Annotated in this window: 91 protein-coding genes (2 of these 91 running past the window's edge); 46 read left to right on the top strand and 45 right to left on the bottom strand. The window is 71.3% G+C overall.

Annotated elements, in window-relative coordinates:
- From ACSQ11_RS05605 to ACSQ11_RS05620, 4 genes are all read right to left on the bottom strand, one after another.
- Nucleotides 1–856 carry the 5' portion of a methionine ABC transporter ATP-binding protein gene (locus ACSQ11_RS05605; protein ID WP_436003872.1) on the bottom strand. 158 nt of this gene lie to the left of the window's left edge, so the window shows 856 of its 1,014 coding nt (coding positions 1–856); it begins with the start codon at nt 854–856; its stop codon lies beyond the left edge, outside the window.
- A gap of 117 nt (nt 857–973) precedes the next feature.
- Nucleotides 974–2,053: an ABC transporter ATP-binding protein gene (locus tag ACSQ11_RS05610; RefSeq protein ID WP_436003874.1), complete on the bottom strand. Its 1,080-nt coding sequence runs from the start codon at nt 2,051–2,053 to the stop codon at nt 974–976.
- Entirely contained in the window at nt 2,050–3,750 is a 1,701-nt protein-coding gene (locus ACSQ11_RS05615; protein WP_436003876.1) for an ABC transporter permease, read from the bottom strand. The genes ACSQ11_RS05610 and ACSQ11_RS05615 overlap by 4 nt, the downstream gene beginning before the upstream one ends.
- 44 nt (nt 3,751–3,794) lie before the next feature.
- Nucleotides 3,795–4,832, bottom strand: a complete 1,038-nt coding sequence (locus ACSQ11_RS05620; protein ID WP_436003878.1) for an extracellular solute-binding protein — start codon at nt 4,830–4,832, stop codon at nt 3,795–3,797.
- Between the two features lie 86 nt (nt 4,833–4,918).
- Here ACSQ11_RS05620 and ACSQ11_RS05625 point away from each other — a divergent pair, with 86 nt between their 5' ends.
- Nucleotides 4,919–7,543, top strand: a complete 2,625-nt coding sequence (locus ACSQ11_RS05625; RefSeq protein WP_436003880.1) for an AMP-binding protein — start codon at nt 4,919–4,921, stop codon at nt 7,541–7,543.
- On the opposite strand, the gene ACSQ11_RS05630 is transcribed toward ACSQ11_RS05625, so the two are convergent.
- From ACSQ11_RS05630 to ACSQ11_RS05660, 7 genes are all read right to left on the bottom strand, one after another.
- Complete coding sequence (locus tag ACSQ11_RS05630) at nt 7,536–8,360, bottom strand: ABC transporter permease (protein WP_436003882.1); 825 nt, start codon at nt 8,358–8,360, stop codon at nt 7,536–7,538. The two genes, ACSQ11_RS05625 and ACSQ11_RS05630, sit on opposite strands and share 8 nt — an antisense overlap.
- Nucleotides 8,357–11,248 carry an alpha/beta fold hydrolase gene (locus tag ACSQ11_RS05635; protein WP_436003884.1) on the bottom strand — a complete coding sequence of 964 codons (2,892 nt, stop codon included), beginning with the start codon at nt 11,246–11,248 and terminating at the stop codon, nt 8,357–8,359. Before ACSQ11_RS05635 ends, ACSQ11_RS05630 begins: the two co-directional genes overlap by 4 nt.
- A gap of 99 nt (nt 11,249–11,347) precedes the next feature.
- Nucleotides 11,348–12,856: a protealysin inhibitor emfourin gene (locus ACSQ11_RS05640; RefSeq protein ID WP_436003886.1), complete on the bottom strand. Its 1,509-nt coding sequence runs from the start codon at nt 12,854–12,856 to the stop codon at nt 11,348–11,350.
- Nucleotides 12,857–12,931: 75 nt separating this feature from the next.
- Complete coding sequence (locus ACSQ11_RS05645; protein WP_436003888.1) at nt 12,932–13,696, bottom strand: DUF2182 domain-containing protein; 765 nt, start codon at nt 13,694–13,696, stop codon at nt 12,932–12,934.
- A complete protein-coding gene (locus ACSQ11_RS05650) occupies nt 13,674–15,185 on the bottom strand; it encodes a DUF7868 domain-containing protein (protein WP_436003890.1) in 1,512 nt (503 codons plus the stop codon). Before ACSQ11_RS05650 ends, ACSQ11_RS05645 begins: the two co-directional genes overlap by 23 nt.
- 17 nt (nt 15,186–15,202) lie before the next feature.
- Nucleotides 15,203–16,606, bottom strand: a complete 1,404-nt coding sequence (locus ACSQ11_RS05655; protein WP_436006706.1) for an MBL fold metallo-hydrolase — start codon at nt 16,604–16,606, stop codon at nt 15,203–15,205.
- Entirely contained in the window at nt 16,606–18,909 is a 2,304-nt protein-coding gene (locus tag ACSQ11_RS05660) for a S8 family serine peptidase (protein WP_436003892.1), read from the bottom strand. The genes ACSQ11_RS05655 and ACSQ11_RS05660 overlap by 1 nt, the downstream gene beginning before the upstream one ends.
- A gap of 138 nt (nt 18,910–19,047) precedes the next feature.
- Between ACSQ11_RS05660 and ACSQ11_RS05665 the strand changes: the two genes are divergently transcribed.
- The 4 genes from ACSQ11_RS05665 (at nt 19,048) to ACSQ11_RS05680 (ending at nt 23,093) form a co-directional block, all read left to right on the top strand.
- Nucleotides 19,048–20,124, top strand: coding sequence for a phospholipase effector Tle1 domain-containing protein (locus tag ACSQ11_RS05665; protein ID WP_436003894.1), 1,077 nt, complete (start codon nt 19,048–19,050; stop codon nt 20,122–20,124).
- Nucleotides 20,125–20,280: 156 nt separating this feature from the next.
- Nucleotides 20,281–21,690 carry a Dot/Icm T4SS effector Zinc-dependent metalloprotease LegP gene (gene legP, locus ACSQ11_RS05670; protein ID WP_436003896.1) on the top strand — a complete coding sequence of 470 codons (1,410 nt, stop codon included), beginning with the start codon at nt 20,281–20,283 and terminating at the stop codon, nt 21,688–21,690.
- A 1-nt stretch (nt 21,691) separates the two neighbouring features.
- Complete coding sequence (locus ACSQ11_RS05675; protein WP_436003898.1) at nt 21,692–22,690, top strand: hypothetical protein; 999 nt, start codon at nt 21,692–21,694, stop codon at nt 22,688–22,690.
- A 58-nt stretch (nt 22,691–22,748) separates the two neighbouring features.
- Complete coding sequence (locus tag ACSQ11_RS05680; protein WP_436003900.1) at nt 22,749–23,093, top strand: hypothetical protein; 345 nt, start codon at nt 22,749–22,751, stop codon at nt 23,091–23,093.
- Nucleotides 23,094–23,145: 52 nt separating this feature from the next.
- Here the strand turns inward: ACSQ11_RS05680 and ACSQ11_RS05685 are convergent, their stop codons facing one another.
- The 5 genes from ACSQ11_RS05685 to dnaA all read right to left on the bottom strand — a co-directional run bounded on the left by ACSQ11_RS05685 (nt 23,146) and on the right by dnaA (nt 29,435).
- Nucleotides 23,146–23,751 carry a DUF721 domain-containing protein gene (locus tag ACSQ11_RS05685; RefSeq protein ID WP_436003902.1) on the bottom strand — a complete coding sequence of 202 codons (606 nt, stop codon included), beginning with the start codon at nt 23,749–23,751 and terminating at the stop codon, nt 23,146–23,148.
- Entirely contained in the window at nt 23,744–24,940 is a 1,197-nt protein-coding gene (gene recF, locus ACSQ11_RS05690) for a DNA replication/repair protein RecF (protein ID WP_436003904.1), read from the bottom strand. The genes ACSQ11_RS05685 and recF overlap by 8 nt, the downstream gene beginning before the upstream one ends.
- A 9-nt stretch (nt 24,941–24,949) precedes the next feature.
- A complete protein-coding gene (gene gnd, locus ACSQ11_RS05695) occupies nt 24,950–26,062 on the bottom strand; it encodes a phosphogluconate dehydrogenase (NAD(+)-dependent, decarboxylating) (protein WP_436003906.1) in 1,113 nt (370 codons plus the stop codon).
- Nucleotides 26,063–26,114: 52 nt separating this feature from the next.
- Nucleotides 26,115–27,248: a DNA polymerase III subunit beta gene (gene dnaN / locus ACSQ11_RS05700; protein ID WP_436003908.1), complete on the bottom strand. Its 1,134-nt coding sequence runs from the start codon at nt 27,246–27,248 to the stop codon at nt 26,115–26,117.
- Between the two features lie 612 nt (nt 27,249–27,860).
- Nucleotides 27,861–29,435: a chromosomal replication initiator protein DnaA gene (gene dnaA, locus ACSQ11_RS05705; RefSeq protein WP_436006708.1), complete on the bottom strand. Its 1,575-nt coding sequence runs from the start codon at nt 29,433–29,435 to the stop codon at nt 27,861–27,863.
- Between the two features lie 402 nt (nt 29,436–29,837).
- On the opposite strand from dnaA, the gene rpmH reads away from it, so the two are divergent.
- The 8 genes from rpmH to ACSQ11_RS05745 all read left to right on the top strand — a co-directional run bounded on the left by rpmH (nt 29,838) and on the right by ACSQ11_RS05745 (nt 36,430).
- Nucleotides 29,838–29,975, top strand: a complete 138-nt coding sequence (gene rpmH / locus ACSQ11_RS05710) for a 50S ribosomal protein L34 (protein ID WP_010849920.1) — start codon at nt 29,838–29,840, stop codon at nt 29,973–29,975.
- A gap of 7 nt (nt 29,976–29,982) precedes the next feature.
- On the top strand, nt 29,983–30,348 hold the full coding sequence (gene rnpA, locus ACSQ11_RS05715; protein WP_436003912.1) for a ribonuclease P protein component: 366 nt from the start codon (nt 29,983–29,985) through the stop codon (nt 30,346–30,348).
- Complete coding sequence (gene yidD / locus ACSQ11_RS05720) at nt 30,345–30,638, top strand: membrane protein insertion efficiency factor YidD (protein ID WP_436003914.1); 294 nt, start codon at nt 30,345–30,347, stop codon at nt 30,636–30,638. The genes rnpA and yidD overlap by 4 nt, the downstream gene beginning before the upstream one ends.
- A 66-nt stretch (nt 30,639–30,704) precedes the next feature.
- On the top strand, nt 30,705–31,709 hold the full coding sequence (yidC, locus tag ACSQ11_RS05725; RefSeq protein WP_436003916.1) for a membrane protein insertase YidC: 1,005 nt from the start codon (nt 30,705–30,707) through the stop codon (nt 31,707–31,709).
- 178 nt (nt 31,710–31,887) lie between these two features.
- Nucleotides 31,888–32,403 carry a protein jag gene (locus ACSQ11_RS05730; protein ID WP_436006710.1) on the top strand — a complete coding sequence of 172 codons (516 nt, stop codon included), beginning with the start codon at nt 31,888–31,890 and terminating at the stop codon, nt 32,401–32,403.
- Nucleotides 32,404–32,423: 20 nt separating this feature from the next.
- Nucleotides 32,424–33,113, top strand: a complete 690-nt coding sequence (rsmG, locus tag ACSQ11_RS05735) for a 16S rRNA (guanine(527)-N(7))-methyltransferase RsmG (RefSeq protein ID WP_436003918.1) — start codon at nt 32,424–32,426, stop codon at nt 33,111–33,113.
- Nucleotides 33,114–34,157: 1,044 nt separating this feature from the next.
- Entirely contained in the window at nt 34,158–35,291 is a 1,134-nt protein-coding gene (locus ACSQ11_RS05740; protein ID WP_436006712.1) for a ParA family protein, read from the top strand.
- Complete coding sequence (locus ACSQ11_RS05745) at nt 35,288–36,430, top strand: ParB/RepB/Spo0J family partition protein (protein ID WP_436003920.1); 1,143 nt, start codon at nt 35,288–35,290, stop codon at nt 36,428–36,430. Before ACSQ11_RS05740 ends, ACSQ11_RS05745 begins: the two co-directional genes overlap by 4 nt.
- A gap of 123 nt (nt 36,431–36,553) precedes the next feature.
- Here ACSQ11_RS05745 and trxA read toward each other — a convergent pair whose 3' ends face one another.
- From trxA to ACSQ11_RS05775, 6 genes are all read right to left on the bottom strand, one after another.
- Nucleotides 36,554–36,880 carry a thioredoxin gene (gene trxA, locus ACSQ11_RS05750; RefSeq protein WP_436003921.1) on the bottom strand — a complete coding sequence of 109 codons (327 nt, stop codon included), beginning with the start codon at nt 36,878–36,880 and terminating at the stop codon, nt 36,554–36,556.
- A gap of 59 nt (nt 36,881–36,939) precedes the next feature.
- Nucleotides 36,940–37,962: a thioredoxin-disulfide reductase gene (gene trxB / locus ACSQ11_RS05755; RefSeq protein WP_436003923.1), complete on the bottom strand. Its 1,023-nt coding sequence runs from the start codon at nt 37,960–37,962 to the stop codon at nt 36,940–36,942.
- Between the two features lie 101 nt (nt 37,963–38,063).
- On the bottom strand, nt 38,064–38,864 hold the full coding sequence (locus tag ACSQ11_RS05760) for a hypothetical protein (RefSeq protein WP_436003925.1): 801 nt from the start codon (nt 38,862–38,864) through the stop codon (nt 38,064–38,066).
- A gap of 85 nt (nt 38,865–38,949) precedes the next feature.
- Entirely contained in the window at nt 38,950–39,531 is a 582-nt protein-coding gene (sigM, locus tag ACSQ11_RS05765; RefSeq protein WP_436003927.1) for an RNA polymerase sigma factor SigM, read from the bottom strand.
- A 1-nt stretch (nt 39,532) separates the two neighbouring features.
- Nucleotides 39,533–41,686 carry a hypothetical protein gene (locus ACSQ11_RS05770; protein WP_436003929.1) on the bottom strand — a complete coding sequence of 718 codons (2,154 nt, stop codon included), beginning with the start codon at nt 41,684–41,686 and terminating at the stop codon, nt 39,533–39,535.
- A 61-nt stretch (nt 41,687–41,747) separates the two neighbouring features.
- Nucleotides 41,748–42,230, bottom strand: coding sequence for an NUDIX hydrolase (locus ACSQ11_RS05775; RefSeq protein ID WP_436003931.1), 483 nt, complete (start codon nt 42,228–42,230; stop codon nt 41,748–41,750).
- Between the two features lie 102 nt (nt 42,231–42,332).
- Between ACSQ11_RS05775 and ACSQ11_RS05780 the strand changes: the two genes are divergently transcribed.
- The 15 genes from ACSQ11_RS05780 to ACSQ11_RS05850 all read left to right on the top strand — a co-directional run bounded on the left by ACSQ11_RS05780 (nt 42,333) and on the right by ACSQ11_RS05850 (nt 74,262).
- Entirely contained in the window at nt 42,333–43,463 is a 1,131-nt protein-coding gene (locus ACSQ11_RS05780; protein WP_436003933.1) for a PucR family transcriptional regulator, read from the top strand.
- Nucleotides 43,464–43,622: 159 nt separating this feature from the next.
- Complete coding sequence (locus ACSQ11_RS05785) at nt 43,623–44,903, top strand: NAD(P)/FAD-dependent oxidoreductase (RefSeq protein ID WP_436003934.1); 1,281 nt, start codon at nt 43,623–43,625, stop codon at nt 44,901–44,903.
- 88 nt (nt 44,904–44,991) lie between these two features.
- Nucleotides 44,992–46,449: a CCA tRNA nucleotidyltransferase gene (locus ACSQ11_RS05790; protein WP_436006714.1), complete on the top strand. Its 1,458-nt coding sequence runs from the start codon at nt 44,992–44,994 to the stop codon at nt 46,447–46,449.
- A gap of 114 nt (nt 46,450–46,563) precedes the next feature.
- Entirely contained in the window at nt 46,564–47,043 is a 480-nt protein-coding gene (locus ACSQ11_RS05795) for a hypothetical protein (RefSeq protein WP_436003936.1), read from the top strand.
- Nucleotides 47,040–47,855, top strand: a complete 816-nt coding sequence (locus tag ACSQ11_RS05800; protein WP_436003938.1) for a PP2C family protein-serine/threonine phosphatase — start codon at nt 47,040–47,042, stop codon at nt 47,853–47,855. Before ACSQ11_RS05795 ends, ACSQ11_RS05800 begins: the two co-directional genes overlap by 4 nt.
- 11 nt (nt 47,856–47,866) lie before the next feature.
- A complete protein-coding gene (locus tag ACSQ11_RS05805) occupies nt 47,867–49,558 on the top strand; it encodes an FHA domain-containing protein (RefSeq protein WP_436003939.1) in 1,692 nt (563 codons plus the stop codon).
- Nucleotides 49,555–51,042 carry a protein kinase domain-containing protein gene (locus ACSQ11_RS05810; RefSeq protein ID WP_436003941.1) on the top strand — a complete coding sequence of 496 codons (1,488 nt, stop codon included), beginning with the start codon at nt 49,555–49,557 and terminating at the stop codon, nt 51,040–51,042. The genes ACSQ11_RS05805 and ACSQ11_RS05810 overlap by 4 nt, the downstream gene beginning before the upstream one ends.
- A gap of 4 nt (nt 51,043–51,046) precedes the next feature.
- Nucleotides 51,047–51,739, top strand: coding sequence for a hypothetical protein (locus ACSQ11_RS05815; RefSeq protein WP_436003943.1), 693 nt, complete (start codon nt 51,047–51,049; stop codon nt 51,737–51,739).
- Nucleotides 51,740–51,904: 165 nt separating this feature from the next.
- Nucleotides 51,905–54,775 carry an immune inhibitor A domain-containing protein gene (locus tag ACSQ11_RS05820; protein WP_436003944.1) on the top strand — a complete coding sequence of 957 codons (2,871 nt, stop codon included), beginning with the start codon at nt 51,905–51,907 and terminating at the stop codon, nt 54,773–54,775.
- 287 nt (nt 54,776–55,062) lie between these two features.
- Nucleotides 55,063–55,986 carry a hypothetical protein gene (locus tag ACSQ11_RS05825; protein WP_436003945.1) on the top strand — a complete coding sequence of 308 codons (924 nt, stop codon included), beginning with the start codon at nt 55,063–55,065 and terminating at the stop codon, nt 55,984–55,986.
- A gap of 389 nt (nt 55,987–56,375) precedes the next feature.
- Nucleotides 56,376–57,344: an AAA family ATPase gene (locus ACSQ11_RS05830; protein WP_436003946.1), complete on the top strand. Its 969-nt coding sequence runs from the start codon at nt 56,376–56,378 to the stop codon at nt 57,342–57,344.
- A 35-nt stretch (nt 57,345–57,379) separates the two neighbouring features.
- Nucleotides 57,380–59,008, top strand: a complete 1,629-nt coding sequence (locus tag ACSQ11_RS05835; protein WP_436003947.1) for a DUF58 domain-containing protein — start codon at nt 57,380–57,382, stop codon at nt 59,006–59,008.
- The gene (locus ACSQ11_RS05840) at nt 59,005–61,422 is read left to right on the top strand and encodes a transglutaminaseTgpA domain-containing protein (protein WP_436003948.1); all 2,418 of its coding nucleotides are present in this window, start codon (nt 59,005–59,007) and stop codon (nt 61,420–61,422) included. Before ACSQ11_RS05835 ends, ACSQ11_RS05840 begins: the two co-directional genes overlap by 4 nt.
- Nucleotides 61,419–67,805 (top strand): Ig-like domain-containing protein, encoded by a 6,387-nt coding sequence (locus tag ACSQ11_RS05845; RefSeq protein ID WP_436003949.1) that lies wholly within the window; start codon nt 61,419–61,421, stop codon nt 67,803–67,805. The genes ACSQ11_RS05840 and ACSQ11_RS05845 overlap by 4 nt, the downstream gene beginning before the upstream one ends.
- A 112-nt stretch (nt 67,806–67,917) precedes the next feature.
- On the top strand, nt 67,918–74,262 hold the full coding sequence (locus ACSQ11_RS05850) for an Ig-like domain-containing protein (RefSeq protein WP_436003950.1): 6,345 nt from the start codon (nt 67,918–67,920) through the stop codon (nt 74,260–74,262).
- Nucleotides 74,263–74,301: 39 nt separating this feature from the next.
- Here ACSQ11_RS05850 and ACSQ11_RS05855 read toward each other — a convergent pair whose 3' ends face one another.
- Nucleotides 74,302–74,517, bottom strand: coding sequence for a biotin/lipoyl-binding carrier protein (locus ACSQ11_RS05855; protein ID WP_436003951.1), 216 nt, complete (start codon nt 74,515–74,517; stop codon nt 74,302–74,304).
- A gap of 184 nt (nt 74,518–74,701) precedes the next feature.
- On the opposite strand from ACSQ11_RS05855, the gene ACSQ11_RS05860 reads away from it, so the two are divergent.
- Together ACSQ11_RS05860 and ACSQ11_RS05865 are read left to right on the top strand one after the other, a co-directional pair.
- Nucleotides 74,702–75,313 carry a M23 family metallopeptidase gene (locus ACSQ11_RS05860; protein ID WP_436003952.1) on the top strand — a complete coding sequence of 204 codons (612 nt, stop codon included), beginning with the start codon at nt 74,702–74,704 and terminating at the stop codon, nt 75,311–75,313.
- Between the two features lie 230 nt (nt 75,314–75,543).
- Nucleotides 75,544–76,479: a zinc-ribbon domain-containing protein gene (locus ACSQ11_RS05865; protein ID WP_436003953.1), complete on the top strand. Its 936-nt coding sequence runs from the start codon at nt 75,544–75,546 to the stop codon at nt 76,477–76,479.
- A gap of 115 nt (nt 76,480–76,594) precedes the next feature.
- On the opposite strand, the gene ACSQ11_RS05870 is transcribed toward ACSQ11_RS05865, so the two are convergent.
- Both ACSQ11_RS05870 and ACSQ11_RS05875 read right to left on the bottom strand, forming a co-directional pair.
- On the bottom strand, nt 76,595–77,686 hold the full coding sequence (locus ACSQ11_RS05870; RefSeq protein ID WP_436003954.1) for an inositol-3-phosphate synthase: 1,092 nt from the start codon (nt 77,684–77,686) through the stop codon (nt 76,595–76,597).
- 128 nt (nt 77,687–77,814) lie between these two features.
- On the bottom strand, nt 77,815–78,390 hold the full coding sequence (locus ACSQ11_RS05875) for a PadR family transcriptional regulator (RefSeq protein ID WP_436003955.1): 576 nt from the start codon (nt 78,388–78,390) through the stop codon (nt 77,815–77,817).
- A gap of 259 nt (nt 78,391–78,649) precedes the next feature.
- Between ACSQ11_RS05875 and ACSQ11_RS05880 the strand changes: the two genes are divergently transcribed.
- The 6 genes from ACSQ11_RS05880 to rplI all read left to right on the top strand — a co-directional run bounded on the left by ACSQ11_RS05880 (nt 78,650) and on the right by rplI (nt 84,003).
- Nucleotides 78,650–80,851 carry a transglycosylase domain-containing protein gene (locus ACSQ11_RS05880; protein ID WP_436003956.1) on the top strand — a complete coding sequence of 734 codons (2,202 nt, stop codon included), beginning with the start codon at nt 78,650–78,652 and terminating at the stop codon, nt 80,849–80,851.
- A 2-nt stretch (nt 80,852–80,853) separates the two neighbouring features.
- On the top strand, nt 80,854–82,068 hold the full coding sequence (locus ACSQ11_RS05885) for a glycosyltransferase 87 family protein (RefSeq protein ID WP_436003957.1): 1,215 nt from the start codon (nt 80,854–80,856) through the stop codon (nt 82,066–82,068).
- A gap of 139 nt (nt 82,069–82,207) precedes the next feature.
- Nucleotides 82,208–82,495, top strand: a complete 288-nt coding sequence (gene rpsF / locus ACSQ11_RS05890; RefSeq protein ID WP_147063234.1) for a 30S ribosomal protein S6 — start codon at nt 82,208–82,210, stop codon at nt 82,493–82,495.
- Nucleotides 82,496–82,605: 110 nt separating this feature from the next.
- Nucleotides 82,606–83,202, top strand: coding sequence for a single-stranded DNA-binding protein (locus ACSQ11_RS05895; RefSeq protein ID WP_436003958.1), 597 nt, complete (start codon nt 82,606–82,608; stop codon nt 83,200–83,202).
- 84 nt (nt 83,203–83,286) lie between these two features.
- Nucleotides 83,287–83,523 (top strand): 30S ribosomal protein S18, encoded by a 237-nt coding sequence (rpsR, locus tag ACSQ11_RS05900; protein WP_035904052.1) that lies wholly within the window; start codon nt 83,287–83,289, stop codon nt 83,521–83,523.
- A 33-nt stretch (nt 83,524–83,556) separates the two neighbouring features.
- Complete coding sequence (gene rplI / locus ACSQ11_RS05905; RefSeq protein WP_436003959.1) at nt 83,557–84,003, top strand: 50S ribosomal protein L9; 447 nt, start codon at nt 83,557–83,559, stop codon at nt 84,001–84,003.
- Nucleotides 84,004–84,068: 65 nt separating this feature from the next.
- Here the strand turns inward: rplI and ACSQ11_RS05910 are convergent, their stop codons facing one another.
- Nucleotides 84,069–84,662 carry a GNAT family N-acetyltransferase gene (locus ACSQ11_RS05910; protein WP_436003960.1) on the bottom strand — a complete coding sequence of 198 codons (594 nt, stop codon included), beginning with the start codon at nt 84,660–84,662 and terminating at the stop codon, nt 84,069–84,071.
- 82 nt (nt 84,663–84,744) lie between these two features.
- Between ACSQ11_RS05910 and radA the strand changes: the two genes are divergently transcribed.
- From radA to ACSQ11_RS05930, 4 genes are all read left to right on the top strand, one after another.
- Complete coding sequence (radA, locus tag ACSQ11_RS05915) at nt 84,745–86,130, top strand: DNA repair protein RadA (RefSeq protein WP_436003961.1); 1,386 nt, start codon at nt 84,745–84,747, stop codon at nt 86,128–86,130.
- Between the two features lie 159 nt (nt 86,131–86,289).
- Nucleotides 86,290–87,342: a DNA integrity scanning diadenylate cyclase DisA gene (gene disA / locus ACSQ11_RS05920; protein WP_436003962.1), complete on the top strand. Its 1,053-nt coding sequence runs from the start codon at nt 86,290–86,292 to the stop codon at nt 87,340–87,342.
- An 8-nt stretch (nt 87,343–87,350) separates the two neighbouring features.
- The gene (locus ACSQ11_RS05925) at nt 87,351–88,268 is read left to right on the top strand and encodes an A/G-specific adenine glycosylase (RefSeq protein WP_436003963.1); all 918 of its coding nucleotides are present in this window, start codon (nt 87,351–87,353) and stop codon (nt 88,266–88,268) included.
- Entirely contained in the window at nt 88,265–89,767 is a 1,503-nt protein-coding gene (locus tag ACSQ11_RS05930) for an MFS transporter (protein WP_436003964.1), read from the top strand. Before ACSQ11_RS05925 ends, ACSQ11_RS05930 begins: the two co-directional genes overlap by 4 nt.
- An 11-nt stretch (nt 89,768–89,778) precedes the next feature.
- Here the strand turns inward: ACSQ11_RS05930 and ACSQ11_RS05935 are convergent, their stop codons facing one another.
- Both ACSQ11_RS05935 and ACSQ11_RS05940 read right to left on the bottom strand, forming a co-directional pair.
- Nucleotides 89,779–90,375 carry an amino-acid N-acetyltransferase gene (locus tag ACSQ11_RS05935; protein ID WP_436003965.1) on the bottom strand — a complete coding sequence of 199 codons (597 nt, stop codon included), beginning with the start codon at nt 90,373–90,375 and terminating at the stop codon, nt 89,779–89,781.
- A 92-nt stretch (nt 90,376–90,467) separates the two neighbouring features.
- On the bottom strand, nt 90,468–91,883 hold the full coding sequence (locus ACSQ11_RS05940; RefSeq protein ID WP_436003966.1) for an LVIVD repeat-containing protein: 1,416 nt from the start codon (nt 91,881–91,883) through the stop codon (nt 90,468–90,470).
- Nucleotides 91,884–92,058: 175 nt separating this feature from the next.
- On the opposite strand from ACSQ11_RS05940, the gene ACSQ11_RS05945 reads away from it, so the two are divergent.
- Nucleotides 92,059–92,739, top strand: a complete 681-nt coding sequence (locus ACSQ11_RS05945) for a DUF305 domain-containing protein (protein ID WP_436003967.1) — start codon at nt 92,059–92,061, stop codon at nt 92,737–92,739.
- A gap of 100 nt (nt 92,740–92,839) precedes the next feature.
- On the opposite strand, the gene ACSQ11_RS05950 is transcribed toward ACSQ11_RS05945, so the two are convergent.
- From ACSQ11_RS05950 to ACSQ11_RS05980, 7 genes are all read right to left on the bottom strand, one after another.
- A complete protein-coding gene (locus ACSQ11_RS05950) occupies nt 92,840–95,383 on the bottom strand; it encodes an ATP-dependent Clp protease ATP-binding subunit (protein WP_436003968.1) in 2,544 nt (847 codons plus the stop codon).
- Nucleotides 95,384–95,693: 310 nt separating this feature from the next.
- The gene (locus tag ACSQ11_RS05955) at nt 95,694–96,443 is read right to left on the bottom strand and encodes a hypothetical protein (RefSeq protein WP_436003969.1); all 750 of its coding nucleotides are present in this window, start codon (nt 96,441–96,443) and stop codon (nt 95,694–95,696) included.
- 228 nt (nt 96,444–96,671) lie between these two features.
- Nucleotides 96,672–97,331: a slipin family protein gene (locus tag ACSQ11_RS05960; protein ID WP_436003970.1), complete on the bottom strand. Its 660-nt coding sequence runs from the start codon at nt 97,329–97,331 to the stop codon at nt 96,672–96,674.
- Nucleotides 97,332–97,677: 346 nt separating this feature from the next.
- Entirely contained in the window at nt 97,678–98,514 is an 837-nt protein-coding gene (locus tag ACSQ11_RS05965) for an Fpg/Nei family DNA glycosylase (protein WP_436003971.1), read from the bottom strand.
- 4 nt (nt 98,515–98,518) lie between these two features.
- Complete coding sequence (locus ACSQ11_RS05970; RefSeq protein WP_436003972.1) at nt 98,519–99,445, bottom strand: Ku protein; 927 nt, start codon at nt 99,443–99,445, stop codon at nt 98,519–98,521.
- 116 nt (nt 99,446–99,561) lie between these two features.
- The gene (locus ACSQ11_RS05975; protein WP_436003973.1) at nt 99,562–104,871 is read right to left on the bottom strand and encodes an ExeM/NucH family extracellular endonuclease; all 5,310 of its coding nucleotides are present in this window, start codon (nt 104,869–104,871) and stop codon (nt 99,562–99,564) included.
- A 252-nt stretch (nt 104,872–105,123) separates the two neighbouring features.
- Nucleotides 105,124–105,483 (bottom strand): hypothetical protein, encoded by a 360-nt coding sequence (locus ACSQ11_RS05980; RefSeq protein ID WP_436003974.1) that lies wholly within the window; start codon nt 105,481–105,483, stop codon nt 105,124–105,126.
- Nucleotides 105,484–105,531: 48 nt separating this feature from the next.
- Between ACSQ11_RS05980 and ligD (ACSQ11_RS05985) the strand changes: the two genes are divergently transcribed.
- Complete coding sequence (gene ligD, locus ACSQ11_RS05985; RefSeq protein WP_436003975.1) at nt 105,532–106,473, top strand: non-homologous end-joining DNA ligase; 942 nt, start codon at nt 105,532–105,534, stop codon at nt 106,471–106,473.
- Nucleotides 106,466–107,347 (top strand): non-homologous end-joining DNA ligase, encoded by an 882-nt coding sequence (ligD, locus tag ACSQ11_RS05990; protein ID WP_436003976.1) that lies wholly within the window; start codon nt 106,466–106,468, stop codon nt 107,345–107,347. Before ligD (ACSQ11_RS05985) ends, ligD (ACSQ11_RS05990) begins: the two co-directional genes overlap by 8 nt.
- 19 nt (nt 107,348–107,366) lie before the next feature.
- On the opposite strand, the gene ACSQ11_RS05995 is transcribed toward ligD (ACSQ11_RS05990), so the two are convergent.
- Nucleotides 107,367–108,038 carry a hypothetical protein gene (locus tag ACSQ11_RS05995; protein ID WP_436003977.1) on the bottom strand — a complete coding sequence of 224 codons (672 nt, stop codon included), beginning with the start codon at nt 108,036–108,038 and terminating at the stop codon, nt 107,367–107,369.
- Complete coding sequence (locus ACSQ11_RS06000) at nt 108,035–108,565, bottom strand: SigE family RNA polymerase sigma factor (protein ID WP_436003978.1); 531 nt, start codon at nt 108,563–108,565, stop codon at nt 108,035–108,037. Before ACSQ11_RS06000 ends, ACSQ11_RS05995 begins: the two co-directional genes overlap by 4 nt.
- A gap of 152 nt (nt 108,566–108,717) precedes the next feature.
- On the opposite strand from ACSQ11_RS06000, the gene ACSQ11_RS06005 reads away from it, so the two are divergent.
- The gene (locus ACSQ11_RS06005; RefSeq protein WP_436003979.1) at nt 108,718–108,975 is read left to right on the top strand and encodes a hypothetical protein; all 258 of its coding nucleotides are present in this window, start codon (nt 108,718–108,720) and stop codon (nt 108,973–108,975) included.
- 12 nt (nt 108,976–108,987) lie between these two features.
- On the opposite strand, the gene ACSQ11_RS06010 is transcribed toward ACSQ11_RS06005, so the two are convergent.
- From ACSQ11_RS06010 to ACSQ11_RS06040, 7 genes are all read right to left on the bottom strand, one after another.
- Entirely contained in the window at nt 108,988–109,398 is a 411-nt protein-coding gene (locus ACSQ11_RS06010) for a hypothetical protein (protein ID WP_436003980.1), read from the bottom strand.
- Nucleotides 109,399–109,442: 44 nt separating this feature from the next.
- Complete coding sequence (locus tag ACSQ11_RS06015) at nt 109,443–109,997, bottom strand: (2Fe-2S)-binding protein (RefSeq protein WP_436003982.1); 555 nt, start codon at nt 109,995–109,997, stop codon at nt 109,443–109,445.
- 107 nt (nt 109,998–110,104) lie between these two features.
- Complete coding sequence (locus ACSQ11_RS06020) at nt 110,105–110,440, bottom strand: histone-like nucleoid-structuring protein Lsr2 (protein WP_147063013.1); 336 nt, start codon at nt 110,438–110,440, stop codon at nt 110,105–110,107.
- Nucleotides 110,441–110,482: 42 nt separating this feature from the next.
- Complete coding sequence (locus tag ACSQ11_RS06025) at nt 110,483–110,653, bottom strand: lysyl-tRNA synthetase (protein WP_436003983.1); 171 nt, start codon at nt 110,651–110,653, stop codon at nt 110,483–110,485.
- 2 nt (nt 110,654–110,655) lie between these two features.
- Nucleotides 110,656–112,164, bottom strand: a complete 1,509-nt coding sequence (gene lysS / locus ACSQ11_RS06030; RefSeq protein WP_436003985.1) for a lysine--tRNA ligase — start codon at nt 112,162–112,164, stop codon at nt 110,656–110,658.
- 65 nt (nt 112,165–112,229) lie between these two features.
- Nucleotides 112,230–112,760 carry an OsmC family protein gene (locus ACSQ11_RS06035; RefSeq protein WP_436003986.1) on the bottom strand — a complete coding sequence of 177 codons (531 nt, stop codon included), beginning with the start codon at nt 112,758–112,760 and terminating at the stop codon, nt 112,230–112,232.
- Nucleotides 112,761–112,813: 53 nt separating this feature from the next.
- Nucleotides 112,814–113,551 (bottom strand): AIM24 family protein, encoded by a 738-nt coding sequence (locus ACSQ11_RS06040; protein WP_436003988.1) that lies wholly within the window; start codon nt 113,549–113,551, stop codon nt 112,814–112,816.
- Between the two features lie 120 nt (nt 113,552–113,671).
- Between ACSQ11_RS06040 and ACSQ11_RS06045 the strand changes: the two genes are divergently transcribed.
- Nucleotides 113,672–114,184 carry a hypothetical protein gene (locus ACSQ11_RS06045; protein WP_436003990.1) on the top strand — a complete coding sequence of 171 codons (513 nt, stop codon included), beginning with the start codon at nt 113,672–113,674 and terminating at the stop codon, nt 114,182–114,184.
- 21 nt (nt 114,185–114,205) lie between these two features.
- Here ACSQ11_RS06045 and ACSQ11_RS06050 read toward each other — a convergent pair whose 3' ends face one another.
- Nucleotides 114,206–114,946, bottom strand: a complete 741-nt coding sequence (locus ACSQ11_RS06050; protein ID WP_436003992.1) for a GntR family transcriptional regulator — start codon at nt 114,944–114,946, stop codon at nt 114,206–114,208.
- Nucleotides 114,947–115,035: 89 nt separating this feature from the next.
- On the opposite strand from ACSQ11_RS06050, the gene ACSQ11_RS06055 reads away from it, so the two are divergent.
- Nucleotides 115,036–115,343 carry the 5' end (the start) of a Gfo/Idh/MocA family protein gene (locus ACSQ11_RS06055; RefSeq protein ID WP_436003994.1) on the top strand. 721 nt of this gene lie beyond the right edge of the window, so only the first 308 of its 1,029 coding nucleotides appear in the window; the start codon lies at nt 115,036–115,038; the stop codon falls past the right edge of the window.

The raw sequence follows: 115,343 nt of genomic DNA on the forward strand, positions 1-115,343 counted from the left end.
GGCGGAGCAGGGCGATGACCCCGTCGATCGAGCCGACCGTGGAGTCCGGGTGGCCGAGGGCGACCTGGAGGCGGACGAGCCCATCCGGGGCCGGCTCGACGAGCGGGATGAGCTCACGGTGCAGACGGGTGGTCGGGTCGGCGATGACCTCACCGAGGCGGCCCTGCTCGACGACGGCACCGTCACCGAGGAGGGTCACCGCGTCGCAGATCTCACGGACGACCGAGGGCTCGTGCGTGATGATGACGACGGTGATGCCGAGGCGGTCGCGCAGCTCGCGGAGCAGGGCGAGGATCGAGCCGGTGGTCGCGGCGTCGAGCGCCGAGGTGGGCTCGTCGCAGAGGAGGATCTCGGGCCGGGCCGCGAGCGCGCGGGCGATGCCGACGCGCTGCTGCTGGCCGCCGGAGAGCTGGCCCGGGTGGTTGCCGGCGCGGTCGGTGAGCCCGACGAGGTCGAGCAGCTCGGCGACGCGGGCATCCCGCTCGGCCCGGTCCCAGCCGGCGACCTCGAGCGGGAGCGCGATGTTGTCAGCAGCGGTGCGCGAGTCGAGGAGGTTGGCGTGCTGGTAGACGACACCGAACCGGCGGCGGGCCGCGCGCAGGTCGGCCCCACGCAGCGTCGTGATGTCCTCGCCGGCGACGACGACCTGACCCGAGGTGGGGAGCTCGAGGCCGGTGAGGCACCGGATGAGCGTCGACTTGCCCGCGCCCGACCGTCCCACGATGCCGTGGATCTCGCCCCGGGCAACGGTGAGCGACACCGCGTCGAGGGCGGTGACCCTCGTGCCGCGGGTGTCGAAGACCTTGGTGAGGTCATGGACGGCGAGGGCCGTCTTTGCTGATGAATCGTCAACCACGCGACAATAAGTATGCGTTATCCAAAAGATAAGCAAATCGACAGTGAGATGGTCTCAAGGGCTGAGCCCCGCCTGCGTCTGCGGATTCGGCGCCTCTAGCAGCCATCTCCGCAGACGTCAGCGGTCGGTGTGCGCTGTGGGCGTGGGCGCCAGGGCGGCGTCACCGCTGAGCAGGCTCGGCACGATCCCGGCCGAGATCGAGGCGAGGACCTCGGTGCCGACGGGGTAGCGCACCGAGTGGGGCTGCCACGACCTCACCGTCCGGCCCGAGGCGAGGCGGATGGTGTGGAGGATGAACGGCCCTTGGTACTCGACGCGGTCGACGACGGCCGGCGCACCGGTGACCCCGGCCGCGGGCAGGCGCAGGCTCACCTCGTGCGGACGGACGACGACCTCGGCGTCGGCGACGTCCTTGCGGATCGTCACGAGGCCGAGCTCGCAGGCGAGCCCTCCGTCGACGAGCGAGGCGGGGAGGAAGTCGGCGTCGCCCATGAACGACGCGACGAAGCGGCTCACCGGGCGCTCGAAGACCTCGACCGGCCGGCCCCACTGCTCGACGACGCCGGCGCGCATGACGCCGATGTGGTCGCCGATCGACAGGGCCTCTGTCTGGTCGTGGGTGACGAGGATGGCGGTCGTGCCCGTGGCGCGCAGGGCGCTCACCGTGTCGGCGCGGACCCGGGCACGCAGCGACTCGTCGAGCGAGGAGAACGGCTCGTCGAGGAGGACGACCTCGGGTCGGGGCGCGAGGGCGCGGGCCAGGGCGACGCGCTGCTGCTCACCGCCGGAGAGCTCGTGCGGGTAGCGGTCGACGACGTGGGCGAGGTGGACGAGGTCGAGCACCTCGCGCACCCGGGCGTCCTGCTCGGCCCGGGGCTGCCGGTCGAGGCCGAAGCGGATGTTGTCGCCGACGGACAGGTGCGGGAAGAGCGCGTGCTCCTGGAAGACGAGACCGACGCGGCGCCGCTCGGGTGCCACCCACTCGGGGCCGGCGACGACGCGGTCACCGACGGCCACCGACCCGGCGTCCGGGCGCTCGAGCCCCGCGACGAGGCGCAGCAGCGTGGACTTGCCACAGCCCGACGGGCCGATGAGGGCGACGATCTCGCCCTGCGCCACGGTGAGGTCGAGCTCGCGCACGGCGAGGGTGTCGCCGTAGCACTTCGAGACACCCCGCAGGGTCACCGCGCTGCTCACGAGGTCACCTGCCGGTGCGGCTCGGCGAGGCGCACCTGCCGGACGAGGAACCACACGGGGATGATCGCGAGCACGACGATGAGGAGGGCGGGCAGGGCGGCCTGCTCCCAGAAGTTCTCGTTGGCGAGCTCGTAGACCCACACCGAGACGGTGGTGAAGCCGAAGGGTCGCAGGAGCAGCACGAGGGGCAACTCTTTCACGGCGTCGACGGCGACGAGGACGAGCGCCACCGCGATGCCCGAGCGCGACAGCGGCAGGTGGACCCGGCGCAGCACCCGCAGCGGCGAGGCGCCGAGCGAGAACGCCGAGTTCGTCACCGACGGAGAGATCGTCGTGAAGCTCGCGTCGACCGCCTGGTACGCCGGCGCGAGGAACCTCACGACGTAGCTCGCGAGCAGCCCGATGACCGAGCCGGTGACGACGAGCCCGGTGCCACCGGGGACCCCCAGCGCCTCGAGCGACCGGTCGAGGGCCGCGAAGGAGACGAGGACGCCGATACCGATGACCGCGCCCGGCACGGCATACCCGAAGGTCGTGAGCTGGGCGGCACCTCGGGCGAGGCGACCACCGGTCATCCGCACCCCGTGGGTGACGAGCAGCGCGAGGGTGACGCAGGCGAGCGCGGCGAGAGCGGCCATGACGGCGCTGTTGGTGAGGTTGGTGGCGAACCGGTCGGTCGAGAGCGACGACGAGTCGGCCAGGGTCGCGGTGACCGCCCACCACAGGAGCTGCGCCACGGGCAGGACGAACCCGGCGGCGAGGACGGAGGCGGCCGCGGCGAACGCCCACCAACGCCCGGCGCCCGTGAGGACGGTGGGTGCGGCGGGTGGGCGGTGCGAGCCGCGGGCGTCGTAGCGCGCGCCACCGCGCAGCAGCCGCTCACCGGTGAGGACCATGACGGCGAAGGCGAGGACGAGGACCGAGAGCTGGGCAGCCGAGGCGAAGTCGAACGTGCCCTTCCACGTGAGGTAGACGCCGACCGAGACGGTGCGGACCCCGAAGTACTGGACCGTCGCGAAGTCGGTGAGCGTCTCCATCATGACCACGGCCAGACCACCGGCGAGGGCCGGGCGCGCGAGCGGCAGCAGCACCTGGCGGAAGGCCCGCCACGGCGTCGCGCCGAGCATCCGCGCGGCGTCCCACGTCACCTGGCCCTGGCCCCGGAACGCCGCCCGCGCCAGCAGGTAGACGTAGGGATAGAGCGTCAGCGAGAGCACGACCGGCGCACCCATCCACCCCGACAGCAGCTCGACGACGCTGGACCCGCCGAACACCGAGCGTGACGCACGAGCCGGCCCGCCCGCCGGTCCGAACGTCGAGAGGAAGAGGAAGCCGAGGACGTACGCCGGCATCGCCAGCGGCAGCACGAGCAGCCACGAGAAGAGGCGTCGTCCCGGGAAGTCGTAGGCCGTGACGAGCCACGCCAGCCCCACGCCGAGGACCGACGTCCCGAGCCCGACGAGGGCGAGCAGCGCGACCGTCGTGAGGACCATCTCGACGAGGTCGGAGGGGAGGGCGAGGTCGCGGGCGCTCGCGAGCGCCTGGACGAGGACGGAGACGACGGGGACCGAGACGAGCAGCGCGATGACGACGACGAGCGCCGACCACGCGGGCCGTCCGGAGCCCGAGAGCCGGGTCGCGCGGGAGCGGCGATCACTCCCGGCGACCGGGCGGTCGGTCTCCACCTCGGCGCTCACCTCTGCATCATCCCAGCGGGGTGGGGGCGCTCACGCGCCGCCGGTCACTTGTAGCCGGCCTCGGCGAGGAGCTTGACCGCCTCGGCGTTCTGCGAGCCATAGGCCTCCGCCGAGATCGGCATCCGCTTGAACTCCCCGAAGTCGGCGATGAGCGGCTCGGGCTTCACGCTCGGGTTGACGGGGTACTCGTGGTTGCCGTCGACGAACGAGCTCTGGCCCTTGGTCGCCAGCCACTCGATGAGCTGCTGCGCCTGGGCCGGGTTGTTCGAGGTCTTGACGACACCGGCGCCGGAGATGTTGACGTGCGTGCCGGCGCCCTCCTGCGAGGCCCAGAAGGGCTTGACCTTCATGTCCGGCTTCTTCTTGAGCTCGCGCGCGAGGTAGTAGTGGTTGGTGATGCCGACGTCGCACGTGCCGGCGTCGATCGCCTTGAGCAGCTCGACGTCGTTGGACTTGATGTCCACGCCGTTGCCGACCCAGCCCTTGACCGTCGCGAGGGTTGTGTCTCGGCCCTCGAGGCCGATGAGGCTCGCGACGAGGCTCTGCGTGTAGGCCGAGGTGGCGTCGCGCATGCAGAGGCGACCCTTCCACTTCGGGTCGGCGAGACCGGCATACGTGTCGGTCGGGTCGAAGTCGGTGGGCTTGACCTTGTCGGGGTTGTACATCGTCGTGCGGGCGCGCATCGCGAGGCCGAACCACTGGTTGCCACTGTCGCGCAGGTCCTCGGGGACAGCCTCGGTGAGCGCGGCCGACTCGACCGGCTCGAGCACGCCCTGCTCGGCGGCGTTCCAGAGGTTGCCCGCGTCGACGGTCATGAAGACGTCGGCCTCGCCGTCGGCACCCTCGGCCTTGATGCGCTGGAGGAGCTCGGCGTCGCTGCCCGAGATGAACTCGACGCTGATGCCCGTCTCGTCCTGGAACTCCTTGAACGCGCCCTCGAGGTCGTAGTGCCGCGCCGAGTAGATCTGGAGGTCGGCGTTGCTGCCGCCGATCCCGAGGACGCCGCAGCCGGAGAGCGGCAGGACGGTGGCGGTGGCGACGAGGCCGGCGACGGTGGCGCGACGCGTGCGGGGAGAGGGCACGAGGGGACTCCTGGGAGCGGGAACGCTGACGATGCATTCTGACGGAGTTAGGTAAGCCTGTCCAAATCCCCCTATCATCCTGCGGTGTGACGGCCCCGGTCCTGCCCCAGCACCGCGTCGCCCTCGTCGGGCGGCTGCGGTCGTTCGGCGACGCGGTCGCGCTGCGGTGGCTCGACCGGTCCGGGATGCAGACCCTCCCGTATGCCGTCCTCGCCGCTCGCGTGGACGAGCGCCGGGTCGCGCTCGGCACGACCCCACGGCTCGTGCTGCTCGAGGCCGGCAACGACGTCGAGTCGGTCGTCACGCTGCTGGCGGCGCTCGCGGGCGGGCACCCCGTGGTGCTCGCGGCACCGGGCGGCGGCGCCGGCCTGGTCGAGGCGTGGGACCCCGACGTCGTCGCGCGCGGACCGCTCCTCGAGGCGCGTCGACCCGGCAGCGCCCACGACCTGCACCCCGACCTCGCCCTCATGCTCTCCACGTCGGGCAGCACCGGCTCGCCCAAGCTCGTCCGGCTCAGCACCGCCAACCTCGACTGCAACGCCGAGCAGATCGTCGACGCCCTGGGCCTGCGTGCCGACGACGTCGCGGCGACGACGCTGCCCCTGCAGTACTGCTACGGCCTCTCGGTCCTCCTCAGCCACCTGTCGGTCGGCGCCGGAGTGCTGCTCACCGACCTGTCGGTCGTGGACACCTGCTTCTGGGAGGCGTTCGGTGAGGCCGGGGGGTCGACGCTCGCCGGGGTGCCCTACACGTTCGACCTGCTCGACGCAGCGGGCTTCGCCTCGCGGGACCTGCCCCGGTTGCGCCTGCTCACCCAGGCCGGGGGCCGGATGGACCCGGCGGCGGTCCGGCGCTGGGTCGCGCTCGGTGAGGAGCGCGGGTTCGACCTGCTCGTGATGTACGGCCAGACCGAGGCCACCGCCCGCATGGCCACCCTCCCCGCGCACCTCGCCGCCGACAACCCGACGAGCATCGGTGTCGCCGTGAGCGGCGGTCGCTTCTCGCTCGCCCCTGTCGAGGGAGCGGCCGCCGGTGTCGGCGAGCTCGTCTTCGAGGGCGGCAACGTCATGATGGGCTACGCCACGACGGCCGCCGACCTCGCCCGCGGCGCCGAGGTCACGGCGCTGCACACCGGAGACCTCGCGCGGTTCACCGCCGACGGGCTCGTCGAGATCGTCGGACGCCGCAGCCGGTTCGCCAAGGTCTGCGGCCTGCGCATCGACCTCGACCGCGTCGAGAGCGACCTCACCTCGGGAGGGCGCACGGCATACGTCATGGACGGCGGGGACCGCCTGCTCGTGGCGGTCACCGCGTCCGCCGGGGAGTGCGACGTCGTGTCCGTGCGCCGAGAGGTGAGCGAGCGGTATGCCGTCCCACGCACCGCCGTCGTCGTCACCGACGTCGGCGAGGTGCCCAGGACGCCGTCGGGCAAGGTCGACCGCCCGGCGCTGGCCGCGCTCGTCGACGCCTTCGGCGAGGGCACCTGCCCCACCCCAGACCGACTTATTGCCCGTTCGGGCGAGGAGTCGGCCGACGAACCTGCCGCTGATGGCGCCCGAACGGGCAATAAGTCGGAGGCGGTGCGGGAGCTCTATGCCGAGCTGCTCGAACGCCCCGACGCCACCCTCGACGACTCGTTCGTCACCCTGCGCGGCGACTCGCTGTCCTACGTCGAGGCCTCGGTCCGGCTCGAGGGTCTGCTCGGCACCCTGCCGGAGTCGTGGCACGTGCGCCCGGCCCGCGAGCTCGGACGCGCGAGCGACCCGGCGCCCGAGGTGCCCCGGTGGCGACGGGTGCGCTCGATCGAGACCTCGGTCCTGCTGCGCGGCGTCGCGATCGCCGTCATCGTCCTCACCCACGCCGGGGTGCTCGACATCCGCGGCGGGGCCCACGCCCTGCTCGCCGTCGCCGGCTTCGCGTTCGCGCGCTTCCAGCTCTCCGGCGAGGCCCGCTCCGAGCGAGTCGTCCACGCCCTCGAGTCCGTCACCCGGATCGCCGTCCCGGCCATGGCCTGGCTCGGCGTCCTCTTCCTCGTCGACGAGCGCTACTCGCCGTGGAACCCCGTGCTGCTGACCTCGGTGGGCGGCAGCAATGTCCACCCGCAGTGGCGCTACTGGTTCGTCGAGGCGGTCGTCCACATCCTCGTCGGTGTCACCGCCCTGCTCGCCGTCCCCGCCCTGGACCGGCTCGAGCGGGCCCGGCCGTTCGCCTTTCCCGTCGCGCTGGCACTCGTCGCGCTCGTCTTCCGCTACGGGCTGGTCGACGTGGGGTCACACCACGTGAACGGCCGGCCGGCGGTGGTGCTCTGGCTCTTCGCCCTCGGGTGGGCCGCCGCACGCACCACGGCGACGTGGCAGCGCTGGCTGCTCACGGCATACGTCCTCGTCGTCGTCCCGGCCTTCTTCTCCGACCCGGTGCGCGACGCCACCCTCGCGGGCGGGCTGCTCGTGCTGCTCTGGGTGCGTTCGGTCCGCGTGCCAGCCGTCGTCGTCCCGGTCGTCGTGCCGGTCGCGTCGGCATCGCTCTTCATCTACCTCGTGCAGTGGGAGGTCATGGGCCGGGTCGGCTACTCGCCGCTCGGCGCCGCCGTCGCCATCCTCACCGGGTGGATCGCGTGGCGCGGCGCGAGCCCGATCGTGGAGCCGGTCGCCCGCTGGGTCGGACGCTCCGCTGCCCGGGTGCTGGGGCTGCGCGCCGCGTCCGTCAGCTGAGGATGTCCTGGCGGCGGAAGCGCCGGTAGCCCAGCGCGAGGAACAGCACGGCGTAGAGCACCGACCACAGGGCACCGTGTCGCAGGTCGGTCCAGTCGATGGGTCCCGAGACGAGCAGGTCGAGCCAGGCCCGCGAGTAGTGACCGGGGAGGGCCTTGCGCCAGTCGCCGAGCGCGTCGATCGAGTCGAGGATGCCCGAGACGATGAGCAGGACGAGGGCGCCGCCGACCGCGGCGAGTGGCGTCTGGCTGCGCACCCCGACCCAGAACGAGAACGCTCCGATGGGCAGGATCATCACGAGGACGTAGACGACGGCGACCGCCATCCGCGGGAGCCACTCGCCCCACGGCAGCTCACCGCCGCCGAGGATGCTGAACGGCTGGGGTCCGTAGGCCAGCGTGCCGACGACGAGCGACCACACGGGCAGCGCGATGACGAGGGCCGCCGTCGAGAGGAATCCGATGACGAGCTTGCTCGTGAGCAGCCTCGCCCGAGACACCGGCGCCGTGAGGAGGTAGCGCAGCGAGGACCACGATGCCTCCGCCGGGACGGGGTCGCCCGCGAACAGCGCGGCGACGATGAAGAGCAGCAGCTCGGCCGAGACGACGAAGGCGAAGACCGTGAAGTTCGGGCCGCCACCCGTGGCGAGGTCGACGAGCCGGACCGTCGGGTCGCCGGGGCGCCCCGGCTCGTCGTCGAGCGAGAACGCCGCGACGAGGATGAGTGGCAGCGCGACGACGATGGCGATCATCCAGAGCGTGCGTCGCCGCCCGAGCTGACGGCGCAGCTCGGCCCGCCAGGACAGTGGCTTGCTCATCGGGCACGCACCTGTCGTAGTCGTTCGACGATCGAGCCGTCACCTGCACCGTCGCCGTCGGGGTCGCCGTCGCGGGTCTGCGAGGAGGCGATGACCCCGAGGAAGACCTCCTCGAGGTGGCGCCGGCTGCCGACCCCGACGACCTCGGCGCCGGAGTCCACGACCGCGCGCACGACCATCTCCCGCGGGCGGTCCGAGACGACGGTGAGCGTGGGCTTCGTGGGGTCGTCGACGACCTCGACCGACCGTATGCCGTCCGCCCCCGCGAGCGCGGCCCGCGCCGGGGCGATCGAGGCGACCGACGCGAGCTCGAAGACCGTGGTGTCCTCGCTCGCGAGGAGCTCGGTGACGGGACCGGCCGTGACGACGCGGCCCGCGTGCATGACGACGACGTGGCTGCAGGTCATCTCGACCTCGGCGAGCAGGTGGCTGGAGACGACGACGGTGCGTCCGGTCGCGGCATACGACTGCAGGATCGGGCGCATCGCCGCGATCTGCGGCGGGTCGAGGCCGTTCGTCGGCTCGTCGAGGAAGAGCACCTCGGGCCGCCCGAGCATGGCCTGGGCGATGCCGAGTCGCTGCTTCATGCCGTGGCTGTAGGTGCGGACGGGGCGGTCGAGGGCCCCGCCGAGCGCGGCGACGGCGAGGGCCTCGTCGAGCGCGGCCTCCTCGGCGGGGCGTCCGGTCGCGGCCCAGTAGGCCTCGAGGTTCTGGCGACCGGTGAGGTGGGGCAGGAAGCCGGGTCCCTCGACGAGCGCGCCCACCCGGCCAAGGACCTCGGACCCGGGGTGGACGGGGCGGCCGAGAACGTGGACCGACCCCGAGTCCGGGGTGATGAGGCCGAGCATCATCCGCATCGTCGTCGTCTTGCCGGCGCCGTTGGGCCCGAGCAGGCCCACGACCTGCCCACGCTCGGCTCGCCACGAGACGTCGTCGACGGCGCGGTGCCCGTCGCTGTAGGTCTTGACGAGCGAGTCGACGACGAGCGGGATGTCGGCGTAGTCCTCACGCACCGCCTCGCGGTGGCGGCGACGTCGCCGCAGTAGGGCGGAGCCGGTGACTCCTGCGAGCAGGAAGAGGATCCCGGCGGCGAGCGCGATCGACTCGGTGTCACGCTCGCTCGACCCGGCGGTGACCCGGCCCTGCGCGGTCGGCACGCTGAGGACGGGTTCGGCCAGGGTGACCCGGTCGCCCCGCGCCTCGCGCGGGGTGCTGAACGAGCTGTCGGTCGAGGTGACGAGGACCCGCCAGCGGCTGCCGGCGGCCATCGACCACACCGACGGGGGCAGGTCGACCGTGACGTCGGTCGCCGTCCCGGGGGTGAGCTCGACCCGCACGGGCGACGTGAGGGCTCGCTGCTGGACCGCGTCAGCGCCCTCGACCCGCCACAGCGAGACGAAGAGCGTCGCCTCGCGGCCGGTGGACGTGACGCTGAGCCGCACGCTCGGGGTGCCGACGACGGTGAGCGACCGGTCGAGGACGGTGCTGTCGAAGGCGGCGGACATGCCCGGGAGGGCCGCGAGCCGGTAGGTCGGCAGCTCGGTCGCGCCGAGTCCCGGGATCGAGGTCATCGAGCTCGGCTGGCCGCCCGGAGGCGTGAGGAGGGTGGCGGGCTCGTCGGGACGGCGCAGCTGCACCCGCTCGACGCCGCCTCGCAGTCCCGGGTAGGCGTCGAGGGTCGCGACGGGGGCCTTGTCGGTGCGCCGGGGGATGGGGAGCGAGTAGGTGAAGGCGGGCACGGGCAGCGGGTCGGTGCGCGTGCCCGCGAGGTAGGTCCGGACCCAGGTGCGTGCGGCGTCCTCGTCGAGGCCGGGGTTCGAGGAGGCGCCGTCGTGGCCGCCGTCGGTCCAGCGCACGGCGTGACGGGTGCCGGCCTGTGCGAGGCCTGCGGCGTTGGCGTCGGCCTGGTCGAGCCCGAAGAGGGTGTCGGACTCGCCCTGCACGAGCAGGGTGGGGGCGGTGACCTCGGTGATCGTCGGTTGGGGGCTGTTGCGACGCAGGGTTGCCGTGAGGGTGGGGCTCGGGCGGCCGTTCTCCGCCGCGTCTTGGAGCTCGCGGCACAGGCCCAGCTCGAACCGACCGCAGAGCAGGTCGGCGGCAGTGCCCGTTGCGGGTGCGGCCGACTGGGCGGGCGCACCGCTCGACCCGCCGGTCACGCCACCGCCACCGCCGCCGGCCACGGCCCCGACGCTCGCGCCGAAGAACCGCGATCCCCACAGCTGTTTGTACGGCCCCGGCACCGTGCTCCCCGCTGCGCCCTGCGGGAAGAGCGCGCGCGACAGGTCGTTCCACGTGATGGCGGCGACCGTGGCGTCGACCCGCGGGTCCGCTCCGGCGAGCATGAGCGCGAAGGCCCCGCCGTAGGATCCGCCCGCGACGGCGACGCGTGGGTCACCGTCGCCGTCCCGCCTCACCTCCGGCCGGGATCCCAGCAGGTCGAGCAGCGCCACGCCGTCCTTGACCTCGAAGTCCGGTGAGTTGAGGTGGATCCGGCCACCCGAGCGGCCGAAGCCACGCGCGGTGAAGGTGAGGACGACAGTGCCGTCGGCGGCGTACTGCCGCGCCTCCTTGTCGACCGACTCCTTGCTGCCGCCGAACCCGTGGGCGAGGAGCACCGCGGGGTGCGGCCCCGACCCGGCAGGCAGGTAGAGGCGGGTGTCGAGCGTGACCGAGGACCCGTCGGACTCGGGACCGACGTCGACCATCTGGTCGGTCGTCCTCACGGAGGTGGTGTCCGACTCGGCCGGGACGACGCCCGGTGCAGCGAGTGCCACGGGGGCGGCGGACGCGGGTAGGGCCGGGGCCGCGACGAGCACGAGTGCGGCGAGTGCGGTGACGGCCTCGGACGCGACGGCACCGCGACGACGTTGCCGAGCGAGCCGCTGCATGGCTCATCCTCTCGCGACGACGTCAGGGGGTGCGGGCGGTGTCCGCCGCACACCGAAGCGAACGCTTCGACCCGGCGCGAGGTTCCGCGGGTCGCCGGGTCAGGACTCGAGGGTGCGGTCGAAGAGCTCACGTACTCCGTCGGGCAGCGCCGGCTCGGGGATCGTCACGTCGAGCGGGGGGACGTCGCAGCTCACGGCGTAGCGGAAGGCGTCGGGGATCATCCGTCCCTGCGCGAGCGCCATGAGGGTGGGGCTCGCGAGCAGGGTGCGCCAAGCGGTGGCGTCGTCGTCGGGGAGCTCGTCGAGGGTCACGCTCCGCTCGCGCACCTGCCCGGCGAACCCACCGGTGCGCCGCACGAGCAGCTGGCTCGGCCCACCGTCACCCGGTGCCGGGTTCGGGTCCGGCGCGGGACCTGGCTCCGGCACGGGCTCGGGGGTGGGGTCCGGCGCCGGGACCGGCGCCGGCTGCGAGCCGCCGCCGTCGGGCTGTCCCGGAGCGGGCTCGGCGTCGCCGGTCACGCCCACCTCGCGCCACGCGTCGCGCACCGCCCGCACCTCCTCGGAGTCCTCGCCATGGGCCTGCACCGCGGCCACCTCGGTGAGCCCGGCGAAGGTCACGAAGTCGCAGTCCGCCTTGATGTCACCGGTGACCGCGGCATACCAGATCGCGCCGGCGCGCTCCCAGGCGTTGCCGCCGAGCGTCGTTGCCACGAGGTGGAAGGCGCGGTTGGGGATGCCCGAGTTGATGTGGACGCCGCCGTTGTCGTCGTCGGTGTCGACGTAGTCCCGCATGTGCCCCGGCTGCGGGTCCTTGCCCAGGCGGGGGTCGTCGTAGGCGGTGCCCGGCTCCTTCATCGAGCGCAGCGCGACGCCCTTGACGTCGGGCCCGAGCAGCTCGGCGCCGATGAGCCAGTCGGACTCCTGCGCGCTCTGCCCGAGCGCCCGCTGCTTGACGAGGATCCCGAAGACGTCGGAGACGTGCTCGTTGAGGGCGCCGGCCTGGTCTTGGTAGACGAGGCCCGAGGTGTACTGCGTGACGCCGTGGGCGAGCTCATGACCGATGACGTCGAGGCTGCGGGTGAACCCGAGCAGCACCACCCCGTCGCCGTCGCCGAAGACCATCTGCGACCCGTCCCAGAACGCGTTGTCGTAGTCCTTGCCGTAGTGCACGGTGGCGACGAGCCCGAGCCCCTTGTCGTCGAGGCTGTTGCGCCCGTATGCCGCGTTCCACAGGTCCCAGGTCGCGCCGAGCCCGTCATAGGCCTCGTTGACGGCGGTGTCGTCGCTGGCCGGGTCACCTTCACCACGGACCTTGGTGCCGGGCAGGTCCGTGCCCCCGGCGGCGTCGTGGACGACGCGGTTGGGCGCCTCGGTCGTGGCCCGGTTGGCCCGACGGCTCACCGGCGTCCCGTCGGGGCGGAGCGCGTGCTCGCGTGCGTGGTCCTCGTAGCGGAGCTGGTCGAGCCGCAGCGTCTCGCGGGCGCGCTGCTCGAGGTGCGGCTCGCCCGAGGTCGCGAGCGCCTCGAGGAGGTAGGGCGGCACGATCCCGCACCGCACGACCGGGCGCGGGTCGCTGGTCGGCTGGGGCGTGGGCTCGTGCGTCGTCATGTCCCCATCCTGTGCCAGCCCTCCGACAGCCGCACCTCGGCGAGCGTCCTGCCGTCGCGGCAGCAACGCGACCCCTCACACCCCCGCGAGGACCGCGAAGGCGAGCGCGAGCAGCACCGCAGCCTGGGCCGGCTGGGCCGGTCGCTCGGCGGGGTTGGGACCGCGCAGCCGCTCGCTCCACAGCACCGCCGTGACCCCGACCATGAGCACGAGACCGTGGGACACCAGCATCACCGCCATCGCCGGCCCGCACGTCGCCACGCAGCGCAGCCCGGTGGTCCACCCGTTGCGCACCGCGTCGACGCTCGCCCGGAGGCCGGTGAGTGCCCCGGGCTGGACGGCGCCGCACCGCCTCAGCAGCAGTCGCCGCGGGGGTGCGACGTGCCAGACCGCGGCGAGGACGAGCACGCCGGCCACCTCGCGCGTCCCGACAGTCCCCGGCCGCAGCCATCGCACGAGCACGAGCCCGACCAACCCCACCGTGAGCCACGGCGTCAGGTAGCCCATCACGAACTCGGTGACCGTCCGCGCACGCCGAGCCCACAGACCACCGGCGGCCACCCGGCATACGACCGGGGTGACGAGAGGAAGCATCATCGCGACCACCATGAGCGACCACACGAACCAGGACCGCCACAGGGACGGCTCCACATGATGTCCCATGTGTTCGGATCCGTTGCGGGACAGGGCGATCAGCGCGGCCAGAGCGAACACCGCGACCACGACGACGCAGGCGATCCACAGGGCCGGCCGCCGGTCCGGCCGGGTGACCCGCGACCAGCGCCGCACCGGCAGCGCGAACGTCGTCATCGCCGGCTCACGCACTGAGGACGACGACACGGGCCGCGCGCAGGTCCGGTGGCTGCACGGCACCGGTCGACGCCTGGGCCAGCGCGTCGGTGTCCGACGGCACCGGCAGCACCGGCTCGAAGGTCACCGCCACCCGCGCCGGGTCCCACCTCCCACGGTCGGCCAGGACGTCGCGGACGTGCGTGATCTCGAAGACCTTGGTCAGCCCGTTGCCCCCGTGCACGGAGTCGCCGCGCGACGCCTCGGCGAGCCCGAACGTCGCGAGCCGCCCGGCGAGCAGCTCGGGGTGGTCCGCCCCCGAGGCACCCGGCGGGAGGTTGACGAACACCTCGTATGCCGGTGCCGCTGCGGTTCCCGTGATGCCCTCGAGCCTGAGGTAGACGCGGGTCGGGGCGGCGCCCTCGGCCTCGCCGAGCCCGAGGTCGGAGGGTTCGGCCAGCTCGACCACGGCCGGTTCGGCCCGGGTCAGGGGTACGTCCTGGGTCGCGCCGACGACCTGCGGGGTGACGTGACGCCGCGGGGGAGGAGCCTGCGCGCCGCCCATGCCGATCCCGCCGTCGTCGGGTGCGCCCGGGCCGCCCGGGGCACCCGGAGCGGCGAGGAAGGTGCTCGGCGCGGACAGGTCCTCGTAGGTGTAGCCCAACGCCTCGGGGTCGAGGACGTCGCCGACCCGGTAGGTCGTCGTCCCCCCGCCCGGCGCCGGGAAGCGGAACGACGTGCGGAACCACGCCGGGTCGTCGTCGGGCGGGTTGCGGTGCTCCGGGTCGGCGTCGAGCCACACCTGCCAGAGCCGGTCGAGGTTGGCGTGGTGCAGCCAGAAGAGCGGGTCGAGCCCGGCGGTGAAGAACGAGCCCATCCAGCCCTCGCGCACGGTGTTGCCCTGCGCGTCGAAGTCGTTGCCGACGACGACGTGGACGAACCCGTGCGGGGTGTCCTCGATCGCGCCCATCTCCTCGCCGAAGAAGCTCGGCCGCGAGCGCTCGCCCCCGCCGAACGACGCTATGCCGGTGTCGGTGGCGAACGGCTCGGCAGCCAGGGCCTGCGTGACCGAGTCGGAGACGTCCGGCAGGGGGTCGCCGCCGTTGGCGAGCACCGAGCGGTTCGGCGTGAACAGGGCGTTGTCGGGGCGGTTCTCGCGGAACGCCGGTGGCAGCACGGCAGTGCTGCGCCGGTCGGGGTCGAGCGCGTACCAGTACGGCAGCGACCAGTCGGCGTCGCCGAGGTGGTGCTGGACGACGGCCTCGAACGCGGCGAGAAACATCCGGTGCCACGGCAGGAAGAACCAGCTGCCGTGCTGGCACCGGCTCCACAGCGGGTTGCTGCGGTCGGCACGACCGGTCCGGGTCGCCCGCCCGTGCATCGCCGCCTGGAACTGCCAGGACAGCGGGTCGCGCGGCTTGCCCGAGACCGGGTCGAGCGAGCGCATCACCTCGACCGCCCGCGCGTAGGCGACGAGGACCTCCGGCCACGTGCCCTCGTCGTCGGTCCGGGTCCAGACGTCCATCCGCGTGCGTGCCATCTCTCCTCCTGCGTGGGCTACACCTCGATCTCGAGGAACGGCTGGTCGTCCGGGAGGACGCGCACGGTCACCTGCCCCGTATGCCGTGCCTCCAGCCGTCGTGCTTCGTCCAGGGCCGCGCGCATCGCCTTGCGTCGCTGCGGGATCGTGCGCTGCTCGGAGCAGGTGAACCACACGGTGAACGGTCGCGGGTCGACCTGCGCCCGGGTCTCGACGAGGGTCCTCACGACCGAGGGGTTGGGATTGGCGTGGGCGCCGTCGGCGCTGAAGACGTAGTGCCCGGCAAGGACGCTGCGCGCGAACCGGGTGCTGAGGTTGTGCTCGGAGCCGTGGTGCTGGACCTTGACGACGTCGCACCAGAACGGCTGGCTGTCGGTGAGGTGCCCGGCGGCGGTGAGCCCGTCGAGGATCTCGTCCTCGGCGGCGTCCCCGCTGAGTAGCAGCGTGCGACCCGCCTCCTCGACGAGCAGGATGATCGAGGCCGAGTTGGGCGTCGTCACCCCCGTCGGGCTGAGGTGCTCGATGAGCGCCGGCGTCGCCGTGGGGTCCGGCTCGTGGCCCTGCGCCGCGGTGTCGGCTGCCCGGGCCACGTCACGCACGAGGTCACGGGCCTGCGGGGGAGACATGGGCAGGGTGCTGGCTGCCGTGCCCTGGCCCGCAGCGCCTCCGGTCCCGCCTCCAGGCCTTCCGCCGGCCGCTCCGGGGCGGCCGCCGGCGTCCTTGACCGAGGCGGGTTGCCGGTCGAGCCAGGCACGCCACTCCTCGCGCAGCTTCTTGAGGTGGACCTCGGCGGGACCGAGCACCTGAAGCGTCGCCGACCCCACCCGTTCGACGTGAACCGGCGAGCGCAGCATGACGAGGCCCTGGTCGAAGGCAGCGTTGCGGAGCACGGGTGTCTCGTCGTCGGCGAGGCGGAGCAGGGTCACCCCGTCGCTGATGCTCTCGGCCAGGCCGGACAGGTCGTCGAGCGCCATCCGGCCCGCACCGGACTCTTCCTCCACCTCGGCCGCGGCGAGTGAGAGCGCCTCGGCGGCGGTCGACGCCAGAGCGGCAACCGGGCCCTCGAGATCGCCGAGCTGGGCGCGCCACGCGTTGTGCCACAGGCCGACCACCGTCGGCGGCCGGGGTGTCACGGGAGCCGGGTGCGTGGGGTTCGCCCCCTCACCCACCTGGTAGTCGTGGACCTCCCAGGCGGCGACCTCCTTGAGCAGCGAGATGACCCCGGAGATGTGGTCGGCGTCGACGTGGCTCACCACGAGCAGGTCCACCTTCTCGCCGGCCGTCGCGAGCTCGGCGAGCGCGGGCCGGGTGTTCTCGCGGAACGACGCGGTGCGGCCACCGTCGACGAGCACGTGGTGTCCGTCCCCGGTCGTCACGAGGAGGCAGTCGCCGTCCCCGGCGAAGAACGCCCTGAGCCGCATCACTTCGCCGCCTTGCGCCGCTCGTCCTTGAGCATCGCGAGGTGCATGTCCGCGAACTCGCGGGTCCGGGTGAGGCACGACTCGGCGTCGATGACGCCGAAGCCGGTGTCGTTGCGCCACCCGAAGGTCTGGCCGGGCAGCGGGGAGGAGGTGGAGCGCATGATCCCCTGGATCTGGGCCGACGTGAGGGTCGGCGAGACCCCGAGCATGAGCGCCGCGACCCCGCAGACGTAGGGCGAGGCCATGCTCGTCCCCGTCATCTCGATCCACGGGAACCGCGCGTCGAACCCCCGTGCCGCGACGACCTCGGTCCCGTCCGCCGCGATGTCGGGTTTGGAGCGCCCGTCGCGCGTGGGTCCCCGGCTCGACGTCACGTGGGCGGCGCTGCGCCCGAGGTCGGCGTTGGCCACCGAGAGGATCCGGTCGGCGCAGGCGAGCGAGCTGATCATCCGGTCATTGGTGTAGGAACCGGGACCGAACGAGGACGGATAGCGCCACTGGTTGCCCGTCCCCGGGAGCCTCACCGGGTCGTCGCGCTCGATCCAGGCGTCGAACCTGCCGTCCCGCACGACGACACCGGTGAGCCGGACGCGCCACGAGCCGGACGCGATCGGGCCCAGCGCCCGGGAGCCGTCGGCCGCGACCTCGCCGAAGAACGGCGACAGGAGGACCGAGATCCGGTTGAGCCCGTTCGCCGGGTGGTAGGCCTCGTTGTAGATGCTGAGCACGGTGCCGTTGTCGAGGATCTGGTTGCGGATCTTCGAGCCCTGCGAGACCTTCGGGATCCACGGCATACCGGGTGGTTTGACCTCGACGTCGAAGCGGTCCTGGGGGCCGTACCAGATCTCGAGCTCGTTCTCGGACACGTCGAGGATGTCCTCGCCCCCGACGACCCACTCGAGCTCGTGGCGCAGGCTCGTCGCCGGCAGCGAGCCGCCGGCGTGGATGCGGCCCTTGACGTAGTCGCGGTCGTCGGCCCAGCGCGGCTCGACCTGCCCGGCGTTGCCGGCCGCCACCGAGACGCACCGCCCGCGGGTCGCGAGCGCGTTGTCGATCCAGCGCGCCATCGAGCTCGAGGTGTCATGCGCGTGCCCGTTGGTGCCGAGGCTGATGTTGATCGAGACCGGGAGAGGGCTCCCGTCGGGGTGACGCTCCTGCCCCAGCCGGGCGGCGAGGTCGAGGAGGTAGTCGACGGCGTCGGCGATCCGGGTCGAGTCGTAGAAGCTCGACGCCGCCTCCTTGTCCTCGGGTCGCAGCGCCACGAGCACCCCGGCGATGAGGGCGCGGCGGGCGACCCCCCGGTTCCCCGCCGCGATCGAGGCGACGTGCGTGCCGTGCGAGGCGACCGCCATCTGCGACTGCGGCTCGAGCGCGGTGGCCGCCATGTGCCGTGTCGCCGACGCCTTGAGGGCCGCGTTCATGTGGCTCGCGAGGATCTCCGAGCCATAGCCCATCGCCTCGCGGTCGTCGCGTCGCGCCGACGGCGGCGGCGGCCGGGTCGTTCCGCCCTGGTCCCAGATCGCCACCCACCGCGTCGTGTCGCCGTCGAGGAAGTCCGGGTGAGCGAAGTCGAAGCCGCCCACGTCGATGATGCCGACGAGCACGTCGAGCCCGTCCTTGTGCCGACGCCGTTCCGACGCGACCCGGCGGGCCGAGCGGTCCGGCGCCCGGGTCTGCGCACCGACCGCCGGCTCGGGTCCGCGCAACGACTGGCCCGGCTCGACGTACGAGACGCCGGGGATCTGCAGCAGCCGGGCCACCTGTCCTGCGGGCACCTCGACCGAGGCCATGTCGAGCTTCCACCGGACCCTGGTCGCGCACTCCTGCACGGCCGCGACCGCGTCGGCATGTGCCACCGGGTCGAGGTCACGGTCGATCTGGACGAAGAGCGAGAAGCCGACCTGGGTCGGCGTGACGTCCTGCGGCAGCGTGGCGGCGAGCCGGGCCACCTTGGCCGCGGGCAGGATCCGGATCGAGCGGGCCGGTCCGTCGTCGCCACCTTCGCGCGCCGGCGTGGGTCCCGGCGTGGGTCCCGGCGCAGGTCCGGCGTCTCCGGTCGCCAGCCCCGGGGCCGCCGAGTCACCCCTCGTCGCCGGGGCACCCGAGACCCACGACCCGGAGCCACCCGAGCCACCCGAGCCACCCGAGCCGCTCCAGCCACCGGACGGCGAGGCGACCGTCGACATCGCGACCGAGGGGCACTGCTCGGCTCGGCCGGCGTTGACCTCGTCGGAGCCGCCGAGGAAGACGTCGAGCTTCGGGGACAGGCGGGGGTTGAGAGCCCTGACCTCAGCAGGCTTCATGAGTGACCCCTTGCGCCCGGCCCCCCGTGACTCCTCGTGACTCTCGTCGTGTGCACCGGCCAGCGGTGCATTTCGCTGACAGAACCTCGCCTCTCCCACGATGATGGACCTCAGCTCGGCACGGAGAAGGGCGAAACGATGAAAAACATCGTCATCTGCTTCGACGGCACGGGGAACCAGGTCCAGGCCCGCGACAACACGAGCGTCGTGCGGCTGTTCTCGCTCCTCGATCTCTCCGACGCGGCTCGCCAGGTCGGCTACTACGACCCGGGCGTCGGGACGATGGGGTCGTCACGGTCGTGGACCCCGTGGGGCCAGGCCACGACGAAGGTCCTCGGTCTCGGGTTCGGTCTGGGGCTGCGCGAGAACCTCGGCGAGGCCTACGAGTTCCTCATGCGCCACCACGAGGACGGCGACCACATCTTCGTCTTCGGCTTCAGCCGAGGCGCCTACACGGCGCGGGCCCTCTGCGGGATGCTCCTCAAACTCGGCCTCCTGCGCGACGGTGCCCAGAACCTCGTCCCGTATGCCGTCAGCCTGTTCACGTCGCGCGACCCGGACTGGGTGCGGCTGGGTCAGTTCGGCAGTGCCCTCTCCCGTCGCGGGGCGGACGGGCGGATGGGGCTGCGGGTCCACTACCTCGGCATCTGGGACACGGTGAAGGCTGCCGGCATGCTCCGTGGCGGCCTGAAGTGGCCCGACACCCGCCAGCTCCCCAACGTCGACCGGATCCGGCACGCGGTCTCCATCGACGAGAAGCGCCGACCGTTCGAGGAGTACCTCGTCCACGACGTCGCGCGGCCCGCGAAGAACGCCCCGGCGCGGTCGCTGTCCGAGGTGTGGTTCGCCGGCGTGCACTCCGACGTCGGGGGCACCTTCGAGGACCACGAGCTCTCCGACATCGCCCTCAAGTGGATGGTCGAGGACGCCGTCGCGTGGGACCTCCTCGTCCTGCCCAAGCCGTATGCCGCGGCGCTGGCCGTGGAGCGCGAGTTCGCGCACGGCCGGATCCACGACATGGGCCGGACCTGGGCCCTGCTCGGCTACCGCCGCCGCACCTTGCCCGACGACGCCGTGGTCCACGCGAGTGTCCAGGACCGCGTGACGCGCGACCCGGCATACGCCTCCCGTCTTCCGGCGCGGCACCGCTGGGACGACCCGCAGTGGTTCGAGCGGAGGGGCCCGGAAGGACCATCTGGCAAGACCCCGAAGTGACGTCCCGGGCAAGGGCCGTCCGGCCCATTGCCCCGGCCCGGGCGTGGTCCTAGGTTGCGCCTTGGGTGGCGTCGGCTGCAGTCGCTGGTCACGAGGTGAGCCGGCTGACGGCCGCCACCGACGTGGCCACCCTTTCGCCAAGGCAAGGGGACAGGCATGTCCGAGACACCGCGGCGTGGCGCCAAGAAGGGCAACGCCAGGAAGAGCACCGCCAAGAAGTCCGCCTCGCGCTCCGGCGCATCGTCCGGGTCGTCCTCCGGCTCCTCGGGGACCGGCGACAACCCGGAGCTCATGAGCTCCTCCGAGGTCGGGACGGCGATCATCGCCGGACTCACCTTCGGCCCCAAGGCCGTCCAGTACGCCGTCGTCGACGGTCGGGCGATGTTTGAAGGCGACATCGACCTCGGCAGCGTCGAGGAGGTCGAGGCCGCCACCGCTGCCATGCGTGGCCAGGGCGAGGGGCTCGAGCAGGGCGTGGTCCTGCCCGGCAGCCAGTTCCGGTGGCCCGGTGGGCAGGTGCCCTACGAGATCGACCCGGCGATGCCCGACCAGCAGCGCGTCCACGACGCCATCGCGCACTGGGAGCAGAACACGGTCATCCGGTTCGTCCTGCGGACCCCGGCCAACGCCGCGTCCTTCCCCAACTTCGTGAGGTTCATCCACGGCACGGGCTGCTCCTCGCAGGTCGGCATGCGCGGGACCGGGCGCCAGGACATCTCGATGGGTACCGGCTGCGACGCCGGCCGTGGGATCCACGAGATCGGACACGCCGTCGGCCTGTGGCACGAGCAGAGCCGCGAGGACCGCGACCACTTCGTCACGATCCACTGGGAGAACATCCAGGCCGGCCGGGAGCACAACTTCAACCAGCACATCGCCGACGGAGACGACGTCGGGGCCTACGACTACGGCTCGATCATGCACTACGAGCGGACGGCGTTCTCGAGCAACGGCCGGGAGACCATCACGCCGACGAGCCCGGCCACGGCGCAGATCGGCCAGCGGGTCGCGCTGAGCCAGGGCGACCTCGACGCCGTCGCGTCCATGTACGGCGCGCCCGTCGGGCCCCAGCCCAAGCGCTTCATCGACCCGCCCGAGGGGTTCAAGAAGATCGTCGACGACCTGCGCCCGCCGCGGCCGAAGCGGTTCATCGACCCGCCCGGTGGACTCAAGAAGCTCGTCGACGACCCGCCGACGCCGGACCCGCTCAAGAAGCTGCGCGACGACCCCATCGTCGGTCCGAAGCGGTTCATCGACCCGCCCGGTGGACTCAAGAAGGTCCGCGACGACGTCCCGGTCCCCTTCCCGCGGTTCCCGATCCCGCGTCCCGACCCGGGGCCCCTGGCCGGACGGCTCTCGCCCTTCCTGCTCGCCACCGGGCACCAGGCCGACGTCGGTGGTGGCGACGCCGAGCTCGCTGCCGCCCTGGAGGCCTCCGCGTCCGCGGTCGTCGAAGCCCGGCGCAACGTCGTCGCGCTCCAGACCGCGCTCACGGCGGCGACCTCGGACCTCGCGAGGGCACAGGAGACCTACGACGCGCTGGTGAGCGCGACCGGCATGGGCTGACGTGACGATCCTGCTCGTCTCACACGCGGGCGACGACCACCTCGCGCCGATGCTGGCCGAGCTGGGCCGGATCGGCAGCGAGGCGGTCGTCGTCGACACCGCCTCGCTGCCGGGCACCGTCGGGGTCGCCGCGCGGCACTCGACCGACGGTGACGACTGGCGTTTGCGGCTCGACGACGGCGGCTGGCTGGACCTCGCGACCTGTGGCTCGGGGTGGTGGCGTCGCCCGCGACCCGCCGAGCCCGACCCGAGGATCACCGACCCCCACGAGGCGTCGTTCGCGCTCAACGAGACCTACGAGGCGATGGCCGGCTTCTGGGACGCCCTCCCCATCACCTGGGTGAGCCCGCCCAAGGCGATCGAGACCTCGATGATGAAGACCTGGCAGCTGCCGGCGGCCCGCGCGGCCGGTCTCGAGATCCCGCGGACGCTCGTGACCAGCGACCCAGGCGAGGCCCGCGCCTTCGTCGACCGGCTCGGGGTCGGCCAGGTGATCTGCAAGGCGTTCTCCGCGACGCGGGAGACCTGGCGCGAGACCCGCGTCGTCGGAGCGGAGGAGTATGCCGTCCTCGACCACGTCGCGCTCGCCCCGGTGATCTTCCAGGAGCTCGTGCCGGCCGAGGTCGACCTCCGGGTCACGGTCGTGGGGGAGGAGGTCTTCGCCGCAGCCATCCACTCCCAAGAGCTGGCCTACCCCCTCGACTTCCGGATCTCGCTCGACCTGGGGGCCGGGGTGCGGATGACCCCCACAACCCTCCCCGACGACGTGTCGGACGCCCTGGTGCGCCTGCTCAAGGTGGCGGGGCTGCGCTACGGCGCGATCGACATGCGACGCACCCCCGACGGCCGCCACGTCTTCCTCGAGGTCAACCCGGCGGGCCAGTGGCGGTTCGTCGAGGAGGTCACCGGGCAGCCGATGACCGCGGCCGTGGCCCGCCTGCTCAACGATCTGGACGCGGCGCGGCGCCCCAGGTGGCCGCCGGTCACGGCATGCTGCTGACCAGTCGGCCGTCCGCGAGCGCACCGTCGCGGCGCACCACCACCCGAGGGAGGCACGCGTGAGCACCGTCCACGTCCGGATCGAGTGGCCCAGCGGCGAGCCTCTGCCCGACGACGCGTGCGCGCGCATCGCGGTCGAGGACGTCAGCGCCCTCGACGCACCGTCGACCGTCGTCGCCGAGACCGTCGTCGAGGACCTCGACACGACGGGCGCGACCGAGGCCGACCTCGACGTCCCCGACGTCGAGGCGGGCACCGACCTCGTCGTGCGCGTCCACGTGACGCCGAGCGCGCGCCGCGGGACGCCGGTGCAGGTGGGGGACCTCGTGACGACCCAAGCCCACCCCGTCCTCACCCGAGGACACGGGGCGAGCGTCGTCGTCCAGCCTCGACGCGTCGGCTGACCCGGCCTCGACCGACCCTCGGTCGGAGGTGTCGCTCAGCCGGAGCTGTCGCTCAGCCGTAGGTGTCGCGCGGTCCGCGCCCGTCCTGGACCCGGCGCGACCCCCGTGACCACGAGGGCGCGCTCGGTCCGACGACCCGGATCTCGCTCACCGTGCCCTCGCCCACCTCGCGGGTCAGCGAGGCCATGAGGGTGTTGGCCATGAGCCGCAGGTTGGTCGCCCACGCCGTCGAGTCGGCCCGGACCGTGAGCACCGAGTCGACGAACTCCACGGGCTGGCAGTGCTGGGCGACCTCGGAGCCGACGATCGAGGGCCACCGCCCGATGACCGACCCGACCGCGACGTCGACCTTCCAGCCACGCTCGCTGACGAACGCGTCGAGCTCGTCACCGAGCGTCTGCGGGTCACGACCGCCGCGCCTCCCCTCGCCGCCGGTGCCGCTGCCGGGCATGTCCTTGAACCGCCGCTTCGGCTTGACCCCCGGCCGCAGCCCGCGGGCGCGCGCCGCGGCCCGGGCCCGCGAGAGGGCGTCGGCCGGGGCCGACTGCAGGTCCTCGACGGTTTCACGTGAAACCTCGCCGTCGCCCCCGGTGCCGGACGACGTGCCACCCACCGACGAATTGGGCTGTCCCGCAACGGGATCCGTGTCGTCAGGCACGCTCGGACACCTCACCCAGCGACACGGCATACGTGCGCCCGCGCAGCTCCGGCGGGACGTCGGCCTCGACGGCCGCTGTGATGAGGACCTGCTCGCAGTCGGCCACCATCGCCGCGAGGCGCTCGCGACGGCCCGCGTCGAGCTCGGCGAAGACGTCGTCGAGGATGAGGACCGGGTCGTCGCCGAGGTCGTGCCGCAGGAGGTGGTATGCCGCGAGCTTGAGTCCCAGCGCGAAGCTCCAGCTCTCGCCGTGGCTGGCGTAGCCCTTGGCCGGCAGCTCGCCGAGGGTGAGGACGACGTCGTCGCGGTGCGGGCCGACGAGGGTGACGCCGCGCTCGATCTCCTGCGAGCGCACCTCGGCGAAGGTCTCGAGCAGCTCGGCGTGCAGCTCCTCGAGCTCGGGCACCTCGCCCTCGGCGATCCGCGCCGCCATGGCCTCACGCAGCGAGGAGCGGTACGACACCCGAGCATCGGACTGCCCGGCGCTCACCTCGTCGTAGGCCTTGCCCAGGAGTGGGGCGAGGTCGCGCAGCAGCCGCAGCCTGGCGTAGAGCAGGGGAGCGGCCACCTGGGCCAGCTGGGTGTTCCAGACCTCGAGGGTGTGCAGCGCGCTCTCGCGCTCGCTCGCGGTGTCCGAGCCCTCGACCGGTCGTCGCTGCTTGCCGCGGCCGCGCAGCACCGGCGCCGCGGACTTGAGCAGGGCGTTGCGCTGCTTGAGGATCCGGTCGTAGTCGCCGCGGGCGCCGGCCCACCGCGGCTGGCGGGCGACGAGGAGGTCGTCGAGGAAGCGCCGGCGCTCGGACGGGTCGCCCTTGACCAGAGCGAGGTCCTCGGGGGCGAAGAGCACCGTGCGGACCTGCCCGAGCACGTCGCGGGTGCGGGTCAGCGCCGACTTGTTGAGCCGGGCGCGGTTGGCCCGCCCGGGGTTGATCTCGATCTCGACCATCGACTCGCGGCCATCACGCACGACCGCGCCGCGGATGATCGCCTGCCCGGCCCCGAACCGCACGAGCGGGGCGTCGCTCGACACCCGGTGCGACGACAGCGACGCGAGGTAGCCGATCGCCTCGACGAGGTTGGTCTTGCCCTGGCCGTTGAGCCCGACGAACGTCGTGATGCCCGGGTCGAGCGGGAGCTCGGCGCTCGGATAGCTCCGGAAGTCGCCAACGGTGAGGTGCCGGACGAACACCGAACCGGCTCAGGCCTTCTTTGCGGCGCGCTTCCGCGTCGACGCGGTGCCCGAGGTCGGGCCGCTGGCCGCACCGGTGGCGCCCGAGCCGGACGACGGGCCCGCCGAGGCGGCCTTGCGGCCCTTGGACGCGGCCTTGGCGGCGCTCTTGGTCGGCTTCTCCTTGGCGGCGGCCTTGGCCTTGGCGGTGTCGGCGGACTTCGGGCCGGCCTGCGCCTCCGAGCGGAGCTTCTCGCCCTCGGCGGTCGTCATCACCTGGTGCCCACCGAACTGGCCACGCAGCGCGGCGACGGCCTGCATCGTCGGCGAGGACTCCTGGCGCGAGGCGAACCGGGCGAAGAGCGAGGCCGAGATGACCGGCATCGGCACCGCGTTGGCGATGCCCTCCTCGACGGTCCAGCGACCCTCGCCGGAGTCGGCGGTGTAGTCGGAGACGTCCTCGAGCTCGGGGTTGTCCTCGAGGGCCTTGACCATGAGGTCGAGCAACCAGGAGCGGACGACGGTGCCACGGCTCCACGCCTTGAAGGACCCGGGGACGTCCTTGACGATGTCCTTCTTGGCGAGCAGCTCGTAGCCCTCGGCGTAGGCGTGCATGAGGCCGTACTCGATGCCGTTGTGGACCATCTTGACGTAGTGGCCGGCACCGATGTCGCCGGCGTGGACGAAGCCCTCGTCGCGCGGCCCCTCGGGGCGCAGCGCGTCGAAGATCGGCATCGCCTTGGCGACGTTGGCCTTGGTGCCGCCGACCATGAGGCCGTAGCCGTTCTCCAGACCCCAGATGCCACCGGACACACCACAGTCGAGGTAGCCGATGCCCTTGGACTTGAGCAGCTTCTCGTTCTCGATGTCGTCGGTGAAGCGGCTGTTGCCACCGTCGATGACGAGGTCGCCCTTGTCGAGCAGCTCGCCGAGCTTGGCGACGGTCTCGCGGGTGGGGTCTCCGTGGGGGACCATGACCCAGACGGTCCGGGGCGCCTCGAGCTTCTTGACCATCGCTGCGAGGGTCCTGACGTCGGAGACGTCGGGGTTGCGGTCGTAGCCCACGACCTCGTGGCCGGCGCGGCGGATGCGCTCGCGCATGTTGCCGCCCATCTTGCCCAGGCCGATGAGTCCGAGTTGCATTGCCAACCCCTTCAGGTGGGAGACGGTCGAGTGGTCGTCAGGCTACGCCCGCTCAGCTCGCGAAGCGCACCGGCATGATGACGTAGCGGTAGCTCGTGTCGGCCTCGCCGTCGGCCTCGGCCTGTCCACTGAGGACGGCGGGGCGCGACGGCTGGGTGAAGGACAGGCGGCTGAAGTCGGTCCCGACGGCGCCGAGGCCGTCGAGCAGGAAGCCCGGGTTGAAGGCGACCTCGATCTCGGGGCCGCTGAGCGTGGCCTCGACGGCCTCACTGGCCTGGGCGTCCTCGCCAGTGCCGGCCTCGATCGCGACCTGGCCCTCGGTGAAGCGCAGTCGGACGGGGGTGTTGCGCTCGGCGACGAGGGCCACGCGCTTGACGGCCTCGACGAGCTCGGCGGTGTTGATGACCGCCTCGGTCTCGGAGGACGACGGGAAGATCGAGCTGACCTTGGGGTACTCGCCGTCGAGCAGACGGGTCGTCGTGCGGCGCGAGCCGGCCTCGAAGCCGACGAGCCCGTCGCCACCGGCGGCCGAGCCGAGCGCGACGTCGATCGAGCCGCTGGCGCCGAGCGAGCGGGCGGTGTCGGCGAGCGTGCGGGCCGGGACGAGCACGATGTGGCTCGCCGCGCTGTCCGTGGGGTTCCACGTGAGCTCACGCATGGCGAGACGGTAGCGGTCGGTGGCGAGGAGCGTCATCTTGTCGCCCTCGATCTCGACGCGCACGCCGGTGAGGATCGGCAGGGTGTCGCCGCGGTCGGCGGCGACCGACACCTGGCTCACGGCCTGGGTGAAGACGTGGCCGTCGATCGAGCCGCTCGGCTCGGGGGAGGCGGGGAGCGTCGGGTAGTCGTCGGAGGGCATCTGGAGCAGGCTGAACCGGCTCGAGCCGCACGTGACCTGCACCTTGGAGCCCTGCACCTCGACGTCGACCGGCTTGTTGGGCAGGTTGCGCGAGATGTCGGCGAGGAGGCGGCCGAGGACGAGGACCGTGCCGGACTCGCTCACCTCGGCGGGGACGGTGAGCCGCGCGGAGACCTCGTAGTCGAAGGCCGACAGCGTCACGGTGCCCTCGTCGCTGGCCTCGAGCAGGATGCCGGCGAGCACGGGGACGGGCGGACGCGCAGGAAGTCCACGAGCCACCCAGGTGACCGCCTCGGCCAGGACTTCACGCTCGACGCGGAACTTCACGGCATACCGACCTAACTTCAAGAAAGAGGTGCACGGGGTGGAACGACAGGAACGACGCGCACGGACATGGCCCGGGAACGCGGGAAGCATGACCCTAGTGCACGAAGGTACGCGGGGTCACCCGAGTCGGAATGTGTCATGTCGTCCGGGTCGAGGTCGGGGTTCCACAAGCAGGTTCTCGGGGCAGGACAGGAGATAGATGGATCTCGTCAGGTTTGTAGGAGGTGTGGATCCTGTGGACAACCCGGCATTCATGCAGGTCAGCGGCCTGCTGAACCGGTGGATGACCCGTGGACGCCGTGTGGAGCGCGCGTCCTCGCCTGTTGACGGCCCGTATGCCGTCCGCTCCGGTCCACCGGTCCGTCACCGTCCGTCCACCTCCCCGAGGTGGTTGTCCACAGCTGTCCACAGGCATCTGGGGATGGAGGGTTTGTACAACCTGCGGGTGGGGTGAGTTGTCCACAGAGTTGTGCACAGTCCGTGGATGGTGCGTGCTCGGTCACGAGGCAAAGGGCCGAAGTGACGAACCGGTGTCGGGGCACCCACAGTTGTGGACGGTCCTGTGGACAACTCGCTCGTCTGTGGACGAGCGCGACGAGCCGGGTGGTCGGGTCAGCGCGACTGCTGCTTGATCCGGTTGGTCAGCTCGGTGACCTGGTTGTAGATCGCGCGGCGCTCGGCCATGAGCTGGCGGATCTTCTTGTCCGCGTGCATGACCGTCGTGTGGTCGCGGCCACCGAACTGCTGGCCGATCTTGGGCAGGGAGAGGTCGGTGAGCTCACGACACAGGTACATCGCGATCTGGCGAGCCGTCACGAGCACCCGTGAGCGCGACTGCCCCTGGAGGTCCTCGAGGGTCAGCCCGAAGTAGGCCGCGGTCTGGGCCATGATCGTCGCGCTCGTGATCTGGCTCGAGCTGTCGTGCGGGATGAGGTCCTTGAGCACGATCTCGGCGAGCGAGATGTCGACCGGCTGCCGGTTGAGGCTGGCGAACGCCGTGACACGGATGAGGGCACCCTCGAGCTCGCGGATGTTGGTCGTGATCCGCGACGCGATGAACTCGAGCACATCGTCGGGCACGCTGAGCCGCTCCTGGGCGGCCTTCTTGCGCAGGATCGCGATCCGCGTCTCGAGGTCGGGCGGCTGCACGTCGGTCATGAGGCCCCACTCGAACCTGCTGCGCATGCGCTCCTCGAAGCCGCTGAGCAGCTTCGGCGGCAGGTCGCTCGTGATGACGACCTGCTTGTTGGCGTTGTGGAGGGTGTTGAACGTGTGGAAGAACTCCTCCTGCGTCTGCACCTTGCCCTGAAGGAACTGGATGTCGTCGATGAGGAGGACGTCGACGTCGCGGTAGCGGCGCTGGAAGTTCGCGGCCTTGTCGTCGCGGATGCTGTTGATGAAGTCGTTGGTGAACTCCTCGGAGTTCACGTAGCGCACCTTGACGTGGGGGAAGAGGTTGCGGGCGTAGTGCCCGATGGCGTGGAGCAGGTGGGTCTTGCCCAGCCCGGACTCCCCGTAGATGAAGAGCGGGTTGTAGGCCTTGGCCGGGGTCTCGGCGACCGCGAGGGCGGCGGCGTTGGCGAACCGATTGCTCGCCCCGATGACGAAGGTGTCGAAGGTGTACTTCGGGTTGAGCCGGGTGAGCTCGACCTGCTCGGGGACGGCGGCGCCGGGCCGCGGGCGCAGGGCGCCGGGCGACCTCGTGTGGGCCGTCGCCCGGTCGGTCCGGGCCGCGTTGTGGTCGTCGTCGTCGTCGACGAGGGCGATGCCGTCGAGCTCGGCGCGGCGCTCGGCGCGGCGGCCGTCGGCGTCCCCAGTGCCACTGCTGCCACTGGTGCCGGGGATCGCGCCGGCCGCGCTCGCGGGGCGCGGCTCCATCGGTGCGCCGCCGTGCGGCACCTCGTCGACCGAGGTCGTCGGCGGCTCCTGCACCGGGATGTCGCCCAGGCTCTGGTCGACGGTGACGGCGAGGCGGACGGGGTGGCCGAGCTGGCTGCTCAGCGTCTCGGTGACCCGCTCACGCAGCCGGGTCTCGACGATGTCCTTGGTGAAGTCGTTGGGGACGGCGATGAGCACGGTCTCGTCGAGCAGGCCGACGAGCTTGGCCAGCGAGAGGAAGGCGCGCTGCTGGACGGGGATCCCGTCGGAGTCCAGCGCGTCGAGCGTCGTGCGCCAGATCTGGTCCATCCCCACGTCCGGCACCTGACCACTCAACCTTTCGACGTACACCTCATGCGACCCCGGGGATGTTTCCACAGAGTTGTCCACAGACTGTGGGTATGCCGAAAGACGCTAACAAGGGGCATCCCGTGCAGCAACCTGCCGGGGCCCTCGAGCACGAGGCGCGCCGGAATTCCCCGCGTGTCGTAGGCCGATCCACCCCTCGTGAGGTGAGACAGTAGCGGGTTTGGCGCAAATGTGAAGACCCTGGGCGTGAGTTTGACCGGGGTGCACGCTCTCCCGTACCGTTGACAGGCCTGTTGCGGCGGTCGTTGCTGCCTGCCCACAGCCCCAGAACCTGCACCACCCTGACAGCCCCAGACCCCACGGAGTTCGTCCGTGGAGGTCGTCTCGTGAAGAGAGATTTCCGTGAGCAAGCGTACATTCCAGCCCAACAACCGTCGCCGGGCCAAGACCCACGGCTTCCGCCTGCGCATGCGTACCCGCGCCGGCCGCGCCATCCTGGCTGCCCGTCGCCGCAAGGGTCGCGCCGAGCTCTCCGCCTGAGGCCCCGGTGCTGCCGGCGCCGAACCGACTGCTCACGCAGTCGCAGTTCGCGTCGGCGATCCGAGCCCCTGGTGCGACGCGAGCGGGATCGAGGATCCTCGTGGTGCACGCCAACGTGACCGACTCTCGTGCGGGACTCCCGCCGCGGGTCGGTTTCGTCGTGTCCAAGGCCGTGGGCAACGCCGTCGTCCGCAACCGGACCAAGAGGCGTCTGCGCGCTGCCGTCGCGAGCCGGCTGGACGGCATACCGACGGGTGTCGACGTCGTCGTCCGCGCTCAGCCGGCGGCCGCGTCCGCGACGTTCGGGGAACTGTCGGAAGCCCTGAACCCGTTGTTGGACAGGGCAATTGGCCGCCTCAAGGTGGCCCGATGAGTCTCGGTCAGGTCGCTGCCAAGCCCCTTGTGTGGCTCGTGCGCGCCTACCAGCTCGTCCTGTCCCCGATGCGGCCCGCGACCTGCCGCTACTACCCCTCCTGCTCCGCGTATGCCGTGACCGCCCTGACGCGGTATGGCCTGCTCCGGGGAACCTGGCTCACGATCCGTCGGTTGGGCAGGTGCAACCCCTGGTCGCCCGGCGGTGTCGACCACGTGCCGGCCCTGCCCGGACAGCCCGACGACGCAGACCTGGTCGCTCGTCACATCCCCCACGAGACCACCACCTGACCCACACACCCGGATCCACCGTGTGGGCCCACTCCGGCAGTGACGCCGGATCTATCGAAGGACAGCATGGGAGACTTCTTCAACAGCCTGCTCTACCCGATCGAGCTTCTCGTCGCGTGGATCATGTACGGCTTCCACCAGGCGTTCACGACGCTCGGTCTCGACCCCGCCTCGGGTCTGGCGTGGGGGCTGTCGATCATCGGCCTCGTCATCGTCATGCGCGCCGCGATGATCCCGCTGTTCGTCAAGCAGATCAACGCCTCGCGCAAGATGCAGATGATCCAGCCCGAGCTGCAGAAGATCCAGAAGAAGTACAAGGGCAAGACCGACCCCGAGTCCCGCCAGGCGATGACCCAGGAGACGATGGCGCTCTATCGGCAGGAGGGGACGAACCCGTTCTCCTCGTGCCTGCCGATCCTCGTGCAGTCACCGTTCTTCTTCGGTCTCTTCCGCGTGCTCAACGGCCTGCAGGGCATCTCCGAGGGCACCAAGGACCCGATCGGTCCCATGACCCGGGTGGTGGCGAAGCAGGCCGAAGAGGCCACCCTCTTCGGAGCCCAGCTCTCCGACAAGTTCATCGGTGCCGAGACGACGACGACCAAGATCGTCACGATCGTGCTCATCGTCCTCATGTCGGCGACGACGTTCACGACGCAGCGCCAGCTCATGACCAAGAACATGCCGGCCTCTGCCCTGGACAACCCGTTCGCCAAGCAGCAGAAGCTCATCATGTACGTCATGCCGATCGTCTTCGCCGTGTCCGGCGTCAACTTCCCGATCGGCGTCCTGCTCTACTGGTTCACCACCAACGTGTGGTCGATGACCCAGCAGTTCTACGTCATCCGCAAGATGCCGGCCCCCGGCTCGGCTGCCGAGAAGGCGCTGCACGAGCGCCTCGCCAAGCGCGGCAAGCCCATCCCCGGTGAGGCCGAGCGCAAGGCCCGCGAGGCGGCGGAGGCCGAGGAGGCCGCGGAGCGCTCGCGCCAGCGCGTGCAGCCCAAGGGCAAGAAGCGCGCCAAGAAGAGTGGTTCGGGTGCGGCGCAGGCCAAGCCCAAGACGACCGACAACTGAACCCCCACCATGCCGCATCCGGTCTCTGACCTGCGACGATGCGGCCCGGACCGGCCGACGAGGACGTCGGCCGCCACGAGAGGAACCACCCATGAGTGACGTGACCGACCAGGCCGTGGAGCCGACCCGGGTCGACGAGGGCGACGAGATCGCCGAGTCGACGCAGGAGCCCACCACGATGGACGCGCAGGCCGACGGCGCGTCGTCCGCGCGTACCCCCGCGGCGCCCGCAGACCTCGAGAAGGAGGGGGAGGTCGCTGCCGACTTCCTCGAGAACCTCCTCGACATCTGCGACCTCGACGGTGACATCGACGTCGACATCGACGGTGACCGCGCGGCGGTCGCGATCGTCGACTCCGAGGAGGGGCGGGTTCCCCGCCGTCTCGTCGGTGACAACGGCAAGGTGCTCGACGCCCTCCAGGAGCTGACCCGGCTCGCCGTGCAGTCGGCCACGGGTCACCGCAGCCGCCTCATGCTCGACGTCGCCGGGCACCGGTCCGGCCGTCGCGCCGAGCTCGTCGAGATCGCCAAGGAGGCCATCGCCTCGGTCAAGGAGAGCGGCGAGAAGTCCGCGCTCGACCCCATGACCGCGTTCGAGCGCAAGGTCGTCCACGACGAGGTGCTCGCCGCCGGCCTGTCGTCCGAGTCCGAAGGCGTCGAGCCGCGCCGTCACGTCGTGGTCCTGCCCGCGTGAGCGATGTTTCACGTGAAACGGTGACCGGCTCCGAGGAGTTCGACACCACCCCGCCGGCCGCACCTTCGGGTGCGGCCGCGGTGTTTGGCGACCGTATGCCGTCCGCCACCCGCTTCGTCGAGATCCTCGCCGACACGGGTGTGACCCATGGGCTCATCGGTCCCCGTGAGGTCCCCCGGTTGTGGGAGCGCCACGTGCTCAACTGCGCCGTCATCGAGGACGCCTTCCCGCAGGGAGCGACGCTCATCGACGTGGGGTCGGGTGCCGGGCTGCCCGGCGTTGCCCTGGCGATCGCCCGCCCGGATCTCGACATCCACCTGGTCGAGCCGATGCAGCGCCGCACGGACTGGCTGACGGCGACCGTCGGCGACCTCGAGCTGGGGAACGTCACGGTGCACCGCGGGCGGGCCGAGGAGTTCATCGGCGTGCTGTCGGCGCCGTGGGTCACGGCACGCGCCGTCGCCCGCTCCGCCAAGCTCGCGCGGTGGTGCGTCCCGCTCCTGGACGGCCGCGGCACGGTCGTCGCCATGAAGGGCCGTTCCGCCCGCGAGGAGCTCGACGCCGACCGGCGCGACCTCACCAGGCTCGGCCTCGTCGACGCGACGATCACCGAGCACGGCGCCACTGTCCTCGATGAACCGACGCTCACCCTGGATCTCACCTTCCAGCCGAGGCCTCCCGCCTCACAGTCCAAGAAGAAGAAGCGCTGAGTCCCTCACGCTCTTCACGGCCCCGGTTCCCGAGGAACCGGGGCCGTTTCGCTCTCCGGAGCCGCCCGCTGACCCCGTGTGGCCGCCACAGTCCCATCTCGAGCCCACGGGATGCGCCCGTCGACCGCGTCCACGCAGAGCACAGACGTCGTCGCCAGCGCACAGCCCACCGGGCCCTGCGAGACCAGACTTCCCGGAGTACCTCACATGTCGCGTCCGGAGATCAGAGGTTGCTGGTGTCGAGCGCCCGAAGCCCTAACGCTTCGGCGCCCTTCCTCCCATCTATGCGGACCAACCTCCTCCGGCACGTCAGCGAGGAGGGAGACCGTCAGACCCGTACGCACGCGAGGTGCTCAGCCCAACGGTTGCATGGCGCAGTGGTCCTTCGAGGTCACAACGGGCCGGCTTCCTTGTGGGCACACAGGGTGAGATTGATGCGGGAACCGGGCCACACTATGGGTCGGGAGCGAGCGGTGTTTCACGTGAAGCACGACCACCGCGAGAGGTGCCGAGGGGGAGCCACCAACGGTGGATCGTCGCTGGCTGGGACTGGCGGCGGGTCGCACGCTCTGCCCAGGCGCGCGAAGCGCGCTCAGACGCGAGCTGCGGACAGGGGACTGAGTCGACCCACCGTTTGTCGAGCGGCCCTCAAGCCAACCAACGGCGTGCGGGCGGCCCGGAGAAACATTGCGTCTGTTGCGCTGTGGGCGGAATCCCTCCATGGCGCGCCGGGCGGTTTGGCGTGTCGGGGAGCCGCAGGGTTGGATTGGGTGTTCTTGACCGACGAGTGTGAGGTGGATCCCGACGATGCCAGTCGAGACCGAACGCCGCGTGACCCCCGGCCTGGGTTTCCCCGCCCTGCCGGGTACGGAGACCTCCCCCCTCGGGTGGCCCGGTCCGGACGGCGTCGACCGCGGCACTGTTTCACGTGAAACATCGAGCAGCGTCGACGCCCTCACCGGGGCGTCCGCAGCGGTCACCGAGGACCACGCCGCAGATCACGCGGCCGTGGCGCCCGAGGATGCCGCGGCCGAGACGTCTGTCATGGAGGGGGAGTCGGTGAACGACGAGCAGACCGTTTCACGTGAAACGGAGTCCGGTGAGGCCGAAGCCGTTGAGGCTGCCATCTCTGCGGCTGCGCCCGTGGAGACCGCCGAGACACGTCCCGAGGCGGATGTTTCACGTGAAACAGCACCCAGCGAGGCGGAGCGCGCGGCAGATGCGCTGGCGAACGTGTCGCGCGACGCCCACGACGACGCCGCAGACCTCCCGGTGGCGGGAGCGGACACCCCGCTCGCCCAGGCCGTCGCCGAAGATGCCCGTCGTCGCATCTCCCTGTCGGGGCGCGAGCTGATTCGTCCGACGCAGACCCGCGTGCTCACGGTCGCGAACCAGAAGGGTGGCGTCGGCAAGACGACCACGACGGTCAACGTCGCCGCCGCGTTGGCACAGGCGGGCGCCACGGTGCTCGTCATCGACCTCGACCCGCAGGGCAATGCCAGCACGGCTCTCGGGATCGAGCACCACGCCGAGGTGCCGAGCATCTACGACGTGCTCGTCGATGGCGATCCGCTGAGCAAGGTCGTCCAGCCGTGCCCCGACATCGCCGGGCTGTTCTGTGCGCCGGCGACCATCGACCTGGCCGGCGCCGAGATCGAGCTCGTCTCCCTCGTCGCCCGCGAGACCCGACTGCAGAAGGCGGTCACGGCATACCGGGCGGAGCTGGCGGAGCGGGGTGAGCGTCTCGACTACGTCTTCGTCGACTGCCCGCCGAGCCTGGGCCTGCTCACCGTGAACGCGTTCGTCGCTGCGAGCGAGGTCTTCATCCCGATCCAGTGCGAGTACTACGCCCTCGAGGGCCTGTCGCAGCTGCTCAAGAACATCGAGCTCATCCGCGACCACCTCAACCCGGTGCTCCACGTGTCGACGATCCTGCTGACGATGTACGACGGCCGCACCCGCCTCTCGGCCCAGGTCGCGGAGGAGGTCCGCACGCACTTCCCCGACCAGACGCTCAAGGCGACCGTGCCCCGATCGGTCCGCATCTCCGAGGCCCCCAGCCACGGACAGACCGTCATGACCTACGACCCCAACAGCAGTGGCGCCCTCTCCTACCTCGAGGCCGCTTCAGAGATGGCCGCGCAGAACGCCGCCGAGAACAGCGAGGACCGTTCATGAGTGACAAGCGACGTGCACTGGGCCGTGGCCTGGGAGCCCTCATTCCCCCGGGTGGCGGTGGGGGTGCCACCCGCCCGACCGACGTCTTCTTCAAGGAGCGCACCGAGCCTCAGGCGTCCCCGACGGGCTCCGTCGACATCGCCGACCGCCCCGCGGACACGGCGTCCGACGCCGTGACGCCGAGCACCGCGATCACGTCGAACGACACCGAGCGCGCGGCATCGTCGCAGGTCAGCGAGCCGATCGACCCCACGACGGCGTCGAACACCCCGTCCGCGGACACCGTCGACGCCTCGGACCTCGTCGCAGTGCCCGGCGCCCAGTTCGCCGAGCTGCCGCTCGACGCGATCCGGCCCAACCCGCGTCAGCCGCGCACCGTGTTCGACGAGGACGACCTCGCCGAGCTCGTCCACAGCATCCGTGAGATCGGCGTCCTCCAGCCCGTCGTCGTGCGACGGGTCCCGGCCGACGCGACGGACGTGCCCGAGGGTGTCGAGTACGAGCTCATCATGGGTGAGCGCCGGTGGCGCGCCAGCCGCGAGGCCGGCAACGACTCCGTGCCGGCGATCATCAAGGCCACCGAGGACGACGACCTCCTGCGCGACGCGCTCTTGGAGAACCTCCACCGCAGCCAGCTCAACGCGCTCGAGGAGGCAGCGGCCTACCAGCAGCTCCTCGACGACTTCGGCTGCACCCAGGAGGAGCTCGCCGGCCGCATCGGCCGCTCGCGCCCACAGATCAGCAACACGCTGCGCCTGCTGAAGCTGCCCCCCATGGTCGCCCGCCGCGTCGCGGCCGGTGTGCTCTCGGCCGGCCACGCCAGGGCGCTGCTCGGCGTGGGTGACGGCGCCGCGATGGAGCGCCTCGCCCAGCGGATCGTCGCCGAGGGCCTGTCGGTGCGGTCGGTCGAGGAGATCGTCTCGCTCGGCGTCGACGACGAGAAGCCGGTCAGGCGGCGTCCCCGCGCCGGTGGGCGCCACCCGCAGCTCGACGACCTCGCTGCCGGTCTCTCGGACCGTCTCGAGACCCGCGTCGGCATCACGCTCGGCAAGTCCCGGGGCAAGGTGACGATCGACTTCGCGTCGGTCGAGGACCTCAACCGGATCCTCGACGCGATGCACTTGCGCGACACCGCCTGAGCCCTCGGCCGCGGTCGACCCAACTCCCGCGGTGGGGCGAGTTCGGTTGCGGCACAGCGGAATTGGGCCCGCGAATGACGAAGCCCCGGTCCAATGGACCGGGGCTTCGTCATTCGGTGCTCGTCAGCCGAGGAAGGGCTCGAGCTCGCGCAGGAGGACGGGCTTGGGCTTGGCGCCGACGATCGTCTTGACGATCTCGCCGTCCTTGTAGACGTGCATCGTCGGGATCGACGTGATGCCGAGCTTGCCGGTGATGGCCGGGTTCTCGTCGGTGTTGAGCTTGACGACGTCGAGCGTGTCGGCGTGGTCGCGGGCGATCTCCTCGAGGACGGGGGCGATCGCCTTGCACGGGCCACACCAGGGGGCCCAGAAGTCGACGAGGGTGACCTTGGAGTTCTTGACGACGTCGGTGTCGAACGAGGCGTCATCGGTGGTGCGGGTGGCTCCCATGGCGGGGGTCCTTCCTGGGGTGGGTGCGGATGTGGTCTGCGAGGTGGCCGAAGGGCCGGTCAGGGGGCGATGAGGGCCGCGTCGGGCGCGGGAGCCCCGGCGTGCTCGGCCTCGGCCAGGAAGCGCTCGGCGTCGAGGGCCGCGGCACAGCCGGAGCCCGCGGCGGTGATGGCCTGGCGGTAGGTGTGGTCGACGAGGTCGCCGCACGCGAAGACACCCTCGACGTTGGTCAGGGTCGAGCGGCCCTGCACGAGGACGTAGCCCTCATCGTCGAGCGCGACCCGGCCCGCGTCGTCGGCGCCCTTGAGCAGCTCGTTGCGGGGGTCGTGGCCGATGGCGATGAACAGGCCGGTCACGTCGAGCTCGCTGTCGGCGCCGGTCACGGTGTCGCGCAGGGTGATGCCGGAGAGCTTGTCGCCGCCACGGATGCCGACGACCTCGCTGTTCCAGGCGAACCTGATCTTGTCGTTGCTCAGGGCACGCTCGGCCATGATCTTGGAGGCGCGCAGCTCGTCACGCCGGTGCACGATCGTCACCGAGCGGGCGAACTTCGTGAGGAAGGTGGCCTCCTCGACGGCGGAGTCGCCGCCACCGACGACCGCGATGTCCTGGTCGCGGAAGAAGAAGCCGTCACACGTCGCGCACCACGAGACGCCGTGGCCGGAGAGGCGCTTCTCGTCGGGCAGGCCGAGCTCGCGGTAGGCCGAGCCCATGGCGAGGATGACCGCGCGGGCACGCCACGTGCGGCCCTCGCCGTCGACGACGGTCTTGATCTCGCCCTCGAGCGAGACCGAGGTGATGTCGTCGGTGACGAGCTCGGCGCCGAATCGCTCGGCCTGCGCGCGCATCTGCTCCATGAGGTCGGGGCCCATGATGCCGTCGCGGAAGCCGGGGAAGTTCTCGACCTCGGTCGTGTTCATCAGCGCCCCACCAGCGGTCACGGCACCCTCGAAGAGCACCGGCTGGAGGTTGGCGCGGGCGGCGTACACGGCCGCCGTGTAGCCGGCCGGGCCGGAGCCGATGATGATGACGTTGCGCACGTCCTGTGCGTCAGCCGTGAAGGCGGGGGAGCTCACGAACACCGTCCCTTGTGTCTGTCATGGGGAACCACCGCTACATGCGGTGGTTCAGGTAGAACCGATCCTAGGCGCTGGGGATTCCCGACACACCGCCCGACCCGCGGTCAGGGCAGGTCGATCGGCCCCGTGATGACCGACGGGTTGCCGATGGTGCAGTCACGACCGACGGCGTATGCCGTCCGCCCACCGTCAAGGTCCACCACCACCACCGCTGCCGGTCTCCTGTCGACGAGCGCCAGGTCGACCCTGGCGGCCGCGTCGGCGGGCAGCCCGAGGGCCGACAGACAGGAGCGCACACCCATCTCGGTGCCGATCGGCCCGATGCCGGGTGACTCCGCGGTGAGGGGAGCGAGCGGCTCGGAGCTGTCGTCGCGGTCGACCTCACTCGCCAGGGCGGCGACCGAGTAGGTCCGGCCCGACATGGTGACCACCACCGCACCCGCGCGCACCGGACGGTCGGCCGACGAACCGGCGTCGCCACCCGACTGCGGCGCGGAGTCGTTGCCACCGCTGGCTCCCTCGGCACGCTGGTCCGCCGACGACCCGCCGGAGTCGGAGGCGGCACCGGACGTGGCCGAGTCGCCCCCTGAGCCCAGCCCGCCGAGCTGACCGGACAGGAAGGCACCACCACCGATCATGACGACCGCGGCCACGGCGGCCTTCGGTGCGTTGCGCACCCACCACGAGGACCGGCGGGACGGTGAGCCGTCGGCCGTTCCACGTGAAACGTCGGTCGGGGCGACGCCTGCGCGGCCCACGGACACGTCCCGGTCGGACGTCGCGAGGTCGTCGAGGGAGGACTGGATGCGGGCGACGAGGTCGTCCGGCATCGGCCCCGGGTCCGGGAGGCCACGCAGCAGCGCACGCATCCCCGTGGGGTCCGTGTCGTCGTCGGGCGTGCTCACCACCATCTCCTCCGGTGCAGGTCGAGTGGCCCGGCGGAGCCCTGCGGGGCGCGCCGAACCGTTGTGTGGGCTCGTGGGTAGGACGTCACGGAGCACTCCGAGGTTCCCGGTCGCCGTCATCGGCCCGGGTCGGGGCGAGCAGTGCGGCGAGTGCCTCACGCCCGCGGGCGCAGCGGGACTTCACTGTGCCGACAGCGACCTCGAGGACCTCGGCGGCGTCCGCGACCGGCATACCGTGCATGTCGACGAGGACGAGCGCGAGGCGCTGGTGCTCGGGGAGGCGCGCGAGGGCGGCGCGCACGTCGAGGCCGGTCTCGGCCTCGCCGTGGCGGTCGTGGGCGTCGACGACGTCGAGGTCCGCGACGTCCCCGGCCCGGCGCAGCACGTCGCGCTCGCGCCGGAGCCGGTCGAGACAGGCGTTGACGACGATGCGGTGCAGCCAGGTGGAGACCGCCGCGTCCCCGCGGTAGGACGCGGCCCGCCGGAAGGCGTTGACGAAGCCGTCCTGGACGCAGTCGGCGGCGAGCTCACGGTCGTGCGTCGTGCGCACGGCGACCGCCCAGAGCCGGTCGCGGTGCCGCCGGAAGAGCTCCCCGAAGGCGTCCGGGTCACCGTCGACGTGCAGGGCCATGAGGGCGCGGTCGGAGGCGTCCTCGAGCCCTGCCATGTCAGCTCGTGACCTCGACCTCGCCGAGGAGGGCGCGGTAGCGGCCGTTGCCGTCCTGGTTGAGCTTGGTGAACCAGACGATGACGTACTGCCCGGTCGTCCCGGCCTTGATCGGGAAGGTCACGGTGCCGTCGGCGTCGGCCTTCGCGCCCACCTTGGTCGCACCGCTGAGGGACTTGTCGCCGCCGACGTAGACCTCGACGTCCGCCCGGTTGCCGAGCGTCAACGCGATCTCACGGGCCGCGACGTTGGGGCCGAGGTCGACGACGACCCCGACGCCCGACTTGAGACCCCCGAGGGCAGCGGAGGAGTAGCCCTCGGACTGCCAGGCGGTCGAGGGGTTCCCGTCGAAGACGCGGGGGGCACGGGTGCCGTTCTCGCGTCCGTCGCCCTCGGGGTCGAACCCGTCGGCGGCGAGGATCTGGAGCTTCTCGCCCTTGGCATCGGGCGCCGCGGTGGTGGCACCCGGCGAGGGGCTGCGCCCAGCGGTGGAGGTGGACGGGCTCGCGGACCGGTCCGGCACACCTCCGAAGTCGAGGTTGGCGCTGGGGTTGGGACGGAACAGGCCCCAGAAACCGAAGGCCAGGGCGAGGACGAGGAACGCCGCGACGATCGCCAGGGCCGTCTTGGACTCGTCCTTGGTGAGCGGCTCTGCGGGGACGAGGGGCGCGGGCGCCTCGAGGAAGGCGTCGCTGCCCGTACCGGGGCGGATGTGCTCGCCGTCGGCCGTGAGGCCGGGGGCGTTCGGGGCGGTGATCCGCTCGCGGAACCCGCGACGCTCGGCAGCCTTCTCGGCCGCCCGCTCGCCGACCTGGCGGCCGAGCGACCCGACCTTGGAGCCGGCGCGACCCATGGCTCCGGCCACCGCGGACCCCGCGCCGGCCATCGCCGCACCGGCGGCAACGGCCGCCGCTGCCGCGGTGGCTGCTGCGGCGGACGGGCCCGCGCTCGTGTCCTCGGCGTCCTCGTGCGCGGCGTCGATGTCGTGGTCGTTCGGCCGTATCGGTGCCAGCTCGCCGGTGCGATCGGCCGCGGCGGGTTCCGCGACGGGAGCCGTGGCGGGCTGCACCGGGATCGCCTCGGTGGGCGGCGTGGTGGGGCGCTGCAGCACCCGGGTGGGCTCGTCGTCGCCGTCCCCGGTCTCGTCGGCGTCCTCGTCGTTCGTGGGGGTGGTGGAGGTTGCGGGGAGCACCTCGGTCGAGGGCTGGCGACTCAGGGCTGCCGGCGAGAGCGGCGCAGGGGTCAGCCCAGGGGTGGGTGCCGCAGGGGTGGGTGCCGGAGTCGGTGTCGCAGGCGTCGCCGGGGCGGCAGCCGCAGGGGTGGACGCAGCCGAGGTCAGGGACGCAGGAACCCGCGGGTCGACGGCCCCCGTCGTCGCGATCGTCGAGCGGCCCGCGACCTGGCGCGAGGGCCACGGTGCGATCTGGCGGGCGAAGTCACCCGGCGAGGTAGGCCCCTGGTCGTCGCCGAGCGTGAGGCGGCACAGGGCGTCGAGGTCGCGAGGGACCCCGGCGGCGATCTCGGAGGGCGCGGCGACGCCTCCGAGCACCTTGGGTGCGAAGCCGAGCGACGTCGCGCCGGAACCGGGCCACAGACCGGTGAGGCCGGCATACGTCAGGGAGACGACGCCGATCGCGTCGCGACGGGAGGCGTCCTCGGACTCGAGGTCGTCGAGCTCGACGATCGCGGCGCTCGTGGCCACGCCCCGCAGTCGGACCTCGCCGTCGAGGGTGCGCAGGACGTCCTCGGGACGTAGGTCGAGGTGGTGCAGACCACGCTGGCGGGCGGACTCGAGTGCGGTCGCGACCTCACCGACGATGCGGCGGACCTCGTCGGCGGGCAGCCCGCCGTCGTGGACGAGCTGGGCCAGGGACCGTGCTCCCGACGTGTCGGCCTCGACCACCCAGGCGACGCCGCGCTCACGCCCCGCGTCGAGGACGCGGTGGAGCGTGGGCGTGTCGAGACCCGCGGCGCGGCGTCCGGCGTCGAGGACGGCGCTGGCGCGGTGGTCGCTCTCGGGCAGGCAGAGGACGACGACCGAGCGACCGAGCGTGGTGTCGTCGGCGGTCCACCGCTCGCACCCGTGGCGTTGCTCGATCCTGCGCTGGGTGGTGTACCGCCCGTCGAGGGTGGTTCCGGGTCCGACGCCCTCCAACGGGTGCCCCTTCCGCTCGGTGTGGCGCCCATCCTAGGCGGGTCGTGGGGTGATGCCGGGCTCAGTCTCCGGCGAGCCGCTGCCAGGCCAGACGGGCGATGCGCCGCTCGTTGGGGAAGGTCAGGTGGCGGTGCGCGTCACGCAGCGGGAACCACGCGACGTCGATCGCCTCGTGGTCGGGGTCGTTCTCGATCGTGAGGTCGCCGCCGACCGCCTCGAGGAGGTAGTGGTGGACGTACTTGTGGATGCGCCGGTCGCCCACCGCGAACCAGTAGTCGATCGTCCCCAGCTCGATGAGGACGACGCCCTGTATGCCGGTCTCCTCCGCGACCTCGCGCGCTGCGGTCTGCGGGAGGGTCTCGGCACCCTCGATGTGGCCCTTGGGCAGGCACCACTCGACGCGTCCGGCGCGGTTGCGGCGGGCGATGACGGCGATCCGCGCCTCGCCCTCGTGCACGTCGACGACGATGCCGCCGGCGGAACGCTCCTCGACCGCAGGGAGCCGCCGGGGGACCCGGGGTGGCTCGGCTGCGGCATGGCTCATCTGGTCACTCTAACCACGTCGGCACCAGTCGGGCTGGCCCGCTGCACCCCGCCTCCGGCCGGCGCGAGGTGCGTCACACGGGCCCGCCCGTATGCTCGCCGCGTGCCTCTCGACATCGACGGCGACCTGTTCGACCTCGCCACGTCGCTGGCCAGTCTGCTCGGTGCCCCGGTGACCATCGAGGACCGCGACACCATCGTCATCGCCTTCTCCGGCGGCGACCAGGACGTCGACGACGCGCGGATCTCCACGATCCTCGGGCGGCAGGTGCCGGTGCGCTACCGGGACGCGATTGCCGCCACCGGGGTCTTCGACCGGCTGAGGGTGTCCGACGAGGTCATCACGGTCGACCTGCCGCAGGAGGACATGGTCTCGCGCGCGGTCGTGGCGGTGCGCGACGAGGGTGAGCTCGTCGGCTCGATCTGGGCGGCCATCCCGCACGGCCCGAGCCCGGCGCAGGCCGACACGCTCGTCGCCGCGGCGCCACAGGTCGCCCGACGCCTGCGTGCGGAGCGCGACCTCGCCGACAGGGGTCGCCGCGAGCGCACGCACCTCGTGACGACCCTGCTCGCCGGCGGGGACGCCGCCGACGAGGTCGCCTCGGACCACACCATGACGGGCCAGTGGGTGGCGGTGTCGATCCGGGGGCCGGAGGCGGTGCGCCGGACCCTCGGGCCGCTCAGCCTGCACCTGTCCGCCGTCGCCCCCGCGGCCCTGTGCGCAGCCCACGACCGCGGGATCCTTGGCGTCCTGTCGGCCGACTCGGCGCGCAGGATCCTCGACGACTTCCTGCGCCGCTTCGGCGGTGGGGACCAGCTCGTCATCGGGATCGGCACCCCCGCGGAGGCCGGGAGCCTCGCCGAGTCGCGCGTCGTCGCCGACCAGGTCGCCGAGGCGCTCGTCCGGCGTGGGCGCACCGGTGAGGTCGCGAGCCTCGAGGACGTCTTCGCCGACGTGCTCGTCGACCGGCTGGACGGCTTCCTCAAGCGCCACGGCGACTCCAGCCCTCTCGCCCGGCTGCGTGAGCACGACCGCCGCCACGACAGCGGACTCGTCGACGCGGTGCGGGCCTTCCTCGACGCCGGCGAGGTGAGTGGCGCCGCCGAAGCGCTCACCGTGCACCCCAACACCGTGCGCAACCGGCTGCGCCGGGCACGCCAGTCGTGCGGCGTCGACGTCGGGGACCCCGCGACCCGGCTGGCACTCATGGTCGACCTGCGGTCCACACGCTGACCCCTGCCAGCCGCGCCGACCCCCAGCGTGCGGCGCCCTGGCGGCAGAGCCCCACAGCACCGGACCCACGAGCCCTTGGCCGATCGCACAACCCCGTGCCCGAAACCGTGGCGCTTCGGGCACAGACGACCCCGCGGGCCCTCACCACACTTGGGAGGCATGGCACATGAACCCCAGCACGTGGTCGTCGTCGGCGCCGGCATCGTCGGTCTCTCCACCGCGTGGTATCTCCAGGAGCAGGGCGTCACGGTCACCGTCCTCGACGCCGACGGCGTCGCCGCCGGCTCGTCGTGGGGCAACGCCGGCTGGCTCGCCCCCGCGCTGACCCTGCCGCTCCCGGAGCCCGCCATCCTCAAGACCGGGATCCTCGCGACGCTCAAGCCGGACTCCCCGGTCTACGTACCCGTGCGTGCCGACCGCCGCCTGGCCCAGTTCCTGGCGGGCTTCGCGCGGCACTGCACCACCGGCCACTGGAACAAGGCCATCGAGGTCTTCAACCTCGCCAACGCCGGCGCGCTGTCCGCCTACGACGAGCTCACCGAGCACGAGGGCACAGGTCGCGTCGAGGAGCCCACGCTCGACGCCGAGCCCTTCCTCGCCGGGTTCGTCAGCGAGGCCGACCGCTCCGTGCTCGTCGAGGAGTTCCGCCATGTCGCCGCGACCGGCGGCCTCACCGACTTCGAGCTGCTCGACCGCGACGACCTCCACACCCTGGCGCCCTCGCTCGGCGATGCCGTGACGCACGGCGTGCGCCTCCACGGGCAGCGCTACCTCAACCCGGGACGATTCGTGCACGCGCTCGCGGACGCCGTCACCGCCCGCGGTGGAGAGATCTCCACCGGCCAGCGTGTCACCGGCGTCAGCCAGCGCGGCGCCGAGGTCCGCGTCACGCTCGACAACGGCGAGTCCGTCGTCGCCGACTCCGTCGTCCTCGCGAACGGCAGCTGGGTCGGAGGGCTCGCGCGAGCACACGGCATACGCAAGCTCGTCCAGGCGGGACGCGGCTACAGCTTCACCGTGCACCCCGACCAAGTCCCCACCGGACCGGTCTACTTCCCGACGCAGCGCGTGGCCTGCACCCCGCTCGGCAAGCCCGAGGAGGGTCTGCGGGTCGCCGGGATGATGGAGTTCCGCAGCCCCGACGACCCGCTCGACCCGCGCAGGATCCGGGCGATCGTCGACGCGGCCACCCCGATGTTCACCGGTGTCGACTGGTCCCAGCGCCACGACGAGTGGGTCGGCTCGCGCCCGTGCACCACCGACGGGCTGCCGCTCGTGGGAGCCAGCCGCTCCGACCGGGTGTTCGTCGCCGGCGGCCACGGCATGTGGGGCGTCGCCCTCGGCCCGCTCACCGGCAAGCTCCTCGCCGGGGCGATGACCGGCACCTCCAGCGCCGGCGATCAGGCCCTGCTCACCGCCTTCGACCCGCTGCGGAAGTAGGGGCCAGCGCACCACGGCGGGCAGGGGCCCGCCGCAGCGACACCTACTCTTGTTCCTCGTGTCACCCTCTCCGCCCCCCGCCGCTCTCATGAAGCAGGCCGTCGCCCGTCTCGCGCCGGTGCTGCCGCTGCTCACCGACCTCGGTACCCGGTTCACGCAGGCGGGTCACGAACTCGCGCTCGTGGGCGGGCCGGTGCGTGACGCCTTCCTCGACCGGACCCCTCCGGACCTCGACTTCACGACGAGCGCCTCGCCCGACGAGACCGAGGCGATCCTGCGCTCGTGGGGCACCGCGACCTGGGACATGGGCCGCGAGTTCGGGACCATCGGCGCCGTCCGCCGCGAGGGGGGCACCGAGACCACGGTCGAGGTGACGACCTACCGCGCCGACGCCTACGACGGGGTGACCCGCAAGCCCGTGGTCGCGTTCGGGGAGTCGCTCGAGGACGACCTCGTGCGCCGGGACTTCACCGTCAACGCCATGGCCCTGCGCCTGCCCTCGCTCGAGTTCGTCGACCCCCACGGCGGGCTCGACGACCTGCAGGCCGGGCTGCTGCGCACCCCCTCGACCCCCGAGGTGAGCTTCGGCGACGACCCGCTGCGGATGATGCGAGCCGTCCGCTTCGTCGCGCAGCTCGGTCTCGTGCCGGCACCCGAGGTGTATGCCGCGATGCAGGCGATGGCCTCCACGATCGGGATCGTGTCGGCCGAGAGAGTGCGTGACGAGCTCGTCAAGCTCCTCATGGCCCGTACGCCCCGGCCCGGACTGGAGCTGCTCACCGAGAGCGGCCTCGCCGCCCACGTGCTCCCCGAGCTCCCGGCCCTCCAGCTCGAGGTCGACGAGCACCACCGGCACAAGGACGTCTACGTCCACTCGCTCATCGTCCTCGACCAGGCGATCGCGCTCGAGGGCCCCGCCGACGGCCCGCCCGAGTCCGTGCCCGGCCCCGACCTGTGGCTCCGGCTCGCCGCGCTGCTGCACGACATCGGCAAGCCGCCGACCCGTCGCTTCGAGGCCGGAGGGGGCGTGAGCTTCCACCACCACGAGGTCGTCGGCGCCAAGATGACGGCGAAGCGGCTCAAGGCGCTGCGCTTCGACAAGGAGACCGTCAAGGCGGTCGCCCGCCTCGTCGAGCTGCACCTGCGCTTCCACGGCTACGGCGACGGACAGTGGACCGACTCCGCCGTGCGTCGCTACGTCACCGACGCCGGACCGCTGCTCCAGCGCCTGCACCGGCTCACGCGCGCCGACTGCACCACCCGCAACGTCCGCAAGGCCCAGCGCCTCTCGCGCACCTACGACGAGCTCGAGGTGCGGATCGCCAAGCTCCTCGAGGCCGAGGAGCTCGGCGCCGTGCGCCCCGAGCTCGACGGCAACGAGATCGCCGAGGTCCTCGGGATCCGTCCGGGCCCCGTGCTCGGCCGGGCCTACAAGCACCTCCTCGCCGTGCGTCTGGACGAGGGCCCGATCGGCAAGGAGGCCGCCACGGAGCGTCTTCGCAGCTGGTGGGCCGAGCAGCCGGAGTCCTCCGAGCAGCAGGGCTGAGAACGACGGGGAGTCCTCCCCATCGTGCGGATCCCGCACGCACGGATAGGCTGGTTCGGCTTCTGGACGGCGGCCGCGGGGCCGCTGCCCTCGTCCCCCCATGGAGGTGGCCCTGTGCCCACGGTCGGCCATCCCAGCGCGCTGAGCCCGGCGTACCCCCGCATCGAGCTGACCCTGCCCGACGGTTGGGTGGCCGAGCCCGGTGGGGACGCCCTCCTGCGCGCGGTCCACGGCAGGGGAGGGGACCTCGCTCCGGAGCTCACGGCATACGTGCACACGTCGCGCGAGGCGAGCACCGACGACCTCGTCGACGATCTCGCGGGCCAGGCCCACGGGCGCGAGGAGGGCGAGGCGGAGGAGACGTTCACCGTCGAGATCGGTGAGCGCGAGTGGACCGGTCTCAACGTCTCGTGGATCGAGGACGGCGAACCCGTCTACCTCGTGCACCTCATCACCACGCTCGCGGCGGGCGAGGTCACCCAGCTCGTGCGGCTCACCGGGCGGATCGCGGGCCCGGACTCCGAGCAGGACTACGAGGAGGTCCAGGGGATCCTCGAGACGGTCCAGCTCGACCCGATGGGTGGCGGCGCGTGAGCGGCCGGCACTACTCCGCGCTCACCGGTCCCGACGTCCGGATCCGCTCGGGCGCCGCGACCCACGTCGGCCGCGTGCGCGACCACAACGAGGACAGCCTCATCGCCGAGGGACTCGTCTACGCCATCGCCGACGGCATGGGCGGGCACGCCGCGGGTGAGGTCGCGAGCGGCATCGCCGTGCAGGTCCTCGGCGAGCTCAACACGCGCACCCACGTGCGGTCCGAGGACGTCGTCGCCCTGCTGCGCCGCACCAACAGCCAGATCCTCGAGTCCGCCGCCCAGAACCCCGAGCAGACCGGCATGGGCACGACCGTCGCGGGGCTCACCGTGGTCGACGCCGGCGGCGCCGACCACTGGATCGTCTTCAACGTCGGCGACTCGCGGGTCTACCGCTACCTCGGCAACCGGATGAGCATGGTCACGCAGGACCACTCCGAGGTGCGCGAGATGGTCGACGCCGGCCTCATCACCGCCGACGAGGCGCTGCGCCACCCGTTGCGCAACATCATCACGCGCTCGCTCGGCACCGACCCCGGGCCGAACGCCGACGTCTGGGTGTTCCCGCCGCACCCCGGCGAGCGGTTCGTCCTGTGCAGCGACGGGCTGTCCAACGAGGTCGACGACCGCACGATCATGGTGGCGCTGCAGAAGTACGACGATCCGCAGCAGGTGGCGGACGCCCTGTGTCAGGCTGCCCTCGACGCGGGTGGGCGTGACAACATCAGTGTCGTCGTCGTCGCGTTCGACGCGGACGAGGACGACTCGGACGAGGCCGACACCGCCCCGCGCCACACCCTGATGCCGACCTGAGGACCCACACCGTGAGCAGCACCGAGGTCACGACCCAGACCCCCGCGGGCTGGGTCGCGCTGTCCGTCGGCGACCGGCACCTGGTCGTCCAGGGCTCGGCCGCCATGGCCGAGGACCTCCGCGGTCCGCTCGAGGCGGGGTTCGTCGAGGTGCTCGAGGCGCTGTCGCGCGACGGGCTGCGCGCCCTCCCGGACTTCGCGCTCGCGGACACGTCGGGCGAACGGACGCGCGTCGTCGTGCGGGGTTCCGCCGTCGTGCGCGCCGACGGTGACGAGGTCAGCGCGGACGGTCGTATGCCGTGGCGCGACCTCGACACCTCCGCTGCGGCTCTCGAGCTGGCCGGCCCCGGAGGGCGTGCCGGCTGGAAGCGGCCGAGGCGGCTCGGTCGTGCCGCGGCTGCTGGTGCGGGTTCGGGTGCTGCTGCTGGTGCCGGGGCTGGTGCGGGTTCGGGCCGGGCCGCGGCGACGCCGCCGGCCGAGGCCGCCCCCGACACGATGATGGAGGCGGGCGCCGAGACGAGCGCCGAGCCGGAGGAGGCGTCGGTCGCCGACGTCGCCGATGTGCCTGACGTGCCCGATGTGCCTGAGGCCGTGGACGCTGCCGAGCCGGAGAGTGCGCCGGACCAGACCTCGACCGACGACGCCGTCGACGACCCCGCGGATGCGGTCGAGCCCGCCGCCGACTCGACTGCGGAGGCCCCGCTGTCGCCCGCGGCACTCGCGCCGCCGGTGCCACCCCCGGCAGACCTCACGCTGCCGCCGTCCGAGGAGTACGCCGGGGCCGCCCCGGCCGAGCGGGTCACGCCGGCGCCGCAGCCCAAGGCGGAGAAGAAGGTCCTCATCGACAGCGTGCCGTGGCGGACCCTGCCCGACGCCGACGGTGGCGCCTCGGCCCCCGCGGCCGCATCCTCGACGCCCGAGCCGGCGGTTCAGGACGCCGCGCCGTCCGCACCCGAGGTGCCGGACGTGTCCGACGACGCGCCGAGCGCACCCGCTGCCGAGCCGGCCGACGGTCCGACCGGTCCCGACAACTGGGGCCTCACCGGCCCGCCCCCCACCCCGCCGGGCTTCGACGACCCGCCCGCTCCCGCCCCCGCGGCCGCCGGTGGGATGCCGACCACCGAGGCGATGCCCGTTCCGGGCGCCGAGCCGGAGCCGTCCGCCGCGCCGGCACCCCCGGTACCCGACGTCACGATGGACCGCAGCTCGCTCAACCCGGCCGCCGACGGTCCCGCGGACAGCCCGATCGTCCTCGCCGTGATCTGCCCGGCGGGCCACCACTCGTCGCCGCACGCGAGCACCTGTCGGGTCTGCGGACGGGACATCCCGACGCAGCAGCCGTTCCAGACGCCGCGCCCCCAGCTCGGGGTCTTCCGCGTCTCCACGGGTGGGCTCGTCCCGCTCGACCGCGGCATCCTCCTCGGACGCTCGCCCAAGGTGAACTCCGACCTTCCCCCGAGCAGCCGCCCCCACCTCGTCCGGCTGGCCTCGCGTGACAACGACATCTCGCGCAACCACGCCGAAGTCATCCTCGAGGGCTGGCACGTCCTCGTGCGTGACCTGGGGTCGACCAACGGCACCACTGTGACGCTTCCGGGCCAGGAGCCGGTGCGGCTGCGCCCGACCGAGGACTTCGGGATCGAGCCGGGGGCGATCGTCACGCTCGCCGACGAGGTCGCGCTGACCTACGAGGTCGCGGAGTGACCCGAGCACCCGTCACGGCCCCGGAGATCCCCGGGCTCGTCTATCGCCAACCGCTGGGCTCCGGCGGCTACGCCGACGTCTTCCTCTACGAGCAGCAGCAGCCGCGGATGCCGGTCGCGGTCAAGGTCCTCAAGCGCGAGGGCCTGACCCCGGCGATCCGTCGGCAGTTCGTCGAGGAGGCCGACACCATGGCCCAGCTCGCGGACCACCCCTACATCGTCCAGGTCTTCCGCAGCGAGCAGCTCGCCGACGGCGGCGCCTACCTGGTGATGAAGTACTACCCGCCGCCCAACCTCGCGACGCGGGCCAAGCGCGAGCGGCTCACGGTGGAGGAGGTGCTGCGCACCGGCATCCAGCTCGCGAGCGCGGTCGAGACCGCGCACCGGGCCGGCATCGTCCACCGTGACATCAAGCCCGCCAACGTCCTCGTGAGCCAGTACGGCGCGCCCGGCCTCACCGACTTCGGCATCGCCGGGCGCGCGGTCGGCCAGGACGAGCACGACGAGGACGTGGGTGTCTCCGTCCCGTGGTCCCCGCCCGAGGTGCTCTACGGCCAGAGCAACGGCGACGCCCGCAGCGACGTCTACTCGCTCGCCGCGACCCTGTGGCACCTCCTCGTCGGGCGCTCGCCGTTCGAGCAGCCGGGAGGCGACAACTCGGCATACGCGCTCATGCCCCGCATCCGGGCGACGCCCGTCCCGCAGACGGGACGCGCGGACGTCCCCCTCAGCCTCGAGCGGCTGCTGGGCCACGCCATGGCCAAGAAGCCCGACAACCGGCCCCAGACGGCGATCGACTTCGCCCGCGGGCTCCAGGCGATCGAGCAGGAGCAGCGCTTCGCCCGCACGCCGATCGTCGTCCTCGACGAGTCCGGTCACACGACGGTCGCCGACAGCACCGGCAAGCCCGCTCCCGAGCACACCGACCCCGACCGCACGAGCGTGCGGGCGCCCAAGGTCACCTCGGCGCAGACGCAGTCCCCGGCCCCCACGAGCACCGCGCAGCGCCCGCCGACCGAGACCGACGACGGACCGCAGCCGACGACGATCAGCGGCGGTGCGTTGCTGGCCGGTGTCGCCGTCGTGCTCGTCGCCCTCGTCGGGGCACTCGTCTGGGCCATCGGGTTCCGCGGCGGTGACGAGCCCACCGACGTCGCGACCGACGCACCGTCCGCGTCGGTGACGACGGGTGGCGGCGGCTCCATCGTCGACATGGCCGAGCAGCCGCAGATCGACGGGCGCGGGATCACCGGCGGCGTGGTGTTCTCGTGGCAGTACGCCGGGGTCCGCAAGGGCGACTTCTTCCCGATGCGGATCGCGTCGAGCGAGGCAGGGGTGCCCGAGGCGGTCGTCAAGACGTCCAAGGTGATGCCGTTCAAGGTGAGCGCCAAGCCGGGCGAGCTGGTCTGTGCGCAGGTCGCGGTCGCCAGGGCCGTCGGTCCGACGTCGCCCTACTCGCCCATCAAGTGCGTCCAGGGAGGATGACCCGATGTCGGTGACCGTGGAGTTCTGCGGCGAGGAGTTCACGGCGAAGGAGGACACGCCCCTGACCATCGGCCGGGTGGCCGACGTCGAGATCGACGACAACCCCTACCTGCACCGCGTCTTCCTCCAGGTGCACCGCGAGCACGACCTCTGGTGGCTCACCAACGTCGGCTCGACCCTCACCGCGACCGTCGGCGACCGACAGGGCCTCTTCCAGGCGTGGCTCAACCCCGGGGCGCGGATCCCGCTCGCGCTCGAGGCCTTCACGGTCTGGTTCACGGCCGGCCCGACGACCTACGACTTCGACATCACCGTCGACGACGCCACCTTCACCTCGATCGTCACCGAGCCCGAACCCGAGCCCGAGGACTCCCCGGGCGAGACGACGGTCGGGCGCGTCTCGATGACCCCGGACCAGAAGCTCCTCGTCGTCGCGCTGTGCGAGAGCTTCCTGCGGACGACGTATGCCGGCCAGGGCCAGATCCCGTCCTCTGCCCAGGCGGCCGAGCGGCTCGGCTGGACCACGACGAAGTTCAACCGCAAGCTCGACAACGTCTGTCAGAAGCTCGCCGACGCCGGCACCCGGGGCCTCCACGGAGGTCCCGGCAAGCTCGCCAGCAACCGCAAGGCACGCCTCGTCGAGCACGCCCTCTCCACACGCATGGTCACCGAGAAGGACCTGGCCCTTCTCGACTGACGAAGGGCGACTCCTCACCACCCCAAAGGGTGAGGTCAGGGGCCACTTCTGACCGTCTGACGCATGACTCTTCCCAAGGGTCCCCTCGGGACGGCAGGATGCACAGAAGTTCGTGCAATGCCGCGCGAACGTCCGAGCCCTCGGCTTGGTTCCTGGAGGAGAAAAATGACAGCTCGCACATCCCTGCGCGGGCGTCGGCGTTACATCGCCGCCGTCCCCGCGCTGGCGTTGGCGGCGACCGGACTGACCATGGGGTCCGGCTCCGTCGCTGCTGCGCCGAGCACCGCCCCGGCGTCGTCCGGCGTCGACGCTGCGCCGTCCTCAGCGTCGTACATCAACTACGTCGCCCCCCGCATGGAGACGGCGTACTCCACTGACAAGTCGGCCACCAAGAGCAAGGCGACCAAGGTCACGGCCGACCAGCAGCAGAAGGCGCTGGTCAAGGCCAAGCAGGTCGACCGCAAGCACAGCCAGGGCAACCCGCGCGCCGCGCGCCAGCTCGCCAAGGCCGAGGCCGAGTCGATCCGGACGGGCAAGAGCCCCAAGGCGCTCAAGGAGGCCGGCTACAAGAAGTTCAAGCAGGCCAAGACGATGCAGGAGGCCCGCCTCCTCACGATCCTCGTCGAGTTCAACGACAAGGCCAACGACGACTTCACCAACGTCATGGTCCCCGACGGCTTCAGCGCCGAGAACTGCGTCAAGGGCAACATCCAGAACGGGCCCAAGCACAACAACATCCCGAACCCGGCCCTGAGCAAGCTCAAGGACAACAACTCGATGTGGGTCAAGGACTTCTCCTCCGCCCACTACAACACGATGCTCTACACCAAGACGGGCATCACCCAGCGCGTCCGCCCCGACCTCAAGGGCCCCGACGGCAAGGCCGGCATCGACATCTCCGGCTACACGATGAAGAACATGTACGAGGAGATGTCCAAGGGTGCCTACACGGTCGGTGGCTCGGCCACCCCGTGGATCACCGTCCCGCACTCCGAGGCCTACTACGGCGCGACGCGCTGCTACCAGGACGACAAGGGTGTCTGGACCTACGGCGCGATCCAGGACATGCAGGGCCACCCGAGCAACCCGCTCGGCGCCGGCCAGCTCCCGATCGACGCCGTGGCGGCCCTCGCCAAGGCGCAGCCGAACTTCCCCTGGGCCGACTACGACCTCGAGGACCAGGGCGACCGCGACGGTGACGGCAACGTCCTCGAGCCCGACGGCATCATCGACCACGTCGTCCTCGTCCACGCCGGTGAGGACAAGTCCGGTGGTGGCGGCGCCGAGGGCCCGTACGCCATCTGGGCGCACTCGTCCGACGTCGCCGGTGGCGCACCCGTGCCCGGCACGAACCTCCGCCTGTCGAACTACATCGTCCAGCCCGAGGACTCGGGTGTCGGCGTGTTCGCGCACGAGTACGGCCACGACCTCGGTCTGCCGGACCTCTACGACACCGCGAGCGGTGGCGACAGCGACGTCGACTTCTGGGACCTCATGAGCTCGGGCTCGCACTCGGGCCCGATCTTCCAGTCGATGCCGACGCACATGGGCATCTGGGACAAGTGGGTCCTCGGCTGGGCCGACCCGCTCGTCGTCAACCCCGGCGACAAGACCCGCTCGGTTCGCCTTGGACAGACCAGTCGCACCCCGCGGGGGACGTCCGACGGCGTGAAGATCAACCTGCCCGGCAAGACGGTCACCCTCGCCGAGCCGCACAGCGGCGACAGCATGTGGTTCTCCAGCGCCGACCAGTCGTGGGCCAAGAACACGCTCTCGCGTGACGTCGCGGTCCCGGCCGGGGCCACCGACGCCAAGTTCTGGTCCTGGAACACCGGCTCCATCGAGAAGGACTGGGACTACGGCTTCTTCGAGGTCTCGACCGACGGTGGCACCACGTGGGCCGAGCAGAAGCTCTTCGACGAGACCGGCAAGGAGGTCACGACGCCTGACGGCTACGCCGACCCCAACGGCCGCATGAAGGACTTCGGCAACAAGAAGTACGGCGTCACGGGCACCATCGCGGGTTGGAAGCACTACTACGCCAACCTCACGCCGTTCGCCGGCAAGACCGTCAAGGTCCGCTTCCTCTACGCCACGGACGCGGCGTTCGAGGACACCGGCTGGTTCCTCGACGACCTGGCGCTCACCAACGGCACCACGACCGTCTGGTCCGACGACGCCGAGGCCAACAACGGCTGGACCGCCACGGTCGGCACCTACACCGACAGCAGCGGCGCCGGCTGGGTCCTCGACCCGGGCAAGCACGACTACGCCCAGTACTACCTCGTCGAGTGGCGCAACTTCGACGGGTTCGACAAGGGCCTCCAGTACGCCTACGACACCACCTACCAGAAGCTCGGTGGCGACGGTGCGTGGAAGGTCGAGAAGATCAAGTACAACGCCCCTGGTGCACTCGTCTGGTACCGCGACACGTCGTACGGCAACGCCAACCACGTGCTCAACAACCTCACGTCGCTCCCGAGTGAGGGTGCCAAGGGCGGCCTGCTCATCGTCGACAGCCACTTCGACCCGCTGCGCCGCAGTGGAGCGAACGCTGCCCTCGACCCGTCGGGCCTGAAGAACCTGCCGTCCCGCCCGCAGTCGTCCAACGCCGCGTTCAACCTGTTCGGGACCTACCCGTTCAACGAGTGCTCGACGAAGGCCGACTTCACCGGCGAGGCGTGCAACACGTTCGGCAAGCAGTCGGCCGTGAGCTCCTTCACCGACAACAAGGGTTGGTACCCCGGTATGGAGTACCGCCCGGACCTCAACCCGAAGCAGCCGTGGTACTACCGCGACGCCGACGCCTCCACGGTCGTCCCGTCCATGGGCAACGCGCCGTACAGCACCCGCGTCGTCGACAAGAACGGCCAGCCGCTGCCGCAGTTCTACGGCGGCGACCTGGGTCTCGTCACGCCGCTCGGTACCGGCAACCCGGCTGACGACGGTGTCGGCTACGGCACCGGTGTCTCCATCCAGAAGGCCGACCGCGGCAACATGGCGGCCCTCATCCGGGTGACTGCTCCCAAGAAGTGACCCGACACCCCGGCTGAACCATCGGGCCCGCATCCCCACCCGGAGGTGCGGGCCCGATGCCGTCCCCCGACTGGCGTCCGCAACCTTGGTCGCGTTCTCGACCACCTTTGCGGACGCAGCCGTATGCCGGGTGCGTGCGTCCGCAATCTCGGTCGCGTTCTCGACCACCTTTGCGGACGCAGCCGTATGCCGGCCGTTGTCCACACCTGATGGCTCCACCTGACGCCGTCCACAGGGCGCCGACTCGACGGTGGCGCCGTCCAGCTCCCCGGGTCTTTCCTCGTGGCATGACGACAGCCCCAGCCCAACGCTCTGCCCAGTGGTGTGAGGACCTGGGTGGGGTCGCCACACTTGCGGAGCTCACCAGGGCCGGGGTCACCCGTTCCACCCGACGCAACCTCATCCGATCGGGGCACTGGCGACCCATCGGGGCCAAGGGCGTGGTCCTGCACACCGGCTCGCTCCATGGCGAGCAGGCGCTGCGTGCTGCTCTCATCCGGGTCGGACCGGGCGCGCGCTTGGGCGGGACGAGCGCGTTGATCGCCCACGGCCTCACCGGGTTCGAGGAGTCACGCGTCCACCTTTGGGTGAGTAAGAGCGCCGCGAAGGACCGGCGCGAGGTCCCTGACGAGATCGTGCTGCACGAGACGAGTCGATGGAGCGCGAAGGACTGCGTCGGGACGGGACTGCCGAGGTCGACACCCGCCGTGGCCACCGTCCAGGCTGCACTGTGGGCCGTGTCGCCCACACAGGCGGCACTCTGCCTCGTGATGCCGGTCCAGCAGCGGCTGGTTCGGCCGGACGACGTCGTCACCGAGCTGGACCGGGTCGCGCGTCACGAGTACCGCAACATGCTTCGGGCCGTGGCGAACGACCTTCTCGGCGGAGTGCACTCCCTCAACGAGCTCGACTTCGCGCGCGAGTGCCGCCGGCGAGGGCTGCCGGAGCCCTCCCGCCAGGTCCGTCGGACACTGCCCGGAGGGCGAGTCGCGCTCGACGTCTACTGGGACCGGTTCAGGGTGTGCGTCGAGGTCAATGGCGTCGGTCACGACCAGCTCCTGACCGCGATGCGCGACGAGGTGCGTCTCGCCGGCCTGCAGGCGCAAGGTGATGCGGCGATCCCGTTGTCGGTCCTGACCCTGCGGGTCGCCCCCGAGCCCTTCTTCGCCTCGTTGCGCGAGCTCCTGCGGAGCCGCGGTTGGGCCGGATGAGGCACGGACGGCATACGAGCGTTCGTGACGTCCGCAACTCTGGTCGCGTTCTCGACCACCTTTGCGGACGCCACCCGAGCGGCGCTGCCAGCGTCCGCAACTCTGGTCGCGTTCTCGACCACCTTTGCGGACGCAACGTGCCGGTGGGACTGGTGAATGTGCGGGTTCAACTACTGCTCGGTAAGTCAAGAGTGGGTATGGACACCTAGGGGAGCGGGGGGTTTCAGCCGGTAAGGTGCGTCACGGCATACGCGGAGATTCTTGACACGTCAGGGGCTCTGGCTGGTGCCTGGCACCCACGGGGGGTGACGCCATCGGTTCGGGGACCGCGCAGGGTTCCGGGTCGCCGAAGGGTCGGCCCCGCCCCAGCGATGAGAGGACCCCGACCCATGACGGTCACCCACGACCAGGCCGCGTGGTTCACCACGACCTTCGAGGCGATGGTGAGCAACGTCGACAAGGCCGTGCTCGGCAAGGAGCACGTGATCCGGCTGGCCCTGACCTGCATGCTGTCCGAGGGGCACCTCCTCCTCGAGGACTTCCCCGGCACGGGCAAGACCCAGCTCGCCCGGGCGCTGTCGAGCACCGTCCACGGCACGAACAGCCGCATCCAGTTCACGCCCGACCTCCTGCCGAGCGACGTCACCGGTGTGACGATCTACGACCCGAACAGCAAGAAGTTCGAGTTCCACAAAGGCCCGATCTTCGCGACGATCGTCCTCGCCGACGAGATCAACCGCGCCTCGCCCAAGACGCAGTCCGCGCTCCTCGAGGTCATGGAGGAGGCCAAGGTCACCGTCGACGGCGTGCGGCACGAGGTCGGCGAGCCGTTCATGGTCATCGCGACCCAGAACCCCATCGAGCAGGCCGGCACGTACCGCCTCCCCGAGGCCCAGCTCGACCGCTTCCTCATGAAGACGACCCTGGGCTACCCCGACCACGACGCCACCGTCCGCGTCCTGCGCGACGCCAAGACCCGTGACCGCACCAAGGCCCTCGAGCCGGTCGTCACGAGCCAGGTCATCCTCGACATGGCCGAGCTCGCCGACGAGGTCCACGTCGACGACGCGATCCTCGACTACGTCTCGCGCATCGCCGAGGAGACCCGTCGCCACGTGAGCGTCCGGCTCGGCCTGTCCGTCCGCGGCTGCCTCGCGTTCATCCGGTGCGCCAAGACCTGGGCCATCGGCCAGGGCCGCACCCACGTCATCCCCGACGACATCAAACTCCTCGCCCAGCCCGTGCTCAACCACCGACTGCTCGTCACCGCCGAGGCCCAGTTCGCCGGCATCTCGGTCAACCAGGTGATCGACCAGATTCTCGGTGAGGTCGCCCCGCCGACCGAGCGCGTCGCCTGACGATGTCCGACCCGGTGGAGCCCGACGAGGCGACGGTGAGGCGGTCCGACCTGCGCGGACCGGCTCGGTCGACCCCTGCGGCACCCCCGACCCCTGCGGCGCCGTCGACCCCGGCACCCGAACGCACCCGGTCCCGCAAGCGTTCCCCGGCTCCCGAGCCGGAGGAGGCCGAGGCGACCGTCTCGCGCTCCTCGCTCAAGGTCCGGCCCGCGCAGGACCAGCCGAGCCGTCGCCGGTCCTCCGGTGCGACGGCCACGGGTGGCTCACGGTGGCGCTCGCTCCTCGGGCTGCGCCAGCCCGAGGTCGACACGCAGGCCGTGCGCCGCAACGACCCGCCCGCCTCCACGGGCGGCCGCTCCACCCGGCTGCGCCCCGAGCTTCCGACGATCACCCTGCCCCGCGTGCAGATCCCGGCCGCGATCACGCAGGGCGGCGCCCGCCTGCTCGACCTCACCGGTGAGCGGATCAAGCCGCTCGCGGATCGTGCCGCACCCGTGTGGCGTCCCGTCGCCAGCACGCTGGCCTGGGTCTCCCCGCTCGGCTGGACCGTCTTCGTCCTCGGGCTCGTCTCCTGGTGGCTCGCGAGCCGCTACGGCTGGGCCGAGCTGTCGATGATCGCCGTCGCCTGCCTCGTGCTCTTCCTCGCGTGCGTCGCGCTCGCGATCGGGCACGCCAAGGTCGAGATCCGCACCGACGTCGACCCGACCCGCGTCACCGTCGGTGACCCGGCCACGGGTCGCATCGAGGTCCGCAACCTCTCCGGCCGTGGCATGCTCCCGCTGCTCGTCGAGCTGCCCGTCGGCAGGTCGGCCGCGCGGTTCACCCTGCCCTCCCTGGGGTCGGGCAAGTCGCACGAGGAGCTCTTCGTCGTGCCGACCGAGCGCCGCGGCGTCATCCAGGTCGGGCCGGCGACGACGATCCACGGCGACCCGCTCGGTCTCGTGCGGCGGACGATGGAGTGGACCGAGCAGACCGAGCTCTTCGTCCACCCGCTCACGACGAGCCTCGAGCCGCTCGGCGCCGGACTCCTGCGCGACCTCGAGGGCCAGGTGACGCCGGACCTCTCGATGTCCGACCTCGCCTTCCACGCCCTGCGCGAGTACCAGCCCGGTGACGACCGCCGCTACATCCACTGGCGCTCGAGCGCCAAGCACGACCGGCTCCTCGTCCGCCAGTTCCTCGACACCCGGCGTTCGCACCTCGCCGTCGTCGTCGACACGACGCCCGAGGTCTACACCGGCGAGGACGCCGCGGTGGAGCTCGCGATCTCGTGCGCCGCCTCGCTGGCCGTCCGCTCGATCATGGACGAGCAGGACACCACCGTCGTCTGCAACGACCAGCAGATCTCCCGTCAGACCGCGCCGCTCACCCTCGACACGTTCGCCCGGGCGTCGGTCGGGCCGGTCGACGTCTTCGGGTCCGCCGGCGACAGCGCCGCGCTCGCCCCCGACGCGAGCGTCGCCATCCTCGTCACCGGCTCGCACCGCCCCTTCATCCAGGTCCAGCGCGCACTCGCCCAGTTCGAGGTCGAGGTCATCAAGGTCGCTCTCGTCATCGACCCCGACGCCCAGGTCGGGGTCCGGCACGCCGGCGGCCTGACGATCCTCACCGTCCGCGAGCTCGCCGACCTGCGCCGCGTCCTCTTCTCCGGAGCCCTCGCATGAGCACCGCCACCCCCGAAGCCACGGCCAGCCGCCGGTCGCGGGCGAAGCAGCGCCCTGCGCGGACCCCCTCGTCCGGCCCGTCCCTCTTCGGTATGCCGTCCCGTGACGCCCTCGTCGACCTCGCCTTCGCGCTCGCGCTCGTCGCCATCGCGCTCGTCGGGTTCAGGACCGGGTTCATCGGCTTCGAGTGGATCGTGGCCGCGACGGTCGGCGTCGTCCTCGGGACCCTGGTCGCCCACGTCGCGGTGCTTCGGTCGTGGCCCCTGCTCGCGACGGTCGTCGTCCTCGCGGCGATCCACTTCGTCCTCGGCGGTCCGGTCGCGGTGCGCGGCGACCTCATCGCCGGGTTCATCCCCAGCCTGCAGACCCTCGTCGACCTCGCCGTCACCCCGGTCACCGGGTGGAAGGAGTGGCTCACCCTGCTCCCACCGGTCGACGCGCGTGGTCCGCTCGTGGCCCTGCCGTGGCTCACCGGGCTCCTCGGCGCCGCCGCGACATATGGCGTCGCTCGCCGCTTCCGCAGCGTGGGTGGGGCAGCGGTCGCACCGGTGGTCCTGCTCGTCGGCAGCATCGCCCTCGGCACCCAGCAGCCGGCGGCCAAGCTCGTCCAGGGCGTGCTCTTCGCCCTCGTCCTCATCCTCTGGCTCGTCGTGCGGGCGAGCCGCACCCGGGCGGCCCTGCAGAACGGCGCCGGCCGCCAGGCCCGCGCGATCACGGGCGTCGTGCTCCTCGTCGTCGCCGCCCTGGCCGGGACGTTCCTCGGCCAGTTCCTCCCCGGCGCCGACGCGAGCTCGGCCCGCACGGTCGTGCGCGACCAGCTGACGCCGCCCTACGACGTCGCCCAGTTCTCCAGCCCGCTCTCGGGCTTCCGCCGCTACACCGAGCCCAACTCGGCCAAGCTCTACGACGCCGAGGTCCTCAAGGTCACCGGCCTGCCCGAGGGCACCCCGGTGCGGTTCGCCACGCTCGACAACTACGACGGCCTCGTCTGGGGTGCCGCGGACCGTGCGATGGACGGCACGCCGTTCCAGCAGGTCGGCTCGCGCATCGCCCCCCGGATCACCGGCGAGCGCGCCACCGCGACGGTTACGGTGCCCGACGCCGGCTACGAGGGCGTCTGGCTGCCGGTCGCCGGGTCCGCCACCGGGGTGCGCTTCGACGGCGCCCGCCGCGACGACCTCGCCGATGCGCTGTGGCTCAACACCGCGACCGAGACCGCGGTCGTCCCCGCGGCACTGCGGGCCGGTGACACCTACTCGTTCGACACCGTGCTCGACAAGAACTGGTCGACGACGCTGCCCAAGGAGCTCCCGGTCCGCAGCGGCGGGCAGGTCGCCGAGGACACGAGCTTCCTCGACGCCAAGCTCGACGCCTGGAGCGGCCAGGCCGGGAGCTCGTGGGAGAAGTTCGTCGCGATCGCCAAGACGATGACCTCGGACGGCGCCTACACCGACGGCGGGACCGCCAACTCCTACGAGAAGGTCTACCTCCCCGGCCACGGGCTGAGCCGCCTCAGCCGCTTCGTCGGCTCCACCCAGCTCGCCGGCAACGACGAGCAGTACGCCTCGACGCTCGCCCTGGCCGGCAACCGCCTCGGCATCCCGACCCGGGTCGTCATGGGTGCGGTCCCCGAGCCCGACGGTGTCGTCAAGGGCAAGGACGTCCACGCCTGGGTCGAGGTCCAGGTCGACGACGGCACGTGGCACGCGCTGCTGCCCTCGACCTTCCTGCCCGACCGCAACAAGAAGCCCAACGAGCAGCAGCTCAAGTCCGAGGAGCAGAAGGTCGGCGCGCAGGTGCCGCCTCCCGCAGGTGTCAACCCGCCCTCCGTCCTCCAGGGGCCGGACCAGGCGCAGAACGCCACCGACATCAAGAAGAAGAAGCGCAACCCGCTCGACATCGGGGCGTGGCCGCTGTGGCTCAAGATCCTCGTCCTCGGCCTGCTGCTGCCCATCCTGCTCTTCTTCGCCTACCTCGCGCTCGTCCGCTGGCTCAAGGCCCGGCGCCGGCGCAAGCACGCCACGACCGGACCGACCGCCTCCCGTGCGGCCTGGGTCTGGCGCGACCTCGTGAGCGACGCCCGGAGCCTCGGGGTGGCCGTGCCCAAGCGCGCCACCCGGCTCGAGCAGGCGCGCGACTTCCCGGACTCGGTGTCGGCGGAGCCCATCGCCGTGGGCGCCAACGCCGCGGTCTTCGGTCCCGGTGACCCCGAGCCGGAGGTGGCGACCGTCCTCCTCGGCGAGGCCGACGGCGTCCGTCGCGACCTGCGCGGCGCCGTGTCGCGCTGGAGCCGGCTCCGCTCGGATCTCAGCCTGCGGCCCCTCCTCGAGCGTGACCGGCGTCCGGCCACGGCTCGCAAGCGCCCCAGCCTGCCGTCGTTGCGCCGTCTGCGCGGAGCCGAGGGGCCTGCGTGAACCCGTTCCGCCGCAAGCCCGCACCCATGCCCGGACGGCGCTCGCTCCGTCAGGGGCGCAACAAGGGCCGCATCGCGTCGACGACCGTCGTCGTCCTCGCCGCGTCGACGCTCGGCTATGCCGCCGTCACCTCGCAGGGCGCGACCGTCCACGAGGCCGACGTCGGCGACGGTGGCGTGTGGATCACCTCCGACGTGCAGGCCAAGTTCGGCCGCCTCAACAAGGCCGTCTCGCAGCTCGACGCCGGTGTCGCGTCCGACGCCGCGCCCGGCTCCGGCATCGACGTCCTCCAGGACGGCAGCGCCGTCGTCGCCTGGTCCAAGGGGACCTCGCAGCTCCAGCCCATCGACGTGCGCACCGCGCAGTTCCGCGAGGAGACCGCGGTCGCGCCGGCGTCCCCGAGCCGAGAGCCCGGCCGCATCTCGCCCACCTTGGTCGACCTTCGTGGCGGAACGCTCGCCTCCGTGGACCCCAAGTCCGGCAAGGTCTGGGCCCAGCGCGTGGACGCGCGCGAGGGCGTCGAGTCGCTCACCGGGCTGGGGGCGGCCGCCAAGCCGCTGGCGACCGTCGGTGGCGACGCCGTCCTCGCCGTCGGTGACGACGGCGCCATCCACGTCGCGTCGGGTGCCAAGGGCACCGTGACGACGATCAGCCCCGGCGGCAAGGCCTTCACCAAGCCGGTGACCGAGCAGAGCGGCGCCAAGGGCGACCAGCTCCAGGTCACGACCGTCGGCTCGGCGTGGGCGGTCTACGACCCACAGCGCGACCGGCTGCACAGCGCCGGCCGCACCGAGGGAGTGGCCGCCGGTTTCGCCGCGACCGAGGGCACCTCCGCGTATGCCGCGGTGCAGCTCCCCGGTCCCGCGGCCGACGCGGTCGCCATCGCGGGCGCCAACGCCCTGCGCATGGTGCGGCTCGACGGCAGCGCCCCGACCGGTGGCATCGAGATCGCCGAGCGGGTCGACCGCAGCGGCGCGGTGCCGCTGCCCGCCCACCCCGTGGTGCTGGGCGGGTGCGTCCACGGTGCCTGGTCAGAGGTCGGCAAGGTGTTCTATGGCGCCAACTGCGGACGTGAGGCGCCGGTGCCCACCGGCACCATCGACAACGTCAGCGAGACCCCGCTGCGCGACGGCGTCGCCTTCCGCGAGAACCGTGGCGTCATCGTCCTCAACGACCTCGACAACGGCTCGGCCTGGGACGTCCAGCGCGACAAGCAGAAGATCGACAACTGGGACGCGCTCATCCCGCCGCCGCAGCGCGACGAGGACAGCAAGAAGAAGGACAAGAACGTCGTCGACGACCAGGTCGCGCAGCAGCCGCCGCAGGCCAAGCCGGACAACCTCACCGTCCGCGCCGGCCGCACGAGCAAGCTCCACGTCCTCGACAACGACACCGACGCCGCCGGCTCGGTCCTCGCGATCGACCCCCGCGACGTCAGCGCCGTCTCCGACCCCGACGTGCGGGCCTCGGTCTCCGCCGACGGCCAGAGCATCGACGTCACCGTGCCCGCAGGCACCGACGCGCCGTTCCAGTTCACCTACCTCGTCGGCAACGGCAAGGTGAAGGCGAAGTCGCGCGCGACGGTCAAGGTGTCGATCGCCCCCAACGACGTCAACAACGCCCCGTTCCTGCGCGAGGGCCAGGCCAAGCTGGCCAAGACGGCATACCCGGTCCTCGCCGGCAAGCGTCTCGCCGTCCCGGTCATCGCCGACTGGCGCGACCCCGAGTCCGACCCGGTCCTCGCGACGGTCGAGGGGGAGCGGCTCAGCATCGACGGGCAGGGCCGGCTGGCCTACCTCGCCGCCCCGGAGGCAGGCAAGGCGAGCATCGAGTACGTCGCCGACGACGGACGCGGCGGTCGCACCAAGGGTGCGGTCCCGGTCGAGGTCATCGCGCTCACCGAGACCCGCGCGCGCCCACCCGTGACCCAGCCCGACGTCATCCGCGGCGTCGTCGGCAAGTCGCTCCAGATCGAGCCGCTCGGCAACGACATCGCCGGTGCCGACCCGAGCGACCCCGACGACAAGATGCATCTCGCGGGCGAGGTCCGCGCCACCGGCGCCCTCACCGTCGACACCAACCTCGACACCGGTGTCGTCACGGTCACCCCGTCCGGTCCCGGCACCTTCGAGCTGTCGTATGCCGCCCAGGTCGGTGGCGGTGTCGCTCCCGGTCGCATCCGGGTCGACGTCATCGAGGCGGCCGACCCCGACGCCCCGCCGGTGGCGGTGGGGGACACCGCGACCCTGCGCGATCAGTCGCCGACCCTCGTCGACCCGCTCGCCAACGACTACAGCCCGCGCGCCGACGTGCTCGTGACCCAGGGCGCGAGCCCGGCGACGAGCGACGACTCGTGGCTCCAGGCCTCGATCTACCAAGGGCGCTGGATCCGGATCGTCGCCCTCGAACCGGCCGGCGCCGCCGCCGAGGCGACGCGTCGCGGCACGATCCGCTACACCGTGAGCGACGGCTCGAAGCGCGCCACCGGCGAGGTCACCGTGACGCAGAAGCCGGCCCTCGACCTCGACCCCGTCGTCGAGGACGACACGGCCGTCGTCCGCGAGGGTGACGCCGTGGCCGTGTCCGTCCTCGACAACGACACGATGGCCGACGGCATCCCGCTGCGCATCGACCCCACGACGGTCAAGGTCCTCGGCAAGGGCGTGCAGCAGACCGCCTTCGCCTCGGGCAACGTCGTGCGCTTCGTGCCGTGGGCGACCGGGCTCAAGGCCGAGCAGCTCGTCACGGTCGAGTACGCCGCCTACCCCGAAGGGATGCCGGAGCGAGCCCAGACCGGTCGCATCGCGATCCGGGTCACCCCGCTGCCGAGCACGGCCCGGCCCAACCAGGTCCCGGTCGCGCGCAGCTTCTCGTCGTCGGTCACCGCGGGTGACCCGTTGACGATCACCGTCCCCACGACCGGGGTCGACCCCGACGGCGACACGGTGGGCGTCACCGGAGTCGTCGGCACCAACGGCGGACCGGTCGACCTCACCCACGGCCGCGTGGTCTCCACCGGACCGTCGACGATCCGCTACGAGTCGTTCCCGACGGCGTCCGGCACCGAGGTCATCAACTATGAGGTCGTCGACCGGTTCGGCGGCGTGAGCCGCGCCTTCGTCCGCATCGGCGTCGTCGCCCCGGGCGACCCCCAGCCCCCGGTCGCCATCGACGACACCGTCACCGCGGCACCGGGCAAGACCGTCACCGTGCCGATCACGGCCAACGACCTCATCGCCAGGGGCGACTCGGTCGAGATCCAGCACGAAGGGCTCAACCCCTCGTCGGAGAAGTCGCAGTGGAAGGTCGACCTCGACGAGGAGACCGTCTCGACCAAGGTCCCCGAGGAGGGGGCACCGGTCCACGACTTCATTTACGGCATCAGCAACGGGCTCTTCGACCCCTCGCGGGCGAGCCTGCTCGTGCGCGGGCAGAAGGACTTCATCAACCCGCCCGTCGCCAACGACGACGTCGCCAAGCCCAAGGGCGGCGAGGCCGCGACGACGGTCGACGTCCTCGTCAACGACACCGACATCGACTCGGACCCGGCGACGCTCAAGGTCGTCGAGGTGCTCTCACCCCACGGCCGCATCGCCGGCAACAAGGTGACCGTCGACGTCCTCGGCTACCCGCACACCGTCCCCTACGTCATCGAGGACGAGGACGGCGCGCGAGCCATGGCCGTCGTCCACGTCCCGCGCGGGGCCGGTGGCACGCCGTTCGTCGTCGAGGGTGCCCTCATCGAGATGGGCAAGGACTCGAGCAAGACCGTCGCGCTCGCCGACTACGTGAAGTCCCCGCAGGGCAACACCCTGGGCATCACGTCGGCGAGCACGATCTCGACCGCACCGAGCAGCAACCTCGCCATGACGGCGGACTCCGACGGCAACCTCACCCTGACGTCGTCCGGAGGCTACGTCGGGCCGGCGTCGGTGATGTTCGAGGTCACCGACCAGATGAGCGACGACCAGAAGGAGGTGCACACGGCATACGTCTCGGTCCCGGTCCAGGTCGGTCCCCGGACGCCGCTGTTGCGGTGCCCCTCGTCCGCCGTCACGGTCCTCGCAGGCGGCCTGCCGCGCGCCCTCGACCTCCCGACGCTCTGCCGTGCGTGGCTGCCGGTCGGCATGACGATGGACGAGGTGGCGTTCACCTCCGACTGGGAGCAGGAGCCCTCCGACGTCCGGCTCGAGCGCAGCGGCGAGGGCGAGCGCATCGTCACGCTCAGCGCCGGCTCCGGGGCGCGGTCGGGCAAGGGAGTTTTGCGCATCGGCACGCGTGGCTCGGACGTGAGCGCCAAGGTCAACGTCACCGTGGTCGGCGACCCCAGCCAGCAGCAGGCCGGTCTCACCGACCCGCTCGCCAACATGCCGCCGCCTCGGCTGCGTCCGATCAGCATCAACGGCCTCCAGGAGGGCGAGAGCCAGCAGGTCGACATCCGCTCCTACCTCGACTCGCCGCTCCAGGACGCCAAGTGCAACGTCGACGCCGCGTCGGTGACGAGCGGCACGAGCCTCTCGGTCACCAGCAACGGCTGCTCGATCACCGTCGCGGCAGGGCCGCGCCCGAGCTCGACGGGTCGCATCTCGATCACTGTCTCGGACGCCCCCGGACGCACGGCCACCGGTGCCGTGAGCGTGACGATGCTCGGTCGTCCGGACCCACCGACCGCGGTCTCGGCCCAGGCCGACCGTGACGCCGGCGGCCGCGCCCGGGTGAGCTGGTCCGCCCCGTCCTACGACGGCGGTGCGCCGATCCGGACCTACACCGCGAAGTGGACCGGCGGGTCCACCGGCACCCAGGACTGCTCCGCCTCGCCGTGCACCATCGAGGGACTCACCAACGGCAAGGACTACTTCTTCACCGTCACCGCGACCAACACCGTGGGCGAGAGCGACCCGGGTGGCCCGAGCAACGCCGCGCGACCCGACACCAAGCCCGGACCGGTGACCGCCGTGTCGATGGCCAGCCGTGGCGACGGGGTCCTCAACCTCACGTGGTCGCCGCCGGAGAACAAGGGCTCGCCCGTCTCCAAGTACCTCGTGCGGCTCGTGCCCACGAGCGGCGGTGCGACCCGCACGGCCGAGGTGCCCGCACCCGGCTCGGCGACCGCCACGGTGACGACGACCGTGAGCGGGCTCGACAACATGAGCGAGTACGCCGTCGCCGCACAGGCCTACAACGAGGCCGGACCCGGCCCGTTCGGCGCCGACACGACGATGCAGTCGGCCGGCACGCCGCCCGCGCCCACCGGGTTCACGATCAACGCCGACGGTCCCGGGGCCAACAAGGACCTCGCGGCCATCACCCTCACCTGGGACACGACGAGCCCCAACGGCCCGCCGCTCAAGAACTACACGGTCAAGCGCCGGGTCGGCGGTGGCGCGTGGGCGCAGCTCAAGACGGTGCCGGCCGGCACGACGCGCACGACCGACCAGGTGGTCTACGACGGCCGTCGTTACGAGTACGTCGTCACCGCCACCAACGGCGCCGACCTCACGTCCCCCGACAGCGCCGTCCGCTCGTTCGACTCGATCGGTATGCCGTCCACGCCGACGGTCGATGCGGCCACCCCCAGCTCGGACAAGCGGGTGCGGCTCACCGTCGGTCTGGGCAACCCCCGGGCCTCGGGCTTCACCTCGGTGTCGTGGTTCTCCTCCGACGGCGAGAGCGGGACCTACACCTGTGGGAGCTGCCCCTCCGGCGGCAGCGTCACGTTCAACACTCGGGCCCTGAGCACCAGCACCAAGAGGTTCACGGTCCGCACGAGCAACGGCACCCAGGAGTCGCAGACGTCGGGCAACAGCAACCAGGTCCAGCCCTACGGCCCGACCCCCCGACCGAACCCCAACGGTGGGTCGACGTCGGGCCAGTCGGTGACCTGGAACTGGACGCTGCCCACCGACGGACGTCCCATCACCCGGGTCCGGGTGACCGGCGACGCGTCTCACGACGGTGGGCCGATCACGTCCATCTCCGCCCGCGGCAACTTCTCGCAGAACCTCACGATCCGCATCCAGGCCTTCTCCGAGGCCGGCGGCTCGCCGATCCTCGACATGACGCGTCGCACCGACGACCCGCCGCAGCCCCAGGTGACGAACCTTCGCTATGGCGCGAACTACGTCGATCCCGGTGGGACGGGGTCGTGCCGCTACTCCCCGGGTTGCCCGCGGGTGAGGTTCGACTACTCCAACTTCCAGACGGGCAGGGGCTCCTACACCTGCGAGGACGGAGGGCCCTCCCTCGGTCCGTACTCGTTCACGAGCACCGGCAACGGGACGGTCGAGGGATGGTGCATCTACGCCAAGAACAGCAACAAGCGGATCCGCATCGTCGTGACCGTCAACGGCCAGACCAAGTCCTCGGACCCGACGAACTGGTAGCCATGACTCGATTCGCGGGGGAGTGCTCCCCATCCTCATCCGGCGCCGCGCGTGGGAGGCTTCGGACGTTCGCACGGGGACACTCACCCCTGCGGCGAAGTGAGGTCAGGTCATGAAGCGCACGACACGTCGAATCGCCGGGGCGCCGCGGGGACGCCGCGGCGTCGCCTCGGTGGGTGTCGTCGCGATCGCTGCCTCGGTGCTCGCGTATGCCGCCGTGACCAGTCGCGGGTCGACCGTCCACGAGGCCGACATCGGCGATGGCGGGGTCTGGGTCTCCTCCTCGGCGCAGGCCAAGTTCGGACGTCTCAACACCCAGGCCCGCCAGCTCGACGCCGGCGTCTCGACCGCGCTCGCGGACGGCTCCAAGGTCGACATCCTCCAGGACGGCGCCGCGGTCGTCGGTGTCGCCACCGGCAACACCCTCCTGCCCATCGACGTGCGGACCGCGACGTCCGGCGACTCGGGCGCGGCCGCCCCGGCGCCGCTGTCGGGGCGCCCCGGACAGTTCGTCCCCGCGACCGTCGACCTGCGCGGTGGCACCATCGCGACGGTCGACCCCAAGAGCGGCAAGGTCTGGGCGCAGCGCGTCGACCCCAAGAAGGGCATCGAGTCCCTCCAGGACATCACGACGACGGCCAAGCCGCTCGCGACCATCGGCGGCAACGCCTCGATCGCGGTCGACCTCAGCGGCACCGTCATCGCAGCCTCGGGTGCGACCGGCCGGGTCGTCACCATCGCCCCGCGCGGTGACACGCTCGCCAAGCCCGTGACGGTGACGACGAGCCTGCGGGCACCCCTGCTCGACGTCACAGCGGTCGGCGACACGTGGGTGCTCTACGACGCGAGCAAGGACGAGCTGCACGTCGAGGGACGCGAGGAGCCGATCAGTGCCGGCGCGACGCTCGGGGGCGGGACGGCATACGCCGCCCTCCAGCAACCCGGCCCGGAGGCGGACTCGGTCGTGCTCGCCAACTCGGTGGCCGCCAAGCCGATCCGGCTCGACGGCGGCGAGGGCGTCGGCGGCGTCGAGGTCCGCGACCAGGTCAACCGCGCGGTCGAGCCGCCGCTCGTCACCCGCCCGGTCGTCCTGCGGGGCTGCCTGCACGCCGCCTGGGCCGAGACCGGCAACGTCTTCTACGGCGCCAACTGCGGTCGCACCGACGCCGTCGGTGCCGGCACCCTCGGTGGGGTCGGCAAGGCCGTCGTCCGCGACGGCGTGGCGTTCCGGGTCAACCGTGGCAACGTCGTCCTCAACCAGCTCGACACCGGCGACGTCTGGGACCTCGACTCGACCAAGCAGAAGATCGACAACTGGGACGCGCTCATCCCGCCCACCAAGAAGGACGACGACAACGACAAGAAGGACCAGAACGTCGTCGACGACAACCAGGTGAGCCAGCCGCCCAAGGCGATGCCCGACAACCTGCGGGTGCGCCCGGGTCGCACGAGCAAGATCCACCCCCTCGACAACGACACCGACGCCAAGGGCTCGATCCTCGCGATCGACCCCAAGGACCTCACGACCCCGAGCGCCCCCGACGTCACCGCAACGGTGTCGAGCGACGGGCAGACCGTCGACGTCAACGTCCCGCTCAACCCGTCGTCGTCGACGATCACGTTCTCCTACAAGGTGAGCAACGGCAAGGCCAAGGAGCGTGCCTCCGCCAAGATCGTCCTCACCGTCGTCGGCGACGAGGTCAACACGCCACCCAAGCTGCGCGAGGGCCAGGCCGACCTCGCCAAGACCGTCTACCCCGTCGTCTCGGGCGGGCGGGTCGCCGCCTCGGTGCTCGGTGACTGGCGCGACGGCGAGAACGACCCGCTCACGGTCGACGCCGCCGACCCGACCACCGTCATCGACGGCCAGAACCGCATCGGCATCACCGCGCCGATCAAGGCCGGTCCCGCCTCGGTCCCCTACGCCATCAACGACGGGCGCCAGAGCACCAAGGGCGAGGTCAACCTCACCGTCCTCGACCTCTCGCAGCCCAATGCCGTCGCCCCCAAGACGCAGCCCGACGTCGTCCGCGCCGTCCTCGGCAAGCCGGTCCAGCTCGAGCCGCTGGGCAACGACATCCCCGGCGCCGACCCGGGTGACCCGGACGCGCGACTCCGTCTCGCCGGCGAGGTCGCGCCCTCCGGACCGCTCGACGTCGACACCAACCTCACGACCGGCGTGGTCACCGTGACCCCCAACGGCCTCGGGACGACCGAGCTCGCGTATGCCGCGCAGTCCGGTGGAACCGTCTCTCCCGGTCGCATCCGGATCGACGTCGTCCAGCCGGCCGACCCCGAGGCCCCGCCGGTGGCAGTGCCCGACGGCGCGACGCTGCGCGACCAGGCGCCGACGATGGTCGACGTCCTCGCCAACGACTACAGCCCGCGCGCCGACGTCGTCGTCACGCAGAGCGCCAAGGTCGACGCCGACAACGGCTGGCTGCGGCCGACGATCTACCAGGGTCGCTGGGTGCGCATCGAGGCGCTCGAGCCGTCACCGATCAGCGGCGAGGGCAGCCGCCAGGGCACGGTCGAGTACACCATCAGCGACGGCACCAAGCGCACCACCGGACGGATCAACGTCGTCCAGCGTCCGCCCGTCGCCGGGGCCTCACCCACCGTCGAGGACGACCGCGCCACGGTCCGCGAGGCCGACGCCGTCTCGGTCGGGGTCCTCGACAACGACACGATGGCCGACGGCATCCCCCTCGTCCTCGACCCCGGCAGCGTCCGGGTCCTCGGTGGCAGTGAGCAGCGGGCCTTCGCCTCCGGCAACCTCATCCGCTACGTCCCCGAGTTCACCGGGCTCCGCGCGCCGAAGGACGTCGTCATCGAGTACGCCGCCTACGCCGAAGGTGCTCCCGACCGGGCCAAGACAGGGCGCCTCACCGTCACCGTCAACCCGTTGCCGACGAGGGCGACCCCCAACCAGGCGCCCATCGCGCGCAGCTTCTCGGGCTCGGTGACCTCCGGCGAGTCGGTGACGCTCACCATCCCGTCGACCGGCGTCGACCCCGACGGCGACACCGTGACCATGCGGGGTGTCGTCGGCAAGGACGCCGACGCGCTCGACCTCACGTTCGGTCGCGTCGTCTCGATCGGCCCGTCGACGATCCGCTACGAGGGATATCCCAACGCCGCCGGGACCGAGCTCATCCGCTACGAGGTGCAGGACCGCTTCGGCGCGACGAGCCAGGCGTTCGTCCGCGTCGGTGTCGTCACCCCGGGTGACCCGCAGCCGCCGGTCGCCGTCGAGGACGAGGTCGTCGCCGCACCCGGCAAGCGGGTCACCGCCCACGTCCTGCGCAACGACCTCATCGCCCGTGGCGACGCCGTCCGGATGGACTACAAGGACCTCAACCCGCGCGACGTCCTCGGCAGGTGGAAGGTCGACGAGGACGAGAACACCATCTCGACCGTCGTGCCCGAGCCGGACGCCCCGACGCACCAGTTCGTCTATGGCATCGACAACGGGATCTTCGACCCCTCGCGCACCACCGTCCTCGTCCGCGGGGTCAAGGGCCACATCAACCCGCCGATCGCCCAGGACGACGTCGCCAAGGCAACGCCCGGTGAGACGACCTCGCTCGTCGACGTCCTCGCCAACGACACCGACATCGACTCCGACCCCGCCACCCTCAAGATCGTCGAGGTGCTGTCGCCGCAGGGCGCCATCGAGAACGGCAAGGTCCGGGTCACCCTGCTCGACCACCCGCAGACCGTGCCCTACGTCATCGAGGACGAGGACGGTGCACGGGCGCTCGCGCTCATCTACGTCCCCGCCGGCGACAACGGCGTGCCGTTCGTCGTCGAGGGCACCCTCATCGAGATCGGCAAGGACTCGACCAAGACGGTCACGCTCTCCGAGCACGTGAAGTCGCCCCGCGGCAAGGCCGTGAGCATCACCGCCGCCGCCACCGTGTCGGCCTCGCCGGCCGGCTCGCTCGAGGCACGCGCCGACGGCAAGGACGCGGTCGAGCTCACCTCCCGCGGCGGCTACATCGGCCCGGGCGCACTCATGCTCGAGGTGAGCGACCAGGAGAACGCCGACGACAAGGACGTGCGGACGGCATACGTGTCGATTCCCGTCCAGGTCGGACCCAAGGTGCCGCTCCTGCGCTGCCCCGGTGCGCCGCTCGTGCTCGCCGCCGGTGGTCGCGCGCGCGAGGTCGACATCCCGACCTACTGCCGGGCCTGGCTGCCGATCGGGATGAACCTCGACGAGGTGAAGTTCGAGGCGAAGTGGGACCCGCCGGCCAAGGGGGCCGACCTCGAGCAGGCCGAGAGCGGAGGTCGCCTCGTCACGCTGCGTGCCGGTGAGCGCGCGCCCAGCGGTACCGGCTCGGTCACCGTCACCTCGGCCGGTATGCCGCCCGTGAAGTTCCCGGTGCGCGTCCTCGGTCGCGACGGGGAGGGCAACGCGGCCGGCGCCGGTGCCGACGGGGCCGGAGCCAACGGTGCCGATCCGGCAGCCGCACTCGGCCCGCCGCGGATGCGCCCCATCTCGGTGGACGGGCTCAACGAGGGTGAGTCCGAGTCGGTCGACGTGAGCCGCTACCTCGACTCACCGCTCGAGAAGCCGTCGTGCTCGATCCAGGCAGCCGCGCTCGAGAGCGGCACCGGCATCGAGGTCTCGCGCAGCGGGTGCACCCTGACCCTGCGCGCGACCAAGCAGCCCAGCCCGACCGCGACCATCTCGCTGCTCGTCTCCGACGGACCCAACCGCACCGCGGCCGGACGCGTCACGGTGACGATGCGGGGCAAGCCGGTGGCACCGACCGACGTCAGCGCCATCGCCGACCGCATCGCCGGCGGACAGGCCCGCGTCTCGTGGATCGCGCCGAGCTACGACGGCGGTGTGACGATCTCGCACTACACGGTCCGTGGTGGGGCGAGCCCGGTGCGCTGCACCGCGTCCCCGTGCACGATCACCGGTCTGACCAACGGCAAGGACTACACCTTCACCGTGGTGGCGACGAACGCCATCGGCGACAGCCCGCCGAGCAACTCGAGCAACGTCGTCCGTCCCGACACCAAGCCCGAGGCGACGTCGGGCGTGCGCATGATCTCGTTCGGCGACGGCACGCTCAACGTCGGCTGGAACCCCGCGCCCAACAAGGGCTCGGACATCACCAAGTACGTCGTCCGCCTCGTCCCGACGGGCGGCGGGGCCAGCACGCGCTCCGTCCAGGCTGCCGGCAACGCCACGAGCTCGCCGGTGTCGGGGCTCGACAACAACTCGCCCTACTCCGTGTCGGTCCAGGCCTGGAACGGCGCGGGCGCGGGCCCGTTCGGCCCGGCCGTCGAGATGCAGTCGGCCGGCACGCCGCCGGCGGTGACAGGCGTCAACGGTGCCACCCGAGGTCCCGGCGCGGGCTACGACTCGGAGTCGATCACCGTCTCCTGGAACCAGCAGACCAACCCCAACGGTCCGCCGCTCAAGCACTACACCGTCTACCGCAACGTCGACGGCGGTGGCTGGACCCAGATCGCCCGGGTCGGCGCCCAGACGCGCACCGTCGCCGACACGATCCCCTACGACGGCCGGCGCTACGGCTACACCGTCACCGCGACCAACGGCGCGGACCTCGAGTCGCCCAAGGGCAACCCGTGGACCTACACCTCGGTCGGCGTCCCGTCCGACCCGACCGTGACCGCCGAGACGCCGCGTCCCGACAAGTCCGTCGTCATCCACGTCCGGGTGGGCCAGCCGCGTGCCGGCGCCTTCCAGGAGATCCAGTGGCGCGGCGGCGGCAGGAGCGGCACGCACGCCTGTGGCTGCTCGGCGGGCTCGACCGTGACGTTCACCGTGGGCAACATGGGCATCGAGGCGCTCACCATCAAGGTCCGCACGGTCAACACGGGCGGTCGCAGCTCGAGCGAGGCGACGAGCAACCAGGTCCAGCCCTATGGCGACACCCTCACCCCCAACAACGTCAGCGCGTCCGCGAGCGGCCAGAACATCACCTGGCGCTGGAACCTGCGCACCAACGGCCGGGCGATCGACGACGTGCAGATCAGCATCGACGGCGGCGGCTGGCGGGCGCCCGACAACCGCGAGAGCCACACCCAGAAGTTCGGCTGGTCCGAGAACCACGGGTTGCGCGTGCGTGCCCACAGCGCGGCCGGCTGGAGCGACCCGACCGCCGGGGTCCGGGCGACGACCGAGGACCAGCCCCGCAGGATCTCGAGCATCAGCAAGAAGCCGGGGTGCAGTGGGCCCGGTGGCCAGCCGTGCGTCCGGTTCTCGGTGAGCGGCTTCACCCCCGGCACCTACGACATCGTCTTCAACCACACGTCCGAACCGGGCAGCTTCGACACCTCCACCCCGCTTCGGGTGGGAGCCGACGGAACGGGCACCTGGGCCGGCGAGTTCTGGTGCCGGCAGTACGGGACGACCCTCAACATCAGGTTCAAGGGGCCCGGAGCCGACTTCACCCTCGGCGCGACCTGGTAGGCGGGCGCCATCGACGGATGGCCCCCGCCCCCACCGTGGTCACTCGATGATCGCGAGGATGTCGCCCTCCTGGACGACGTCGCCGACCTCGACCTTGACCTCGCTCACGGTGCCGGCCTCCTCGGTGAGGACCGGGATCTCCATCTTCATCGACTCGAGGAGCGCGATCTCGGCGCCCACCTCGACGGTGTCGCCCGCCTGGACGGCGATGGACAGGACATTGGCGACGAGGTCGGAGACGACGTGGTGCGGCATACCGCAGACCGTATCCACTACGCACCGGTAACCCCGCCTGACCGGGGGTCCGCGCAGCGGTTTCGCAGGACCCGCACCGACTCCGCAGCGCTTTCGCAGTGCGGGCCCGCAGGGTCCTGCGTGTCGGGCGGCGCGGGTCGCGGCACCGACGACCACATCGGAGCCCACCGGACAGGAGCACGACATGAGGACCACCAGCGCACGGACCGGACGGATCGCCATCGGCTTGGCCATCACCCTCGCAGCACTCGGCGGAGGCGCGGCCGCGGCGTCGCCGACCGCCGGCGACGCAGCCCCGGCCGGGGTGAGCGCGTCCGAGTCCCTCGTGGCGGCGCGCCCCGCGTTCAAGGCGCCGTTCCAGTGCGGCACCCGGTGGCGGGGCAGCGCCTGGGTGACGTCCGGCGGCGTCAACCACAACCCGCCGAAGTCGGTGGACTGGAACTGGGGCAGCGGCAACGACGACAAGGGCAAGCTCGTGCGGGCCTCGGCCGGCGGCACGGTCGAGTTCGCCGGTGACGGCTCCGGCGGCTACGGGAAGATGGTGCTCATCCGCCACGGCTCCTCGGGGTGGAAGACCCGCTACGCGCACCTGCTCGTCGGGTCACTCGAGGTCTCGCGCGGCGACGTCATCAACCAGGGCAAGGTCATCGGCAAGGTCGGGCAGTCCGGCGGGCAGTCGAGCTCGCACCTGCACTACGAGCAGATCGAGGGCGGCGCGGTCCGCAACGCGGTGGTCCAGGGCGTGACCTTCGACCCCGGCGACGTGCACTACATCACGAGCACCAACGCCTGCTGACCGACGCGGTCCCGCGCGAGGCGGGCGGACGGCATACCGGAGGACGAGGCTTCCGGTATGCCGTCCGCCCCCGTCCACGGGGCCGGCGGCAGTTCGTGTGCAGGGCGCTTCCGCGTTACCGTGGAAGGTCGATCCACCCCGACGGCACCGCGACCGCAACCCAGGTGCGCGCCGTCCGGACCCGATGTCGCGCCGTCCGCGGCGCTGCCCCCTGCACGAAGGACCTCTCCATGCACTGCCGATCCTGCGGAGCCGACCTGCCGGCCGACGCCGCCTTCTGCTCGCAGTGCGGCGCCCGCGTCGAGCTCGGCTCGGTGCTGGGTGTCGGCACCGACCTGCCGGCGATGCCGCGGCGCGACCAGCCGATCGCCGAGCCCGAGCCCGAGCACCGGTCAGGGCACCAGCCCGAACCGGCCGAGGACCTGAGCCAGACCCGCGAGCTCCCCCGCGTCGACCCCACGGCCGCCCCGCCGGCGGACGCCGCTCACGAGGGGACCCAGCCGATGGTCCCGGTCCCCGCCCGCGCCCCGTCGCCGGGCCGCCACGAGGCTCCCGCTGCACCGGTCACCGCGCCCGTCGCCCACCACGAGCCCGTCGCGCACGAGCCCGTCGCCCCGTACGGACACCGGGCGCCCGACAACCACGACGGCCTCGGCGACCACGACGACCGCCCCGGCCACTCGCGCAACAGCGTCCTCGCGATGATTGCGACCTTCGCCGTCCTCACGATCATCGGCACCTTCGCCCTGACCCGGCTCGTGGGCTCCGACGACCCGCAGCCGACGACGGCGAGCTCGTCGAGCGCCTCCGGAGCCGAGGAGACGGGCGACGCCTCCGCGGCCCCGAGCCCGTCGGCGTCCGGGAGTGACGCCAAGGGAGCATCGCCGTCGGCCTCCGCGTCCTCGTCGGTCCCCGCGGGCGCACGACGCTGCTCGACGAGCGGCAACGACTCGGTCGCGACGGCATACGCCGGTAGTGAGCGCACGTCCTGCGAGTTCGCGGCCGCCGTCCGCGAGGCCTACCGCAAGGCGGGGACCCCCGAGGGTGCGACGAGCCTGCGGGCCTATAGCCCGGTGACGAAGAAGTGGTACTCGCTGTCCTGCGACGGCGGCGAGCCGGTGCGCTGCACCTCGACGACGAACGCGATCGTCCTGCTCGCCCCCTGAGGCCCCGCCCCCTTCCCGCCCGAGATGGGCAACGGGCACTTCGCAGGGGAACCATCCCCCGGCGAAGTGCCCGTTGCTCCTGCCCGGTCGGCGTCAGCCGTCAGCGCAGTGAGGCTCAGCGCTCCTCGGTGCCGGCGATGAACGCCTCGAGCTTCTCGCGACCCAGGTCGTCGGGACGCTGCTCCGGCGGGGACTTCATGAGGTAGCTCGACGCGGACAGCAGGGCGCCACCGACGCCGCGGTCCTTGGCGATCTTCGCCGCACGGATGGCGTCGATGATGATGCCGGCCGAGTTGGGGGAGTCCCAGACCTCGAGCTTGTACTCCAGGTTGAGCGGGACGTCACCGAAGGCGCGGCCCTCGAGGCGGACGTAGGCCCACTTGCGGTCGTCGAGCCACGCGACGTAGTCGGACGGGCCGATGTGGACGTTCTTGCTGTCGGTGACGCCGGCGAGGGCGCCGGTGAGGTTGGACGTCACGGCCTGCGTCTTGGAGACCTTCTTGGACTCGAGGCGCTCGCGCTCGAGCATGTTCTTGAAGTCCATGTTGCCGCCGACGTTGAGCTGGTAGGTGCGGTCCAGCGTGACGCCGCGGTCCTCGAACAGCTTGGCCATGACGCGGTGGGTGATCGTCGCGCCGACCTGGCTCTTGATGTCGTCGCCGATGATCGGGACGCCGGCGTCCTCGAACTTCTTGGCCCACTCGGGGTCCGAGGCGATGAAGACGGGCAGGGCGTTGACGAAGGCGACGCCCGCGTCGATGGCGCACTGCGCGTAGAACTTGTCGGCCTGCTCCGAGCCCACGGGGAGGTAGGACACGAGGACGTCGACCTCGGCCGCCTTGAGCGCGGCGACGACGTCGACCGGCTCGGCGGGGGACTCGTCGATCGTCATGGCGTAGTACTTGCCGATGCCGTCGAGCGTGTGGCCGCGCTGGACCTCGACGCCCGTGGTGGGGACGTCGGCGATCTTGATGGTGTTGTTCTCGGAGGCGTTGATGGCCTCGGAGAGGTCCTTGCCGACCTTCTTGTCGTCGACGTCGAACGCCGCGACGAACTCGACGTCCTTGACGTGGTACAGGCCGAACTGGACGTGCATGAGGCCGGGCACCGACGCGGTGGCGTCAGCGTCCTTGTAGTACTCGACTCCCTGCACGAGCGAGCTCGCGCAGTTGCCGACGCCGACGATGGCGACGCGAATCGAACCCATGGTGGTGTTCTCCTTCAGTGTGGTGCCGTTCAACCCGGCGTATGCCGGCTGGCTCGGGATGTGCTGTGCGGACAGGTGGTCTGTGGTCGGGGCCGGTGGTGCGGGGCTCGTGGTGCGGGCCCGGTCGGTCAGGGCTGGGGGCCCGGGTCGGTGGGGTGGCGGCGCTCGGCGTCGATGAGCTCGGTGAGCCACCGGACCTCGCGCTCGGTGCTCTCCTCGCCGTGGCGCTGGAGGGCCTGGGTCCAGGTGTCGAGGCGTCGGCGCTCGCGGGCGGCGTTGGTGCGCACCGTCTGGAGCTGCTCCTCGACGCGGGAGCGCCGCCCTTCGAGGATCCGCAGGCGGACGTCGGCCTCGGTGCGGGCGAAGAACGCGAGCCGGACGCCGAAGCCGTCGTCCTCGTAGGCCGCCGTGTCGATCCGGCGGGCGGCCTCCTCGAAGGCCTCTTTGCCGGCGGCGGTGATCTCGTAAACGATGCGGTTGCGTCCGGTGGTGACCCCCGTGCCACCCGTCGCGCCGCCGGTCGACTGGGCGATGAGGCCACGGTCGAGCAAGCCGGACAGCGCCGGGTAGAGCGTGCCGTAGGACAGGGCCCGGAACGCGCCGAGCGCCTCGTTGAGCCGGCGGCGCAGCTCGTAGCCGTGGGTCGGTCCCTCGTGGAGGAGCCCGAGGAGGGCGAAGTCGAGCAGCTCGGACCGCTTGCTCATGCCGCACCTCCTCCACTGTTCCGGCCATCCCATGGGTGACAAACTTCGAGCTTGTCAGTGGGACTGTACCCCGATGATGTATCGGCGCGATACATCGATCCTGTGACGTGCACGACGGGGCGCAGGCCCGCGCGTGCGTGAGCGGCCCGTTCCCTGAACGCGGCACTCAGGTTCGGGGAGTCATACTGGAGACGGCGCGGTCTGCCCTCACGGGGGATCGCGCCGACGCCCGCACCGCTGTCTTCCCCCGAAAGTTGTTATGAGCACCGCACCCCGTTCGCGCGCCGAGGCTCGCCGCCGCAGCGACGCCAAGGCACGCCGACCCCAGGGCGGCCGCAAGCGGTCGTGGCCCCGCCGGATCCTCTACACGCTCATCGGTCTCTTCGTCGCCGGCGTCGTCGGCGTCGGCATCGCCTACGCGATGACGGACGTCCCCGAGCCCAACGAGGTCGCGACGGCCCAGACGTCGGTCATCTACTTCTCCGACGGCAAGTCGGAGATCGGCCGGGTGTCGGACTACAACCGCGAGTCGGTGCCGCTCAAGCAGGTGCCGCTGCACGTCCAGCGCGCGCTGCTCGCCGCGGAGGACCGCAACTTCTACGACAACAACGGCATCTCCCCGACGGGCATCGCCCGCGCCGTCTGGGTGGCGGTCAAGGGTGGGGCGGCGACCCAGGGCGGCTCGACGATCACCCAGCAGTACGTCAAGAACTACTTCCTCAGCCAGGACCGAACGCTGTCGCGCAAGGCGCGCGAGATCCTCATCTCGGTCAAGATCGACGGGCAGCAGTCCAAGGACGAGATTCTCGAGAACTACCTCAACACGATCTACTACGGCCGCGGCGCCTACGGCATCCAGACGGCGTCGAAGGCCTACTTCGGCAAGGACGTCTCCAAGATCACCCCGGCCGAGGGCGCCTTCCTCGCCTCCGCGATCCGTGGCCCGTCGTTCTACGACCCGCGCCTCGGCCCGTCGCAGACCAAGAACGCCCAGACCCGCTCTGCGTACATCCTCGACGCGATGGTCAAGGAGGGCTGGCTCACCCCGCAGCAGCGCGCCGCGGCGACGTTCCCCAAGACGTTCAAGCCCTACCGCCCGCCGACGGTGTCCGGCCCCAACGGCTACCTCGTCCAGCTCGTCAAGGACGAGCTCGTGAGCAAGGTCAAGCTCGACGAGAAGGACATCTCGAGCGACGGCCTGCGCATCGTCACGACGATCGACAAGGCCAAGCAGCGGGCCGCGCTCGACGCGGTCGCGGGTCGCATCCCCGAGGGAGCCAAGAACCTCCACGTCGGCCTGGCATCGATCAAGCCCGGGGACGGTGCCATCCAGGCGCTCTACGGCGGCGAGGACTACGCGAAGAACCAGTTCAACACCGCCACCGACGCCACGATGCAGGCCGGCTCGGTGTTCAAGATCTTCACCCTCATCGCCGCACTCCAGAGCGGCGACCTGAACATCCGCCAGTCCTTCGACGGTGACAGCCCCCAGTACTTCGACGAGTTCGAGAACCCGGCGGGCGCCACGGACTTCAACCGCCGCGGCGGGGTCCGCAACTTCAACAACCGGGACTACGGACGGATCACCGTCCCCTCCGCCACCGCGGACTCGGTCAACACCGTCTACGCCCAGCTCAACATCCTCGCCACCCCGGCGAAGACCGCGGCCGCGGCCAAGCAGGCGGGCATCACGACCAAGCTCAGCCCCAACTACGCCAACGTCCTCGGCAGCGACAGCGTCAAGGTCATCGACATGGCCAACGCGTACGCCACCCTGGCAGCCAAGGGCGTCCGGGCCACCCCGTACATCGTCAAGTCGGTGAAGTCGACGGACGAGACCTTCGACTACGCCGCGAAGCCGAAGACGTCGCGCGCCTTCCCCGAGGACCTCGTCTCCGACGTCGTCTACTCGATGGAGCAGGTCATCAAGCGCGGCAGCGGCGACTACGCCGGTGAGCGCCTCGACCGCGAGGCCGCGGGCAAGACCGGTACGTCGAGTGACAACTACTCCGCGTGGTTCGACGGCTTCACGCCGCAGCTCGCCACCGCAGTCGGCATGTACCAGGGCGACGGGTCCGTCAAGAAGGAGAACCAGATGGACAACGTGCCCGGCTGGGGCGCGATCACGGGTGGCACGATCCCCGTGCGGATCTGGACCGACTACATGAAGGTCGCCACCGAGGGCATGGACAAGCTCGAGTTCCCGGAGCCGGCATACATCAACAAGAACGCTGCCCCGAAGAAGACCGAGCAGCCCACCCGGACGAGCGAGCCCGACCCGACGACGCAGGCGCCCCAGCCGACGCCGACGACCACGACCCCGTCGACGACACCGCCTCCGCCCCCGGAGCCGAGCAACACCCCGGAGCCGAGCAAGACCAAGACGCAGGGCCCCAAACCGACGGTCACGCTGCCCTTCCCCGACCCGACGCCCACCCAGGGCCAGCCGGGAAGCGGCTGAGCGTGATCCCGCCCGCCCCACACCGGGCGGGTCCAGGTGGACCCACCGCCGCGTTCGCACCGGTGGCGCTGCTCGCAGCGCTGCCGGTGCTCGCGTCGTTGTGGAAGCAGGCGCCGTGCCTCGACGCGGGGTGGGGAGGGCAGGAGCCGTTCTGGCGGTTCTGCTACTCCGACCTCGCCGTGTCGACGCAGACGACGGACGCCGGTCGCGGCCTCGGTGCATGGCTGTCGGGCGACGTCCCGCTCGACCACCCGCCGCTCACCGCGGGGCTGGTCTCCTTCGTCGCCGGGCTCGGCCCCGACGGTGACGTCCTCGCGACCCAGCGCTGGGTCGTGGCGGTGTGGGCCGTCCTCGCCGTCGGGTTCCTCGCGCTCATGGCGTGGTGGGTGCGGGACGCTGCTGATGGAGGCGACCTCGACCCGCGGCACGTGGTGCTCGCGCCGGTCGCCGCCCTCACCGTGCTGCTGTCTCCCGACCTCCTCGGTGTGGCCCTCGCCACCGGGGGCCTGTGGGCCTGGTCGCGTCGCCACCCTGCGCTCGCGGGCGCGATGCTCGGTGCCGGGCTTCTCGCCCGCACCTATCCGGGTCTGCTGCTGCTCGTCCTCGCCGCCCACGCGTGGCGGACGGGAAGGGAGCGCGAGCTCGGCCGGGTCGCAACGGGGGCCGCAGGTGTCATCGGCGTCGTCGCCCTGCCCCTCCTGCTGCTCGAACCCGGCCTGCTCACCCGGTCGTGGTCCCTGTGGAACGACAGCCTCGCCGGCCTCGGCTCGGTCTGGTACCTCCCCACGCTCGCCGGCAGCCCGTGGTCGGCGGGTGTGCTGACGGTCGTGTCCGTGGTCGGCATCCTCACCGCTGTCGTCCTCGCCGGCGTGCTCGTCCTCGGGGCCCCGACGGCTCCCCGTGTCGGCGCCGCGGCGCTCGTCCTCGTGGCGGTCGTGCTCGTGAGCGGCAAGGCGTTCCCGGTCCAGGCGTCGCTCTGGCTCGTGCCGCTCGTAGCCCTGGCGGGTCTGCGCTGGCGCGACCACCTCGTCTGGGCGCTCGCCGAGGGGGTGCACTTCGTCGCCGTGTGGCTCTACCTCGGCGGACTCTCCGACGCGAACCGGTCGCTGCCCGCAGGCTGGTACGCGCTCGCGCTGATCGCCCGGGTCGCCGCCGTCGTCTGGCTCGCGGTCCGCGCGTGGCAGACCTCCACCCGGCCGCCCGGTCGCGCAATTTAGCCGTATGCCGTGCAGCCGGTACCCTTGCGTGGTTGCCTCAATGCCCTGTGGACAACTCCACGGCGGTGTCGGCAGCGATGCATACCCTCCTGTCACGGAGAGACCGTGACCGTTCAGACCGAAGGAGGCGGGTTAACGCATGCGTCAGTACGAACTCATGGTCATCCTCGACCCGGAGCTCGACGACCGCACGGTCCAGCCGTCGCTCGACAAGTTCCTCACCGTGATCACCAAGGACGGTGGCACCGTCGACAACGTCGACATCTGGGGCCGTCGTCGCCTGGCCTACGAGATCAAGAAGAAGGCCGAGGGCATCTACGCCGTCGTCAACTTCACCTCGGAGCCGGCCACCGCCAAGGAGCTGGACCGTCAGCTCGGCCTCAACGAGTCGATCATGCGGACCAAGCTCCTGCGCCCCGGCGCCTGACCTTCGTCCTCACGACTTCCTCCCAGCGAACCCGCTGGAACCAGCACGACCCAGCACCACGGCACACACCCATCCGTCGCATCTGCACCAGACCAAAGGGGATCTGATCCATGGCAGGCGAGACCGTCATCACGATCGTCGGGAACCTCACCGGTGACCCCGAGCTCCGCTTCACTCCGTCCGGCGCTGCCGTCGCGAACTTCACCGTGGCCTCCACGCCGCGCACGTTCGACCGTCAGAGCAACGAGTGGAAGGACGGCGAGACGCTGTTCATGCGGTGCTCGGTCTGGCGTGACGCGGCGGAGAACGTCGCGGAGTCCCTCCAGCGGGGCACCCGCGTCATCGTCACCGGCCGTCTGAAGTCTCGTTCGTACGAGACCAAGGAGGGCGAGAAGCGCACCGTCATCGAGATGGACGTCGACGAGGTCGGCCCCTCGATGAAGTACGCGACTGCCAAGGTCAACAAGACCTCGCGCGGTGGCGGCGGTGGCGGCTTCGGCGGCGACCAGGGCGGCTCGGGTCAGTCCGACCCGTGGGCGACCGGCGGTTCCGCACCCCAGGGTGGCGGCGGCCAGGGTGGCCAGCAGGGCGGCTGGAACCAGCAGGGCGGCGGCGCTCCGGCGGCACCGCAGCAGGGTTCGCAGGGACAGCAGGGTGGCCAGGGAGGCTGGGGCAACGCCCCCGCCTACGACGAGCCCCCCTTCTGACAGACACACACACCACAGATCCACACCATCCCTGGGAGACCAGGGCTCATCCGCTGAGCTGCTCAGCAGAAGGAGAGCACCACGATGGCCAAGCCAGTTGTGCGCAAGCCCAAGAAGAAGGCCAACCCGCTCAAGGCGGCGAAGGTCGAGAACATCGACTACAAGGACACGGCGCTGCTGCGCAAGTTCATCTCCGACCGCGGCAAGATCCGCGCTCGTCGGGTGACCGGCGTGTCCGTCCAGGAGCAGCGTCTGATCGCCAACGCGGTCAAGAACGCCCGTGAGATGGCGCTCCTTCCCTACTCCAGCTCGTCCCGCTGACGCGCGACCCAGCAGACAAAGGAGAGCTGAACCATGAAGGTGATTCTCACGCACGAGGTCTCCAACCTCGGCACCGCCGGTGACGTCGTCGACGTCAAGGACGGCTACGCCCGCAACTTCCTCTTCCGTCGCGGTCTCGCGACGGGGTGGACCAAGGGCGCGCAGAAGCAGGTCGACTCGCTCGCCAAGGGCCGTGAGGTCCGCGCGGTGAAGTCGCTCGAGGAGGCCCAGTCGATCAAGGGCAACCTCGAGGCCAAGGCCGTCACGGTCCCCGCGCACGCCGGCAAGGAGGGACGTCTCTTCGGCGCCGTCTCCACCGCCGACATCGCTGCGGCCGTCAAGACCGCCATCGGCACCGACATCGACAAGCGCAAGATCGAGGTCCCGACCCCGATCAAGACCACGGGTGCCCACCAGGCCCTCGTCCGTCTGCACCCCGAGGTGCAGGCCAAGGTCGAGCTCAACGTCGTGGCCGGCTGACCCAGCCGCACACACCGACTGCGCCCCGACTCGCCACGCGAGCCGGGGCGCAGTCGCGTCCGGGGTCAGGGAGTGCCGGTCAGCTCGCGCCGGACGACCCGGCGGCGCAGCGTGGGCGAGGCGACGACCTCGTAGCCGGCCTCGACGAAGACCTGCAGCAACCCGACGGAGGCCTCGTCCCAGATGACCGTCTTGCCCGGTGGTGGCTCGATCGGGTAGCCCTCGAGCACCCGCGCGCCGACGCGCTCGCCGTACTCGACGGTGGCGTGGGCGAGCTCGTACATCAGCCCGGTGCGTCGGTGGCCCTTGGCGACGACGAAGCAGGTCACCGACCACACTCCCTCGCGCTCGGGGTCCATCCGCATCCACGGCTGCTTGCGGCTCCACAGCCGCGGGTAGTTCTCGCGCGGCTCGACCGCCACCCAGCCGGCCACCTGCCCGTCGACGTAGCCGAGGAGTCCGGACGTCGGACCACTCGTGCCGCAGCCGGTCTGCTCGAGCAGGGCGGCGTCGCGCTGCGCCTGCGTGGTGTCGCGCCAGATCCAGCCCGGGACCTTCATCGCCTGGCAGCGGCACTTGTGCGCGCCGCCGGTCGCGAACACCGCCTCGACGTCCTCGGTCGGCGCGTCGTTGGCCGGGAGCCAGGTGAAGGCGGGCATGGCGTGAGCCTAGGGGCCGGCGGCGGCTCCGTCCCGGCGGTGCGCGGCCGGGCTGTCGGGGCCGTCGCCTAGGTTGGCGGCCATGGCAGCGAAGGGTGCGCGACCGGCATACCGGTGCACGGAGTGCGGGTGGACCACCGTCAAGTGGGTCGGTCGGTGCGGTGAGTGCCAGTCCTGGGGGTCGGTGACCGAGGTCGGTGCCGTGACCGCGCGCACGACGCCCGCCAAGAGCGTCGAGCGTCCGGCCGTGCCGATCGGCGAGGTCGACTCGAGCCGTGCCCAGGCACGGGGCACCGGCGTGCCCGAGTTCGACCGTGTCCTCGGGGGCGGGCTCGTCCCCGGCGCCGTCGTCCTCGTCGCGGGGGAGCCGGGCATCGGCAAGTCCACGCTGCTGCTCGACGTCGCCGGGCGAGCGGCCCGCGGTGGCGAGCCGGGTCACGAGCGACGCGTCCTCTACGTCAGTGGCGAGGAGTCTGCGGCTCAGGTGCGCAGCCGGGCCGAGCGCATCGAGGCGATGGCCCGCACCCTCTATCTTGCGTCCGAGACCGACCTCGCCACCGTGCTCGGCCAGATCGAGCAGGTCGAGCCCGACCTCGTCGTCATCGACTCGGTCCAGACGATCAGCAGCGCCGAGGTCGACGGCTCGGCGGGCAACGTCTCCCAGGTCCGCGAGGTCGCGGCGAGCATCATCGCCACAGCCAAGTCCCGGGGCATCGCGACCCTCCTCGTCGGCCACGTCACCAAGGACGGCTCGATCGCCGGTCCGCGGGTGCTCGAGCACCTCGTCGACGTCGTCGTCCAGTTCGAGGGCGACCGGCACAGCCGGCTGCGCCTCGTGCGCGCGGTCAAGAACCGCTACGGCCCCACCGACGAGGTCGGCTGCTTCGACCTCTCCGACGTCGGCATCACCGGGCTCGCCGACCCCAGCGCGCTCTTCCTGTCCAACCGGACGGCCGCCGTCCCCGGCACCTGCGTCACCGTGACCCTCGAGGGCCGGCGTCCACTCGTCACCGAGGTCCAGGCGCTCGTCGACCAGAGCGAGGTCCCCAACCCGCGGCGGGCGACGAGCGGCCTCGACTCCTCGCGGGTCGGGATGATCCTCGCGGTCCTGGGCACCCGGGCGCGCGCCCCGATCGGTCGCAAGGACGTCTTCGCCTCGACGGTGGGTGGCGTGCGCATCACCGAGCCCGCCGCCGACCTCGCGATCACCCTTGCGCTGGCCAGTGCGATCAACGACCAGCCGCTGCCGACGGGCACGGTCGCCTTCGGCGAGGTGGGTCTGGCCGGTGAGCTGCGACCTGTCACCGGCGCCCACCGCAGGCTGGCCGAGGCGTCGCGGCTCGGGTTCACCACGGCGATCGTCCCGCCCGGGGTGGTGGGGGGTGGCCCCGTCCCCGACGGACTGCGCGTCATCGAGGTCGGCAGCGTCCTCGAGGCCGTCCAGCTCTCCGTGACACCGGTCGGCTGAGACCGCGCCCCGGGCGCCGACACGGTGACCCGGCTGTGACCGGACAGACCAACCGGAGCGCGCTCCCGCGCCGTTAGACTCGCGATCGGGTCAGGGAGACCTGACCTGCGACGACCTGGAGGGAAGCACGTGGCCACGCCGCTGCACGAGGACGAGCTGATGCGGACGACACTCGCTGCCGTCGCCCCCGGAACCGAGCTGCGCGACGGACTCGAACGCATCCTGCGCGGCCGCACCGGTGCCCTCATCGTTCTCGGCCAGGACCGCACGGTCGACTCCATCGCGACCGGTGGCTTCCCGCTCGACATCGAGTTCTCCGCGACGCGTCTGCGCGAGCTCGCCAAGATGGACGGCGCGATCGTCTGCGACCGCGACGTCACCAAGATCCTGCGGGCCGCCACCCAGCTCGTCCCCGACGCCACCATCGAGACGAGCGAGTCCGGCACCCGGCACCGCACCGCCGAGCGGGTCGCGAAGCAGACCGGCTTCCCGGTCGTCTCGGTGAGCCAGTCGATGCGGATCGTCGCCCTCTACGTCGGCGGCAGCCGCTTCGTGCTCGAGGACTCGAGCGCGATCCTGTCCCGCGCCAACCAGGCCCTGCAGACCCTCGAGCGCTACAAGCAGCGCCTCGACGAGGTCACCGGCACCCTGTCGGCCCTCGAGATCGAGGACCTCGTCACCGTGCGCGACGTCGCCAACGTCCTGCAGCGCCTCGAGATGGTGCGCCGGATCAAGGACGAGATCGGCGACTACGTCCTCCAGCTCGGCACCGACGGCCGCCTCCTCAGCCTCCAGCTCGAGGAGCTCACCGGGGCGCTGTCCGACGACCTCGGCCTCGTCATCCGCGACTACCTCCACGAGTCGCGCGGCGAGCACGACCTCGAGCGGGCGATCGCCAACCTCACCGACATCGACGCCACCGAGCTGCTCGACCCGGCCGCGGGCGCGAAGTCGCTCGGCTTCACCGTGGTCGGCGACGCCCTCGACTCCTCGGTGAGCCCGCTCGGCTACCGCATGCTCAGCAAGGTGCCGCGACTTCCCGGTGCCATCGTCGACCGCCTCGTCGAGCACTTCGGCAGCCTCCAGAAGCTCCTCGCTGCCGGGGTCGACGACCTCATGAGCGTCGAGGGCGTCGGCGAGGGTCGTGCCCGCCTCGTCCGCGAGGGCCTGTCCCGTCTGGCGGAGAGCAGCATCCTCGAGCGCTACGTCTGAGCCTCGGCATGGCCACCACAGCCCGCCCCTCGGGGTCCGAGCTCGCGTCCCTGCACGACGAGATCCTGCGCTGGTATGCCGTGAGCTCGCGCGACCTTCCCTGGCGCGACCCGTCGTGCTCACCCTGGGGCGTGCTGCTCTCCGAAGTGATGTCGCAGCAGACCCCCATCGCCAGGGTCGAGCCGATCTGGCGCGAGTGGATGGCCCGGTGGCCGACCCCGGCCGACCTCGCCCGCGAGTCACCGGGTGAGGTGGTGCGGGCCTGGGGCCGGCTCGGCTACCCGCGACGCGCCCTGAGGCTGCACGAGGCGGCGACCGCGATCGCGCACCGGCATGATGGAGAGGTGCCGCGCGACCAGACCGAGCTGCGGGCGCTGCCCGGCATCGGGGACTACACCGCGGCGGCGGTCGCGGCCTTCGCCTTCGGCGACCGCTCGGTCGTCGTCGACACCAACGTGCGCCGGGTGCAGGCACGGCTCGTGAGCGGACTCGCACAGGCGTCGCCGTCGATGACCCGGGCCGAGGTCTCGCTGGCGCAGGAGCTCCTGCCCGACGACGACGAGGACGCCGCGACCTGGAACGTCGCCGTCATGGAGCTGGGCGCCCTCGTCTGCACCGCCCGTGCGCCCCGGTGCGACGCCTGCCCGGTGAGCGCGAGGTGCGCGTGGGTGCTCGGGGGGCGGCCGGCATACGACGGTCCGCCCCGGCGTGGGCAGAAGTGGCACGGCACCGATCGGCAGGTGCGCGGCATCATCGTCCAGGCGCTGCGCGAGAGCGCCGAGCCGGTCGCACGTGGGCTGCTCGCTCCCGGGCGCGACGAGGTCCAGGTCGACCGGTGCCTCGCCGGGCTCGTCGAGGACGGGCTGGTCGAGCCGGTGGAGGGCGACCGCTACGCCCTGCCCGGGCACGAGGAGGCGGCGGGATGAGCGCCCCCGACGAGCCGACCGAACCGCTGCGTCCGGTCGACCCGACCGAGCCGCTCGAGCCCGTCGACCGGGGCCGACGGGTTCCCCCGGACCCCTACGGCGTGCGCGCGGGCGCGACCCGGGCGTTGAGGGTCATGGGCCGCGGCACGGTCGGCGGTGCGCGGATCGCCGGGAGGGGCGGGCGTGCCGGTGCCCAGCGGGCCCGTGCGTTCGCCCGGTCCCAGGGAGCCGGGGAGAGCGGCCTGGCCCGCCTCGTGGAGCTGCACTTCGTCAACATCTGCGGGGATGCCGCGCTCACGGTGAGCCTCGCCGGCACGATCTTCGCGATCCCCACCGACGAGGCTCGCGCCCAGGTGGCGCAGTTCCTCGCGCTGACGATGGCGCCGTTCGCGCTGCTCGCGCCGTTCATCGGACCGCTGCTCGACCGCTTCCGGCACGGCCGACGGTGGGCCATCGGGACGACCCTCGCGCTGCGGGCGTTCCTCTGCTGGGTCCTCGCGACCGCCGTGGCGACCGACTCGCCGTGGCTCTTCCCCGCGGCGCTCGGCTGCCTCGTGTCGTCCAAGGCCTACGGCGTGACCCGCTCGGCCGCCATCCCCAGGCTGCTGCCCGACGGGTTCACGCTCGTCAACGCCAACTCGCGCATCGCCCTCTCCGGGGTGGCCGGCATGGCCGTGGGTGGCGGCCTCGCCGGTGCGGTCGCCCGGATCGGGCCCGAGTGGTCGCTGCGTCTGGCCTTCGTCATCTACGTCGTCGGTACCGTCCTCGCGATCCGCCTGCCCTCCCGTGTGGACTCGGCAGCCGGCGAGGAGGACATCGAGGACACGGTCGACCTCTTGCCCGCTCGGGCTCCTGACCCCGCAGCTCCGCCGTCCGCGCGACGGCCCGAACGGGCAATGAGTCGCATGGGCGATCGGCTGCGGGCGCGGGTGCTGGCGCTGCCGGCGACCGTGCGGGCAGCCCTCGTGAGTGCCATGGGTGGCCGGCTGCTCACCGGCTTCCTCACCCTCTTCATGGCCTTCCTCATGCGCGAGCACCCGATCCCGGGCCACAGCGGGACGCTCGTGCTCGCCCTCGTCGTCGGGGCGGCCGGGGCCGGCAACGCGCTCGGCACGGTCGTCGGCAACGCGCTCCGCCGACTGCCACCGGACCGGATCGTCGCGGCAGCGTTCCTGCTCATCGTCGCCGCGGCTCTCGCGACGGCGATCGCCTACTCGCTCTGGACGCTGCTCGTCCTCGGGCTGGCCGCCGGGCTTTGCTCTCAGGTCATCAAGCTGAGCACCGACGCGATCATCCAGCGCGACGTCGCCGAGAACGTGCGGACCCAGACGTTCGCCTGGTCCGAGACGGTGCTCCAGATCGCGTGGGTGGTCGGCGGGGGCATCGGCATCGCACTGCCCCTCGTGCCCCAGCTCGGGTTCGGGGTCATCAGCGGCCTGCTCGTGGCGGTGCTGCTGCTCTCGATCCAGGTCCGCCGCCGAACCGGCTCGCTCGCCTGACCACCGGCGGGTCAGAGCACGCGCAGCATCCGGGTGTTGCCCAACGTGTTGGGCTTGACCCGCTCGAGGTCGAGGAACTCGGCGACGCCCTCGTCGTAGGAGCGCAGCAGCTCGAGGTAGACCTCGGGCTCCACGGCCTGCCCCTCGATCGGCGTGAACCCGTGCCGCGCGAAGAACTCGGTCTCGAAGGTGAGGCAGAACAGCCGCTCGACACCGAGCTCGCCCGCGCGCTCGACGAGGCTCTGCAGGATCCGCGAGCCGACCCCGTGGCCGAGGACCGCGGACGACACCGCGAGGGTGCGGATCTCGGCGAGGTCCTCCCAGAGCACGTGCACCGCGCCGCACCCGACGACCTCACCGTCCTGTTCGGCCACGACGAAGTCGCCGAGGGACTCGTAGTAGGCCACCGCCTCCTTCTGCAGGAGCACCCGCTGTTCGGCGAGCGGTGAGACGAGGGCCCGCATCGCTCGGACGTCCTTGGTGCGTGCCGGCCGGATCCGTATGCCGTCCGCCCGAGCCGCGCTGTCCTGGGCCGCGGGTGCTGTGGGAGCGGGCGGCGGTGCGGGAGGAGTGGGGGGCGCGGACGGCTCGAGGGGGGCGGACGGCATACGGACCAGTATTGCTGCCGGGACGCGAACCGGCCGCCCGCGCACGAAGCGCGGACGGCCGGTTCTTCAGGTGCGACGGGTGTCGCGACAGATCAGCGGGTCTTGTAGACCGGCTGGCTCTGCGGGTTGAGCTCGTCCATCTTGACCTTCGCTGCCTTCTGCAGGCTGGGCTCGGTGATCTTGAGGACGTCGAAGCCCTTGCCGAGGTCGGAGGAGAAGATGTGACCGTTGTAGTAGTACGACGACCAGGTGCCGCCGCCGCCACCGCCGACGCCGCCGTTCGGGCCGCGCTCGAAGTAGCCGATCTCACGCGGGTTCGCCGAGTCGGTGAAGTCCCAGATCGACGTGCCACCCATGTACCAGGACTGGACCATGATGTCGCGGCCCTTGACCGGGATGAGCGAGCCGTTGTGGGCCACGCAGTTCTCGCTGTCGTTCTGGTGACGCGAGATCTTGTAGTACGACTTGAAGGTGAGCTTGTTGCTCTTGCTCAGGTCGTAGATGGCGTTGGCGCCACGCTTCGGGCCGACCGTCGTGTTGCAGGTCGCGCGACCGCCGCCACCGAGCTCGTCGGTGAAGACGACCTTGGTGCCGTCGTTGTTGAAGGTGGCCGAGTGCCAGAACGCGAAGTTCGTCGTGTCCTGGACCTTCTCGATGACCTTCGGCGCGACCGGGTTGGAGATGTCCATGATGACGCCGTCACCCATGCAGGCACCGGCGGCGATGTTCTTGGACGGGTACGCGGTGATGTCGTGGCAGCCGGTCGTGGCCGAGTAGGAGTCACCGGAGGGCTGGACGCCACCGGGGTTGCCACCGTCGGGGAAGAGGTTGGGCTCGGCGACGACCTTGGCCTGCGTCGGGGCCTTCTTGGGGACCTCGATGATGCTGATCGAGTCGTGCGGCGGCTGGCAGTCCGGGTAGTCCGCGCGCGGCGAGTAGGACGACACGTAGATGTAGTCGCTCTTCTTGCCGGGCACGAGGGTGTTGGTGTGCGAGCCACAGGCGGTCTCGACGGACTTGAGGTACTTCGGCACGCGCGGGTTGGAGACGTCGAAGATCTTGATGCCCTCCCACGACTGCTTGAGCGTCGTCGGCGACGTCGTCGACGAGCATGAGTCGTCGCTGCGCGAGGAGTCGGTCGACAGGTAGAGCAGGTCACCCGAGATGGTGATGTCGTTCTGCGAGCCCGGGCAGTTCACGCGCGCCAGGACCTCGGGGGAGGCGGCGTTGGTGACGTCGTAGATGACGAAGCCGTTGTAGTTGCCGACGAACGCCTTGTTGCCCGAGAAGGCGATGTCGCTGCCGGTCCCGTCGACGGGCGTGACGTGAGGGGTGTTGAACAGGTGCTGGACGTTGGCGCTGCGACCGACCTGGTCGGGGGCGAGCTCGACGCCCGACTTGCCGACTGCTTCCGGTGGGACGTCTGCGGCGCTGGCCGATGCCACGCCCCAGCCGCTCGCGGCGAGCGCGGCGACCGCCGCGATCCCCACTGTGCGGGAAAGTCTCATGGTTCCTCCTCCGTCGGGCCAGCCGCGAAGGACCGCCCAGGTGTGTGTCCGGTCCGGTCATCGTTGTATAAAAATTCCACGGTCCGGGTAAAGGGAGGGTAAGAACTGCCTACTGGCGAGTTCGGTCCAGATCGGACTGTCGCGGTGGACAGGATCGCCAACTACAGTGCGGCACATGCCGATTCGCCGCTCCACGTCAGCCGTCGCCCTCGCCGGCCTCCTCGCGCTCGGCCTCTCCGGCTGCTCGGGGGAGCCGAAGGCGCAGCCGGTGCCGCGCACTCCGGGCGCGACATCGAGCGACCCGGTCATCCAGCCGGGACGCCCCGGCGAGCCCAACGCGACGCTCAGCGGTGGTGTGGCGACGGTGGCTCCGAGGACGGTGTCCAAGGACGACGTGACCTTCTACCAGGACATGATCGTGCACCACTCGCAGGCACTCGTCATGGTCGAGACGGCCCTGCCCCGGATGACGGACACGCAGGTGAAGTCCCTGGCCTCGCGCATCGGTGACGAGCAGAAGCCCGAGATCCTCACGATGACGACGTGGCTCCAGGAGCGCAAGCAGGAGGTGCCGCCGCAGGCGACCAACCCTCGGCTCGGCGACCACGACCACATGGGCATGCCCGGCATGGCGACCCCGGCCCAGATGGCCGAGCTCGCGCAGGCGACCGGCGTCGCCGCCGACCGCCTCTTCCTCACCCTGATGATCAACCACCACAAGGGCGCCCTGACCATGGTCGGCGAGCACGGCAAAAACTCTGGCGAGGAGGTCGTCGAGGAGATGGCCGCCGACATCAACGTCACCCAGGCCAAGCAGATCTCGCAGATGCAGGGCATGCTCGCGCGCCTCTCCTGACGAACCCAGGGCACACGAGAAGGCGGCGTATGCCGGGGACTCGCGTCCCGGCATACGCCGCCTTCGTCGTGCGGTCGGGTCCTTCAGGGGACCCGGGTGCTCACTCGCCCGAGGCGGTGGACCCGCTGCTCGGCGGAGCCGAGGCCCCGGCGGTGACGACGGGGACCTCGATGGCGTGCGCGTGCGCGGTGCCCTCGAAGGTGAAGGTGTCGTCCTTGCCCTCGCCGGTGGCGTCGACCGCGACGATCTCGCCGGCCTTGAGCTCGCCGAAGAGGATCTTCTCGGACAGCACGTCCTCGATCTCGCGCTGGATCGTGCGACGCAGCGGTCGCGCACCGAGCACAGGGTCGTAGCCGCGCTTGGCGAGCAGCATCTTGGCCGCGGGCGTGAGCTCCATGCCCATGTCCTTGTCCTTGAGGCGCTTGTCGAGCTTGGCGATCTCGAGGTCGACGATCTGGATGATCTCGTCCTGCGTGAGCTGCGGGAAGACGATCGTGTCGTCGACGCGGTTGAGGAACTCGGGGCGGAAGTGCTGCTTGAGCTCGTCCGTGACCTTGTTCTTCATGCGCTCGTAGCTGCTGCGCGTGTCGGGGCCGGCGGTGAAGCCGAGGGCGCCCTTGGTGATGTCACGCGTGCCGAGGTTGGTCGTCATGATGATGACGGTGTTCTTGAAGTCGACCATCCGACCCTGGGAGTCGGTGAGGCGGCCGTCCTCGAGCACCTGCAGCAGGCTGTTGAAGATCTCGGGGTGGGCCTTCTCGACCTCGTCGAACAGCACGACCGAGAACGGCTTGCGCCGGACCTTCTCGGTGAGCTGGCCGCCCTCTTCGTAGCCGACGTAGCCGGGAGGCGATCCGAAGAGCCGCGAGACGGTGTGCTTCTCGCTGTACTCGGACATGTCGAGCTGGATGAGGCTGTCCTCGTCGCCGAAGAGGAACTCGGCGAGCGTCTTGGCGAGCTCGGTCTTACCCACACCGGTCGGACCGGCGAAGATGAACGAGCCACCGGGGCGACGCGGGTCCTTGAGGCCGGCGCGGGTGCGACGGATGGCCTGCGACAGCGCCTTGATGGCGTCGTCCATGCCGACGACGCGCTTGTGCAGCTCGTCCTCCATGTGGAGCAGCCGCGAGGACTCCTCCTCGGTGAGCTTGAAGACCGGGATGCCGGTGCTCGCCGCGAGGACCTCGGCGATGAGCTCCTCGTCGACCTCGGCGACGACGTCGAGGTCGCCGCTCTTCCACTCGTTCTCGCGCTGGGTCTTCTCGGCGCGCAGGTTCTTCTCGTCGTCGCGCAGGCGCGCGGCCTTCTCGAAGTCCTGCCCGTCGATCGCCGACTCCTTCTCGCGCACGACGGCCTGGATCTTCTCGTCGAACTCGCGCAGGTCCGGCGGTGCGGTCATCCGGCGGATGCGCAACCGGGCGCCTGCCTCGTCGATGAGGTCGATGGCCTTGTCCGGGAGGAAGCGGTCGTTGACGTAGCGGTCGGCCATGTTGGCGGCCGCGACGAGAGCGCCGTCGGTGATCGAGACGCGGTGGTGTGCCTCGTAGCGGTCACGCAGGCCCTTGAGGATCTCGATCGCGTGGGCCAGCGTCGGCTCGGCCACCTGGATCGGCTGGAAGCGGCGCTCGAGCGCGGCGTCCTTCTCGATGTGTTTGCGGTACTCGTCGAGGGTGGTCGCACCGATGACCTGGAGCTCACCGCGGGCGAGCATCGGCTTGAGGATGCTCGCGGCGTCGATGGCGCCCTCGGCCGCACCGGCACCGACGAGGGTGTGGATCTCGTCGATGAACAGCACGATGTCGCCGCGAGTGCGGATCTCCTTGAGGACCTTCTTGAGGCGCTCCTCGAAGTCACCGCGGTAGCGGCTGCCGGCGACGAGCGCGCCGAGGTCGAGGGTGTAGAGCTGCTTGTCCTTGAGGGTCTCGGGGACCTCTCCGCGCACGATGTCCTGGGCGAGGCCCTCGACGACGGCGGTCTTGCCGACACCGGGCTCACCGATGAGGACGGGGTTGTTCTTGGTGCGGCGGGACAGCACCTGCATGACCCGCTCGATCTCCTTCTCACGCCCGATGACCGGGTCGAGCTTGCCCTCGCGGGCAGCCACGGTGAGGTTGCGACCGAACTGGTCGAGCACCAGCGAGCCGGCGGGGGTGCCCTCGGCGGGGCCACCCTGACCGACGCCTGCGGCAGCGCCCTCCTTGCCACCCTGGTAGCCCGAGATGAGCTGGATGACCTGCTGGCGCACGCGACCGAGGTCCGCGCCGAGCTTGACGAGGACCTGGGCGGCGACGCCCTCACCCTCGCGGATCAGGCCGAGGAGGATGTGCTCGGTGCCGATGTAGTTGTGGCCGAGCTGGAGGGCCTCGCGCAGCGAGAGCTCGAGGACCTTCTTGGCGCGCGGCGTGAACGGGATGTGACCGGTCGGGGCCTGCTGGCCCTGGCCGATGATCTCCTGCACCTGCTCGCGAACGGCGTCCAGAGAGATCCCCAGGCTCTCGAGGGCCTTGCTGGCGACACCCTCACCCTCGTGGATGAGACCGAGGAGGATGTGCTCGGTGCCGATGTAGTTGTGGTTGAGCAGCCGCGCCTCTTCCTGGGCGAGGACGACCACCCGGCGGGCCCGGTCGGTGAACCGTTCGAACATGGTGCTGGCTCCTGACTGATATGAGTCACCTCGATGCTATCCCCGCTGCCTGTATGCCGTGACGTCCCTTCGTCGGACCGTCACCGAATCGGGAGCAGCGGGAGTGCCGCGAGGTGTGTCATGGCGTCCAACGCGGGGCACCTGCCGCGTGTTCCACGCCTGAGCCGAGTCGGCTCATGTTCGCTGTCGGCGGACGCCGTTCGCCGGCCTCGCCGCCTCGACATTCCCGCCCGAAGTGGGTTGTGTGCACTGGGCAGCACCGCCGTGGCCTGGCGCAGTGCACACTTCCGGGGCCCAGTCGAAAGGTCGGTCAGCCCGCGGCGCCGGTGCCGCCGGTCTTGAGGATGCGGATCGTCGTCGCATCGGCCTTGGTCGCCACGACGGTGACCTCGTCACCGGTGGCGAGGGTGCTCACCTTCTTGGCGAGGCGGTCGCGGCTGTCGGCGCCGATCGTGTAGGTCGCGGAATAGCCGTCGGTGCTCCTCACCGTGAGCTTGTCGGCGGTGACGCTGGTGACCGTCCCGCGCTGGAACAGCACGGTCCGGGTCGCGGCGCCGCCGTCCCCGGGGACGACGGCCTCGCCGTGCAGGGCTCCGCCCGCACCCATACCCAGCCCCATCCCCATGCCGGGGAGGTCGCCGCTGCCGCGTCGGTCCTGCCCGGGTGGTGACTGCTCGCGAGAGCCGGGGCCGCGATCGCCCTGGCCCGGGTTCATCTGGCCCGGACCGCGCATCCCACCGTCGTTGCTCGACGTCCAGACGCCCCGGTCGCGTTCGCCACCGAAGTGCCGCGCCAGGCCGACTGCGACGAGTCCCGTGACGAGGAGGACGACCAGGCCGAGGCTCGCGGCCGCCACGACGACGGCCGCTGTGCCACCGGTGGTCGACATGGTGTCGTTCCACGTGGAACGCCGGGCCGGGGCAGCCGCGGCCGTCGCGGCAGGTGCCGCTGGGGGCGCCTGCTGCGGGATCGGGCCGGTGGCCGCCGGGGGTGACCCGGCCGGGTTCGGCGGCACCTCGTGGGGCTCAGGGGTGCCGGGCTGCTGGGGCGTCTCGCTCATGGGAGGTCCTTCCACTCCCGTCCATGATGTCCCTCCAACCTGAGACTCCGCCGGGAGTCGGCTCCGAAGCCACCTGCCGTCGAGGCGGTGCCGCGCCTTCCGCGGCCCGCGCCCCGCGGGGCGCCGGCGCGTGAGGTGGGCGCGGGGTCCCACGGTCCCCACGGGCTGGCATACGGGCAGGTCCGCGGGCGCGGTCGCACTGGCGACCACACCCGCGGACCCGAGGCGTCACTCGTCGTCGCCGAGGCGGAGGACGAGCTGCGTGCCCATCGGCGCGGACTGGACGAGCCGCATCCGCGCGAGCGCGGGGTGGTCGTCGAGCAGCTTGGCGCCGTTGGCGAGCGAACGCAGGGCCGCGGTCTCGGCTCGGGCCGCCTCGAGCTGTGCGGCACCGCGCTGGCGGGCCGTCGCGAGCTCGAGGGTCGCCGCCCGGACCTCGGCCGGGACGATGACGTCCTTGACGACGACCTCGGTGACCGCGACCCCGACCGGTCGGGCCACCGAGGCCACCGCCGCCGTGAGGGCGGCGGCGTCGAGGCCGGAGCCTCGCTGCGCGACCGTGTCGAGCGTCAGCCCGGCGACGGCGTCACGCAGCGCGACCTGAGTGCCGAGGTAGACCAGCGCGAGCGGGTCGGTCGCGCGCTCGAGCCACGCGACCGGGTCCGCGATGGCCCACCGCACCGCCGCCGAGACGCGCACCTGCACGCCGTCGACGGTGAGGATCTCCTGCGGTGGCACGGCGAGCAGCTGCTCGCGCAGGTCCACGACGACATACGTCGCCCGGCGCGCCCGACGGTGGCGGCCCGGCTCCAGCACCCGGGTGGGGGCGCCGTCGACGAGCTCGACCGCGGCGCAGTGGGCCGGGACGGAGACGTGGATGAGGAACATGGGCAACCTCCTTCGGGGTGCGCCGGTGGGACGGGTGATTTGGCGTCGGACATGACGGGGCCGGGGCGATGGCGCCGGTCGGCGGACGCTCGCGCGGGGCTGCGGGCGTCTCCCTGACCACCCGGGCCGCAGGCACTCGCGTCCGGAGCTCCGACCGGCACCACCTGTCTGGAAGAGCGGGAGTCGAACCCGAAGCCTTGACAGGGCATGCCCGTGGATCCATCGACGAGAGGCGATGCGCAGGACCGGTGTGCGGCACGCCGCTCCGACTGCTTCCTCTCGCTTGTCCGTGGATCAGTGTGCGGACCGGCGTATGCCGTCCGCCACCGAATTCTTTTCGGGGCGGTCAGCCGCGGCGCTGGCAGTTGCCGCACCAGAAGAGGTTGCGGCCGGCGACGACCTGGGTCCGGATGCGCGACCCGCAGACGTGGCAGGCCTCGCCCTGCCGCTTGTAGACATAGGACTCGCGCTCGGTGAGCCGGACCTCCTCGCCCTCCTCGAGCAACCGCGCGACCTCGTCGACCTGCTCGTGGACGGTGACGATCTTGCTCGTGGCGACGCCGAGCGGGAGCAGGGCGACGAGGTCCTCCCAGATGGCCCGCCACGTCTTGCGCTGGAGCTTGTTGCCGGGCCGGAAGGGGTTGACCCGCAACCGGAACAGCACCTCGGAGCGGTAGACGTTGCCGACCCCGGCGAGCACCGCCTGGTCCATGAGCAGCTCGGCGATGGGCTTGCTCGAGCGCTGGATCCGCTTCCACGCGAGGTCGGGGTCGGAGCGAACGTCGCTGGGGCGCAACGGGTCCGGGCCGAGGCGGCCGAGGATCTCGTCGACCTTTTCGGGAGTGACGACGTCGCACACCATGGGTCCGCGCAGGTCGGCGACGTGGTCGTCGGTCGCGAAGCGGCACCGGACCTGGCCCACGACCGGCATCTCGCCGGCATACGACGTCGTGTCGATCGTGAAGGTGCCGATGAGACCGAGGTGCACCCAGAGGATGCGGTCGCCCGCGAACTCCACGAAGAGGTGCTTGCCCCACGACGTCGCGCCGAGGACCTCGGTGCCGCTCACGAGCGCGGCGCCGTCGGCGAACTTGCCCTGCGGGCTCGAGACGACAGGGGACGTGCCGCGGAAGGCGGTGTCGAGGTCGCGGGCAAGGGCGTAGAGGGTGTGGCCTTCGGGCATGGAGTCAGGAGGCCTTCTTGGTGGCCTTCTTCGCCGTCGCCTTGCTCGTCGCCTTCTTGGCCGCGGCCTTCTTGGCGGGTGCCTTCTTCGCGGCGGCCTTCTTGGCCGGCTTGTCGTCCGACGTCTTCGCGGCGGGCTTCGAGGGAGCCTCGCCACGGGAGGCCTTGGCCTTCTCGACCGACTTGGCCAGGGCCGCGAGCAGGTCGACGACCTCGCCGGACTCCTCGGCCTCGACGACCGGTGCCTTGACCTCGCCGCCCTCGACCTTGGCCTTGACGAGGGCCTGGAGCGCGATGGCGTAGTCGTCCTCGTAGTCGTCGGCCTCGAAGTCACCGGCGAGCTGCTCGATGAGGAGCTTGGCCATCGCCATCTCCTTGTCCGTGGCCTCGCCGGCCTCCTCGACGTGGGCGAAGTCGGCCTTGCGGATCTCGTCGGGCCACAGCATCGTCTGCATGACGATGACGCCGTCGCGCACGCGGAGCACTGCCATCGTCATGCGAGTGCGGATCGAGACGGTGACGACGGCCATCCGGCCCTCGGACTCGAGCGCCTCGCGCAGCAGGATGTAGGGCTTGGTCGCGCTCTTGTCGGGCTCGAGATAGTAGCTCTTGTCGAGCAGCATCGGGTCGATCTGGTCCGAGGGCACGAACTTCTCGACGTTGATCTCCTTGGACGACTTGCTCGGCAGGTCGCTGAAGTCCTCGTCGGTGAGGATGACCATGTCGCCGTCCTCGGTCTCGTAGCCCTTGGCGATGTCGTCGTACGCGACCTCCTCGCCGTCGATGCTGCAGGTCCGCTTGTACTTGATGCGGCCACCGTCCTCGCGGTGCACCTGCCGGAACTGCACGTCATGGTTCTCGGTCGCCGAGTACAGCCGCACGGGCACGTTGACCAGCCCGAACGAGACCGCGCCCTTCCAGATCGCACGCATGGGTCAACTGTATGCCGCTCACGGGCCACCTCGGCGGGCGTCGGCCGACCCTCCTGGAACGACCGAGGGGGCCCGGCTCTCGCCGGACCCCCTCAGTCGTTGCTGCGGACTGCCCGCTACTTGACCTTGCCGTTGACCACGGTCACCGAGGTGGTGCCCGTGCCGGTGGTGACGTGCGCGTCACCGTTGTAGGTCACGACGATCGACTTGGTGCCGATCGTGCCGAACGGTCCGAGGACCATCGTGGCGCGCCCGCTGGCGTTCAGCGTGGCGTTCCTCGAGACGCCGTCGACGAGGACGGTGACCGTGCCCGTCGGCGTCACGTTCGCCGCCGCCACGGTGATCGTGAGGGTCGTCGAGTCCTTGTTCTTCTGGAGCCGGTCCGGCGAGGGCGTCGCGGTGACGGTGGCCGCCGCCTTGACGACCGTGACGCTGACCGTCGTGCTCGACCCCTCGTGCGAGGCGTCACCCGAGTAGGCGACGGTGAGCACGTGGGTGCCCGGCTCGAGCGACTTCGCGGCCAGGGCGACGGTGGCCGTCCCGCCCGAGACAGGTGCCGAGCCGAGCGTGTTGGCGCCGAGCGAGACCGTCACCGTGCCGGTGGCACCCGACGGTGTCACCGTGGCCACGACCGAACCGGGCGCACCGTAGGTGATCTGGGCGGCGGTCGCGCTCACGCTCGAACCAGCCTTGACCGCCGTGAACGGCACCGAGGTTCGCGTGCCCGTCTGGGCCCCGACGATGTCGAGACGCTGGGTGCCCGGCGTCGTGGACGCCGGGACGACCACGTCGACGCTCGCCGTCCCGTACTCGTCGAAGGTCGCCGTGCCGATGGTGTTGTCGACCGGGAAGGTCCCGAGGGGCTGCCCGCCCAGCGACACCGCCACCTGCGCGTCCTTCGTGTCCGCTGCCGTGGAGAACGCCAGCGACGAGAGCGTGAACCGCACGTGGTCACCGGGCGCGTAGGTGCTCGGTGCGGCGGCGGGGAAGTCCACGCCGACGGCGTGCTGCTGGTAGTCGGGCACCAGCGGCGGGTCGTCGTCGCCGGCGAACTCCGCCATGTAGTCGACCATGGCCTGCAGGTCGGTCACGCCGGTGTCCTGCTTGTTGGTGCCCTGGGAGAAGGCGTTGAAGTTGTCGCCTCCGGCCGCGAGGAAGGAGTTCGCGGTGACGGCGTACGTCGTGCCGAGACCGATGGCCTGACCGTCGAGCCACATGTCCTTGATCCGGGAGCCCTGTGCGGCGTCCGGGTCGTAGGTGTAGGTGAAGCCCTTGGAGAGGCCGAGCTTGAGGAACGGCCTGGCCGCGCCTGCCGGCTGCCACTGCTGCTCGAGGGCGGCCTTGATCTGGGCACCGGTGAGGTCCAGGTTCACCAGGGTGTTGGCGAACGGCTGCACGTCAGCGGCCTGTCGGTAGGACAGCACCCGCGGGTAGTCCGTGCCGGTGCCGGCCATGTCCTGCCGGAGACCACCGGGGTTCATGAACCCGATCTGCGCGCCACCCACGGTTGCGGGGGTCGCCCAGCGCTGGACCTCGGCGACCAGGTTGCCCAAGGTCGACTCCTGGCCGCGGTTCTCGGTCGTCCCGTTGGCCAGCTTGCCCCGGTTGAAGGGAGCACCGAGCTTGCCCAGGGGCACCGCACCGAGGGGACCGGCCTTGGCGACGGCGTCGTCGACGACCGCCTTGGTGGCCGGGTCGACGGGGAACTGGGCCACGCCGGCGCTGTTCTCCAGGGGCACGATCGACTGGGTCTTGGCCTGGACCGTTCCCGTGCCGTTGTCCACGGTGAACACGAGCTTGTTGAGGTTCACGCCGTACTGGCCGGCCGAGACGACGGGGCGTTCGGTGACCGGTCGACCCGCCCACCCGGCAACCGGGAAGGAGCAGTCGTAGGCGAGGTGCGTGTGACCCGAGATGATCGCGTCGACGTTGTCGTTGACGCCCGTGACGACCGAACCGAAGTCCGAGGTCGGGTCGTCGTCCATGGTCGCGCAGGTGGTGGTCGGTGCGCCCTCGTGGACGAGGAGCACGATGACGTCGACACCGGACGCCTTGAGCGCGTTGGCCTCGGCGTTGGTGGCGGCGACGACGTCACTGATCTGCACGCCCTGGATGCCGGCCGGGGAGACCAGCTCGTCGAGGTGCTCGGTGACGGCCCCGATGAAGCCGACCTTGACGCCGTTCATCTCCTTGACCCAGCTGGGCTCGAGGAGCTCGCTGGCCGGAGCGCCGGCCTTGGTGACGTTGGCGCCGATGTACTTCCACGCCGCACCGCCGTACGGGTTGGTCGAGGCGTCGTAGGGCGCCATGACCCGCTTGAGCAGGTCGTCGTAGCCCTGGTCGAACTCGTGGTTGCCCACCGCCGAGACCTCGAGCCCCGCGGCGTTGAGGGCGTCGATCGTCGGCTTGTCCTTCTGGATGAAGGACTCGAAGGTCGACGCACCGATGAGGTCACCCGCGGCCGCGAACACCGTGTTGGCGTTCTCGCTCCGCATCTGCTTGACCGCGCCCGCGAGGACGGCGGCGCCGGCCTCGTTCGGGTACGGTGCACCGGTGTTGTTGAGCAGACGACCGTGGAAGTCGTTGGTGCCCAGGATCTGGATGTCCACCGGGCCCGTGGCCGGGGCGGTGTTGATGCCGATGATCTCGGGGTTGTGGTCGGAGGACCGGAACGCGTTGGCGGCGTACAGGTCCGTGACGTTGGTGTTGTAGCGGCTGTACTCGTACCAGAGGGGCTCGTACGAGTTGATGTCCCAGATGTCGACCGCGTTGACGTCGGCCTTGGCGGGCGCGTTGGCGAGCGCGTGGTCGAGCGAGCCGATCTGGCCGTCGAAGTTGTAGCTCTCCTCCTCGGGGTCGCTGGTGGACTCGAGGTTGGTGTAGCCGGCCGCCTTGAGGACCTGGATCGGGTCCTCCTCGCTGTAGGCGTTGAAGTCGCCGGCGAGGAACATGCGGGTGATGCCACGGGTGGTCTGGAAGTCGTTCGCGAACGCCACCAGCGAGTTGGCCTGGAGGACCCGACGGTCGTTGGCGTTGCCCTGACCGTTGGGGTCTGGGGTGCCCGAGCCCTTGGACTTGAAGTGGTTGACGATCACGCCGAAGGCGTTGGCGTCCGCCGTGCCGACCTTCTTGAAGGCCTGGGCGAGCGGCTCGCGGGCGTCCGCGAAGGCCTCGGTGCCCGTCGACTGGTCGGCCAGGACGACCGACTCACCGACGGGTGCGGCGTTGGCCGGCTTGTAGATGAAGCCGGTGCGGATGACGTCCTGCTCCGAGAGCGGCGGCAGGGCGCTGGCGGCGGGGGAGGGCACGAAGGCCCACGTGCCGGCGCCGGCGTCGGCGTTGAGCGCGGTGACGAGCTCGCCGATGGCGAAGTCGCGGTTCTTGCCGAACTGCACCGAGTTCTCGAGCTCCTCGAGGGAGACGATGTCGGCGCCGACGGTGTTGATAGCCGCCACGATCTTGGCCCGCTGACGGGCGAGGTTGGCCTCGTTGGCCGCGCCACGGGGACCGTTGGGGTTGCAGGAGTTGTTGGTGATCCGGTTGCCGGCGCGGTCGGTGAAGTAGGTGCAGCTGCCGAGCCCGGACGAGACGAACTCCTCGCCGGTGGTCGGGAAGAAGTTCAGCACGTTGAACGTGGCGAGCTTGAGGTCACCGCCGACGTTCTGCGGTGCGGTCGGACGGGTCTGCTCGATCTCGAGGGCACCGGTGGGGGCACCGACGACCTGGGCCTGCGGCAGGATCCGCCACGCGTTGAAGCCGAACGTGAAGACCACGGGCTTGGTGAAGGTGACGCCCGCACCGACCCGCATCGTGTGGGTCGGGGTGAGCCACGGAAGCGGCTGCGTGGAGTTCTGCGTCGTCGAGAAGGTCAGACTGGAGGCGTCGTCGAGGATGATTCGGTGCGCGTCGTTGTAGTTCTTGCGCGCGGTGACGGCAGCCGTGGCCTGGGCGTCGATGACCTCGGTCGGGGAGACCAGGGGCACGGAGCTGTTGGCGGCGACGCCCATCTCACCGCGGTTGGCGGTGGAGTTGGTGCCGTCGTTGTAGTACGGACCGCCGTCGTAGACGTCCGTGAGGGTCCACGGCGCCGTGGGCTGGAAGAGCTCGCCCTCGGAGACCTCGCGCGCGGTGTCGAGCGCTGCTCCGGTGAGGCAGGCGTCGCCGGGCAGGGCGCAGTCGGTGCCGGGGACCACGGTCTTCGGCGTGACGGTGCCGAGAGCGGCGACCGGGGTCACCGACGAGGCCACGATCTGGGTGGCGCCCGAGAACTCGGTGGCCGTGCCGGCCACCCGGACCGAGTCGCCGACCGCGGGGTAGGTCGCGAAGCCGCTGGTCCCCCCGTAGACAAAGATCGCGTCGGAGGCGTCAGCGGTGTCCGCGCCGGGCGTCTGGATGTAAAACCCGTTGAGCCCACCGGTGGGGTAGCTCGCGGTGACGACGCCCTGGGTGAGGACGTCCTGGCCGGAGAAGGGGGTGGTGGCGCCGGTGCCCTGGATCTCGGCGATCGGGCGCAGGGCCGCGGCGGCGCTGATCGTCCAGGTGAAGGCGGTGGAGGCGGTGGCCGGGGTCGGTGCCGAGTCGGTCACCGTCGCGGTGACGTCGTAGGTCCCGGCGGTCGTCGGGGTGCCCGACACGGCGCCGTTCGGGGCGACCGTGACTCCTGCGGGCAGCCCGGTGGCCGTCCACGAGTACGGAGCGGTGCCGCCGGTGGCCGCCAGGGTGAAGCCGGCGACGGGTGAGCCGGCCTGGCTGGTCTTGTTGCCCGGCGCCGTCGCCTCGAGGGTCGCCGGAGCGACGGGGCCGGCGTTCGTCGGCGACGGAGCCGCCGTGCCGAACTCGGTCGAGTTGTTGTCCGCATCGGCGGCGGTGCGGTTGACCGACACGGAGGCGGTGCCCGCGACCGTCGCGGCGGCCGTCTCGAAGCTCGTGGAGCCGCTCACGCCGACCATGTCGACGATGCCCGCGGCGCCGGCCGTGTTGCCGGTCGTCGTGATCGCCGTCGAGCTGCTGAGGAGGTAGACCTGTCCGCCTGCCGCGGCCATCGCGAAGGTGGCCGGAGCCGCATCAGGGGTCGGCAGGGCGGCGCCGTTGGCTCCCGTCGCACTCATCTGGATGAGGTACTTGCCGTTGGCGGGGATCGAGCCGGAGAGCGCGAAGGGAGCCCCACCCGAACCGCCACCGGCGGCGCGGTAGTGGATGTACTTGCCGGCCAGGCTCACCGGGCTGGACGTGGGGTTGGACAGCTCGACGAAGTCGGCGTTGTAGAGCGCGCCGGCGTTGCCGCCCGCTCCGTAGACCTCGGAGATGACGACGTTGGGGCTGACCGCGCTCGCCGGGGTGGAGAACCCGGAGGCGAGCGGGGCGACGACCAGGCCGAGCAGGGCCGCGGCAGCGCTGGTGCGACGGCCGCGACCTCCTCTCGACACCAAGGCAGGGGGACGGAGCACGAGAGGGCCTTTCGACAGGGCGCAGGAAGACGGGGGCCACGAGATGTTCCACCCCGGTGCGGCAGCACCCTCCGGAGCAGTCCGGTGGTGAGCCGGGATCAAACTAGGGGGTGGCACCGACAGAACGGAATGGCGAGAGTTGCCAAGAGCGCCGGGAGGACAGGGCCGGAGATCGCGCCGGCGGAGCCGGAGCCGGAGTCGGAGCCGGAGTCGGCGCCCGGTGCCTGACGGTCAGGTGGGTGCGCCGCCCTCGCTCGAGAGCAGGAAGCTGACGATCGCGATGTAGAGGGCGATCGGTCCGACGAAGACGATGAGTGCGATGACGGCGAGCACGAGGGTCCAGCCGACCACGCCCCGCAGCACTGGGTCCCGTGGGGAGAAGCGCAGGTGGAGCTCGCCGACCAGCCAGATGAGCGCGAACGGGCTGAGCACCACGGTGGTGCCGACGGACGCCCAGCCCACGCTGCGCAGGGTGCCCGACGTCGTGTTGCCGAACCGCGAGCCGAGCATGAACACGACCGATAGGACGAGCGCGAACCCGACGGCCCACGGCAGGTTGCTTCGTCGCGCCGTGCCGGCCCCCTGCTCCATGGCGGTATTGAACACGGGCACTGCCGCCCCGTGCGACAGGATGGGCGGATGAAGCCGATGCTCGCCTCCGTCGCGGACGGCATCCCCCGCGGCCCCGGGTGGGTCCACGAGGTGAAGTGGGACGGCATGCGGGTCCTCGCCGACGTGCGCGACGGTCGCCTCGTCCTGTCGAGCCGGACCGGGCGCGACGTCTCGGTGAGCTTCCCGGAGCTGGCGGGTCTCGCCGACACCTACGACGACCTCCTCCTCGATGGCGAGGTCGTCGCGCTGGACGGCGGCATCCCGTCGTTCGGGGCGCTCGCCGAACGGATGCATGTCTCGTCACCGCGCAAGGCGGCCCAGCTCGCGTCGACCCGACCGGTGACCTTCATGGCCTTCGACCTGCTGCGGCTCTTCGGGTCCGACCTCACGAGCCAGCCGTGGTCGGCCCGCCGTGAGCTGCTCGAGCGGCTCGAGCTCGCTGGCGCGGCATGGCAGGTGCCGCCGACCTACGACGACGGCGAGGAGCTCTTCGAGGCGACCCGGGACCAGGGCCTCGAGGGCATCGTGAGCAAGAGACGGACGAGCCCGTATGCCGCCGGGCGCCGGTCCCCGGACTGGCGCAAGTCCCCGCACCGCGCGACCCTCTCCGTCGTCATCGGTGGCTGGCGCCCGGAGGTCGGGACGACGAACCGGCTCGGCGCCGTCCTCGTGGGCACCCCCGACGGTGCCGGGGGCTGGGAGTATGCCGGCCGCGTGGGTGCCGGGCTTGCCGGCACCGCGGGTGCCCGGGTCGGCAGGATGCTGGAACCGTTGCGGCGCAGCGCATCGCCGTTCTCCAACGCCGTCCCCAGGGAGGACTCGACCGGCGCGTTCTGGGTCGAGCCGACCGTCGTCGTCGAGGTGCAGTCCCTGGGACGCGGGTCGACCGGGAAGCTGCGCCAGCCGGCATACCTCGGGGTCCGCAGTGACCTCACTCCCGCCGACCTGCACGAGGTGACCGATGCCTGAGCGCTACACGCCCGAGATCACCCGCGTCGACGTCGGCGGCAGGACGATGAAGCTGTCCAGCCTGAGCAAGGTGATGTACCCGTCGACCGAGACGACCAAGGGCGAGGTGCTCAGCTACTACGTCAGCGTGGCGCCGATCCTGCTGCCGCACATCGCTGCTCGCCCGGTGACGCGGGTGCGCTGGCCGCACGGCGTCGCCGACCAGAGCTTCTTCGAGAAGAACCTGCCCAGCGGTGCGCCGTCGTGGCTGCCGCGGGTCCAGGTCGACGACGTGACCTACCCGATGGTCGACGACGTCTCGCACCTCGTCTACCTCGTCAACCTCAACTCGCTCGAGGTGCACGTGCCCCAGTGGACGGTCACCGGGGACGGCGAGCGCGAGAACCCGAACCGGCTCGTCATCGACCTCGACCCCGGCAGCCCGGCCGGCCTCAAGGAGTGCGCCCGGGTCGCCCTCCTGCTGCGGGAGCGCCTCGACGCACTGGGGCTCGAGCTCTATCCCGTGACGAGCGGCTCCAAGGGCATGCAGCTCTATGCCTCGCTCGGTGGCGACCTCACGAGCGACCAGGTGCGCGACCTCGCCCAGCAGCTGGCGCAGGAGATGACCAAGAAGCACCCGGACCTCGTCCTGTGGAAGATGACCAAGTCGCTGCGTCCCGGCAAGATCTTCCTCGACTGGAGCCAGAACGTCGCCGCCAAGACGACGATCAGCCCGTACTCGTTGCGCGGCAAGGAGCTGCCCTGCGTCGCGGCGCCCCGCACGTGGGGCGAGGTCGAGGCCGGCGCCGACGGGAAGCGGTTCGAGCAGGTGATGTTCGACGACATGGCCGACCGGATCGAGAAGTACGGCGACCTGCTCGCCGACCTCCTCTGAGGCTCCGCGGCACGGCCGGTCAGCCCAGCACGGGCTCCACTGAGTCACCGACCGTGATGCCGTCGACGAGACGCTTGACGTCGTCGGGCGACAGGTTGAGGTCCAACGGGACCTGGACGACGAGCGACATCGTCCTGCCCTTGGCCGTGATGGGGCGCTGGGCGACGAGCGTCGTGACGTTCGCGGTCATCGTGTCATCGCCCGGCCGGTCGTGGACCACCGCGCTGATCTTGCCCCCGGGATCGTCGGGGGCCCGACTCGTGCCACCCGCGGCCGGGACGAGGTTGCCGACGTAGTCCGCGCTCACCCCGGCCACCCACCCGCGCGGAGTCATCGCGAACCGGAACGGACCGGCCTGGGCGGGCGTGTCGAGGAGGGGTGTCGTCGGGGCAGTCGATTCGACGGCGCGCGGACTCGGAGTCGAGTCCGGGGTCAGAGTCGATCCCTGGGTCGCCGTCGAACCGGCTGGCCGCACGGGTCCCGACGACGTCGACGGGTCCGTGAGCAGGGCGCCCGTGAGAGTGACGAGCACGCTGGCTGCGGCCAGACCGCCTCCCACCGCGACAACGCGACGCCTCACCAGAGCGCGTCGGCCGAGGCGGAGGGTGTCGGAGACGTCCCACCCCGCGCCGTGGCCCCGGTCGGTGTCCGTGCGGCTGGCGACGTCGAGCAGCTCGTGGAGATCGGTCATGACGGTGTCCCTTCGTGCGTGAGGGTCGGGGAGAGCTCGGGGAGGGCGATGCGCAGCGAGGCGAGCGCCTTGTGGTTCTGCGACTTCACCGAGCCGGTGGAGATGTCGAGGGCGTGGGCGGTCTGCTCGACGGACCAGTCGAGCCAGTGGCGCAGGACGACGACGGCACGCTGTCCCGGAGGCAGCGCGGCGAGGGCGCGGAGCACCCGGTCCCGAACGACCGGGTCGGACCCGTCACCGTCGCCGCCGACGACCTCGACGTTCGTGAGGTCGTCGGCCGGCCACTCGCGCCGTCGGTGCGCGCGGCGGGTGTCGTCGATGAACGCGTTGACGAGCGAGCGGTGGGCGTACCGCATCGGGTCGTCGGTCCGCGCGACGACGGGCCACCGGACGTAGAGCCGGACGAGCACCTGCTGGACGAGGTCCTCGGCCCGCGGCTCGTCACCGGTGCACAGCAGGCGGGCGGCGCGCAGCAGCCCCGGCCTCGTCTGCTCGACGAAGTCCGTGAACGCGTCATCGCGCGACATCGAACGCATGCTGACCTTCCCGTGGTGGATGCAACTGCACCCACCATGACGGATCCACCGACCCTCCGGGTTGCCTCGATCCCCGCAGGCTCATCGTCGTCGCTCACGGGGTTCACAGCGGACCCATGGGTGAGGCCAGCAGGGTCCTCGCCATGGAGACGAACCAGCCCCGGACCACCACCCACTCGCTCCGCATCGTCGGAGCACTGACCTCGGCCGCAGCCGTGGCACTCCTCGGCACCGGCGCGCTCGCACCCGTGACCGCGCAGGCCGCAGGCGTCGCGACCGGATACCGCGTCCCGGCATCCCCCGTCTCGCCGCTGGCCGACCCGGCGGCGGTCACGACCACCTCGACGGGTGGTGAGGTCGCGACCTACCGGGTCCGGGGCATCCAGCTCGAGCGGATCTGAAGGCTCAGGCCCTCACCCCACCCGGTCACCCGCGACGCGGGAGCGCGAACCGGAGCGCACGGCATACCCGATGAGGACGCCGACGACCGACGGGACGAGGACAAGCAGCCCGAGCAGGGCGATCGAGGACGCGTCGAGGTCGAGGCGGTCCCACCCGCTGCGCACCGCGAGCCCCGCGAGGACGGTCGCCACCGCGAGGACCGAGACGAGCGCCCAGCGGGTCACGAGGGCGAGCAGTCCGGCCGAGCGCGCGCGCACGCCGTCGGCGAGGCCCCACCCGAAACCGCCGAGGGCGAGGACCGCGAAGACCGCGAGTCCGGCGCCGATGTTGGCGTCACCCGTGTCGTCGGAGCCGAGGGTCAGGAGGACGAGGGCGGCCGTGGCCGCGAGACCGATCCCGAGTGCCCGCACGATGACTCTCATGTCTCCATGGTCCCGCGAGCCGGCCGAACCGGCCAAGGGGTGGACTACTCAACCCGGGTGGACAGGCGCGGGCAGCCGGCGCACTCGTGGCACCCGGGTAGGGCGTAGATGAGGCAGCACGACTGCCGCTCGACGGCGGGTCCCCAGCCGCCGCCGGTCGCGGCCCGCGCCTCACGCAGCGCCATCTCCCAGAGGTCGTCGACCATGCCGAACCGCTGCCGGCTCGACATCTTCACCCCCACGTCGTAGCCGGTCGCGATCTCACGACCCATCCGGACGTATGCCGTCCGCGCCGCCTCGACCCGCGCCTCGACGTCCGCCTCGGCCGGCTTCGCGGCAAGGAAGCCGATCCGCTCGGGATAGAGGCCCGGAGCGAGGTCGACGGAGAGCAGAGGAGTCGTGAGGGTGCCGAGATCGACGCGCCACGGACCGGTGGCTGCCGCAAATGCTGACGCCTGTGCAGGAATGCTCAGAAGGTGTTGGAGGACGAATGCGGCAGCGACCTGGGGAGGTGCGGGAACGGCATACAGTCGGGAGTTCTGTTCCGTGAGTTTCCTGCACCATTCAACGGAATAGGCGAATGCGCTGGTCAGCGGCATGGAAAGGTGGCTACCACCGATAAATTCGAGATATCCGTGGTGGCGTGACAGAACCGGGGCGACGGCACCCGCATCGGGTGCCGTCGCCTCGGTCTGATCGGTGAAGCTCAGCTGTTGGCCTTGTCGTAGGCCTCCTGGACGGCCGCGGGAATGCGGCCCCGCTCGCTCACGTCGTGCCCGTTGGACCGGGCCCATTCGCGAACTGCGGAGACGTCCTTGCGACGAGCGCCGCCACCACTGGTGCCGCTGCGACCGGAGACCTTGCGGCCACCGGAGCGTCGTGCGTGGCCGACCCACGGGGCGAGCGCGTCGCGGAGCTTGGCGGCGTTGGCCGTGTTGAGGTCGATCTCGTAGGACACGCCGTCAAGAGCGAACGTCACTGTCTCGTCGGCATCGGTGTTGTCGATGTCGTCGACGAGCAGGACCTGAACGCGCTGTGCCATCTTGAATTCCCTTCACACGTCGAATATGACGTGCGAACGATATCAGGGGGAATTGTCCTCATGTGACGTGTTGTGCTCGGATTCCCACTGGCTTTGTGCAAGACGTTCACGACGGTCGCCCTCGAGGATCCTCTTCATGAGGAAATAGAAGAGCACCGCGACGATGACCGTCGGCAGGATGGCGGCCAGATAGGGCCAGATGGAGTCCCACATGGTCAGGCCTCCGGCTTGAGGTGGGGGAAAAGGATCGTCTCGCGAATGTTGGCGCCGGTGAAAAGCATGACGAGGCGGTCGACACCGAGCCCGAGGCCACCCATGGGCGGCGCGCCGTACTCGAGCGCTCGCAGGAAGTCCTCGTCGAGCTGCATCGCCTCGGGGTCGCCGCCAGCCGCCTTGCGCGACTGCTCGGTGAGGACGGCCCGCTGGATCTCGGGGTCGATGAGCTCGGAGAACCCGGTGCCGCGCTCGACACCGCCGATGATGAGGTCCCACGCCTCGATGAGGCCGGGCTCGCTGCGGTGCGGGCGGGCCAGCGGCTGGGCGCTCGCGGGGTAGTCGCAGAGGAACGTCGGCTGGAGCAGGGTCGGCTCTACGAGCTCGCCGAGGAGCTCGAGGAAGACCTTGTCGCGGTCCCACTCGGGCGCGATCTCGACGTCGTGCTTCGCGGCGAGGGCGCGGAGGGTCGCACGATCGGTGTCGATGGTGACCGTCTCGCCGACGGCCTCGCTCACGGCCTCGTGGACGGGCAGCCAGCGCCACTCGCCGTCGAGGTCGATCGTGCCCTTGTCGGTCTCGACCTGGCGCGACCCGAACGCGTCGGCGGCGGCGAGGTAGAGGTCCTTGATGAGGTCGGCGATGGTGCTCTGGTCGCCCCACGCCTGGTAGGCCTCGAGCATCGTGAACTCGGGTGAGTGGGTCGCGTCGACGCCCTCGTTGCGGAAGATGCGGCCCATCTCGTAGACGCGGTCGACACCACCGACGACGGCCTTCTTGAGGTTGAGCTCGAGCGCGATCCGCAGGGTCATCTCCTGGTCGAACGCGTTGAGGTGGGTCCGGAACGGCCGGGCCGCGGCGCCGCCGTGGATGAGCTGGAGGATCGGGGTCTCGACCTCGAGGTAGCCCTGGTCCTCGAGCTCGTGACGCATGGCGCTGAGGATGCGGGCCTTGGTGCGGACCATGTCGCGCGCCTCCTGACGCACGATGAGGTCGGCGTAGCGCTGGCGCACGCGGCTCTCCTCGGAGAGCTCCTTGTGCAGGGTCGGCATCGGACGCAGCGCCTTGGACGCCATCGTCCAGCTCGTCGCCATGACCGACAGCTCGCCTCGTCGGCTGCTGATGACGCGGCCCGTGACGGAGACGTGGTCGCCGAGGTCGACGTGGGCCTTCCAGTCGGCGAGCGACTCCTCGCCCACCTCGGCGAGGCTGAGCATGACCTGGAGCCGGACGCCCTCGCCCTCCTGGAGCGTCGCGAAGGCGAGCTTTCCGGTGTTGCGGATGAACACGACCCGGCCCGCGACCGAGACGACGTCGTCGGTCTCCTCGCCGGTCTCGAGGTGGCCCCACTCCTCGCGCACGTCGACGAGCGCGTGGGTGCGCTCGACCGACACGGGGTATGCCGCCGTCCCCGACTCGAGCAGTCGGGTGCGCTTCTCGCGGCGGATGCGCTGCTGCTCCGAGAGGTCGATCTCGGGGGAGGTGACGGTGCTGGTGGGGGTCTCGCTCACACGCTCAAGGGTACGAGGGTTGGCTGGGTACTCCTCACACGCCCGCTGTGAGACCGCGGGGGGGCTCAGCCCGCTGCCCGGCGGATCCTGATCGTCGGCGGTACGGCGAGGCTCTGGCCGACGACGCAGTAGCGCTCGGTGGAGGCGGCGAGACGGGCGAGGGTCTCGTCGTCGGCGTCGGTCTCGAGCGTCGCGGTGATGCTCATCCCGGTGAGGCCCACCGGAGCCTCGCGGTCGACGCCGAGGGTGCCGCGGGCGTCGAACTCCCCGTCGGCCCGCAGGCTGGCGCGCCGGATGGTGAGCTTCATCGCCGTCGCGACCGAGCGCATCGTCACGCCGGCGCAGGCGAGGACGGCCTCGAGGAGCATGTCGCCCGAGCACGCGTCGTCACCGTCGCCGCCGGTGGAGGGGTGCAGGCCGGCCCGGGTGCGGCCGGACCACACGTCGACGCTCGTCGTGATCCCGGGGTCGCGCCAGTCGGCGCGCGCGGTGAGGTGCACGACTGCCTCGTCGGGGTCCTCGCGGTAGAGCTCCTTGAGGGGTGCTTGAAGAGCCCGCAGGGTGGCGGCGTCCATCGGTTCGTGCAGCTCGTGCATGGGGGAAGTCTGCCGCAGGTGCGGCGGTGCTCGACCGTCAGCGGGGGCCGGCCTCAGTTGTTGAGGAGGTTGCCCAGCCCGCCCGCGAGTCCGCCGCCGGACTGGCCCGCCTGCGAGTGGCTGCCCTGCTGCACCGACTCGCTCGGCTGGACGAGGACGTAGCCCTCACCCGAGAAAGCCATCTGGAGGATCTCGCCGGACCCGCCGCGGAGCATCGACTTGAGGCCGCCGGTGTCGACGCGGACGTCGCTGCGCACGCCCGCGGTCCACAGCACCACCGCCTGGGCGTCGGCGTAGGTGTTGCCACCCGCCACGTTGAGCGCGACCGGCTCGCCCTCGGTCGTGATCGCGACGTAGCCGGTGCCGCGCAGGGAGACGTTGTAGAGGCCGCCGGTCATCGCTGCTCCCCGGGCCTGGATCCGGTGGATGTCCCAGTCGATCGAGCCGGAGAAGGCCAGGACGTTGTTGCCGTTGACCGACACCATGTCGTCCTGGAGGTAGATCACCTGGATCTCCTTGGCCTGGTCCGCGACGAAGAGCTCCCCCTGGCCCTCGCAGCGCATGACGCTCACGCCCTCGCCGGTCATCGCCGACTTCATGAACTTCGCCATGCCTCCGGCGCCGGTGTTCTGGAAGCGGACGTCGCCCTGGTAGGCGACCATGCTCCCCGTCTTGGCGAAGACCGCGCCGAAGCCCATCTGGATCTTGAGGAGCTTCTTGTTCTGGTGGGAGAACGGGTCCTGCGAGCTGTTCTCCTGGTGGTCGGTGAAGAGCGAGCCGTGGATGGCCATCGTCGGACCCCTTTTCGTCAAGGCAAGGATTTCCCTCAAAGTTACGGCTCGCGGCGTCGGCGGACCTATCGTTTGAGGGAACCCGCCGACGCCGGAACGACGGGGTCTCAGGAGGCAGTCATGGGATTCCTCGACAAGGCCAAGGCGGCCGCGACAGAGCTCTCGGCGAAGGCCGACGCGGCCATGAAGGACGCGGGCATCAACACCCCGGGCTCTGCCGGTGGCACCTCGGCGAGCGCCGAGCGGCTGCTGCGCGACCTCGGCGTGCTCGCCTACCTCGAGGCCACCGGTCGTCCGGCGCCCGCGGGTGAACGCGAGCGGGTCATGGCCGGCCTGCAGGAGGCCGAGCAGACGGGTGGTCTCGCCTCGTTCGCGCTGCGCACGACGCCGCCCCCGCCGCCGGGCACGGCCGGCGCCACGGGGTCGACGGGCGCCCCCGCGATGCCGGGCAGCGGGTCGACCCCGGCACCCCCGCCTCCGCCCCCGCCGGGTCAGCCCGAGCAGGCACCCCCGCCGCCGCCGGCACCGGCGTCCACCGATGCCCCGACGCAGAGCGCCCCACCGCACCCGTCTCCGCCGGCTGCCGGACAGGGCACGCCGCCTCCTCCGCCCCCTCCGCCCGGCTGGGCCTGACCGGGGCGGACTCGACGGGCCTCAGCGCTCGTCGACCATGAGATCGATCGTGTAGTCCTCGGCCCGGTAGCTGTGGTCGCCGTACTCGACCGCGTCGCCCGCACCGTCGAAGGCCATCCGGGTCATCGTGAGCACCGGTTGGGTGCCCCGGATCCGCAGGTGCTTGCGTTCGGCCGGCGTCGGCATCCGCGCGGCGATCGACTGGTGCGCGACGACCGCGTGCACACCACGGGCGCGCAGGGCGGCATACAGGCCGGTCGCCTCCAGCTCGTCGCGCGAGATGTCCCCGTATGCCGGCGGCAGCCAGTTGCGCATGACGGCCAGTGGGGCGTCGCCCGCGAACCGCAGGCGAACGATCGCGAGCAGCGGGGTCTCGGAGGGCAGGTCGAGCGCGGCGGCCGCGTCGGCATCGGCGACGGTGTCGTGCTCGAGGAGGACGGTGCGTGGGGCCCGGCCCTCCCGCGAGAGGTCGTCGAAGAGGCTGCTCAGCGCCACCCGGCGGTGCACCTTGCGGTTGGCGACGGTCGTGCCGAGGCCCCGGCGCCGGACGAGCAGGCCCTTGTCGACCATCTCCTGGATGGCGCGGCGGACCGTCGGGCGCGAGAGCGAAAGGCGCTGTGCGAGAGCCACCTCGTTCTCGAAGGGGTCGCCGGGCTGGAGGCGTCCGTCGGTGATCGCGGCGCACAGCTGCTCGGACAGCTGGTGGTAGAGCGGGACCGGCGACGTCCGGTCGATGCTCACGTCCACGAGCTGGGCTGTCATGACGGGCAGAGTAGCGAAGTGATGACCCAATGACCATATGTCCTGACAAAGGTTGACAGGAGAGCGGGCGGCGCGGAACAGTTCTCGTCATGAGGATCGGACTGGCCGGTGTGGGCCGCATCGGAGCCTTCCACGCGAGCACTCTGGCGGGGCTCGACGCCGTCGACGAGGTGGTCGTCGCCGACCTCGACGGTGCTCTCGCGGAGCGTGTCGCCACCGAGCAGGGGCTCGAGCACGCGCCGGACATCGACACCCTGCTCGCCTCGGGGCTCGATGCCTTCATCATCACGACGGCGACGACAGCGCACGCCGCGCTACTCCGTCAGGCGCTCGCGGCCGGCATACCGACGTTCTGCGAGAAGCCGGTCGCCGCGACCCTCGACGAGACGATCGCGCT

Origin of the sequence: Knoellia sp. LjRoot47 (assembly GCF_964253435.1) — a bacterium.
Taxonomy (GTDB): Bacteria; Actinomycetota; Actinomycetes; order Actinomycetales; family Dermatophilaceae; genus Knoellia.

Coding starts and splice junctions, on each gene's coding strand:
- ACSQ11_RS05630 (WP_436003882.1), bottom strand. CDS start 8,360: ATGAGCAAGCCACTGTCCTGGCGGGCCGAGCTGCGCCGTCAGCTCGGG.
- ACSQ11_RS05635 (WP_436003884.1), bottom strand. CDS start 11,248: ATGCAGCGGCTCGCTCGGCAACGTCGTCGCGGTGCCGTCGCGTCCGAG.
- ACSQ11_RS05640 (WP_436003886.1), bottom strand. CDS start 12,856: ATGACGACGCACGAGCCCACGCCCCAGCCGACCAGCGACCCGCGCCCG.
- ACSQ11_RS05650 (WP_436003890.1), bottom strand. CDS start 15,185: ATGGCACGCACGCGGATGGACGTCTGGACCCGGACCGACGACGAGGGC.
- ACSQ11_RS05655 (WP_436006706.1), bottom strand. CDS start 16,606: ATGCGGCTCAGGGCGTTCTTCGCCGGGGACGGCGACTGCCTCCTCGTG.
- ACSQ11_RS05660 (WP_436003892.1), bottom strand. CDS start 18,909: ATGAAGCCTGCTGAGGTCAGGGCTCTCAACCCCCGCCTGTCCCCGAAG.
- ACSQ11_RS05665 (WP_436003894.1), top strand. CDS start 19,048: ATGAAAAACATCGTCATCTGCTTCGACGGCACGGGGAACCAGGTCCAG.
- legP (WP_436003896.1), top strand. CDS start 20,281: ATGTCCGAGACACCGCGGCGTGGCGCCAAGAAGGGCAACGCCAGGAAG.
- gnd (WP_436003906.1), bottom strand. CDS start 26,062: ATGCAACTCGGACTCATCGGCCTGGGCAAGATGGGCGGCAACATGCGC.
- dnaA (WP_436006708.1), bottom strand. CDS start 29,435: ATGGACCAGATCTGGCGCACGACGCTCGACGCGCTGGACTCCGACGGG.
- yidD (WP_436003914.1), top strand. CDS start 30,345: ATGAGTCTCGGTCAGGTCGCTGCCAAGCCCCTTGTGTGGCTCGTGCGC.
- yidC (WP_436003916.1), top strand. CDS start 30,705: ATGGGAGACTTCTTCAACAGCCTGCTCTACCCGATCGAGCTTCTCGTC.
- ACSQ11_RS05730 (WP_436006710.1), top strand. CDS start 31,888: ATGGACGCGCAGGCCGACGGCGCGTCGTCCGCGCGTACCCCCGCGGCG.
- ACSQ11_RS05740 (WP_436006712.1), top strand. CDS start 34,158: ATGGAGGGGGAGTCGGTGAACGACGAGCAGACCGTTTCACGTGAAACG.
- ACSQ11_RS05745 (WP_436003920.1), top strand. CDS start 35,288: ATGAGTGACAAGCGACGTGCACTGGGCCGTGGCCTGGGAGCCCTCATT.
- trxA (WP_436003921.1), bottom strand. CDS start 36,880: ATGGGAGCCACCCGCACCACCGATGACGCCTCGTTCGACACCGACGTC.
- sigM (WP_436003927.1), bottom strand. CDS start 39,531: ATGGCAGGGCTCGAGGACGCCTCCGACCGCGCCCTCATGGCCCTGCAC.
- ACSQ11_RS05775 (WP_436003931.1), bottom strand. CDS start 42,230: ATGAGCCATGCCGCAGCCGAGCCACCCCGGGTCCCCCGGCGGCTCCCT.
- ACSQ11_RS05785 (WP_436003934.1), top strand. CDS start 43,623: ATGGCACATGAACCCCAGCACGTGGTCGTCGTCGGCGCCGGCATCGTC.
- ACSQ11_RS05790 (WP_436006714.1), top strand. CDS start 44,992: ATGAAGCAGGCCGTCGCCCGTCTCGCGCCGGTGCTGCCGCTGCTCACC.
- ACSQ11_RS05815 (WP_436003943.1), top strand. CDS start 51,047: ATGTCGGTGACCGTGGAGTTCTGCGGCGAGGAGTTCACGGCGAAGGAG.
- ACSQ11_RS05820 (WP_436003944.1), top strand. CDS start 51,905: ATGACAGCTCGCACATCCCTGCGCGGGCGTCGGCGTTACATCGCCGCC.
- ACSQ11_RS05825 (WP_436003945.1), top strand. CDS start 55,063: ATGACGACAGCCCCAGCCCAACGCTCTGCCCAGTGGTGTGAGGACCTG.
- ACSQ11_RS05830 (WP_436003946.1), top strand. CDS start 56,376: ATGACGGTCACCCACGACCAGGCCGCGTGGTTCACCACGACCTTCGAG.
- ACSQ11_RS05840 (WP_436003948.1), top strand. CDS start 59,005: ATGAGCACCGCCACCCCCGAAGCCACGGCCAGCCGCCGGTCGCGGGCG.
- ACSQ11_RS05850 (WP_436003950.1), top strand. CDS start 67,918: ATGAAGCGCACGACACGTCGAATCGCCGGGGCGCCGCGGGGACGCCGC.
- ACSQ11_RS05855 (WP_436003951.1), bottom strand. CDS start 74,517: ATGCCGCACCACGTCGTCTCCGACCTCGTCGCCAATGTCCTGTCCATC.
- ACSQ11_RS05860 (WP_436003952.1), top strand. CDS start 74,702: ATGAGGACCACCAGCGCACGGACCGGACGGATCGCCATCGGCTTGGCC.
- ACSQ11_RS05865 (WP_436003953.1), top strand. CDS start 75,544: ATGCACTGCCGATCCTGCGGAGCCGACCTGCCGGCCGACGCCGCCTTC.
- ACSQ11_RS05870 (WP_436003954.1), bottom strand. CDS start 77,686: ATGGGTTCGATTCGCGTCGCCATCGTCGGCGTCGGCAACTGCGCGAGC.
- ACSQ11_RS05875 (WP_436003955.1), bottom strand. CDS start 78,390: ATGAGCAAGCGGTCCGAGCTGCTCGACTTCGCCCTCCTCGGGCTCCTC.
- ACSQ11_RS05880 (WP_436003956.1), top strand. CDS start 78,650: ATGAGCACCGCACCCCGTTCGCGCGCCGAGGCTCGCCGCCGCAGCGAC.
- rpsF (WP_147063234.1), top strand. CDS start 82,208: ATGCGTCAGTACGAACTCATGGTCATCCTCGACCCGGAGCTCGACGAC.
- ACSQ11_RS05895 (WP_436003958.1), top strand. CDS start 82,606: ATGGCAGGCGAGACCGTCATCACGATCGTCGGGAACCTCACCGGTGAC.
- rpsR (WP_035904052.1), top strand. CDS start 83,287: ATGGCCAAGCCAGTTGTGCGCAAGCCCAAGAAGAAGGCCAACCCGCTC.
- rplI (WP_436003959.1), top strand. CDS start 83,557: ATGAAGGTGATTCTCACGCACGAGGTCTCCAACCTCGGCACCGCCGGT.
- ACSQ11_RS05910 (WP_436003960.1), bottom strand. CDS start 84,662: ATGCCCGCCTTCACCTGGCTCCCGGCCAACGACGCGCCGACCGAGGAC.
- radA (WP_436003961.1), top strand. CDS start 84,745: ATGGCAGCGAAGGGTGCGCGACCGGCATACCGGTGCACGGAGTGCGGG.
- disA (WP_436003962.1), top strand. CDS start 86,290: ATGCGGACGACACTCGCTGCCGTCGCCCCCGGAACCGAGCTGCGCGAC.
- ACSQ11_RS05925 (WP_436003963.1), top strand. CDS start 87,351: ATGGCCACCACAGCCCGCCCCTCGGGGTCCGAGCTCGCGTCCCTGCAC.
- ACSQ11_RS05930 (WP_436003964.1), top strand. CDS start 88,265: ATGAGCGCCCCCGACGAGCCGACCGAACCGCTGCGTCCGGTCGACCCG.
- ACSQ11_RS05935 (WP_436003965.1), bottom strand. CDS start 90,375: ATGCCGTCCGCCCCCCTCGAGCCGTCCGCGCCCCCCACTCCTCCCGCA.
- ACSQ11_RS05940 (WP_436003966.1), bottom strand. CDS start 91,883: ATGAGACTTTCCCGCACAGTGGGGATCGCGGCGGTCGCCGCGCTCGCC.
- ACSQ11_RS05945 (WP_436003967.1), top strand. CDS start 92,059: ATGCCGATTCGCCGCTCCACGTCAGCCGTCGCCCTCGCCGGCCTCCTC.
- ACSQ11_RS05950 (WP_436003968.1), bottom strand. CDS start 95,383: ATGTTCGAACGGTTCACCGACCGGGCCCGCCGGGTGGTCGTCCTCGCC.
- ACSQ11_RS05955 (WP_436003969.1), bottom strand. CDS start 96,443: ATGAGCGAGACGCCCCAGCAGCCCGGCACCCCTGAGCCCCACGAGGTG.
- ACSQ11_RS05960 (WP_436003970.1), bottom strand. CDS start 97,331: ATGTTCCTCATCCACGTCTCCGTCCCGGCCCACTGCGCCGCGGTCGAG.
- ACSQ11_RS05965 (WP_436003971.1), bottom strand. CDS start 98,514: ATGCCCGAAGGCCACACCCTCTACGCCCTTGCCCGCGACCTCGACACC.
- ACSQ11_RS05970 (WP_436003972.1), bottom strand. CDS start 99,445: ATGCGTGCGATCTGGAAGGGCGCGGTCTCGTTCGGGCTGGTCAACGTG.
- ACSQ11_RS05980 (WP_436003974.1), bottom strand. CDS start 105,483: ATGGAGCAGGGGGCCGGCACGGCGCGACGAAGCAACCTGCCGTGGGCC.
- ligD (WP_436003975.1), top strand. CDS start 105,532: ATGAAGCCGATGCTCGCCTCCGTCGCGGACGGCATCCCCCGCGGCCCC.
- ligD (WP_436003976.1), top strand. CDS start 106,466: ATGCCTGAGCGCTACACGCCCGAGATCACCCGCGTCGACGTCGGCGGC.
- ACSQ11_RS05995 (WP_436003977.1), bottom strand. CDS start 108,038: ATGACCGATCTCCACGAGCTGCTCGACGTCGCCAGCCGCACGGACACC.
- ACSQ11_RS06000 (WP_436003978.1), bottom strand. CDS start 108,565: ATGTCGCGCGATGACGCGTTCACGGACTTCGTCGAGCAGACGAGGCCG.
- ACSQ11_RS06005 (WP_436003979.1), top strand. CDS start 108,718: ATGGAGACGAACCAGCCCCGGACCACCACCCACTCGCTCCGCATCGTC.
- ACSQ11_RS06010 (WP_436003980.1), bottom strand. CDS start 109,398: ATGAGAGTCATCGTGCGGGCACTCGGGATCGGTCTCGCGGCCACGGCC.
- ACSQ11_RS06015 (WP_436003982.1), bottom strand. CDS start 109,997: ATGCCGCTGACCAGCGCATTCGCCTATTCCGTTGAATGGTGCAGGAAA.
- ACSQ11_RS06020 (WP_147063013.1), bottom strand. CDS start 110,440: ATGGCACAGCGCGTTCAGGTCCTGCTCGTCGACGACATCGACAACACC.
- ACSQ11_RS06025 (WP_436003983.1), bottom strand. CDS start 110,653: ATGTGGGACTCCATCTGGCCCTATCTGGCCGCCATCCTGCCGACGGTC.
- ACSQ11_RS06035 (WP_436003986.1), bottom strand. CDS start 112,760: ATGCACGAGCTGCACGAACCGATGGACGCCGCCACCCTGCGGGCTCTT.
- ACSQ11_RS06040 (WP_436003988.1), bottom strand. CDS start 113,551: ATGGCCATCCACGGCTCGCTCTTCACCGACCACCAGGAGAACAGCTCG.
- ACSQ11_RS06045 (WP_436003990.1), top strand. CDS start 113,672: ATGGGATTCCTCGACAAGGCCAAGGCGGCCGCGACAGAGCTCTCGGCG.
- ACSQ11_RS06050 (WP_436003992.1), bottom strand. CDS start 114,946: ATGACAGCCCAGCTCGTGGACGTGAGCATCGACCGGACGTCGCCGGTC.